The following is a 100,456-nucleotide window of genomic DNA, read 5'->3' as shown; positions in this document are numbered from 1 at the left end:
ACCGCCGCGACCTTCGGCACCGTCGCATCCGCCGGATCAGGCCGGACGGCCTTGGCGCACAACGCCCGCACCTTCCCCGGCGTGTCCGCACCCTCCAACGTGGTCAAATCCACCATCGAGACGGCCAGGTCGATCGCCTCGGCCTTCGCCGACGTCTTGATCGACCGGGTCGCCAGCCGCGCCGCCCGCTCCTCCGCCCCGACCTGGTCCACGGCGGGCAGGCCGTGCAGGAACGCGCGCAGCTCCCGTTCGTCGGCCCTCTCCAGAGCCGTCATCGTGTCAGGCACGGGCACCCCTGTTCTCCAGGATCCGGTTGAGGATGAGCGCCGCCACCACGATCAGGCCGGTCACCACCATCTGGAAGAACGAGCTCAGCCCGACGAGGTTGAACAGGTTCTTCACCACCGACAGCAGCAGGACCGCCACGAACGTGCCGAAGACGTTGCCGCGTCCGCCGAACAGGTTGGTCCCGCCGAGGACGACGGCGGCGATGGCGTCCAGTTCCAGGCCGTTGAAGGCGGTCGGCTGGCCGATGGTCAGCCGCGAGGTGAGCAGGACGCCCGCGAACGCGGCGAGCAGGCCGGAGATCGCGAAGACCGCGACGGTCACCGCCCGCACGGGCAGGCCGGACAGCCGGGCGGCCTCCCGGTTGCTGCCGACCGCGTAGATGTACTCGCCGAACGTCGTCCCGCGCAGCATCAGCCAGGCGAGGACGGTGATCGCGATGAAGATCAGGCCGACGATCGGGACGCGGCCGATGAACCCGCCGCCGAGGAGCTGGAAGCCCTCGGGCTGGTCGCCGCCGGCCGGCGTGCCGCCGGTCAGCAGGTACGTCAGCCCCCGGATGCTGGTGAGGCCGGCGAGGGTCGTCATGAAGCTGGGCAGCGACAGGTACGCCGACAGCCCGCCCATCACGGCGCCGGCGGCGGCGCCGGCCGCGAGCGACACCAGGACGGCGAGCACGGGCGGCCAGCCGTCCGACATCAGCACGGCCACCGTCATCCCGGCGAACGCGGCGGTGCTGCCGACCGACAGGTCGATGCCCGCGGTGAGGATGACCATCGTCATGCCGAGCGCGACGATGCCGGTGAGGCTCGACTGCTGCAGCAGGTTGGCGATGTTGCGGGTGGTCAGGAACTCCGGTGCCAGGATCGACGCGACGACGCACAGCAGCAGGAAGACGACGAGCAGGTTCCCGTTGCGCAGCAGGGCGAGGCCGTGGCGCCGGGGCACGATGCCGGCCAGGGCCGGCCGGGCCTTGGAGGCGGTTTGGCTCATGGGGTGGCTCCAGTGATGACGGTGTGGGCGATGTCGGCCTCCGCGGTGGTGCGGGGGTCGAACCGCGCGATGTTGCGGCCCTCGTGCAGCACCCAGATGCCGTCGGCGTGGGCGGTGAGCTCGGCGAGCTCGCTGCTGGCGAGCAGGACGGCGACGCCGTCGTCGGCGAGCCGCCGGACCTGCCGGTAGAGGTCGGCCTTGGCGCCGATGTCGAGGCCGCGGGTGGGCTCGTCCAGCAGCAGCACCCGCATGCCCCGGGTGATCCACTTGGCGAGGACGACCTTCTGCTGGTTGCCGCCCGACAGCTCGCCGACGGGCTGGTCGGCGGAGGCGTGCTTGACGCCGAGGCCGGCGAGGACGGGCGCGGTCGCGCGGCGTCCGCGGGAGCGCGGCGCCAGCGGGCGCAGCGCGCTGATGGCGGCGTTGCGGGACACGCCGAGGCCGAGGAACAGGCCCTGCTCCTTGCGGCTCTCGGGGACCAGCGCGAGACCGTTGCGGACGGCGGTGCGGGGGCCGGCGACCGGCAGCGGATCGCCGTCCAGGCGGGCGCGGACGTCGGCGCGGGCGACCCCGAACAGGGCGTTGAGCAGGGTGGTCCGCCCTGCGCCGGCGAGGCCCGCGAGTCCGACGATCTCGCCGGGGCGGACCTCGATGCCGGAGACGTCGAGGATGCCGCCGACCCGCGCCCGCTCGACGACCAGCCGCGGCTCCCCCGACGGCGCGGGGCGGTCCACGCGGCGGACCAGGTCGCGGGAGCCGCCGATCATCGCCGCGACGAGCTCGTCGTGGGTGGTGGCGGCGAGGTCGAACACGCCGACGTCGCGCCCGTCGCGCATGACGGTGGCGCGGTCGCCGATCTCCGACACCTCGTCCAGCCGGTGCGAGATGTAGATGATGGCGCGGCCCTCGGCGGCGAGGCCGCGGATGACCTCGAACACCGCCTCCAGGTCCCGTTCGCCCAGCGTCGCGGACGGCTCGTCCATGACGATGACCTTCGCGTCCATCGTCAGCGCCCGGGCGATCGCGGTGAGCTGCTGCGCCGCGATCGGCAGGTCGCCCACCCGGTCGGCGGGCGAGAACGTCCCGCCGACGCGGCGGATCACCTCGGCCGCCGCGGCGGCGCGCGCCTGCCGGCGGACGAACGGCCCGCGCGCGGGCGCGCGTCCGAGGAACAGGTTCTGCGCGACGGTCAGGTCCGGCGCGAGGTCGAGTTCCTGGTAGATGACGCTGATCCCGGCGGCGATGCCGTCCTGCGGGCTCGTGGCGCGCAGCGGCCTGCCGGACAGCAGGATCTCGCCGTCGTCGGGCCGGTAGGAGCCGGCGAGGATCTTCATCAGCGTGCTCTTGCCGGCGCCGTTCTCGCCGAGCAGGCAGTGGACCTCGCCCGCGCGGACCGACAGGTTCGCGCCGTCGCAGGCGAGCGTGCCGGGGAAGCGCTTGACGATCCCCTTCATCTCCAGGAGCGGCGGCTCCGGGCGCGGCGAGTCGCTCACGCGGCCTCCTCCAGCAGGTGGGCGGCGGTGACGTCGTCGGTCACCAGGACGTTGCAGATCCCGCCGGCGACGACGGCGCGGCACACGCGGTGCTTGCGCTCGCCCGCGACGACGGCGATCGACCACGCCCCCGCGCGCAGGTCGTCGATCGTGATGCCGATCGTCCTGCGGTCGAGCTCGTCCCAGACGATCCGTCCGGCGCCGTCGATGAACCGGCCGACGACGTCGCCGACGCCGCCGGACGCGGCGAGCGCGTCGATGTCGGCGGAGCTCAGGTAGCCGGACTCGACGAGGACGGAGTCGTGCGACAGCGCGCCGGGGCTGAACAGGAACGCGCCGCACTGCCTGGCCAGGTCGAGGACGCCGCCCACCGACCGCTCGCCTTCCAGCGCGGCGCGCGTCGAGTCCTGCTCGACGATCGCGGGCGCCGACAGCAGCGTGACGGTGCCGCCGCCGTGGTGCGCGAGCCGGCTCGCCATGTCGGACGCCGAGGTGGGGCGGCGCGACCGGCTGAGCCCGCCGTTCACCTGGACGATCTGGACGCCGCGCGTCCAGCCGGGCGCGATGTGCGCGGCGACGGCGTCCAGCGTGCGGCCCCACGACACGCCGAGGCTGCGCGGTGCCGGGGTCAGGTCGGCGAGGTAGCGGGCGGCGGCGCCCGCGACCCGGTCGCGCGTCTCGACCTCGCCGGCGGCGGCGTCGACCGGGACCACGACGGCGTCGCGCAGCCCGTAGCGCTCCTTGAGCTCGCGTTCCCGCACGTGGAGCCGGTGCCGGGGGTGGACGATCTCGATCCGGACGATCCCGGCGGTGCGGGCCTCGGCGAGGAGCCGCCCGACCTTCCAGCGGGTCAGGTGCAGTTTCCGGCCGATCTGCTCCTGGGTCTGGTCGCCCTCGTAGTACATCTCGGCGACGCGCAGCAGCAGCGTCTCGTAGTCGGGGTCCTCCGGGTTCATCCGGTCTCCTCGCGGGGGCGGCTGAGCAGGTGCGACACCTCGCGGGTGGCGGCGGTGGCCTGCCGGTACAGGTCGTAGCCGGCCTCGTAGGCGCCGCCGTGCACGTCCCGTCCCTCCGGCTCGACGAGGGTGGTGGCGGGCGCGAACGCTTCGGCGGCCTGGGCCAGCCCGCTGTGCGCGCCGGTGGCGGTCGCGGCGAGCACCGCGCAGGCCCGCAACGTGAGGTTGTCGCCGGCGTCGGCGGCCCCGCCGGGGCGGCCGACGAGCAGCAGCGGGCGGCCGAGCACGTCCGCCATGGTCTTCAGCCAGAGCGGGTTGTGCCGGACGCCGCCGGACACGTAGATGTCCTTCACCGGGACTCCCGCGGTGAGGAACGACTCCAGCACCTGCCGCGTCCCGTACGCGACGCTCTCCACCGCGGCCCGGTAGAGCTGCGCGGGGGTGGTGCCGAGCGTCAGGCCGAGGACCGCGCCGCGCAACCCCGGGTCGCGGAGCGGCGTGCGGTTGCCCATGAAGTGGTCCAGGACGACCAGCCCGTGCTCCCCCGGCCGGACCTGCTCGGCCTCGGCGCAGAGCCGGGGCAGCTCCGCACGCTTCACGCCGAGCAGGTCCTCGCTCGTCCAGCGCAGGACCGACCCCGCCGACACCTGCCCGCCCTCCACGAGCCAGTGCCCGGGACGCAGCGCGTCCGGGTACGGGCCCCAGATGGCGGGGGTGAACACGGGGGCGTCGACCTCGGCGACGAACGCGTTGGACGTCCCGCAGACGATCGACAGCCGGCCCGGCTCCAGCCCGCCGGTGGCCAGCAGCGACAGGTGCGCGTCGATGCCGCCGACCGCGACGGTCGGCCGGCCGCGCAGCCCCAGCTCGGCGCGGGTCGCCGCCGTGACCTCGCCCGCCGCCGCACCGACCCGGAGGACGTCGGCCGGGAGCTTCGCGGCCAGGTCCGGGACGCCGAGCAGCGCGTACAGGTCGTGCGGGTGCCCGCCGCCGCGCGGGTCGTGGTTGTACTTGCAGCAGGCGTTCATCTGCGACGCCGTCCACCTGCCGGTGAGCCGCCAGGTGAGGTAGTCGACGGCCTCGACGATGCGGGCGGCGCTCCGGTAGACGCCGGGTTCGTGCCGGGCCAGCCACATCGCCTTGGGCACCAGCCACTCGACGGCGTCGGAGCCGCCCGCGTACTTCAGCACGTCGTGTCCGGTCGCGGCGGTCGCCTCCGACTCGGCGGCGGCGCGGGCGTCCATCCACAGGATCGCCGGACGCAGCGGCCGGCCCGCGTCGTCGAGGACGACGACGGTGGAGGCGGTGGTCGCGACGGCGACCCCCGCGATCTCCGGCTCCCCGGCCCCGGCGAGCGCGGCGCGGGTCGCCGCCGCGACGGCGCGCCACCAGTCCCCGGGGTCCTGCTCGGCCCACCCGGGCCGCGGGTACCGGGTGGGGTAGGTGTCGTGGCCGGTGCCGAGGACCGCGCCGTCGTCGGCGAACACCGCGACGCGCGCGCCCTCGGTGCCGAGGTCGATCGACAGCAGCGCGGTCACGGCCGCTCCCCCGGCCGGAAGAGCACCTTCGAGCTGAAAATGGAACGTTCCCCCAGCTGCTTCATGAGCTGCGGCAGCGCGTCCAGCCCCGGCTCGTGCGTGATCATGAACTTCCAGCGCAGCGCGCCGGACGCGAACGCCTCCGCCGCCGCCCGCCACTCGTCGCCGGGGAACGGGGCCGAGAACGAGTTCCAGGCGCCGTGCAGGCTGACCTCCCGGCGCAGGAAGTCGTTGAAGGTCCCCTTGGCGAACTCGACCGGCGCGTGCGGGATGCCGATGAACACCGCCTCGCCGTGCCGGGCGCACAGCGCCGCCGCCATGTCGGCGGTCACCGGGGTGCCGGCCGACTCGATCACCACGTCGTACCCGTCCCCCGCCAGGTCGCGGGCCTCCTCGCCGCTGGTGGTGGTGTGCGTGGCGCCGGCCTCCGACGCCTGCGCGAGCTTGCGCTCGTTCAGGTCGACGGCGAGCACGTCCGACGCGCCCGCCAGCCGCGCCCACTGGACGGCGAACAGCCCGATCGGCCCGGCACCGAGCACCGCGACCCGGTGCCCGACGCCCAGCCGGGTCCGCCAGATCGCGTGCAGGGCGATCGACGCCGGGTCGAGCATCGCCGCGGCCGCGGCGGGCACCTGCTCCGGCACCGGGAACAGGTTCCGCGCCGGGACGGTGACGTACTCGGCGTAGGCGCCGTCGCGGCGGCTGCCGAAGTAGTCGTAGTCCAGGCAGAGGCTGAACCGGCCGCGCTGGCACTCCGCGCAGGCGAAGCAGGGGATCAGCGGCGGAACCGCGACCAGGTCCCCGTCGGAGAACCCGCGCACCTCGCGCCCCGCCTCGACGACCCGTCCGGCGAACTCGTGTCCGCAGATGATGGGCATGCGGTGCGCCCCGGCGCTCAGCATGCGGGCGATGTCCGAACCGCACACCCCGCAGGCGTCGACGCGGACCAGCGCCTCTCCCGGACCGGGCTCGGGCTTCGCCACCTCCTCCACGCGGATGTCACCGGGCGAGTGCAGGACGGCCGCGAGCATTTTCTCAGGCACTGTGTTCCCTTCTTGCGTGTCTCAGGGCTCAGGAGGCGGACCGCGCGGGCGCGAACACGCTGGAGCCGCTGTACTTCGCCGCGTTGGCCGGGTCGATCAGGGCCGTCCCCGCGTCGACGTACGGCGCGACCTTCTCGCCGTGCCCGACCTTCACCGCGGTCTGCACCGCCTGCGCCGCCTCGCTGATCGGGTCGTTGAGGGCGGTGGCGACGAACTGGCCCTGCGGGATGAGCTTCACCGCCTCCATGAGGCCGTCCACGCCCGCCACCTTCACGTCGGTCCGCTTGCTCTCCCGCAGCACCTGCAGGGCGCCGAGCGCCATGTCGTCGTTCTGCGCGTACACGGCCTTGACGTCGGGGTTCGCCTGCAGCAGGTCCTGCATGGCGCTGACCGCCTTGGACCGGATGTAGTCGCAGTACGGGCCCTTGACGATCTTGATCTTCGGGTTGCCCTGGACGCCCTGGGCGAAGCCGTTCCCGCGGTCCCGGGCGACCGCGCCGCCGGCGTCGCCCTGGATCTCGATGACCTTGCCGCCGGCCGGGCCGAGCGCCTGCGCGAGCCGCTGCCCCACCAGCTTGCCCATCTGCACGTTGTCGCGCCCGACGTGCGACGCCGCCCCCTCCGGCACCGGCCGGTCCAGGGTGATGACGGGGATCTTCGCGGCCTTGGCCGCCGCCAGCCCCGCCGCGGCGCCCTTCGGGTCCACGGGGTTGACCAGCAGGACGTCCACGCCCCGCGTGATCAGGTCCTGGATGTCGTTGTTCTGCTTGGTGACGTCGCCGTTGGCGTCCGCGAACAGCAGCTTGGCCCCCGCCTTGGCCGCCGCCTGCTGCGCACCGTCCTTCAGCTGGACGTAGAACGGCGACTGCTGGGTGACCTCGCTGAACCCGATCGTCAGCTGGCCGCCGTCACCGCCCTTGTGCTCCGAACCACCGCTCGGCCCGGTCGACACCGAGCACGCCGACGCCACCGTGACCACCGTCGCGAGCGCCCCTGCCAGGAACGTTCTTCGCATCTTGCCCTCCCGGGTTGTGCTGGGGGTCACACCGTAAGAACCCCGTTCACGCGGGCGCAACATTTGCGTAGCATTTTGCTCATCTGAGCACCATGTCGGACGGCACCCGGTACCCGCCCATCTGACCTGCGAAGACGCTCCCGCCTCCCGGATCGGCGTCTCCGCGCGGCGGATCGGGCGTCCGGCCCCGCCGGCCGTGCCGCATCGGCGATGCTGGTCCCGATGGTCGGGAGGTGGGCCGTGGGCGTGAAGCGCGACGACGTGGTCCGGGACGGCGGGGCGGCGGTCCCCGAGGGCGGCGGCGAGGAGTTCGCGGCATTGGTCCGCCGGCACGAGCGCGAACTGCGGGTGCACTGCTACCGGATGCTCGGTTCGATCGAAGAGGCCGAGGACGTCGTGCAAGAGACGTTCCTGCGCGCCTGGAAGAACCTGGACCGGTTCGAGGGCCGCTCCACCGTCCGGGCGTGGCTGTACCGGATCGCGACCAACGCCTGCCTGGACGTGCTGGGCGGGCGGGCCAGGCGGGTGCTGCCGCACGACCTGGCGCCGCCGGCGGACCCGGAGACCTCCGGCCTGCCGCCCCGCGGCGAGGTGCCCTGGCTGCAGCCGATCCCGGACCGGCTGCTGGACGCGGCCGAGCCGGACGCCGTGGTGGTCGGCCGCGAGACGATCGAGCTGGCGTTCCTGGCCGCGATCCAGCACCTTCCGGCGCGGCAGCGGGCGGCGCTGATCCTGCGCGACGTGCTCGGCTTCCCCGCCCGGTCGGCCGCCGACGTGCTGGAGACGAGCGTCGCCTCGGTCAACAGCGCGTTGCAGCGGGCCCGGGCGACGATGCGCGACCGCCTGCCGCCCCAACGCCTGAACTGGACGGCCCGGCCGGAGCTCGACGCGGAGGAACGCGAGGTCCTGCGCCGGTACATGGACGCGGTCGACCGCGCCGACCCGGCGGCGATGGCGGACCTGCTGGCCGCGGAAGTCCGCGCGATGATGCCGCCGTACCCGGCGTGGTTCCAAGGGCGCGAGGCGGTACTGGCCACGCTGGCCACCAGCTGGGACCCCGGCTCCCCCCACTACGTGGGCGCGCTGAAGGCGGTGCCGGTCGGATCGAACCGGCAGCCGGCCGCCGCGCTGTACGTCCGGCCGCCGGGCCGGTCCGACCACCGGCCCTTCGCTCTCGGCGTCCTGACCGTCGAGGGCGACCGGATCACCGAGATGGTGGCCTTCCACGAGCCCCGCCTGTTCCCGCTGTTCGGCCTGGACGACCGGCCGCCGGCGGGGCACCGATGAGCTTCCGCGTGTTCCGCCGTCTCAACGGGAAGACCGGAGCACACGGAGGTTGACCATGGCAAAGCTGCTCTACTCCGCCACGATGTCGCTGGACGGGTTCATCGCCGGCCCCGGCGGCGACATGTCGTGGGCGGCGCCCCACTTCGGCCCGAACCCGATCGTGGACGACCTGATCGGCGGCATCGGCGCGCTGCTGGTCGGCGCCCGCACCTTCGGCGGCGACGACCCCTACCGCGGCGACGCCGAACGGGAGGGCAAGCCGTTCGGCGGCGGCTGGACCGGGCCGCAGTTCGTCCTCACCCACCGCCCGCCGGACGTCGCGATCCCGGACGTCACGTTCGTCGGCGACCTCGGCCGGGCCGTCGCCGCCGCGCGAGAGGCCGCGGGCGGCGGGTACGTCAACGTCCTCGGCGCCGAGACGGCCCGGCAGTGCCTGGAGGCCGGCGAGCTCGACGAGGTACTGGCCATCGTCGCGCCCGTCCTGCTCGGCGACGGCGTCCGCCTGTTCGACCATCCGGGCGGGACGGACGTCCGGCTCGAGCAGCTCGACGTCACGCACACCCCGAAGGCCGCGAACCTCTGGTACCGCGTCCTCAAATGACCGAAGCGCCCGGCGCCCGGCAGCCGCCCCGGGCGCCGGGCGCTCACTGCTGCGCTCAGTGCCGGTGTTGAAGAAGGCGTTGGCAAATCGGCCACCTTGAAATCTTCGTGGGGGGCGCCGACCGGTGCACCGATCACATCGGCATCTCCGGGGGCTTCTCGTCGCCGTACACCATCCGGCGCAGCGCGTCCGCCTCGCGGCGGCGTCGACCGGCCTGCCCGTCCCGCTCCACCACGACACTGAGCGCGGTGACCATCGCGGCCAGCATCAGGCTGAACACCGCACCTATCACCAGCGACTCACCGCGCCACGCCTGGCCAGCGACGCAGGCACCGGCCATCATCACCGCCCAGGCGATGACCACCTTGGCGATCCATCGAGGGGTAGGGCGCATTGCTCCAGCCTCGGGTGTGGACGGCCACAACGCAATGCGTGCCCCGGGCGGATCTCATCAGAGAACCATTGCGGCCGGTCACGAGGCTGCCCTTATGGCAATAGTGGCCGCGCGGCGCGTTCGAGCACGCGTCGTCGGTCAGCCGGCCGCGGCGGGCAGCGCGCCGAGCTTGCTCTCCCAGCCGGCGCGGTGGCCGTCCAGGTGGACGGCCGGCAGGCCGCGGTGGGTGAGCACGACCATCGTCCCGTCGCCGTCGGGGGTCAGCACGACCTCGACGGTCGATCCCCCGGGCGGCAGCGCGTCGTCGCCGGGGACTCCCCAGGTGAACACGGCGCGGTGGGGCGGGTCGACGGTGACGTAGGCGCCGCGGACGAGGCTCTCGCCCATGTCGAGCGCGAACACGCCGCCCGGCCGGGGGTCGAGGTCCGCCCGGTCGCCGATCCACGTGACGATGAGCGCGGGGTCGGTGAAGTAGGGGAACACGACCTCGGGCGGCGCCTCGATGCGCTCGGCGGCGAGGACGGCTCCGTCGCGGATCTCGGCGGTCACTGCGGCCCCTTCGGTGGACGCGGGTGGGCTGTCTCGACGGCCCTCTTCAGGCGGCCGAGGGCGTCCGGCCAGAACTCCGAGAGCAGGTCGCGGACCGGCTCCAGTGCCTCGCGGCGCAGCGCGTACAGGCGGCGGGTCCCCTCGCGGCGCTCGGCGAGCAGCCCGGCCTGCTTGAGCACGCCGATGTGCTGGCTGACCGCCTGCTGGGTGAGGGGGAAGGACGCCGCGATCTGGCCCGCGGCCAGCTCGGTGTGCTGGACGAGGCGCAGGATCCGCCGCCGGTGGGGGTCGGCGAGCGCCCGCAGCACCGCGTCGGGCGCCGCGGGCACCGCCTGCTTCCGCTCGGACATCGGGCCAGGATCTCACGTCCCGAACGGGGTGCCGGTGCCGGTCTCGGCGAGGGTCTCGATGCTCGCCATGAAGTGCCTCCAGGCGTCGGCGCAGGCGTCCCAGCAGTCGAGCCGCGGGGTCAGGCCGACGTGCCGGAAGCGCAGCTCGGTGCCGCCGCCGGCGGGGACGATGTCGAACTCCATCCTCGTGCCGAGCCACTCCTCGGTGTGGCCGGTGGGCACCGTCCCGTCCGGCGCGATCGACTCCCAGACCACACGGTCGGGTCCGGCCTCGAGGACGCGCACCGCGTTGGCGCCGTACTCGCCGAAGGCGGTGACGAGGGTGCCGCCGACCGCCCCGTCACCCTCGGTCGGCCCCCACCAGCGGCTGACGCCGGCGGCGGACGTGAACAGCGCCGCCACGGCGGCGGGCGTGACGGGCAGGTTCAGGGCCGCGGTGTAGTCCGCGTCCCGCGTGCTGGTGATACCGGTCATCGCGATCCCCTCTCGCCTTGTACAAGCATTCTCTTGTACAAGCAGATGCTTGTAAAGCTAGGCGGAGCCCGGCCGCTTGTCAACGCTCGACGGCAGGGCGCTCGGCACCCGCACGGCGTACCGGGAATCGGTCTCGCTCAGGCCGGGAGCGCCTCGCAGATCCGCAGGACGCGATCCAGGCCGGTTCGCCTCAGCACCGTGGCGACCCTTCTATGGGGCCGGAGCAGCGCCAGCTCACCACCCGCCGCGCGCAGTCGCTTCCACAGCCGGATGAACGCGTTGATCCCTGACGAGTCGCAGAAGCTCACGCGCGACAGGTCCAGCGCCAGGCGCGGCGCCCCGCCCATCGCGATCGCCGTCTCCGCCTGCTCCACCACCGCCGGGACGGTGGCGATGTCCAGTTCTCCCTGCAACTCGATCACCAACCACGAATCCGCGGCCGCCACGTCCACCCGCATCCTCGGACCGAGCGGCCGCGTGCTCGGTATCGCGGTCATGCCGCCACCTCCTGCCTCGCTTCACCACTTCCGGGATGGTTAGACCTACCAACAAACGGGGCGTCCATTCATGCGCGGGCAAAGAATCCGCGAGCCGCGGCCGCGACGGTGATCTGTGCCTCAGTTTCGGCCCGCAGCCGGCTGCTCGTTCCCGTGCATCCGGTCTTCGTCGGCCCGAAAGGCTCGTTTCAAGCAGGCCGATCGCGGCACCTGGGGATGGTTCACGCGGGACGGTGCACCGATGGTCCTCAAACGGCCGCGGCCGCCCGCCCCCTGGAGAAGGGAGCTCGGGCGGCCGGCGACTTCATGCTCGGGCAGGTGACCGCCCGCTATCGGACGTTGTAGCCCTGGGAGTTCCAGAACCGGCCCGGGTTCGGATTGTCCAGGTGCGGGTCGCCGACGCTCTTGGCCGCGTGCGTCCGGCTGCCGAGACGCATCTCGACGTGGGTGTGCGCGGTCGAACGGCTCGACACCCCGTTCCACGACTCGTCGGCGATGACCTGCCCGCGGCCGACCGTCTGGCCCACGCGCAGGGACGACCGCGGAGCCGAGTGCAGGTAGATCACCGTCTTCCGCAGCGAGGCGTTGTAGATGGAGATCGTGGACAGCCCCGACCTGCCGGTGTGGCCGCGGGCGATGTAGATGATCTTTCCGCCGACCAGGGCGTGCACGTCCGACCCGACGCCGCGGGCGATGTCGATGCCCTCGTGCCGGCCGCGGGTGGTGGTGTAGCCGTCGAACCCGCAGGTGATCCGGCCGCCTCGGGCCTGGTACAGCGCGTACGACATGTTCGCGCGCACCAGCGAGGCCGGCGCCGCGGGGGTGGCGGGAGCGGTGCGCGCCAGGGCGGCCGGCGCCGGGCCGCCCAGGGCCGCGACCAACGGGACCGCCCCCAGAGAGATGATTCCCACCCCGGTGCGCTTCCTGGTATTTCTGCCCATCATTTCCCCTTCCCTCCGAATTAGACCCCTAGCCGGGGCCCGACTCGACTGTGCAGACCTGCAACCCACACAGGTATCAGGGAAATCACTGAACATGCAGCGGCAATCATAATTCTGGAAAGACATTCCGGACAGTGCACGCATCCAATGTGGTGCGATACGGATACGTTGCGACCGGCAAATCACCTTAAGGAGAAGACCTGTTCTCTTATTTCACGATGATGCCGTTGAAACAGTGATTGCGTGCCGTGGGCCGGTCGGGCACCGATGCCCTGTCAGCCCTCCTTCGCGGTGCGGCCGAGACGGAGGGCCGAGAGCAGGAAGAAGATGCCGCCGGGAATGGCGTAGCCGGCCGCGTTGGTGAGCGTCGGGTCGTCGGCGGAGGCACCGATGATGAACGAGCCGCCGGCGAGCACGGAGATGGCGCCGCTGATGATCATCGGCCACTGGCCGCCCATCTCGCGGCGGGTCACGCCCACGATCAGCTGGACGAGCCCGGCCACGACGGCCCAGGCGCCCCAGACCCGCAGGACCGCCGGGATGCCGGACGCGCACGCGGCGGCGACGCCGGCGGCGGTGAGCAGGCTGACCGCGATGTTCACGTACAGCAGCACGGGCGAACCGGCGCCGCGCGACGTGCGGGCGTCGATGACGGCGGCGGCCACGTCGAACAGCGGGTACAGCACGAGCAGGGTGACCGCGAGCGGCCCCAGGTCCGAAGCGGTCGCGAACATCACGAGGGCCCAGACGACGGCGAATCCGAAGCGGGCGAAGTACAGCCGCCGCAGGGTGTAGGCGGTACCGGCGATGCTCTTCGAGGCGATGGCGGTCACGGTGGTCCTCTCAACGGTGGTCAGGCGTGGGGAGCGCGTTCAGCCGGTGGGCGGCGGCAGGCCGCCTCAGGTAGAACGAACGTTCTGTCTTGCTCACCATCGCAACTCGGCCGGGACCCTGTCAAGACCGAACGTTCTACTCGCTACGATGTCCCCATGGGGCGAGAATCCGGAGGCAGGCCCTCCGAAGCGCGCGACCGCCTGCTGGGCACGGCGACGAGGCTCTTCTACACGGAGGGGATCCACTCGGTCGGGATCGACCGGATCGTCGCGGAGGCTCAGGTGACGCGGGCCACCCTCTACCGGCACTTCCCCGGCAAGGAAGACCTCATCCTCGCCTATCTGGACGAGGTGGACCGGGCCATGCGCGCCCAGGTGGACGATGCCGTCGCCCGCGGGCTACCGGCGGCCGACACCGTCCGGGCCATCGGCGAGTCCATCGCGCAGGGCATCCGGTCCACCGATTTCCGGGGATGCGCCTTCCTGAACGCCGCCGCCGAATACCCCGACCCCGATCACCCCGTCCACAAGGCCGTGATCGCCCACCGGCAATGGTTCCTGGACACCGTGACCGAATTGCTGGCGCGCATCCGGAAGACGCCCGCAGAACTCGCCGCACGGCATTTCGTGATGATGCGCGACGGCGCCATGGCCTCCGGCTGCCTCTTCGACCCCGCGCTGGTCTCGGAAACCTTCCTGCGCGGGGTCGATGGCCTGTTGGAGGCCCATGCAGCACCCGACCGCCGGGGGCCGGCGCCGGCCTGAACATCCGATGCGCCGAGCTCGGTTCTCGGCCTCGTTCTCGGCGGCCTCAGGCCGCTCGGGTCACTGGACGCCGGCGTCCTTGCATTTGGCCGCATAGGCGCCCTTGCACAGATCCGCGGCCTTGACGAAACCGTCCGCGACGACCTGCTTGACGTTGTCCTTGAAGATCCCGATCGGGATGAGCAGCACCGAGGGCACGTCCCGCTTGCCCTGCGGGTCGTTCACCGTGGCGCTGGTCTCGCCCTTCTGGCCTTTCAGCAGCGAGATGGCGAGTTTGGAGGCGGCGTCGGCCTCCTGCTTGACGGGCTTGTAGACGGTCATGCACTGGGTGCCGTCCAGGATGTTCTGCAGTCCCTGGAGGGTGGCGTCCTGCCCGGTGACGGCGACCTTGCCGCCCTCCTGGTTCTTCTTCGCCACCGCGATCGCGGCGTTGCCGAGGTTGTCGTTGGCGGCCAGCACGCCGTCGATCTTGCCGTGCTGCTCGGTCCAGATCTGCTCGAAGATGGTCGCCGCCTTCTCCGGCTTCCAGTCGGGGACCGCCTGTTCCGCCACCTTCTTGTAGCTGGAGACCTTGTCCAGAATGTTGTGCGCGCCCTGGGCGAAAAGGGTGGCGTTGTTGTCGGTGGGCGAGCCGTCCAGGTAGGCGATGTTGGCCGGCTTGTCGCCCAGGCACTTCTGCAGGCCCTTGCCCAGCTCCTCGCCGACACGGACGTTATCGAAGGAGACGTAGTAGTCCGACACGCCGCCGAGCGTCAGCCGGTCGTAGTCGATCGTCTTGACGCCCTGCGACCGGGCCTTGCGCTGCACGGCCGCCGCGGAGTTCGAGTCGAGCCCCGTCACCAGCAGCACGCTGACCCCGCTCGTGATCATCTGGTCGGCGATCGTCTGGAACCGCTGGGTCGAGCCCTCGGCGTTCTGGATGTCGTACTTGACGCCCGCCGCCTTGAACGCCTGCTCGAGGTACGGCCGGTCGAAACTCTCCCACCGGGTGGACGAGGTGGTGTCGGGCAGGATCACGCCGACCTTGCCCTTCACCGTCCCGGACCCCGAACCGCCCTTCGAATCGTCGTCCGAACCGTTCCCGCACGCGGACAGGGTGAGCGACGCGGCCGCCGCCAGGGCGGTCAGGCCGACGGTCCCTCTGCGGAGGAGTGTCCGTCTCACGAGCAGCCTCGATGTGTTCTCGCGCACGCCAACTCCAAAGGGGGGTGGAGCCCCGGCCTCCATGCGGCCGTCGGCTTTGCTGAACTGTAGGAACGCGGGTTAATCAGCGTCAAGAACAAATAAGGCCGGAAATGGCCATAGTTAATACAGAGTGCGGATAAACCTCTAGGGTCGTCACCGTGGACGACGCTCCCGGATCCCTCACCTCGTTGCGCTCGCGCAACCGGCTGCTGGTCATCGACGCCGTCCGGCGGCACGGCCGGATCAGCAGGGTCGGCATCGCCCGGGCGACCGGCCTGTCCCGGACCACCGTCTCCGGCCTCGTCACCGCGCTCCTCGCCGAGGGCGTGCTGACCGAGTCGGCCGACGGGGCGGCCCCGTCGACGGCCCGGGGAGGCCGGCCCGCGACCCCGCTCACGCTCAACCCCGAGGGCGGCGGGCTGCTCGGCGTGCACCTGCGCCACACCGACGTCCGCGTGCTGCTGGCCGACCTGTCCGGCGGCGTCCTGGGCGAGCACCACCGCGAGCTCGACGTCGACCACCGTCCGGACGAGGCCCTGGAGTTCATCGCCGACACCGCCCTCGACCTGGTCGCGACCGTGGGACGGGACGCCGGGCGCATCTTCGGCATGGGCGTCGCGGTATCGGCGCCCGTCCAGTCGCGCTCGCACACGCTGAGCCTGCCGTCCATGCTGTCCGGCTGGACCGACGCCGACATCGCGGCGCATCTGAACCGGCGCATCGGCCTGCCGGTGCACGTGGGCAACGACGCCAACCTGGGCGCCCTCGCCGAATGGACCTTCGGCGCCGGACGCGGCGTGGACGACCTGATCTACATCATGCTGTCGGACGGTGTGGGCGCGGGGCTGATCCTGGACGGCCGCTCCTACCAGGGCGCCACCGGAACGGCGGGCGAACTCGGCCACATCGCCGTGGTGGACGGCGGGTACGTCTGCCGCTGCGGGAACCGCGGCTGCCTGGAGACCGCCGTGGGCGCGCAGGCGCTCACCGCCGCCTTCTCCCGCACGCGGGGGCCGGACACCACCATCACCGACGTGGTCGCCCTGCTCGCGGCCGACGATCCGGGGGCACGGCGGGTGGTCACCGACGCCGGCCGCATGGTCGGCCAAGCGCTCGCGGGCATCTGCGCGATGCTCGAACCGCGGATGGTCGTCGTCGGCGGGCAGGTCGCCGCGCTCGGCCGCCCCCTGCTCGACGGGATCCGCGAAGTGCTGGGCGACCGCCTCCCCCCGGCGATCAACCAGGGCATCACCGTCACCGGAAGCGTTCTCGGCGACCGCGCGGAGGTGCTCGGGGCGATCGTCCTCGCGACCCGCCAGACGTCCGCCCGGCTGCTGGCGCCGCATTTCGACCGAACGCCCCCGGAGGCCGAGAGCGCGCCCGGCCGGGAGCCGCCGACGGCGTGAGCCGATGTCGGCACGGTTCGATGTCGGTGCGCATCGCACGGGCATGACGGCGGCCAGGCCAGCGAGGAGTGAGGGGGACTCGCCGGCCTGGCCGATGCGCTGACGCTGAGCGAGACTCTCTTCCTCTTGCCGTTTCCTCCTTTCCGCTGATCGGTGCCGTGATGCGGAGCGCGCCCCCGATCGTGCGGGTCCGCCGTCGAGTGCGTCATGGCCGGGCCGTCGCGGGAACCGGCCTCCAGGTTGCGGCGGGGCCGCCGATACGGGGCGGGCTTGGAAGCGGCGGAGGTGAGCGCTGGCGCCTGATCCCTCTGCGGGAGGTGGTCGGGTCCCTGTCCGAGAGGCGGTCAGGGGACGTCGGCACGAGATATCGCCACGGTCGCCCGGTGGGCGGAGTCTCCGGAGGAGCGGGCGGCCCGGGCCAGGCGGGTGGCGCACCGTAGCTCGCCGCGACCAGCGCGTCGAACTCGTCGCGCAGCCACTGCTCGTCGGCGTAGACCAACTCCGCGAACTCGCGGACGTCCTGCCGCGGCGTCCGCGTCCGGGCCATGCCCTGCATCTCGATCACTCCCCGGAACCTCTACGAGCGTCACCAGGCCAACGACCGATACAACTTCTCTTTACCCACGGCTGGAGGAAGATGTCAAGCAGGGTCCGGGAACGGCCTTGACGGCCCCTGAAACGCCGGCGACCGGCCGTGCCGGACCGGCCGACGAAGCGTCGTACGGCTCGGGCTCCCCACCAGCGAAGCGTCTAGGTGACCTAGGTGAACAGCTGAGCCGCAGGTGGCGGCGACCGTGCGGGAAGGCCGGATGCTCAAGTCGATGTTTGACGATCCCAGCAGCATGGTACTTACAATTTCAGTTGTAGGGTTCCTCTCGGTGAGGGACAGGGTGTCCCGGGTCCGGTGGGCCTGGGGATCTTCGGAGGTGAGCGAGGATGCTGCTGACGTCGATCGATCCTTTCGTGCAGGAGTTCGAGCGTCAGGAGGAGTTCGGCGACAACGAGCGGGTGTTCGTCCGCGAGCGCACCATGGGCGCCTTCGCGAGGATCGGCTGTCACCGGTACGGCATCGCACCGGATGCGCTGCCCGGCCACGCCGGGTCGGGCGGCGCACACGGTTGAACTTCCATTGGCCGGGCATATCCACAACCCCTTTAGTCGCCCCGGACCTTTGAACGCCCCTTGGCCACCGCCTACTCCGGTGGCCTGCGCATGTACAGGAGATGACAGCTTGTCCACTCTCGCCGAACAGGTCGGAGACGTTCCCGCCTTCGGATACGGACGCTGGCAGGAGCCATTGCGGACAAGGCGCGACCGCGACGCCGAGACCATTCGGACGGTCCTCCGCAAGGCCGGACGCCCCGAGTTCCGCCACCCCGGCGACGGGTTCTTCGTCGACGGCGGCCGCGACGGCGAACCCTTCCTGGTCGCCTGCGCCTCCCGTGCCCGCCGCCGCACGCTCAGCCCCTTCGCCGAGCTCGCCGCCTACACCACCGCTCTCACCGCCGCGGGAATGCTCGTCGAGCCCCAGACCGGCCCCGACGCCAGCCCGTTGGTCCTGCAGGTGCAATTCCCCGAGACCTGATCAAGAGATCGTACGAGGCCGCCGTTCGGCGAGACGTTCTTGAAAACGCAGTCGGCGCACATTCACGCCAATAGGAGCGCGGATTTCGCACCAGGCGGACGCGTTCAGCGGAAGACGCCGGTGTGGCCGAGGGAGTAGCGACCCGGCTGGGGATACACGCACAGGCCGTGGGGTCCGTCGCCGACGCGGACGCGGCGGATCAGCCGGCCGGTGGAGGTGGAGATCGCATAGACCTCGGAGTTGTAGCGGCCCGACAGCCACAGCACCTTTCCGTCCGCCGAGACACCGCCCATGTCCGGTGAGCCGCCGCCGGGCAGCCGCCAGCGGCGCACGACCCGGCCGGTCTTGAACGAGATGAGCGAGATGGTGCCCTCGCCGCGGTTGGTGACGTAGAGGGTCGTGGAGTCGCGGCTCACGTACAGGCCGTGCGCGCCCTTGCCGGTGGGGATGAAGCCGGTCTTGCGGAAGGTCGCGGCGTCGATCGTCCAGACGCCGTTGGTGGACATGTCGGCGATGTAGAAGGTCTTGCCGTCCGGGGACGTCTTCACGTCCTGCGGCATCGCGTGGTCCGCCAGTTTGACGACGCCCGTGACCTGCTGCCTGCGGGTGTCGAGGCGCAGGACGTCGCCGGAGAACTCGCAGGCGGTGAGGAAGAAGTCCCCCGCCGCCGAGAAGTCGGCGTGGTTGGGGCCGGTGCACGGCACGTTCACGCGTTTGCGCACCTGCATCGTGTGGGCGTCCCGGAAGTCGATGCGCTGGAGCCGCTCCGCCATGATGATCGCGAAGCGGCCGTCCGGGGTGAAGTACATGTTGTAGGGGTCGTCGACCTGGACGGGCTTGCCGGGCGTTCCGGTGCGCGGGTCGATCGGGACGAGGTCGTTGGAGTCGTTGTCGTTGACCCACAGCGTCTTGAGGTCCCAGGAGGGGACGACGTGCTGCGGCCTGCGGCCGACCTTGAACCGTCCGATCCGCTTGAACGTCTTCTGGTCCAGCACGATCACGTCGCCGCCCTCGGAGTCGGGGACGTACACCCGCGCCGGCAGGTCGCGGACCGCCGGGCCGAGCAGGCCGGGCCGGTCGTGCTCGTACAGGTCCACCGGCGATTTCAGCACCTTGGCGACGGCGTTCCCGGGCGCCTGTTCGCGCGCGCCGCCGGCGGGGCCCTCAGAGGAGCACGCCGCGGCCAGCACCCCCGCGGCGGCCACGATCACCCATCGGCGCCTCATGTGCCCACCAACTCCGAAACGGTGACGGGACGCAGCCCGCGCCCCCGCAGGCCGTCCAGGATCGACGGGAGCGCTTCGACCGTCCCCGCATGCCCCAGGTGCATGCTCACCACCGAGCCGCCGCGCACCCCGCCGAGCACTCGGCGGGTGATGGCCGACGCGCCGGGATCGGTGAAGTCCAGCGAGTCCACGTCCCAGGACAGGCAGCCGCGATATCCCAGCGCCGCCGCCTGAGCCCGCACCCGCGGCGACGCGTGCTGCGCCTGCGACGGCCGGAACCAGGCGCCCGCCGTTCCGGTCAGCTTCCGCAGCCGCTCGGCGCACTGGGCGATCTCGGCGTACGAGGCCGCTGCGGGCATCGCGTCGATGTCGCGATGGTTCTGCGTGTGGTTGCCCAGCTCATGGCCGCCGTCCAGGAACGCCCGCGCCATGCGCGGCTCCTCGTCCAGCCAGCTCCCGACCGCCATGACCGTGATGGACGCCCCCGCCGCGTTCACCTCCCGGAGGAGCCGCCGCGCCAGCGCCGGGTCGCCGGACCCGTGGAACGTCAAGGCCACGGCACGGGCGGTCCGCGCACCGTGCACGACCTCCTCCGCCCGCGACCGGACGGGCCGCGCCGCGGCGGAGGCGCCCTCGGAACCGCCGGTACCGCGTCTCGTGGCCGTGCCGCGCGGGGACGAACCCGCGCCGCACGCGGCGCAGAGGCCCGCGCCGGCCAGCCCGGCGACACCCGCCAACACGGTACGTCTCTGAATTGTCACGATCTGTAGCATAGGTTCGGCCGCACCGCGCCAAGGTCAACCTTCCCGGCGAGATCCGGCAAGAGTTGGCGAAATCCCCCACCCTCGCCACGCCTCGGCGGCCGGCGCGGTCACCAGTCGATCCCGGCCGCCACCGGCCGGTGGTCGCTGCCGGTGGCGGGCAGGACCCGCGAGTTCTCCGGTTTCATGCCTCTGACCAGGATCTGGTCGATCCGCACCATCGGGAACTCCGCCGGCCAGCTGAAGCCGAAGCCGTCCCCGGCCACGTCCTGGACCGAGCGCATCTGCGAGGTGATGCCGTCGAAGGCGCGGTCGTCCGTGGTGCCGTTCAGGTCGCCGAGCAGCACCACCCGCCGGTTCGGCTCGGCGGCGATGGCCCTGCCGAGCGCCTGCGCGTTCCTGTCCCGCGAGACCGTCCAGAAGCCCGCCCTCGGATTCACGCGCGCGGACCCCAGGTGGGCGACGTAGACCGCCAGCGGCCCGTGGTCCGTGGCCACCGTGGCGCGCAGCGCCCGGTTGTAGGCCAGCTTGACGTCGGCCGGCTTGGTGGCCGCCAGGGGGCCGTAGTCCGTCTCGATCTCGACCGGCCGGACGTCGGACAGCGGCAGCTTGCTCCACAGCCCGACCGTGCCCTGCGCCGTGTGGTACGGGTACGCCTTCGCCAGCTCCTTCTCGTAGACCCCTTTGGCTTGCGGGGTCAGCTCTTCCAGCGCCAGCAGGTTCGCTCCGGCGGCGGCCAGGTCGCGGGCGGTGCCGGCGGGGTCGGGGTTGTCGGCGCCGACGTTCTGGCTGGCCACGGTGAGGTCGCCGCCCGGGTGGGACTTGTCGGCGAGCAGCCCGCCGAAGAGGCCCAGCCACACCGCGACCGGCACCAGCAGCGCGACCGTCGCGGACGCAGAGCGGCGCCACAGCGCCAGAGCCAGCAGCACCGGGACGAACAGGCCGAGCCACGGCAGGATCGTCTCCACCAGGCTCCCGAGGTTCCCGATCCGGTTCGGGATCTCCGCGTGCAGCAGCATGACCAGGCCGAGCAGCAGCGCCAGCGCCGCGAGGACCGGACCGCGCCTCCACGGCTCCGGCCGGGAGGCGCGGCGGGCCGCCCGGCGGACGCCGTCACGCCAGGTACCGGCGCCGCGGTCAGGGGCGCCGCCCAGGTCGGTCTCCGCCACGTCCGCCTGCGCCATCGTCCGTCCTCGTTCGCTGTCGGTCACTGCTTCATCCTCGGGTCATGGGTGGGGTCGGCGCGTACATCCGGGGAGCCACGATCGATCGCGCTGGTGCGCAGCTCGTAGTGCCAGGGTTCATTGCGATAGATCCGGCACAGCCCGTACTCGGCGCCGTTCCGGGAGAGCCACGTCGTCGCGTCGGAGGGAGCGCCGGCCGCTGTTGACGTAGAACGTCACGCCGTCGTGCGCGGCGTCCGGCGCGGCCCGGCGCGGGTTCGAGGTCATGCCGCCAGTCAACGCAGGCCGGTGTTGCCGCCGCGTATGCGGTTTTCGATACGCCGACGATACGCGGCGGTTCGTAGCATCGAGGGCATGCGCGTGCTGATCGTCGAGGACGAGCCCTACATGGCGGAAGCCGTCCGCGATGGCCTTCGCCTGGAAGCGATCGCGGCCGACATCGCCGGGGACGGCGACACCGCTCTGGGGCTGCTGGGGATCAACGCCTACGACATCGCCGTCCTCGACCGCAGGCGGGCCTGCAGCAGGCCCCCGGTGCGGGAGATCGCCGGCCTGCGGCTGGACCCGTTCCGCCGCGAGGTCTACCGGGACGGCCGCCACGTCTCGCTGACCAGGAAGCAGTTCGCCGTGCTCGACGTCCTCGTCGCCGCAATCATCGCCACCGTGCCGGGCGCCGGCCACCGCATCGACGCGCAGGCGGAGGCCGGGCGCGAAGGAGGGGACCGTGGATAGAGCGCCCGGGCTGAGCGTCCGCCTCAGACTCACCCTCAGCTACGCGGCGTTCCTCATGCTCGCGGGAGCCCTGCTGCTCGCCGCCGTGTGGGTGTTCCTGCTGCGCTACGTCCCCAACCGTGCGCTCCTCGTGGCCGCCGGCACCACCGATACCGGTGTCTTCCCCATCCGGTCCAACCTCCTGCGCGTCTTCGCGCCGAGGGCGGCGGCGGTCATGGCGTTCCTGCTGGTGTTCGGGCTCGCGGGAGGGTGGCTGCTGGCCGGCCGGATGCTCGCCCCGCTGACCCGCGTCGCGGACGCCGCCCGCCTGGCCTCGACGGGATCGCTCTCCCACCGGATCCGGCTGCCGGGCCGCCAGGACGAGTTCCGGGAGCTCGCCGACGCCTTCGACACGATGCTCGCGCAGCTCGAGGCGCACGTGACCGAGCAGCGGAGGTTCGCGGCCAACGCCTCGCACGAGCTGCGGACCCCGCTGGCGATCTCGAAGGCGCTGCTCGACGTGGCCCGCACCGATCCGGACCGCGACGCCCGCGAGGTCATCGGCCGCCTGCACGCCGTCAACAACCGGGCGATCGAGCTCACCGAGGCGCTGCTCCTCCTCAGCCGCGCGAACCAGCGGTCCTTCACCCGGGAGGACGTCGACCTGTCCCTCATCGCGGAAGAGGCGACCGAGACGCTCCTCCCCCTCGCCGAGGAGCGCGGCATCGGCATCGAGACCTGCGGCGACGTCGCCCCCGCGGTCGGGTCGCAGGCGCTCCTGCTGCAGCTGACCATGAACCTCGTGCAGAACGCGATCGTCCACAACCTGCCCGAACACGGCACCGTGCGGATCAGCACCGGCGTCCGGGCCAGGTCGGTGGTGCTCACGGTCGAGAACACCGGCGAGAAGCTCGCCCCGCAGCTGGTCTCGACGCTCACGGAGCCCTTCCAGCGCGGCACCGAACGCACGCACACCGACCACGCGGGCGTCGGGCTCGGCCTGGCCATCGTCAAGACGATCACTCAGGCGCACGACGGAACGCTCACCCTCACCCCGCGTCCCGCCGGCGGGATCCGCGTCACCGTGGAGCTGCCCGCGATCTCCGCGCACACCGGCAGGGCGGCGTCCCACTCGCGGCACGTGCCCGCCGCCGCCGCCGTGTAGCCAGGGGACGCGGCAGGGCACCTCCTGGGGTAGCGGTACTCCGCCGCCATGCTCGGGTTCACCGCGCAGCCGGTGCTGCGGCCCGATCGGCTCAGCGGGGCAGCAGGCGGCGGGCGGCCCGCCGCACGCGGCGCTCCTCGTCCGGCAGTGTGAAGAGGGTGAGCTGCTCGTCTCCGGGCAGGCCCACGCGCAGGCAGCGCTGCTCCCATGGCGTGTCGACGACCTCGTCCCCGACGGCGGCGCCGGCGGCGGCGAGGCGGGACGCCAGGGCGCGCAGCTCCGCCTCGTCGCCGACCTCGACGCGCAGGGCGTGATCGCGGCCGTGCCGGGTCCCGGTCTCGGCGTCGTCGACGAAGTCCCACTGGGCCTCGTCGAACAGCTCGATCGCGGCGGGCGCGACGGCGAACAGCACGCCGCGCTGCCCGCCCGGGTGCGTCCATTCGTCCACGACCGGCAGGCCGAGGCCGTCCCGGTAGGTCCGGACGGCCGCGTCGAGGTCGGGGACGCGCAGGCAGATCCGCAGCTCGTCGAACGCGCGGCGGCTCCCGCCCGGATGCGCCGCGGGGCGGCTGACCAGCACGTAGACGTGCCCGTCGGGGGCGCGGAAGTGCGACCACTCGGTGGCCCAGGACGTCTCGACGCCCACGTGGACGTCGCCGATGAACGCGACGCCGTGCGCCTCGAGCTCCTCGCGGGCCGCGCGGACGTCGTCCACGAGGAGGCCCGCGACCGGGTGCTCGAAGAAGGAGTGCTCGGTGTCGGCGGGCTTGAACACCTCGAAGGCGTCGCCGTCGGGCAGGTCGAACACGACCGCGCCGGGCTGGTCGAGTCCGACCGGGAGGCCGACGACGTCGGCGAGGAAGCTGCGCATGGAGTCGAAGCGCGGCGTCCGCGAGCCGACCCAGGCCATTCCGTGTACGCGCATGGTCTCCTCCGGTCAGGCGTTGCCGGCGGTGAGCGACACCGCCTGCTGGGCGTAGGGGTCTGCGATGCATGCACAGCTGAATGCAGAACTGCATGCACCTGTGAAACCGAAAAGATCAGCTCCGGTCCGCGAGCAGCCAGCCGGCGCCGGGGACGACCGGCTCCAGGCCGAGCTCGCGCAGCGTCCGCCATACGGTGGCGACCGACGCGGTCACCACCGGGATGTCGAACGAGTCCTGGATCCGCTGCACGACCGGCAGCGACGGCATCTGCACGCACGCGCTCAGCACGAGCGCGTCGACGCCCGAGGTGTCGACCTTCGCGGCGATGTCGACGAGGTCCGCCGGGTCGAGCCGCCCGACCGCGAGGTTGTCGGAGACCTCCAGGCTGACGGAGTCCTGGACCTCGACGCCCTCGGCCTCGATGTACTCGCAGACCGTCCCGGTCAGCGGCTTCATGTACGGGGTGATGACGGAGACCTTCTTGGCGCCGAGGTGCTGCAGCCCCTCGACCAGCGCGCCCGCCGACGTCAGCACCGGCGCCTTCCCCGCGACCGCCGACAGCCGCCGCTGGCTGACCCGGTGGTAGCCGGGCGAGTGCGCCATGATCGCGACGAGGCAGGCGTAGGCCATCACGTCCACGTCCGCGTCGGCGAGCTGCTCGGCGCACACCAGGGACTGGTCGTCCATCGCGCGGAGCTGCTCGGGGTCCACGTGCTGCATCCGCATCCGCGCGGAGTGGAACGTGAACCGCTCCGGCGCGACCTCCTCGCGGGCCCGCAGCATCGCGGGGATCTCGGTCTCCATCGTGGTGTTCGAGCTGGGCACGATCATGCCGAAGCGGATCGCGGTCATTCGGTGTCTCCTTCTTCGCGGACGTGCCGCAGGTTGGCGGTGGACAGGTTCAGCCCGCCGCGCACGCCGGGCCGCAGCCAGCGCAGCGTCCCGGGGCGCTCGATCCGGCCGTCCGGCGTCGTGCCCAGCTCGATGCCGAGCCCGCGCGCGGCGAGCGGCAGGGGGCCGAAGGCGTGGTCGGGCTCCTGGTCGAGGACGAGCCCGAGCGCGGCGTCGATCAGGTGGAACTCCAGGATCTGCCGGGCGGACTGGGCGTCGCGGTCGCGCATCGCCTCCAGCAGCAGCCGGTCCAGCCGGGTGAAGTCCTCCGGCGCCTCGGGGTGGGACAGGTAGAGCCGCTGGTGCCGGTAGATCTTCAGGTGCAGCGACTCGGTCAGCTCCGCCCACGCCCGGGGGTAGCGGCCGAGCGCGGTCTGGTGGAACCGGAGGTGCGCCTCCTGGAAGTCGCGGATGCGGCGGCCGTCGCCCTCCATCCGCTCGAGGTCGGCGTCCATCCGCGCCAGGTCGCCGGCGGTGAGCTCGGCGACGATCCCGGCGATCGTCGGCGGCTCCACCAGCAGCCGGAGCCCGTAGTACTGCTCGACGTGCGCGGCGCTGGTCGGCGCGACCTCCATGCCGCGGTTGGCCTCCGCGACCACGAGGCCGTCGGCCTCCAGCCGGTGCAGCGCCTCGCGCAGCGGCGTCCGGGACACCTCCAGCTCGGTGGCCAGCCCGCCCTGGGACAGCCGCAGGCCGGGCGCGTAGGCGCCGTCGATGATCCGCTCCCGGAGCGTCTGGTAGATCGCGTCGACCGTGTTGCCCGGCCTGGACTCGGTCATCGGTGCCCGGCCTCCTCGCCGCCCGGGCCGTCGCCGGCGCCCGGATCCCGCCCCGCGTCCGGGTCCCACCCGGCGCCCGGCGCGTCCTCGGAGCCGAGGGCCACCGCGAACAGCTGGGTGAACCGCTCCGGGTCCTGCCGCGCGATGATCTCCAGCTGCATGGCGTCCAGCAGGATGCGGTGGCCGTGCCTCGGGACGAGGATCTCCAGGCGCTCGCCCTGGCGCGTCCACACCTTGCGGACCTGGACACCGGTGAACTCGTTCCCGACGCCGATCGGCTCCCCCGCTCGGACGATCCCCTCGGGCAGTTCCGGTTCCGCGGACATGTCCCGTCCCCCTCAGTCGTGGCTCGGTCGGATGTGGCTTCGGTCGCGGTTCGGCCGGCGGCGGCTCAGCCGATGTCGATGATCTCTGCGGGGATACCGTAGGCGTCCGGGCGCACCCCGCGCAGCACGGGGAGCGTTTCCCTGCGCCGCGCCGCCTCGCCGAGGTCCAGTTCGAGGACCCGGCTCGCGGCGGGCGCCGTCCCGAGGTCGGCCAGCACCTCTCCCCACGGCCCGGCGGCGAGGGCGTGGCCGTAGGTCGGGAACGCGTCGTCCTCGGCGCCCCGGACGGTCGCCGACGCGACCACGAAGGCGGAGTTCTCCACCGCGCGGGCGCGCAGCAGCAGCTCCCAGTGCGCCTCCCCCGTCCGCTGCGTGAACGCCGACGGGACGAGCAGCACCTCCGCGCCCGCCAGGGCCAGCGCCCGGTACAGCTCGGGAAAGCGCACGTCGTAGCAGATCGTCAGGCCGACGGTGGCGCCCGCGACGCGCAGCAGGACGGGCCGGTCGCCGGCCGTCTCGACACCGGACGCCTCGAAGGAGCGGCCGTCGATCCGCGCGTCGAACAGGTGGATCTTGTCGTAGCCGCCGGCGATCTCGCCGTCCGGGCCGATGACGAGCGCGGTGTTGCGGATGCCGCCGTCCACCCGCCGCTTGAAGCCGCCGAGGACGACCGTCGACGCCGCCGCCTTCGCGGCCCGCCGCAGTGCCCCGATCTCGGGGGCGTCAACCGCCAGCGCCGCGTCCCGCATCTCGGTGTTGGTACCGAGCATCAGCCCGTTCTCCGGGAGCAGCACCAGGTCGGCGCCCGCGCACTCGCCGATCATCGCGCACGCCGTCTCGGCGTTGGCGGCGACGTCCCGGGTCGCGTGCCACTGGGTGAGGCCGACGGTCAGCGTCCGGTCAGGCATGCGCGTGCTCCCGCCCGGACGCGCGTCCGGCCCGCTCCGGGAGGGGCAGGTCGACGACCGTCCAGCCGCCGCCGGACGCCTCCATCGGCTCGTAGGCGAGCACCTCGGCGGGCACGCCCGGGCCGACCAGCCCGAGCATGATCAGCCAGTTGAGGAACTCGTACTGGCCATGGTCCAGCAGCGGGTACGGCTCCAGGTTGCCGAGGTCGTTGCCGCGCCCGGCCTGGAGCATCTCCAGGATGTAGGTGTCGAACTCGACGTCCACGCCGCCGAACTTCCCCGGGTCGAGCCAGTGCGAGAGCCCGCCGGTCGCGAGCATCGCCACGCGCTCGCCCCGCGTCTCCAGGACCGTGCGCAGCACCTCCCCGAACGCCCGCGCTCCGAACGGCGAGAACGTCCGCGCCGGCTGCGTGATGATCGGGATGACCGGCAGGTCGGGGCGCGGCAGCACCTGCCGCAGCGGGACGATCAGCCCGTGGTCCAGGTCGACCCGGTCCGCCTCCTCGACCTCCATGCCCTCGGCGCGGACCGCGTCCACGATGGAGCGCGCGAAGGCGGGCGCGCCGGTCAGCGCGAGGTCCAGGTCGGGGCGCTTGAAGAACTCCATCGACCCGGTGTGGGACGCGGCCGTCCCGACGACGAACGCGCCCGTCCGGAAGCGCTGGAAGTGGCAGTCGGCCGTCACGATCAGCACGTCGGGGTCGGCCGCGGCGATCCGCTCGCCGAGCCGCCGGTACCCCTCGGTGAGCCGGGCGACCCCGTCCGCCGGGTCGATCTCCGGGCGGGCCAGCAGGTCGGGGACGTGCGAGCAGCCGCCCGCGAACACCAGGTTCGCCGGGACGTCCGGGTCGGGCAGCGGCGCCGAGTGCTCCACGTGGAAGCGGCTCGCGCTGGTCGAGTCGCCGAGGTCGTCGGCGAACCACCGGCTGACGAGGATGGTGATGCCGTCCACGACGCCGGCCGAGCGGAGCCGGTCGCGCCGCCCCTCCGCGATGACCCCGGCCCACTCGGCGTCCAGGCCGAGTTCCGCCCCGACCCCGGCCGGGTCGGCGCGGAACCGGGCGAGCAGCGCCGTGTCGCGGCCGAGCGCCAGGATCGCCTGCTCGAGGACCTTCGCGTTCACCACCCCGCCACCGTTCCCCGCACCGTCGCTTTTCCCCACGGTCACTCCTCCTCGCCCGTCAGGACCCCGTCGCGGACGACCGCGTGCCCGTCGATCTCGACGGTGCAGCCGCGCATCGGGATGTCCAGGTGCGCCGGGGTCTCGCGGCCCGCGAACCGGTTCGGGCCCGTCGACCACATGAAGTTCCCCGACGTCGAGCGCAGCTCCTGCCCGTACAGCGAGCGCGGCTCGTAGACCTCGAACGCCGACCACCGGGCGATCGGGTGCACGCCCCAGCCCATGTGCGAGACGGCGTACACGTTCTCGTCGTCCCACGCGTCGAAGTAGTCGCGCAGGACGAACGCGTCGTTCCCGGGTCCCTCGACCTTGGTGATGAAGCCCTTCTCGATCGTCATCGTCACCGTGTCGCGGACCGCGCGCTGCCACGGGATCAGCACGTCGCCGGGCTGCAGGACGATCGTCCCCTCGGCGGTCCGGTCGTGCGGGAAGCAGGCGACGAACCCGCTCGGCCAGTGGTCCCATCGGCCCGGCTCGTCCACGTAGCCCCACTGGTGGGTGATGGGGAGGTCCTCGCCGGAGATGTCGGCGGTGAGGTCGGTGCCGGCGGAGGACGTCACCCGCAGCGTGCTGCCCGCCTTCAGCCGCCGGCCGCCCGCCTCGACGACCGCGCGCAGGCTCTCGTCGCCCATCAGGCGCTCCAGCACGTTGGCGGGCTCGGCGACGAACAGCATCCGCTTGCCGTTCCCGGTGATCCGCGTCCGGACGTCGGAGTGGATCAGGCCCTCCACCGTCACGTCGATGACGAGGTCGCACTCGGCGGCCGCGGCGAGCAGCGCCGCGACCTCCCGGCCGTCCGCCTCGTAGGGCGGCAGCAGCGGGTTGGACAGGCTGGACGCGGTGAGCACGAGCGCGCCCGCGCCGATGTCGCGGGCCGCGGCCACGGCCGCCTCGGCGTAGTCGGTCTTCTTCCCGAGCTCGGAGATCACCGCGACCGTCTCCGACGGCTTGAGCGCGCACAGCCGGTACTGGTCGACGAACAGTTCCCGCAGGGTCTTCGGCATGTCGTTGTCCTTTCTCAGAGGGTGGGGCGCGGCGCTCAGAGGGTGGAGCGCAGCGCGCCGCCGTCGACCGCGAACGCCTCGCCGGTGACGAACCCGGCGGCGGGGGACAGCAGGTACGCGGCGGCGCGGGCGATCTCGGCGGGCTCGGCCCACCGGCCGAGCGGGATCGCGGACACGACCTTCGCGTGCTCCTCCTCCTCGGTCGTCCCGTTCGCCTTCGCCTTCGCCGCGGCGATGTTCCGCATCCGGTCGGTGCCGGTCGCGCCGGGCATCAGCTGGTTGACGCGGACGCCGAGCGGCGCCAGCTCCAGCGACATCTGCTTGGCCAGCGCCGACAGCAGCGACCGCATCGACGCCGAGAGCACGCCGCCCGGCGCGGGCTGCTTCACCCAGGTCGAGGTGATGAACAGGATCGAGCCGCCGCCCTGCTCGGCCATCTGCCGGGCCCCGGCGGACGCGAGCTGCACGGCGGGCCGGACGAGCTGGTCGTAGGCCAGCGTCCAGTCCTCCGGGACGGTCTCCAGGAACGGCACGATCTTCGGACCCGGGGTGTTGATGACGAGCGCGTCGAGCCGGCCGTGCGCGGCGACGACGTCGGGGACGAGCCGCTCCACGGCCGCCGGGTCCGACTGGTCCACCGGGTAGGGGGTGCGGCCCGGCGCGGCCTCCGGCGCGCGGGCGCTGACGGCGACGTCCGCGCCCTCGGCGGCGAGCAGGCCGGCGATGGCCGCGCCGATGCCGCGGCTCGCGGCGGTGACGAGCGCGACCTTGCCGTCCAGTTCGAGGTCCACCGGTCAGTCCTCGATCGTGATGGCGGCCTCGGGGCACTGCGCGGCGGCGCGCCGCGCGGCGTCCGGGTCGGCGGGGACGCCGTCGCCGATCACCGAGGCGTAGCCCCAGTCGTCGAGCTGGAACAGGTCCGGGGCGGTCTCCGCGCACGTGCCGTAGCCGCTGCACTTGGTGGCGTCGACGAACACCTTCATGTCAGTTCTCCTCCCGTTCGAGGTCGTGGTCGAGGTCCCGTTCGAAGCCGGCCGGGAACTCGGCGCGGACGGTCCGCGCCCATCCGGCGGCGCCGTCCAGGAACGCGCACGCGCCGCGGCCGGGGAGCGTGTCGCCCCAGCGCCGCAGGTTGTCGCGGTCCTTGTCGGTCGCCGTGCCGTCCTTGAGCGCCGCGAACACGTCGCGGATCGCGGCGGTGCCCTTGGCGCAGACGCCGCACTGCCGCGCCGACTCGCGGGCGTACCAGGCGGTGATGTCGGCGGCGACGGCGAGCGGGTCCGTCCCGGCGGGCAGCGCGGTGATCGCGCCGCAGCCGAGCCCGGAGCCGGCCGCGCGCACCGCCTCGTAGGTGCAGGCCGTCCCGGCATGGGACGGGCCGAGCAGCCCGCCGAACCAGCCGCCCATCACGAACCCGGCGGGCTCGCTGGTGAAACCGCCCGCGAGGGCGAACAGCTCCGCGACGGTCAGGCCGAACGGCACCTCGTACACGCCAGGGTCCGCGCACGCGCCGGTCAGGGTGACGAGCGTCGTCCCGGGCGATTCCGCGGTGCCGTTCTCGCGGTACGCGGCGGCGCCGTTCCGGGAGATCCACGCGGCGTGCGCGAGCGTCTCGACGTTCGAGACGAGCGTCGGTCGCCCGTCCACGCCGGAGTCGCACACCCGCGGGGGGCGGGCCAGCGGCAGCGCGGGGCCGCCGCCGATCGACCGGCACACGGCCGTCTCCTCCCCCGCCACGTACGTCGGCTCGACGACGTGGACCTCCGGGACGGGCCCGTCGAGCCTGGGCATCTCCGCGATGGCGGCGCGCACCGCCGCGACCGTCTCGGCGTGGGACAGGTAGACGACGGCGCGGTCCGCGCCGACCGTGCGGCCGGCGAGCAGCAGGCCGTCCAGCACCAGGTGCGGGCGGTTCAGCAGCAGCCACCGGTCCTTGCGCGAGCTGGGCTCGCCCTCCTCGCCGTTCGCCACGACCACGCGCGGGCCGGGCCCGTCGGCGACCGCGCGCCACTTGACGTGCGCGGGGAACCCGGCGCCGCCCCGGCCGCGCAGCCCGGCGGCCGCCAGTTCGGCGATCACGTCGCCGCACGCGGGAGGCTCGTACGTGCCGCGCCCGCGCTCGGCGGCGAGGCCGAGCGGCCCCGGCGTCAGCAGCCGGGGGGCGGCGAGCGTCGATGTCACCACCGGGCCAGCACCTCCTCGATGCCCACGACGTCGCCGTACTTGGCGTCGATGTCCAGCAGGTTCGCCTCGTGCGGGCCGGGCTCGCGGTCGCCGACGCACTCGCGCGGGACGAACACCGCGAGGTCCAGCGCGCAGGCGTCCACGGCGGTCGCCCGGACGCAGCCGGACGTGGTCGCGCCGCACACGACGAGCGTGTCCACCCGCTCCGCCGCGAGCCGCTCGGCGAGGTCGGTGCCCGCGAACGCGGAGGCCGCCTTCTTGGCGATCACCGGTTCGCGGACGGGCAGCCGCCCGTCCACCTCCACCCACCGCGACCCCTCGGTCAGCGCGCGGAGCGCGGGCATCTTGCGGAGCCACACGAGGCGGTCCAGGTCGTCCGGGGTGTACGCGATCGTCGTGAGGAAGATCGGGACGCCCGCCGCCTTCGCGCGTTCCAGCAGCGTGCCGGTGCGCGCCACCACCGCGTCCAGGTCCGAGCCGGGCGGGCATTCGGGATCGGTGAACCCCTCGATGAGGTCCACCACGACCACCGCTGGCCGATCGCCCCAGGTCAGCCGGCCCGCGAGGCCGCCGCGCCCGTACCGCTCCCGCGTGGCCGCGATCCAGTCGCTCATTCGAACGTCAGCTTCGGCCAGGTGCCGGGCTCGGCGCGCATCATGTCGGCGTAGAACCGGTACAGGTTGCGCTGGACGCCCTCCTCGTACCGCGTCCAGTACGCGATGCCGGGCCCCGGCCAGTCCGGGACCTCCTTCGCGATCCCGACGCCGGGCATCCCCATCTGGTAGTTCAGCTTGAAGTCGAGCAGGTCCGCCGCCACCGACCGGCCGGTGCGGCTCACCGTGATCCACGGCTCGGTGTCGTCCATCTCGAAGGCGCCGCCCATCGAGAACGTGCCGAGCCCCGCCCGGTACGCCCGGTCCTTCTGCGCGGGCGTCATGTTCTTGTAGACGCAGAACCAGTTCCAGATCTCGACCTGGCCGACGCCGTGCGGCTGCCATGTCCGGATCGTCATCACGCCCGTCGGCGGGTGGTTCGCGCCGTCCTCCGTCATCGGCAGCGCGAGGATCGAGAAGTTCGGGAAGACGTTCGCGACCATCACCCGCGAGCGGCGGGCGATGTCGAGCTGGTGCTCGCTGATCCGGGACGTGTCGAACGTCGCGGCGACGTCGTCGGGGAAGCCGAAGAACTTCGGGCCGGGCTCGTCCTCGGTCGGCGCCATCGAGAACGACAGCGAGTGACCGGGCGACGCCTGGATGTGGTACCCCATCATGTTCTCCCGGAACGGGACGGGGAACGCGCCGATCTCCCACACCGACCGGTGCAGCGTGCCGAGGTGGTAGTCGTCGCCCGAGAAGTTGTCGCTGCCCGACTTCCAGTTCGCGTCGATCACGAACCGCTGCGGCGCGCCGATGATCTCGATGCCGCTCTCGTTCAGGCCGAACAGCAGGTCGAGGTACCAGGCCATGCCGCCGAGGTACTCCTCCAGCTCCGGCGCCGTCGGGTCGAGCGTCGCGAACACGAGGCCGTGGTAGGAGCGGACGCGGGCGACCTTCGACAGCCCGTTGCCCTCCTTCGGCATGCCGCCGAACGCGTTCCGCCACAGCGGGGCGCCGACGAGGTCGCCCTTCGTGTTGTACGTCCACCCGTGGTACGGGCAGCGGAAGTGGGAGGTGTTGCCCGAGTCGGACCGGCACACCTGGACGCCCCGGTGCCGGCAGGCGTCGAACAGCACGTGGATCTCGCCCTGCTCGTCCCGGACGACGATGAAGCTGTCCTCGCCGATCTTGCGCAGGACGTAGTCGCCCTTCGCCTCGATCTCCGACTCGTGCGCCAGGTACACCCAGCACCGTCCGAAGATGGACCGCAGCTCGCGGTCGTAGATCTCCTGGTCGCCGAAGATGCCGACCGGCACCTCGCCCCGCGCGACGCCCTCGGCGAGTTCGTCGAGGAGCTGCTCGCTCCGTGCCATCGAGTGCCCCCTCAGAAGAAGATGGAAAGGTTGTGCGTGCCGATCACGGTCAGGTCCAGCAGGACCTCGCGGCGCAGCAGGCGCAGCACGCCGTCCTCGCGGCGCAGCACGTCCCTGCGCTCGCCGGCGAGCAACTGCGGCTGCGTCTGCTCCTGCCGGGTGCGGTAGACCAGCAGGTTGCTGCGCACGCCGGCCCGCTCCTCGCCCAGATCGGTGACCTTCACGTTGGTGACGAAGTGCCGGATCCGGGACGGCGGGTCCTCCGCCCAGGCGTACGCGGTCTCGTTGCGGGCGACCCGGCTCTGCAGCGAGCCGTACGACTCGTCGAGGTGGAACGTTCCGGGCAGGAAGCCGGTCCCGCGCGCCCGCTCCACCGTCTGCCTCAGCGGCACCTGGTAGACGACGTCGCGGCTGACCATGCCCTCCAGCCACTCGCGTTCCCGGTAGTCGTCCAGCAACTCGGCCTCGACGTCCATCCAGTCGACGACCTCGTTGTAGAGCGCGCTGCCCGCACGCGCCCGCACGCCGGTTCCCACCACGGCGGCCTCCCTTCCGAAGGTGCCCACACTTTTGCATACACTTTGGACGGGTAGCAAGGGTCACACGAAACCCGCAGGTAAAAACCCTCTCACTACCCTTGGGGATCAGTGATCGCCTTGAGGAGGCATGCCATGGCCGGGCCGCTCGACTCCGCGCACGCCGTCACCAAGATTCCCTGCCAGGACCTGGACCGGGCCCGGCGCTTCTACCGTGACCGCCTCGGCCTCGAGGCCGCCGAGGAGCGCGAGGGCGGGCTCCGCTACCTGTGCGGGGCGACGGAGTTCCACCTGTTCCAGTCGTCCGGGAGCGCCTCCGGCACCGCGACGCAAATGGGCTTCGAGGTGGACGACCTCGACCGGGTCGTCGCCGACCTGCGGTCCCGCGGTGTGGAGTTCGAGGAGGTCGATGTCCCCGGCTTCACGGTCGAGGGCGAGATCGTGACCGTCCCCGGCAACTACCCCAGCAAGGGACGCGGCGAGCGCGGCGCCTTCTTCCGCGACAGCGAGGGCAACCTTCTGGCGATCGGGCAGGCAACGCCCTGACCGCTTCGTACTGAGGGCTTCGCGCTGAGGGCTTCGCGCTGAGGGCTTCGGCCAGGCCGGCGGAACCGATCACGCGGGCGAGCCGTCGCAGAGGTTCATGGTCGTTCGGATGATCAGGGGCGAAGGACGCGATGACTCGGTTCCCGCAGATGCCGGCACCGGCGGATCTGGCCGCCGCCGGACCCAGAGGCGCCAAGAAGATGCTGGCCAGGGCCGCGAGCCCGGTGCCCGCCGCCGAGCTGGCGCCGTTCTTCGAGCAGGCCTGCCGGGAGCTGGCGCGAGCCGGTGACAGCGAGCTCGCGTTCTGGGCGTTCGGGCAGGCCCGCAAGATCGAGAAGGACCATCCCGCACTCCTCGACCTCGACCGGGTGCACGGCGTCTTCCTCGACCTGGTGCCCGCGGGCGGCGTCGGACCGGCCGCGCTGCGCGACTACGCCAAGACGCTCGCCGCGCGGTTGCCGGCGGAGGAGGCGCACGCCCGCTTCCGCGAGGTGATCTGCGCGGGGTTCGACGCCGGGCACATCCCCTACGCCCGGATCTTTCCCGACCTGCGCGCCCTGGCCCGCGCCGCGAAGATCAAGAAGCGGGACGAGGAGGCGTTCCTGGCCGAGCGGCTGCTGCGCGCCGGGCTCATGCCCATCGCGTCCCACCAGGTCTGGGCGGCCGCCCGCGAGCCGCTCGCCGAGGTCGCCCGGCGCGACGACGACCTGATGAAGCTGCTGATCGCCGCCGAGCCCGACCGCGCCCGGCACGAGGAGGAGAGCGGCGAGGAGGTCGCCGAGGAGATCCGGCAGATGTGGCTGGAGTCCCTGGCCGGGAGCGGAGCGGGCGCGCACCTGCCGGCGCACTGGTTCGGCGGCGCGGGACGCGGTTGCGCGGCGCCCGTCCTGCTGACGCTCGTCGAGCAGGCGGGCGACCGGCTCTTCCCGGACGGCGAGGTGGTGTACGGCGAGGAGACGGACCCGGCGCTTCCGCCTCCCGAGCACCGGCACGTCATCCCGATGGCGGAGATCAACACGGACTCGCCCCGCTGGTGGGGACGGGCCTTCGACGCGGGCCGTCAGGCTGCGGACGTGGCGTCCGGGCCGGAAGGACGCGCGCGTTTCGCCGGTCTGCTGGACGCGTTCGTCCGCGACCTGGGGTATTTCGGGAACGTCGACTACGCGGCCACGGTACGAGCCCTCTGGGATCTGCCGGAGACCCGCGAGGTGCTGGGCGAAGCCGTCGACGGCTGGAAGGCCGACGCGGGCCGCCCGGACCTCCCCTTCCAGCACGACGCCCTGCAGCGGCTCGTGCGGCTCACCGGCCGCGGCGGTCTCCTCGATCTGGATCCGGGCGTCGCCGAAGGGCTCGAACCCGCCGACCCCGTGGACGCCCTGCTGGCGGCCCTGCGCGGCGGCATCCCCGCCGAACTGGCCGTGCCCGGCGACGGGACGCCGCACAAGTCTCCGAAAGCAGGGCGGACGATCGTCCAGCACCTCGGATACCTCACCATCGCGGAACGGTCCTGGCACGGCCACGCGTCCGTCACCGGCGACGGCCACCTGTCGCTGAGGCTTCCCCAACTGCCCGAAGGGCTGCTGCCCTGGTACGACGGCGAGACCGGCCTCCTGTCGCGGATCCAGGACGGCCGCTGGCAGACGTTCCGGATCGAGGGGCGGACGGGCCAGACCGTCGCGCTGACCCTGGACCCCTCCCTCGCCACCGCGCGGCCCCAGGCGCCGGGAGCCGCCGAGGTGACGTTCCCGGGCGCCGCCGCGCCGAGCGAGGTCCGGTTGAGCCGCGGCGCGATCACCGTCACCGCCCCTGACGGGACCCGGACGGCCCGGCTGGCCTTCTCGCCCGTCATGAGCACGAAGGGCGGGCTCGTGCCGCCGCCCGGCTGGTGGCCGCGGCGCGACCCGGTCGACCCGGACGGGTCGGCGGCGCTGCGCCGTCTCGACCGCGAGGGTGCGGCGCGCCTGCTGGAGGCGACGCTGGCCGGGCCGCGCGCCGCCGCCGACGCGCTGGACGCCGTGCTGCCCGAGGTGACCGCGCCCGGCATGCGCGACGGCGTCCTCCAAGCCGCACGTACCGCCGTCGAGTGCCTCCTCCTCGCCATCGAGCTGCGCGACCGGATCGGCCGGCCCCAGCCTCCGGCACTGCCCGCGCTCGTCTCACCGGCGCCCGACCTGCCCTTCGCGCGAACCACGGTGCGGACGCGGTGGCTCGTCCGCCAACGGCTCCTCGCCCGCGCGCTGGAGTCGGCGACCGGCGAGCCCGCGGCCGGCGAGCCCTACCTCGTCCGGACGGTCTCCCTGCCGACCGGCGGCCATGTGGGCGTCGACCTGGACGCCCTCGCGGGTCACGCGCTGCCGGCCGTCCTGCCGTGGACCTCCGACGCGCGGCGCGAGGGCGTCCTCGACGTCCTGCGCCTCTGGGCCAACGCCCCGATCGGGGACGGCACCGGAGCCTGCCGGATCCTGCGCCTGACTCCTTCGGGCGGCGAGGAGCAGTCCAACGCCGAACGCCAGATGGTCGACAGGCAACTGGAGAAGACGGCGCCCGGAGAGCTCTGGCGCACGCCGAACGGCGCCCTGCTGATCCTGGACTACCAGCGACGCGACCGGACCGCGACGGCCGTGGAGTACGCGCCCGCCGGAACGTTCGGCCCCATCGAGCCGCCCGGCTGGCAGGCGGCTCGGGCCCCCGCCCCCTGCTGGGGCGACGCCGAGCGCGTCGTCCGCCTCATCCGGCTGCTGACCGAACGCGGCCCCGCGCCGATCGACGCCGCCGCGACCGTCCGCGACCTGGCCGGAACGCGCGGGTTTCGGCCTGGCGGACGCCGTCGCGGTCTGCGCCTTCCCCGCCGAGGTCCTGGACGACGGCATCCCCACGACCGGCGCCGAGCTCCCCTTCCCCATGCGGGACGCGCTGCGGGAGCGCCTGCTGCCCGACGACCCGGCCGACCTCTGGACCACCGGCCTCACCACGGACGCGGCGGCCGCCTGGTGGCGCGCCCACGGCCGGCCCACGCCCGCGGCTCCCTGACCGGCTCGACCGCGCACCCGCCGGCTCCGGGCGCGGCGGTCTCAGGCGTGCTCGCGTTCGGCCCGCCGCCGCATCAGCTCCTCGACCGCGGACGGCAGGGTGTTCTCGAAGTCGATGAGCTTCACCCAGGTCGGCGTGACCACGACCCGGACCATGCCGTCGTAGAGGGAGCGGACCTCGGCCTCCCACTCGACGCGCTGCTCCGGCGTCATCTCGTAGCTGCCGTTCATCTGGAGGTACTCCTCCGGGATGCCGTCGACGACGTCCAGCTCGGCGCGTCCCCGGATGAGCAGGATCTTCGGCGGGTGGACCTCGGTGTCGATCGTCAGCGCGACCTCGGGCCGACGGCGCAGCGACCGCAGCTTCGGGGCGTTCTTGGTGGTGCACATGACGATCTCCGAGCCGTTCCAGGTGAACGCGATCGGTATGTTGCGGGGCGTGCCGTCGTCGGCGACGTAGGCCAGCCGGGTCAGGTCGCGGGCCAGCAACTCCTGGCTGTAGGGCCGGCCGAGGATCTCGTTGATCTCGTGCTGTTCCATCGTCGTCGCTCCTCTGTCGGGTCGTCCGGCGGGCCGTTCCCGGCCGCTCGCATCCCTGGGACGGAGCGGGCTCTGCCTTCTCGACATCCGCGCCGACGGATCTCCGGATTCTTTTTGCCGGGGCGACCGGCGCTCACCGCTACCGGGGTGAGCGCCGCATCCGGCGCAGCGTGAGGGCCAGGGTGACCCCGTAGGGGAGGTGCGCGATGAAGATGGCCACCGCACGTCCAGGGCGGTCCCGGTGCGCGGGCGGCATGATGCCCGACAGGGGCAGCCAGCCCTGGTAACTGACGGCCCAGACCCCGACGCCGTAGACCGCTCCGGCCGGCGCGGAGGGCCGGTGGCGGCCGGTGAGCAGCCCGAACGCCGCCCCCATGGCGGCCCCGAACCCCAGGTGAGCGATCCCTCCGACCGGCCGCTCGGCCGATGTGGGCTTCTCGCTCGAACCGGGAAGCAGCACCACACGCGCGATGCGGTGGTGCGGCTGCTCGCGCATGAGCCCGCAGCGGCGAGCCGCCCGCATCCAACCGGTCATGACCGAGGTGGCGACGACCCCGGCGACGGCGCCTTCCCCCGCTGCTCGCATGCGCCCGCTCATGCGCGATGGCGTACCCGTCATCAGGGCCGTTATGACCACTCCCCCGGCGGCGGCTCCGTGGGCCGGTCCCCGGTCATCCACCGGAGACCGGCCGAAGAGCGCGGCACTCGCCCGCTGCGCGCCGCTTACTGGGAGAGGACGTCTCCCGGCTGGATCGGCTTGTCGAGGAATCCGAGCTTGGTCATCGAGTCGGAGACGCGCTTCATGCCGGAAGGGTCGTTGTCGACCGGCCAGGTCGCGGGGATCGCGATCGATGACACCTGCGCCGGGGTGAGGTGCATGAAGGCGGGCAGCGTCTTGCGGACGAGCGCCGGGTCGTTCTGCGCGAGCAGGGACGCCTCTTTCAGGGCGGCCCGGAGCTTGGCGACGGTGTCGCGGTGGCCGTTGACCCACGTCTCGGTTCCCGCCCATCCGGCGATCGGGAAGCCGGCGGCGCCGCCCGCCCAGGCATCGATGACGCGCGGGTTGCCCGCCGCCTTGGCCTGGCTCTCCTGCGTGCCGGTGAGCCAGGAGGCGTCGACTTGGCCGTTGTTGAGGGAGGACAGGGCGTTGGGCACGGGGATCTGCACGTACTTCACGTCCTTGGGGGCGACCCCGGCTTCGGCGAGCCGCAGGTCGGTGACCAGATCGGCGACGGACCCCGTGCCGGGGACACCGATCTTCCTGCCCTTCAGGTCGGCCATCGAGCGGATGGGACTGCCCTTCTTGGTGAAGATGCCGTCGGCTCCGGCCTGTCCTACTCGCGACTGCGCGACGAACTTCAGTTTCAGGCCGTGGGACGCCCCGGAGAACACGGTGACGTAGTTGACGAGGCCGAGGTCGGCGCCGCCGGACTGCAGGGCGGCGACGATCGACGAGCCGGACTGCCCGGCGATGATCCTCACGTTCAGGCCCTGCTTGGCGAACAGCCCCTTCTGCTTGGCGATGTAGAGGGGAGCGGCGTTGGGCTGCGGCGACACCAGTACCTTCAGTTCGGCCCCGCCGCCGGTGCCGCCCGAGGCCGAGCCGGACGAGCAGGCGGAGGCGGAGGCGGCCAGCAGCCCGGCGGCGAGGACGGCGGTGGCGGTGCGGGCATGGCGAACGGAACGCATGACGGCTCCAGGGTGTGGGGTGGCGGGGTGGACGTGGAGGCACTCGGGAGCAGGTGGGTGATGACGCGTGACGATCAGGTGCTGTGGATCAGGTCGTAGATCTTGGCGCGGGTGTCGAGGTAGCCGTCGAGGCGCTTGGTGTCGATCTGGTCGCGCGGGTAGGGCAGGTCGACCGCGACGGTGGCCATGACGTGCGAGGGGCTGCCGGACAGGACGAGGACGGTGTCGGCGAGGTAGACGCTCTCGTCGATGTCGTGGGTGACGACGACGATGCTGGTGCTGGTGCCGGAGCGGATGTCCAGGACCAGGTCCTCCAGGTCCGCGCGGGTCTGGGCGTCCACGGACGCGAAGGGCTCGTCCATGAGCAGCAGCCGCGGCTCGGTGACCAGCGCGCGGGCGATCGCCACGCGCTGCTGCATGCCGCCGGACAGCTGCCACGGGTACTTCCGGGCGGCGTCGGAAAGTCCCACCCTGGCCAGGGCCTCGCGGGCGCGCCGGTGCCGTTCGGCCCGGGCGAGTCCGGCTCCGCGCAGCGGGAACTCCACGTTCCGGATGACGCTGAGCCAGGGGAACAGCGAGCGGCTGTAGTCCTGGAACACCACGCCGATGCCTTCGGGGATGCCGCGGATCGGGGCGCCCTCGAAGCTGACGACGCCGCCGGTCGGCGTGATGAGGCCGGTGAGGCAGCGCAGCAGGGTGGTCTTTCCCGCGCCCGAGGGTCCGACGATGGACATCGCCCGGGTCCGGTGCAGTTCGAAGTCGATCGCGGCGATCGCCTGGTGGGATCGCTCGCCCGTTCCGTAACGGTGCTCCAATCCCTCGACCGCGAGGATGGGAGGGGTCACTGGGTGCTCCTTAGGACATGCCACCGCAGGGCGTACTTCTCGATGAGCAGGAAGAGGGCGTTGAACAGCACGCCGAAGAGCGCCAGGACGGCGAGGGTCGCCCACAGCGCCGGGACGTCGAAGGTGGTCTGCGCCTGCAGGGCGGCGCCGCCGAGGCCGCCGGTGCCGGCGAACATCTCCGAGCCGACCGCCAGGACGATGGCCAGGGACATCGCCACCCGGAGGCCGGCGAAGACCTTCGGCGCGGCGGCCGGGAGCAGGACGCGGAAGAAGCGCCGCAGCGGGCCCAGGCGGTTCAGCCGCGCGACGTCGACCTGGAGGGGCTCGATGTCGGCGACCCCTGCGGCGGTGTTGAGCAGCACGGGCCACAGGCAGCTGAACACGACCACGGTGAGGTGCATCGCGGTGCCGACGCCGAGGACGGCGATGGACAGCGGGACCACCACGATCGGCGGGGTGCTGCGCAGGAGCAGCAGCGGCGCGCCGGTGTAGTCGCGGACGGCGGGGAGGGCGCCGATCGCGGCGCCGGCGGCCACCCCGGCGCAGGAGGCGATGAACCATCCGGCCAGGGCGGTCTCGAAGGTCTGCCGGATCGCCGACCAGGCCGTCCCGGTGACGAACAGGTGCCCGGCGGGGCCGGACAGCCAGTCGGTGCGCAGCCGGTCCCAGACGGCGGACGGGGCGGGCAGGAAGAACACGGGGTGCGCGGTGACCCGCCACTGCCACACCGCGATGATCGCCGCCATGACGAGCGCGCCGCTCAGGGCGCCGGCGAGCCGCCTCATCGTGCCCGCTCCGCGGCCCAGGGGCAGGCCAGCCGGGTCGCCAGCGCGACGGCGGCGCCGATCGCGATGCCCAGCACCCCGGTCAGCACGGCGGTGGCCCACAGGACGTCGATGTCGCCGGTGGAGGTGGCCTGGATCAGCACGCCGCCGAGCCCGTGCCCCGCCGAGGCCAGGTACTCGGCGCCGATCACGATGATCAGTGCGAGCGGTGCGGCGGTGCGCAGGCCCGCCATGAGGAACGGCAGGATCGACGGCAGCACGACCCGGACGACGAGGGCGAGGCGCCCGCACCCGAGGACGCGGGCGGCGTCCCGGGCCTGGGCGTCCACCTGCCCGACGCCGTAGACGGTGTTGAACAGCATCGGCCACCAGCAGCCGAGGGCGCCGACGGCGACCTCCATGGTGCGGCCCTGGCCGAGCGCCAGGATCGCCAGCGGGATGAAGGCGACGGCGGGGACGGGGCGGAGGATCTCGAACGGGAGGCCGAAGGCGCGGTAGGCGAGCCGGCTGAACCCGAAGACGACGCCGAGGGCGACCGCCGCGGCGAGGCCGGCGGCGACCGCCATCACGACCGCCGTGATCGTGGCGAGCACGGCGGCGGCGAATCCGTGCGCGGAGACGAGCCGGCCGACCTCGGAGGCCAGGCGGCCCAGCCCGGGCACGGCCCAGCCGCGCGGGCCCCACCACGCCAGCGTCTGCACGAGCATCGCCAGCGCCGCGAGGCCGAGGAGCCCGCGCGCCGCCGTGAGCGCTCTCGGGCCGATCGTGTGCGCCGGGAACGACCGCCGTGGAGCGGCCGCCGGGCGCTGTTGTCTGGACGTTGTCGGCTCCTCACATGAGGTGGTGCAGGTCACAGCGAGTGTCCAAGTTGGATGTCCTGCAAGTCAATACCTATGTCCTATATTTCCGGACAGCCTGCGGCTCAGGGGTTGACGACCGCCATCCACATCGGCTCCGCACGCCGGACGAGGGCGTCCATGGCCCGCGGCGCGTCGGCGAGCGGGAACCGGTGGGTGATCAGCTCGTCGGCCGTGAGCCGCCGTGACGCCAGCAGGTCGAGCACGGCCGAGGTGTCCTCGCGGGTGCAGCCGCGCGTTCCCACCACGCGCCAGCAGCGGGTCATGATGATCCTGATGGGGAACGGCAGGGCCGCTTCGCTGCCGCCCATGTGGACCAGGGCGCCGCCGGTGGCCAGTGCCTGCATCGCCTGCACCGTGCCGGGGCCGCCCGGCAGGTAGTCGAGGACGGCGTCCGCCCCGCCGGGCAGCAGGTCGTCGAGCCGGCGGGCCAGCCCGTCGTCCTCCGTCCAGCCGCCGGGCAGCTCCTCCAACGCGACCGTCCTGACCGGCACGGCGCCGGCGAGCGGCCGCACCGCCTCCAGACGTTCGGCCGACCGTCCGACCAGGACCAGTTCCCGGACGCCGAAGAACTCCGCCAGCTTGACGGTCGCGGTGCCCATCGCCCCGGTCGCGGCCGTGACCACGACGCGCCCGCCCGGATGCAGCCCGGCGCTCTTCAACGCGCGGTGGGCGTTGCCCAGCTCGTGCAGCTTGGCGGCGACGTCGAAGCCGACATGGTCGGGCAGCGGGTCGACGAGCCGCCTCGGGACCCGGACGTACTCGGCGAGCCCGCCGTCGTGGTACCGCGCGTACAGCTCCATCGGGCCGGTGCCGAACGCGGCGTTGCCGATCATCGCGGCGTCGCCGCACATCTGCTGCCGCGCCGTCGTGCAGTACCGGCACGATCCGCACGACAGCATCGGGTGCATCCGGACCCGCGCCCCCATCAGCGCGGTGTCGACGTCCGCGCCGGTCTCGACCACCGTGCCGGCCACCTCGTGCCCGGGAGTGCTCGGCAGGTGGGTGAACCGGCCCCGCGCCAGGTGCTTGACGATGCTCGGCGCAAGGCCCGCCGACACCACCTTGACCAGCACGTCTTCCGGTCCGACCCGCGGAACGCCGACCTTCTCCACGCGCAGTTCCGTCGACCCGGCGTGCGCGCGGACGGCGAGCATCCCGCTCATCGCAGAGCCTCGATCTCGCGGGGAGCGGTGCCGCGCGCCTTCTTGGTCCCTTCGGCGACCTGCGGCACCGCGCCGGCGGCGGCCACCGCCAGGTGCGTGCTGGGTTCGGAATGGACGGAGGTGAACGCGATCCCGAGCGGTATGCGGACGAAGTCGCCGGGGACGAGGTCGAGCGTGCCGCGCTGCGTCACCAGCGTCCGCGTCCCGGCGACCTGGTACTGGATCTCGTCGGCGTCGCGGTGGCGGCGGTAGCGGCGGCCGTCGGACGAAGCGGCCACGACCTGGCCGATGAGGAGCCGCGGCGACTCGTACAGCCACACGGTCTGGTCGGACCGCACCAGCGTGATGCGGGCGTCGGTGCGCTTCGCGCGGTCGAGGAGGAGCCGCTCGTCCGCCGCCGCGACATGGATCCCCTCCCCCTGCCCGCCGCGCATCTCGGTGATCATCTCGTTCTGGACGGTCGGCTCCCAGCCGGGGAACGGCGTGGGGAGGTACTCGGCGAGGCGGGTCGGCGGGACGCGCTCGGCCAGCGGGGCGGGACTGTAGAAGAGCAGATGGATGTCGCCGTCTCCGAGGTTGTCGTGGGCCACGCCGACCGGGATGCGGGAGAAGTCGCCGGGGGCGTGGGTGATGGTGCCGATCTCGGTGATCAGGGTCCGGCCGCCCGTCACCTGGTAGGAGACCTCGTCGACGTCGGCGTTGCGGTGGTAGAAGCCCTGCCGCCCGGTCATCGTCTGCACTTCCATGCGCAGGAAGTCGTTCTGGTACAGCCCCTTGGGGTGGGTGCGTCCGGCGTCGACGTACCGCGGGCTGAAGTGGACGGCTTCCAGGGGGTCGTGGTCGCGCAGGGCGCGGGCGCGGATCGGCAGCGGCTCGCCGAGCAGCAGGTCCTCGTCGCGCTCCAGCACGACGGGCGGTTCGGTGAAGGGGAAGGCGTCGAGGTGTTCGTGGACCAGGCCCATGTCAGAGGTATCCGTTCTCCTTGTAGAAGGCCGCCGCGCCCGGATGGAGCGGCACCGGCGGATCCAGCGGCAGGCTCCGCATGTCGATCGGGCTCGTCATCGCGGCGGTCGGCCCGGTGAAGCGTCCGGAGATCTGCTCCTTCTGCTCGTCGAGCGCCTCCAGCATCAGGCGGGCGGTCGCGTCGGGCAGGTCCTCGGCGCAGTACAGGACCCAGCCGGAGAAGTCGATCGTCGGGACGTCCCGCTCGACCCCTCGCAGCCGCCCGGCGCGCAGCACCCCCGGCCGCATGCCGAGCTCGGCGCAGCGGGCCAGGATCCCGTCCTCGACGGGGAGGTAGTCCAGGTCGTAGGTCTCACTGATCCGCTTCCACCGCCAGGTCATGACGGCCTCGTCGAAGACCGCGTCGAACGCCGGGTCCACCGGGACCGACTCCGGCTGGTTGGGGTACTTCGGCCGGTCGTGCAGGATCCGCCCGCCCCACGCCTCCAGGTCGGCGACCGTGAAGCCGTGCAGCGAGAAGAGCCGCTCCAGCGCGATGGCCGCCGGGTGTCCCGACTCGCGGGTCGGCATCGAGATCTTCAGCGGCAGCCTCCGCTCCCGGACGTCGTGCAGGCTGCGCACGCGGTGCCGCTTGCGGACCGCGAGGACGAGCTGGTCGTCGTGGGCGAAGCTCGCCAGCGTCCGCACCCCTTCCTGCCCGGCCAGATGCCACGCGGGGGTGGTGATCGCGGCCTGGTAGCGGCCCTGCCGCACCAGGTCGGGGCCGTTGAGGGCGAGTTCGGCGTAGGGCGTGCCGGTGACCACCGAGACCGTCGAGCCGCGCGGCAGCCCGCCGCGCGCGAGTCCGTGCGCGATCAGGCCGCCCACGCTGGTGAAGTTGCCGCCCGGGCAGAGAAGTTTGAGATCGGCCATGCGCTCTCCTCGTGAGGGTCCCGGCAGTGTAAGCGTGTCCCGCATCTCGTGACTAGTGTCCTGATATTCGGAAACCGCGAGGGACGACCTGGTTTTCATGTAGGTTTTCCTGCATGACAGGACAGTCGACGGACCGGACGAGCGGTTACCGCGAACGCAACTCCACCGCTGATCGCGCCTTGGACATCCTGCTGATGTTCGAGGACTCGAGGCTCGTGGTCGGCGGCCAGGAGGTCGCCGACCACCTGGGGGTCGCGCGGTCGACCGCGTACCGCTACCTGCAGAGCCTGGCGTCCTCTGGGTTCATCGAGGAGCAGCGCCCGGCGGGGTACCGGCTCGGGCCCCGGGTGTTCGAACTGGCTCGGCTGGCCCGCAAGGGACTCGGGCTGTCGGAGGTGGCCCGGCCCGTGATGCGCGAGCTGTGCGACCGGGTCGGCGAGGCGGTGCTGCTCACGCGGCGGACCGGAGCCACCGTGGTCTGCCTGGAGCGCGAGGAGACCGACCACCCGGTCCGGCTGTCGTACGAGCGCGGCCACGTCCTGCCGGTCAACGCGGGCGCCTCCGCGCTGGTGCTGCTGGCCTGGGCGCCCGAGAAGGAGGTCGACGAGATCATCGAGACCAGCGGGCTGCCCCGCTTCACCGGGGCGACGATCACCGACGCGGCGGAGCTGCGGGCCCGGCTGGCCGAGATCCGGGAGCGCGGGACGGCGGTCTCGCGCGGCGAGCTCGACCCGGACGTGCTGGGCGTCGCCGCGCCGATCCGCGGCGCCGACGGCGAGGTCGTCGCGGCCGTCAGCGTCGCGGCCCTGTCGCACCGGGTCCCGGACGAACGGCTGCCGGAGGTCCAGCAGGCCGTCAACGAGGCCGCCGCCGCCATCAGCGGACGGCTCGCGGTCGTCTCGTCCTAGCCGATCCGCCCTTCCCCGCCCCGCCCCGCCCCGACACGAGCACGCGCACGGACCGGGGCGGGGCGGGGCTGGCGCCGCCACGGGCTCCGGGGACGAGCCGCACCGCGAGCGGCCCGGCCCCGGGGCCGCACGGCTGCGGGGCCGGGCCGCCCGCCGCCGCGTCCCCGGAGCCGCACGGCCGGCCCCCGCGCGCTACTGGACGGGCCGGTAGGCGGGGCCCCCGTCGTCCAGGAGCCGTTCGGCCTCGGCGTAGATCTCCTCGGGCGGCAGGCCGAAGTCGATGCTCTTGCGGAACGGCTGCGGGATGTCCCGGTCGATGCGCAGGTAGACCTCGTTGCGGTTGCCCTCAGGGTCGAAGAAGTAGATGCCGAAGGCGTTGCCGTGGGTGACCTCCTGCTGCACCTCGACGCCCTCCTCCCGGAACCTCCGGTGGAAGGCGCGGATGTCGTCGAGGGTCTCGACCCGCCAGGAGATCTGGTGCTGCTGCTTGGCGCCGGGCGGGGCGGTGCGCCCGGTCTGCAGGACGAACTCGTGGTGCTCCACGTCCGGGCGGGCGCTGAAGAACACGATGCCGATCTCGTCGTCGTGGTCGGTGACGGTCAGGCCGAGGACCCGCTCGTAGAAGTCCCGCATCAGCGGGAGGTCGGTGACCCAGAGTCCGGTATGCCCTAGTTCGGCGATGGCCATGGACGACTCCTTGTCCTGTTTTGCAGGAAAATAATCCTGAATATTGAGCACGCTAGCTCATTGACCGCCGATCGCTCCAGCCCTAGCTTGTATCGAAACACAGGATGCTTGCTCTAACAGACAGGACAGGATGTGGGATGCGGTTCGTTGCCTACCGGGATGAGAACGGAGCCGAAGCGCTCGGCCGCCTCGACGGGACACGGGTGCACCGGCTGCTCGGGCTCGACCGGATCGACCGCGCGGCGGGCGATCCCGCCGCGGTGCCGGTGGCTGAGGACGGCGCCGAGCTGGACGGCCTGGCCCTGCTCCCCGTCGCGCGCCCCGGCAAGGTCTTCTGCGTCGGGCTCAACTACCGCGCGCACGTCGACGAGACCGGGCGCGACCTGCCCGAGTACCCGGTGCTGTTCCCCAAGTTCGCCTCCAACCTGATCGGGCACGGCGAGCCGATCCTGCTGCCGCCCGAGTCGTCCCAGGTGGACTACGAGGCGGAGCTGGCCGTGGTGATCGGCAGGGCCGGCCGCCGCATCCCGCGCGGCGAGGCGCTGGAGCACGTGCTCGGCTACACGATCGCCAACGACGTCACCATGCGGGACTTCCAGTACAGGACGCACCAGTGGATGCAGGGCAAGGCCTGGGACGGCTCCACGCCGCTCGGGCCCGTCCTGGTCACCGCCGACGAACTGGACCCCGGAAAGCTCGACCTCTCGCTGCGGCTGAACGGGCAGGAGATGCAGTCGGCCTCCACCGACCGGCTCATCTTCGACGTGCCGACGCTCATCGAGGTGACGTCCCAGTTCACGCGGCTGGAACCCGGGGACGTGATCCTCACCGGCACCCCGGGCGGCGTCGGGTTCCGCCGCGACCCGCAGGTGTTCCTCGCCGACGGCGACGTCGTCGAGGTGACGATCGGCGGCATCGGCACGCTGCGCAACACCGTCCGGGCAGAAGCCTGAGCCGCGATCCCGAGAACCGAGGAGGACCCATGGGCACCGTCCAAGAGAGCTTGGAGGCGTTCCCGTTCGACGCCGCGCCGCGCGTGTTCCGGCGGCGGGAGGAGCAGTTGCTCGGCGATCCGGTCGTCCGGCCGGGAGCGCCGCGGATGGGACGCGACCACCCGCCGATCGAGGTCGTGCACCTCGGCGCCGAGTACGTGGACCTGCCGTTCGCACCGCCGCGCGGCGTCTACGAGAGCGACTTCCTGCGCCTGGAGTGGCAGACGATGAACGGCCGGCAGCCGTTCTACCACCGCAACTGCGATGTGGACGAGATGTCGTTCCAGGTCACCGGCGTGCGGACGCTGATGACCGACATCGGCAGCGTCGACCTGGTCGCGGGCGACTTCTCCCGCATCCCGGTCGGGGTCGTGCACGACAACTACGGGCGCGAGGACATCCACATCCTGTTCTACGTGCCCGCCCCGGTCCACGAGGCGATCCCCGCCGAGCGGACCTCGCGAGTGGCGATCCCGCCGTTCGACGGCTGGGAGCCGAGCGAGATCAACGAGATGATCACCGAGTGCCTCGCCGGGCCCGGCCACGACATCGTGCTCGCGCCGGCGGACGAGCAGGCACTGCTCGAGCACGCCGCGACCGAGACCGACCGGATCCAGGTGCTGCGTCCCGGCGACGCCCCGGGCACGACCTGGGTGTACCGCTCGTCCGACGTCCTGATCGGGCGGACGTGGGCGCCGGCGTCGGACGGGCGCGTGTACCGGCGCATCCGCAATGCCCAGGAGATCCAGTACCAGCTCGACGGGCGGCGGACGCTCGTCACCCAGCGCGGGACCGTCCGGCTGGAGCCGGGCGACTTCGTCAAGATCCCGGCCGGGATCGCCTTCACCTCGATCCACCACGAGCCCAGCACGCACCTCACGGTCGTCTCGGCGCGGGAGGTCCCGCGGGTCGCCGAGGCGACGCGCACGGCGGAGCGGCTGCCCGCGGCCGAGATCGAGGCGCTGCGGTGACCGCGCGGGACCTCGCGATCGCGGCGAACCGGGCGCTGGCGGCGGCCGGTCAGTCGGACATGGTGTGGGGGCACGCGGCGGTCCGCGACCCGGACGGGCGCGGCATCTGGATCAAAGCGCCGGGCTGGGGGTTCGAGGAGATCGACGCCGACCGGATGCAGCTCGTCTCCTGGACCGCCGACGTCCTGGAGGGCGACGGCGAACCGCACAAGGAATGCCACATCCACCTGGAGATCCTCCGGCGGCGGCCGGAACTGCACTGCACGGTGCACAGCCACGCGCACTCCGCCGTCGCGTTCGCGGCGCTGGCCACGCCGCTGCTGCCGATCTCGCACGAGGGGGCGCTGTTCGGCGGGGAGGACGTGCCGCGCTTCGCCCTCACCGGCGGGCTCGTCCGCAGCCCCGAGCTCGGGCGGGCGCTGGCCGAGACGCTCGGTGCCGCGCCCGCCGCGCTGATGCCCAAGCACGGCCTCGTCGCCGCCGGGACGAGCGCCGAGGCGGCCGTCATGCACGCCGTCCTGCTCGACCGGGCCTGCCGGACGCAGCTGGCGGCGATGGCGGCCGGGCCGATCCGCGTGTGGTCCGACGACGCGGAGGCGGCGGCGAAACGCGACGAGTGCTGGCCCGGCGCCCAGCTCGACGCGGGCTTCGCCTACCTCGTCCGCAAGGACGGCCGCCCGTGACCGCCCCCATCCTGATCGCCGGCGCGGGCCCGGTCGGGCTCACCGCCGCGAACCTGCTGGCGGCCCGCGGCGTGCCGGTCGTCCTCGTCGAGCGCAACGCCTCCACCAGCGACGAGGCCAAGGCGATCAGCCTGGACGACGAGTCGCTGCGCACCCTGCAGGCCGCGGGCCTCGACGGCGCCGTCCTGGACATCGTCGTGCCCGGCACCGGCACCCGCTACTACGACCGCAGGAGCCGCCCGCTGTTCCAGGCCCGCGGCCCCGAGCCGTACCGCCTCGGGCACCCCTTCAAGAACCAGTTCGCCCAACCCGAGCTGGAGCGGGTCCTGCTGCAGAACCTCAAGGACCGCGACGGCGTCGACATCCGGTTCGGCACCGAACTCGCCGACGTCGTCGAGACCCGCGACGGCGTCACCGCCGTCCTGGACGCCTCCGGCGCCCGCACCGAGCTGCGGGCGAGCTGGGTGCTGGGCTGCGACGGCGGCCGCAGCACGATCCGGGAGCTGAAGGGCATCGGCATGACCGGGACCAGCCACCAGGAGGTCTGGCTGGTCGCCGACACCGTCGGAGACCATCACGACGAGCGGTACGGCATGCACCTCGGCCGCCCCGACCGGCCGACGGTGATCGTGCCGGGGCGGGACGGCCGCTGCCGGTACGAGTTCCGCCTCCGCCCCGGTGAGGGCCGGGGCGGCACCCGGCCGGACTTCGCGACCATCGCCCGCCTCGTCTCCCCCTACCGGACGATCACCCCCGAGCAGGTCGAGCGCGCCACGAACTACACCTTCAACGCCGTGGTCGCGGACCGGTGGCGCGACGGCCGCTGCTTCCTGCTCGGCGACGCGGCCCACATGATGCCGCCGTTCGCCGGGCAGGGCCTCAACTCGGGCGTCCGCGACGCCGCGAACCTGGCGTGGAAGCTGGCGGAGGTGTGGCACGGCCGCGCGGCCGAGCGGCTCCTCGACACCTACGAGCCCGAGCGGCGCCCGCACGCCGAGGCGACCGTCGCGTTCTCCGAGCGGCTCGGGCGGGTGGTGATGACCGTGGACCCGATGCGGGGGCGCCTGCGGGACACCGCCGTCCGGGCGCTGCTGCTGGCCCCGTGGAGCCGCCGCTACCTGACCGAGATGCGGTTCCGGCCCCGGCCCGTCCACGCAGGCGGGGTCGTGGTGCGGACGGGGCACGGCGACGAGCGGCTGGTCGGGAGCCAGCTCCCCCAGCCGCGCGTGCTCGTCCCGCCGGGCCTGCGCCCGCGGCGGCTCGACGACGTCCTCGGCGACGGGCCGGTGCTGCTCGGCGTCGACGTCGCGCCCGCCGCGTGGGAGCGCGTCGACGCGCATCTCCCGGCGTGGCGGATGCCGCGGCTCGACGTGGTGCTCGGCGACCGGCTGCCGCGCCCGCGCGACGGGCGGCAGGCGATCGCCGACGCCGACGGGCGGCTCCAGTCCGCGCTGGCCGCCGCGCGCGGACGGTTCGTGCTGGTCAAGCCCGACCGCTACATCGCGGCCGTGTTCCCCTCTGCTCGCGCCGCGCTCGTGCGCGACGCGCTGGCCGGCTACTTCGACCTGGAAGGCACCATATGACCCGCCCGCCCGAACCGAGGATCGACCGGTCGCTGACGTTGCACCTGCGCGGCGACTGGGGCGCCGCCAACCTGCACCGGGTCTGCGGCTGGATCTCCCAGGAGCTCACCGACCGCTGCGGCCCGTACACCAAGGTCGCGATCTGGAACAGCCGCGGTTACGCCGACGCCGTCCGCGCGGTGGGGCGGGGCGAGGTGCACGTGGCGCTGACCACGCCCGCCGCGTTCGCCGCCGCCGCCCTCGACGGCCGCGGCCTGTATGCCGGCGAGTCGTTCCCCGAGCTGCGCGCGCTCGGGGTCGTCCCGCAGCGCGACCGTCTGGTCATGGGCGTGCGCAGAACGCTCGGGATCACGTCGTTCGCGGAGCTGCGCGAGGCCGCGCCCGCGCTGACCCTCGCGACGTCCGGACACGACGGGGAGAACCACGTCGGCGTCGGCGCGCACGAGCTGCTGACCCGTTCCGGGGTCGACGTCGCCGGCTGGGGCGGGACGGTCCTGGCCGACGAGCGCCCCTGGGAGACGTTCGCCCACGTGCTGGCGGGACGCGCGGACGCCGTCGTCCACGAGGCCGTCATGCTGCCGCACTGGCAGGAGTTCGGCGCCGACCTGCACTTCCTGGAAGTGGAGCAGGACGTCCTCGACGGCCTGTGGGCCGACTACTCCTGGCCCGCGGCGACCGTCGAGGAAGGCTACTTCCCCGGCTGCCCGCGCTTCCGCACGCTCGACTTCTCCGACTTCCTGGTGCTGACCCGCTCCGACCTGCCCGACGACGTCGCCTACGCGATCGCGTGGGTGCTGGGCGAGACCCGGGAGGTCATCGAGCGCCAGTACCGGCACCTCCCGCCGGAGAAGAGCCCGATCACCTATCCCCTCGACCCGGTGGCGATGGGCCGCACGCCCGTCCCGCTGCATCCCGGCGCCGCCGAGTACTACGACGCCCTGCCGCAAGGAGAGTCATGACCGAATGGATCACCCTTGAGACCGCCGACGGCCCGATGCGCGTGTACGCCGCACGGCCGGACGGGGCCGCCGACCGGGCCGTCGTGGTCCTGCAGGAGGCGTTCGGCGTCAACGACCACATCCAGGACATCGCCCGCCGGTTCGCGGCGCGCGGGTTCCTGGCCCTGGCGCCCGACCTGTTCCACCGCACCGGGGTCGGCACCCTCGGCTACGACCGGCACGCCGAGGCGATGCCGCTGATCGGCGCGATCGGCCCGGACGCGATCGCCGCCGACGTCGGCGCCGTCCTGGACCACCTCGCCGCCGCGGGCTTCGCCGCGGACCGGACCGCGGTCGTCGGGTTCTGCTTCGGCGGCCGCGCCGCCTTCACCGCCGCCACCGCGATCCCGGGGCTCGCCGCGACCGTCGTGTTCTACGGCCCCGGCATCGCGGCGGGCCCGCACGCCGTCCTGGACCGTTCCGGCTCGATCGACGCGCCGATGCTGCTGCACGTCGGCGCCGACGACCCGACCATCCCCGCCGATCAGGTGAAGGCCATCGACGCGGCGCTGCGGGACGCGGGCGCCGACTTCGAACAGCACGTGTACGAGGACGCCGGGCACGCCTTCGCCTGCGACGCGCGCCCCCACATGTACCGGTCCGGCCCGGCCGAGACCGCCTGGGCGCGCACGCACGCGTTCCTCGACCGGCACCTGCCCTCGACCGCCGCGGAGGCCCGGTGAAGACGATGCTCGCCGCGCGCGCCGAGCGCGGCTCCGACGCGCTGCACCTGGTCGAGATCCCCGTCCCGGAGCCGGGGCCGCTGGACGTCCTGGTCGAGGTCGCGTCCGCCGGGCTCGCCCCCGGCATGATGCGGCTGCTCGCCCAGGGCGCCTTCCGGCATCTGCCGACCACCCTCGGGCACGAGGCCGCCGGGACGGTCGCCGCGGTCGGCGACCGGGTCACCGGGATCGCGCCCGGCGCCCGGGTCCGCGTCCACCCCAACCTGACCTGCCGGTCCTGCCGGTACTGCCGCACCGACCGCGAGATGATGTGCGCGCAGCAGGCGATGATCGGGCACGCCGCGTTCAGCGACGTCCCGATGCCGCTGTACGACGAGTACCACGACGGCGGGCTCGCCGGGTACGTCCGCGTCCCGCACTGGCTCGTCGACCCGCTGCCGGACGCGGTGAGCTTCGACGTGGGCGCGAAGGTGCACGACCTGGCCAACGCGGTCCGCGCCCTCAAGCTCGCCGATCTCGCGGCGGGCGCGACCCTGGTCGTCACCGCCGCCACCGGGACGATGGGCACCGCCACCGTCGCCCTCGCCCCGCACTTCGGGGTCGCGCGGCTCGTCCTGGTGGGCCGCAGCACCGAGCGGCTGGAGGCGGTGCGCCGCCTCTCCCCCGGCGTCGCCACCGACATCCTCGCGCTGGACGGGCTGCCCGCCGGCTGGGAGGAGGGCCAGGGCCTCACCCGGGCGCTGCGGGACCTCGTGCCGGGCGGCGCCGACGCCGTCCTGGACTACGTCCCGCAGGGTCCGGTCACCCTGCAGGCCACGGCCGCGCTCACCACCGGCGGGACGCTCGTGCACATGGGCGCCAACCAGGCCCCGGTGACGCTTCCGATGGTCGCGCTGATGCGCAACTGCTGGCGGATCGTCGGGACCCGCGCCTGCACCCGCACCGACGCCGAGCAGGTCCTCGCCCTGCTCGGCAGCGGTGCGCTGGACGCCGGCGGCCTCATCACCCACCGGTACCCGCTCGCCGACGCGGCCCGCGCCGTCGACGCCATGCAGAGCCGGACCGAGCCGATCTGGATGGCCGTGGTCAACCCCTGACGGCTCCGCGCAGAAGGCCGGCCCGGTGCGGAACGCACCGGGCCGGCCTTTTCTGTCTCCAGGTCAGGGGACGACGGGCGCGGCCTCCTGGCCGGCGGCCCGCGTCTCCGGCGCCGGCCCCAGGACGCGGGGCAGCGCCGCGATCACGGCGGCGCCGAGGACCGCCGGGACCATGAAGGCGAAGAACCCCGCCTTCGACGAGGTGAACAGGTCGGTCGCCACCGCGACGTAGGACGGGCCCGCGATCGCTCCGAGCCGTCCGAAGCCGAGGCCGAACCCGAGCCCCGTGCCGCGCGACCGGGCCGGGTAGAACGCCGTCATGCAGGCGATCACCATGTTCTGGCCGCCCAGCGTGCCGAGCCCGGCCAGCGCCGAGACCAGCAGGAGCAGGACATGCGGCTGCGGGGTGCTGAGGACGAACAGCGCCACCGCCGCCAGCACGAATCCGGTGAAGGTGACGGTCTTGAGGTGGCCGCGGTCGGCGATCACGGAACCGCCGAGGCCACCCGCGGTCGCGCCGATGGTGAAGGCGATGGTGAACTCCAGCGACGAGCCGAGATCGTAGCCCGACTTCATCATCACCGCGGGCAGCCAGGCCGTGGTGCTGTAGACCAGCGCCATGCTCATGAAGGAGGCGCACCAGAACAGGACGGTGGCGCGCCGGCCGCCCGGGGTGAACAGCTCAGCCAGGCGATCCAGCCCCCGCCGCCGACCGGCCTGCCCGACCGGACCGGCCTGCTCGACGGCACCGTGCTGCCCGATGGCACCGTGCTGCTCGACCGGACCGTCCGGGACCATCCGCAGGATCGCCGGGACGAGCAGGATCGGCAGAGCGCCGAACAGGAACAGCCACTGGAAGTGCACGCCCGGCAGCAGCAGACGACCGAGCAAGGCCGACGCCGTGCCGCCGATCCCCATGGCGCCGAGCGCGATCGTGAGGTGCAGCGTCCGCCGCCGGGGCGGCGCGGTGTCGGTGACGTAGGCGCTGACCAGCGGGGCGAGCGCGCCGATGCCGACGCCGGTGCAGAACCGCGCGGCGGCGAACAGGCCGAGCGACGGCACGAAGGTCGCCGCCGCCATCGACGCCGAGATCCAGACGACGGCGACGGTCAGCGGGAGGCGGCGGCCGCGGCGGTCGGCGGCCCAGCCCGCGAGGACCGATCCGAACGGCATGCCGAGCGCGGTGACGCTGCCGAGCATCCCGAGGGTGTCGTGGGTGGCGCCCCACGGCCGGTACTGCATCAGGCTCGGCCCGACGGTGCCGATGGCGAACACGTCGTAGCCGTCCACGAAGAGGATGAGGCAGGCGAGGACGAGGACGCCGGCCTGCCGTCCGCCGGCGCGCTCTGGGGTGGGGGACATCGGATCTCCTTACGCAGGGGTGGGTCGCGCGGGGTTCGGAAGTCGCGCGAGGTTCGGAAGGGACGGCGCAGGAGCGACCGAACGGAGCACTCGCGGGGCGCGCGGCCGCGGGCCGGGCGCGTCGGTGCGTTTCGGGGCGCGTCAGTCGAGGTGGCCCACCGCCCGCCGGAGGATCTCCGGCGCGGAGGCGGGGTCGTCACCGGTCCAGGCGACGTGCTGGTCGGGCCGGACGAGCCGGAGGCCCGCGGCCTGCGGGTCGCCGACGATCTCGAGGGGGACGCCGTGGTCGGCGGCCGCCTTGGCGAAGGCCGGGGCGCCGGTGGCGGACGGGCCGGCGATCAGGGTGAATCCGCGTCCGAGGCGGTCGTAGAGGGAGTCGCCGGGGGCGAGCCAGCGGTGCGGGAGCCGCCCGCCCGCGTCCCCGGCCACGATCGGTGAGCCCTGGTAGGTGTAGCCGAGCACCAGGTCGAGGCTGTGGAACTCGCCGTGCTTGGTGCGCTGGACGGCCTCGGCGACCGCGGGCCGGGCGGCGGCGAACTCGGCGTCGGTGCCGGCCAGCCGCGGGTCGGCGAGTTCGGGGGCGAGGGTCGCCATGTTCCGGGCGGCCTCGGCGATCGTCCGCGCGGCGACGGGCCGGCGTTCGTGCTCGTAGCTGCGCAGCAGCGTCTCCGGCGCCCACCCGGACAGGACGGCGGCCAGCTTCCAGCCGAGGTTGACCGCGTCGCCGACGCCGGTGTTGAAGCCGTGCCCGCCCCACGGCGGGTTCAGGTGCGCCGCGTCGCCGGCGAGGAAGATCCTCCGGGTGCCGTACGCCGTGGCCAGCAGCATCTTGGCCTTCCATGGGTCGGTCGCGACGATCTCGGCGTCGATGTCGGCTCCGACCAGCCCGCGGACGAGCGCGAGCGGATCGGCCTCCCCCTCCTCCTGGGTGACGCCCTGCGCGATGCACCACCAGGTGTCGCGCAGGTCGAGCCGGCCGACCAGCCCGGGACGGCTCGGGTGCAGCACCCAGTAGTGCACCGCGGGCCCGTGCGGGACGCGTTCGGCGAGGCCGGGCGCGCGGAAGACGATGTTGAAGTTGGGGCGCTCGTCGGCGGCGCCCTCGTAGGCGACGCCGATGGCCTCCCGGACGGTGCTCCACGCGCCGTCCGCGCCGATCAGGTACGCGGCACGGATCCGGTCGGCGGTGCCGTCGGGCGCGGTCACGGTCGCGGTGACGCCGTCGTCGTCCTCGTGGACGGTGCGGACGGTGCGGCCGGTGACGAGCCGGGCGTGCCGCGAGCGGGCGACCGCCTCGCGCAGCACCTGCTCGACCGCCGGCTGCGGGATCTGCTGCCCGGGTTCGGCGACCAGGTCGTCCCCGGCGAGGTCGAGGCCGAAGCAGCCGTGGAAGCGGGTGATCTCGCGGCCGAGCAGCCCGGTGGTGAAGACGGCCTGGTCGGACCAGGCCACCGGCAGGGCCGCTCGTTCGCGCACGGCGCCGGCGAGGCCCAAGCGGCGGAACAGCTCCATCGTGCGGGCCGAGGTCGTCTTGGCGCGCGGCCGCAGCCACGACACCTCCTCGCGGGGTTCGACCACCAGCGACGGGACGCCGTGGTGGGCGAGCTCCAGAGCGGCCGCCAGGCCCACCGGGCCGCCGCCGGCGATGAGCACCGGAACCCGGTGCGCGGACGCGCCGGTCACGCGGTCACCGCCCCGCGCCATGGGCGCCCGTCATGAGCTCGGCGAGGTCGTCGGGGTGCAGGAAGGACGGGGGCGGCGGCGGGCCCCAGTTGAACAGCCCCTTGGCGCCTTCGAGGGTCTCGGGCGTCCAGAGCTGGTCGTCGAGGATGCAGTCGAGGTCGGAGTAGTACTCGGAGAAGTTGCCGGCCGGGTCCTTGAGGTACCAGAAGAAGTTGGACCCCGCGTGGTGGCGGCCGAGGCCCCACACGTGGCGTTCGGGGTGGCCCTCCAGCATCGCCGACGCGCCCCGTCCGACCTCGTCGATGTCGTCGACCTGCCAGGAGGTGTGGTGCAGGAAGCAGACGGGGGCGGCCAGCACCAGCAGGTTGTGGTGGTCGGTGGAGCAGCGGAGGAAGACGCCGGCGTCCTTGATGATGTCGCTGGTGCGGAAGCCGATGCCGTCGCGGAAGAACGCGGTGGTCGCGGCGAAGTCGGTGGTGGCCAGCACCGCGTGGCCGAGCTTGCGCGGCCGGACCGGGTCCGCGCGCAGGACGCCCGGCGCGCGGGTGCCGGTCCGCTCGAACCGTCCGGGCCCGTTGTAGGGGGTCGGCGGGACGGGCTCCTGCCGCAGCCGGGGCGCCACCTCCACCACGGTCCGCACGCCCGTGACGGGCTCCACCGCGGTGAGGGTCGTGGCGGACCGGTCGCAGGACGCGCCGAGCCGGTCCAGGCGGGCGGCCGCCGCGCCCAGGTCGTCGGGCGAGTCGGCGCCGACGCGCATCTCGACGAGCCTGCGGACCGGGCTCGGCACGATGCGCAGCTGGCGCCCGCCGTCACGGGTCCCGAACCAGCCTCCGGTGTCGGGCCGCAACCCGAATTCGGTGTAGTAGTCCGCGGTCTCCGCGACGTTGGGCACTCCGATGGCGACCGAGATCAGGCGGTGCAGGGGCATGGCGTCTCCTCTGCTGGATGGGGTGGGAGCCTGAGGCGGTCAGGCGGAGGCGAACCGCTGGCGCAGCTCGCCGATGCCCTCGACGCGGCTGACGAGCTCGTCGCCCGGGGCGAGCCAGCGCTGCGGGCTGCGGCCGAGCCCGACGCCCGCTGGGGTGCCGGTGAAGACCAGGTCGCCGGGCAGCAGCGGCAGCACCGCCGACAGCCGCGCGACCAGCAGCGGAACCGAGAAGATCAGCTCGCGGGTGCGGCCCTTCTGCACCTCCTCGCCGTTGATCGCCGCGGTCAGCTCGAGGTCGTCGGGGTCGTCGAACTCGTCGGGCGTGACGACCCACGGGCCGGTCGGGGCGAAGCCGGGGAACGACTTGCCCAGGCTGAACTGCGGGGCGGGCCCGGCCAGCTGCGTCACCCGCTCGGAGATGTCCTGGCCGACCGTGAGCCCGGCCACGTGGTCCCAGGCGTCGTCCTCGGCGACGTCGCGCGCGGGCCGGCCGATCACGGCGACCAGCTCGACCTCCCAGTCGGTGTGGCCGCCCGGCGGCAGCGTCACCTCGGTGACCGGACCGGTGATGCTGGTGGCGAACTTCGTGAACACCGGCGGCAGCCCTTCGGGCACGTCGAAGCCGGACTCGGCGGCGTGCTCGCGGTAGTTCAGCCCGATCGCGAAGACCTGCCGCGGCGCCGGCACCGGCGCCCCCAGCTCGGCCGGGTCGAAGGTGGCGCCGCCGGGCGGCTCGGCCGACGCGGCCCAGTCGCGGAAGGCGTCCCAGTCGCCGTAGACGGCCTGCGGGTCGGCCGCGAACCGGCCGCCGCTCGCCCGTTCGACGTCCACGGCCCGGCCGTCGCGCACCATGACCAGCCGCCCGCCGAGGTTCCCGATCCGCATCCGCACTCCTAATTCAGCATGATGATTAGGGCGATAATGCATCCAGGTCCCATCGGGCGTCAAGAGATCGGCCTGCTAATGTGCATGACGAATTCAGCAGAGGAGGAACGGGTGCCCGTACACGCCGACGGGGCGGCCGGCACCGGCCGCGCAGAGCAGGCCGCCGACCGCATCGCCGAACTCGTCCGCGCGGCCGAACCGGGCGCCCGGCTCGGCACCAAGGGCGACCTGCGCGCCCTGTGCGGCGTCTCGGTCAGCACCTTCAACGAGGCGCTCCGCCTGCTGCAGGCCCGCGGCCTGGTCGCGGTCCGGCCCGGTCCCGGCGGCGGCCTGTTCGCCGCCGAGCAGTCCCCGATGGTGCGGCTCGGCAACTCGATGCTGGCCCTCGACGCCGAGCGGACCTCCGTCGCCGAGGCCATCCGGATCCGCGACGCCCTCGACCCGCTGCTGATCGAGGACGCGCTCTGGCACGCGTCCCGCGCCGACATCGGCGAGATGCGCGAGATCTGCGCCGACATGGGGCGGGCCGCCGACGCCGAGGACGCCACCGCGTTCGTCCACGCGAACTGGCGGCTGCACGCCCGCATCGCCGCGGTCAGCCCGCACGTCCTGCTGCGCTCGCTGTACGCGAGCCTGCTGGACCTCATCGAGGCCCACACCCGGTCCGTCCGGCCCGACGGCGAACGCCCCCTCACCCCTTACCTGAGGGAACGCCACGCGCTGCACACCGCCCTGGTCGACGCCATCGCCGCCCACGACCACGGGACCGCCATGCGGATCATCCACGACCACAAGACCGCCGGTTCGCACTGACCTCCTTGGACGAGCCCGCCCAGGCTACACCGTCCCGCCATACACCACCAGCATCCTGTATTTCAGGACAGCTCGTGGCCGTCGTCGGCGTGCGGAGCGATCCAGGCGCGCAGGGCGAGGTGGAACTCCAAGCGCTGGGCCGGGTCGTGCAGGTCGTCGCCGAACAGGGCCTCGAGCTGGCGCAGGCGGTAGCGGACGGTCTGGGCGTGCACGTTCATCCGGGCCGCGACCTCGGTCGCGCTGAAGTCGTTCTCGATACAGGCCAGGAACGTCTCGGCCAGCTTCTCCCGAGCCTGGACGCGCGGGGAGCGCAGGAGCGGGCGGAGCTTCCGGTCGACGAGCAGGGACGCCAGTTCCGGCGACCGGTCGAGCATCGCGACGGGGATGTGGTCGGCGGCCGTGATCGGCGACGGCGCCTCGATGACGCCGTCACGCGCCAGCGCCAGCACCCGGCGCGCCAGCAGCAGCGACCGGGCGCCGCGGCCCACCGGGACGGACGGGCCGACCGCCGCGACCCAGCCGGCCAGCGCGGCGTCCAGCGCGCGGCGGCGCCCCGGGCCGTCCGGGTCCGGGACGACCAGGCACGGGTCGTCCAGATGAAGGCCGACGAGAACGTCCGCCGGCAGGACGAGGCGGGGCGCCGGGCCGCCCGGAGGCGCGGACAGCGCGACGGCCGCCACCGTGCGCGGCACCGGCCAGTCGCAGTCGGCGGCGAGGAGCCGGATCTGCGCGAGCCCCGCGTCGCGTTCGACCAGCTCCTCCAGCAGGGCGCGCCGCCGCGACCGGAACCGCCCGGTCCGCTGGGCGCCGGCCTCGGCGTGCCCTTCGGCGGCCGCGGCGGCGAGCCGGCCGAGGTACCCGAGCGCCGCCTGCGTCACGTGGACGACGGTCGCCGGTGTCACGGGGGCGCCGAGCGACTCCGCCTCCTCGGTGAGCCGCTGGATCGCGACGCCGGCACCGATCCTCAACGCGGCCTGGAACGTCTCCAGGCTCCGGCCCTCGCGGGCCTCGCCGGCTCCGAGCCGGCGGAAGTGGCCGGTGAGGGCGGCGGACGGCGGGCCGGGGTCGCCGAGCAGGCCGACGAAATGGCGGACGGCCCATTCGACCGAGAAGGCCAGCACCCGGGCGTACCTGCCGTCATGGGCGCGCACGTAGCCGGGCAGCTCCCGTTCGATCCTCCGGACGGCCGCCCGGGCCGTGTCCGGGACGCGCTTGCGCAGCTCCCTGATCAGCTCGTCCCCGTCCCCAAGGGGCCTTCCGGAGGCCAGGACCAGGGGTGCCTCGGCAGCGGGGAGCGGTGCCGGTGACGTCAAGCGGTCTCCTCTCCCGGGAACGGGCCGGTGGTCGGCGCGGCCACCGGGCGCCTCCGCCGGCGGAGACCGGCGAGGCGACCCAGGGGTGGCAAATGCACAAGCTGCCAGGTTCCAGGACCCCTGTCTGTGCGCATCAGCGGCAATTCTGGAGTGGAAGAATTGGGCGATGTCCCGAATCGAGGACCGCATGACGGCGCGGTTGACCGAGCTCACCCGCGCGGCCGTGGACCGCTGCGCCACCGAGATCCCGTTCTACCGGGCGCTCCCCCGCGAGCTGCTCGACGGCGAGGTGCACCGCGCGTTCACCGAGACCACCCGGCTGATCGCCAGGACCCTCCGCGAGGAGCGCGCCCCGAACACCGCGGAGCTCACCGAGATCATCGACTGGTCGGCGCGGCGCGCGGCGGACGGGCTGCCGCTGGACGCGGCCATCGCCGCGTACCTGGTCGCCTCGATGACCGAGTTCGAGCTGCTGTCCGGCGAGGCCGACGCGCCCGAGATGCGGCGCTATGCCGTCCACACCCTCCGGTACCTCGCGAGCGTCCTGCCGGCGGTCGCCCTGGCCCACCTGCACGAGCACCAGCAGATCGAGGGGCAACGCCGCGACCTGCGCCGCGACCTGGTCTCCGCGCTGCTGTCCGGGGAACCCGCCGCCGAGCTGGCCGAGCAGTCGGGCGTGGCGCTCGCGTCCGGCTACCTCGTCGTCCTGCTGCGGCTGGCGCCCGGCGAGGCCGGTGCCCGCAGCACGATCCGCCGCGTCCAGTCGGTCCTGGACGCCCACCAGCAGGCCGACGTCCTGGCCGCGCTCACCGTCGACGGCGGGACGGTGCTGCTCCCCCGCGCGCCGGACGCGTTCGCGCGGCTGCCCGCGCTCCTCGCCCGGATCGGCGAGGCGACCGCCCGTGCCGTCACCGCGGCGGCGGCGGAGGCGGACACGCTGGACGCCGTGCCCGAAGCGCTCGGCGAGGCGGAGGAGGTCGCCGACCTCGCCCGCCGCCTCCGCCTGCCGCCCGGCCTCTACCGGCTCGACGACGTCCTGCTCGAATACCAGCTCACCAGGCCGGGCCGCGCGCTGACCCGCCTCGCCGCCAAGCTCGACCCCCTCGCCGCGAACCCCGTCCTGATGGAGACGGCCCGCTCGTTCGTCCGCCACGGCCACAACCGCAGCCGGACCTCGGCCGAACTGCGGATCCACCGCAACACCCTCGACTACCGCCTGGGCAAGATCGCGAAGCTCACCGGCCTCGACCTGTCCGCGGCTCACGGCGTGCGCCTCCTCGACGCCGCGATGACCGCCCGCGCCCTGCTCTAGCGCCGCGACCCCCGCAAGCGCCGCGTCCGGCGCGGGACGCGCGAAGGCCCGGACCGATCGCTCGGTCCGGGCCCGGCGGGATTCCCGAAGGTCAGCTGCAGTGCGTCCAGCCGCTGTACCAGAACTGGCTGTTGGTGCCGCCGCCCCACTGGACGCACTTGCCGAGGGCGGGCGCGGAGACGGGACCGGCGTAGTAGGCGTAGCTGTCGGTGTCCTCGATCGGGCTGCTCCCCTGGACGTACAGGTAGGCGCCCGTGCGCGTCTTGGTGCCCACGGACGCGGTCTTCACCGTCACCACGCAGTTGCGGCCGGACGAGCCGTTCCAGAGCAGGTAGACGGTCGAGCCGGTCAGCGCCTTGTGGTCGATGACCGAGTAGCCCGAACCGCAGACGGCGGCCGGTGAGGTCGCGGCCGAGGCGGGCGCGGCCAGGGCGACGCCGGCGGCGCCGACCGCGGCGGCGGAGGTGACGAGGGCGAGGGCGAGGGCGGCCTTGCGCATCACGCTGATCTCCTTCCGCTCCGGCGGCGTGCCGGAGCAGTCAAGATCGTCCTGCGCGGACGACGACGCCCGGGCCAACTCCAGATGATCACTGGATGATCTCCGGGCGAGGTGCCGGGGCTCCGGCGGTCCCCCCGCTTGTCCTGCCCGGAGGTTCACTGCGCGAGGCGGTACACGCGGATGACGCGGTCGGGAGTTCCGTAGACCTGCTGCCAGCGAGGTCCCGTCCAGGTCGGATCGTTCAGCATGGGCTGCGCGGCCTTCTGGCAGACCTGGCACAGCCGTCCGCCGTCGGTGTCGTACAGCACGAGAAGGTCCCCCCGCCGCGGCCCTTCGGATCCCGGACGGACGGCGCGGATCCGGGTCGACCAGGCCCGCCCGCCCCAGGCGCCGTGCTGGTAGACCCGGAGCACCTTGCCGGTGCGGGGGTCCGCCCACACCCGGGAGCCGGGGCCGTCGTGGTCGTGCATCCAGGACCGCAGCGACTCCATCTGGGTGCCGCCGCCCGCCCGGGTCGACGGCGCCTGCCACCAGGAGCGGGCGGCGGCGCCCGAGCCGATCAGGGCGACGGCCAGCACCAGCGCGGCCGGCAGGAAGAGCCGCGGCCGGGCGCGGTCCGGGAGCCGGTCGGCCAGGAACACCGCCGCGAGCCAGAGCAGCCCCAACCCGCCCAGCACGAACTCGGGAAAGATGGGGAACCAGTACCGGATCAGCTGCAACCGCAGCTTGGGGGCGCTGGGGTCGAGCACGCCGCCGAGCAGGGTGAGCGGCACCCACAGCAGCGCGCAGCCGGCGACGGGGACCGCCATCCGGCGCGGCCGCAGCAGCCCGCCCAGCAGGGTCAGGCCGAGCAGCGCGACGAGAAGCCCCCCGTCCGGATACGTCCGCAGGGTCTTGGGCAGCCGCAGGACGTACAGCATCCGCGGCTTGTCCCGGTAGGTCGACGCGATGTCGGGCGCCGAAGCACGCTTTCCGTGCCCGGTGATCGCCAGCATCCGCGCCAACGGGTCGCCGTAGAGCCGCCAGCACAGCAGGAGTTCGGCGGCCCCGATCGCCGCGATGGGGAGCAGCACCCAGACCATTCCGGCCACACGCGCCCTGCGGTACAGAACCACCAGGACCACCGGCCACATGAAGACCACGAACTCGCGGGCCAGGTAGGACCAGCCGAGCAGCGCTCCCACCGTGATCAGCAGCGCTCTGCCGGGCGGATCCGGCCGCCGTGCGGCGGACAGCGCCAGCGCCGCCGCGCACGTGAAGAGCCCGGCCGCGAGGACGTCGGGCAGCAGGTCCGTGGAGTCGGCGAAAACCGGGGTCGCCGCGACCACCACCAGGGCGCCGGCGGCCCCCACCGGCCGGGCGAACAGCACCGTGCCCAGCGCGAAGGTCCCGACGAGCAGTGTCAGCGTGGCCAGCACCGGCACGGTCGCGTAGGCGGCCTGCGAGTACCCGAACACGGCGATGGCCACGCGGGCGGGGATGATCAGCCCGAACCGCGTCACCTGATGCATCTCCGTGGTGACCTCGACCGGCCTCGGGAACCGCGCCGCGGCTTCCATGTAGTTGAGCTGGTCGGACGGCACTGGCGTGCGCAGATGGGTCAGCAGGACCACGAGCCAGGCGAGCACGAGACCGCCTGGCAGCAGCCACGCCGAACCCGCGCGGCGGCGATCCGCCGAGGCCGACGGCGCCGCGCGTTCGGCGTCGGCACTGAGACCCGCAGACATGGCGAGAATGTGCCAGCTCCTGCCGATGTCCACGCGTCGTCCCGATGGCCAACGGATGAACTCCAGGAACTCGTCGACCTCCCTTACTCACGTCATCGACGCCGACGGATCGCTCTCGCCTCGGTGACGCGCGGCCGCCCGGTCCGGCGCGTGGGCCATGCCACATGCGGTTCCTGTCAGGAATCGGGTCGCTGTTCCGCTCAACTCCCGACAGCAAGCGAACCGACGGGAGCATCGCATGAAGCACCGCATCGTCGTCGGCGCCGGCTATGCCGGGGCCTACACGGCCGGGACCCTGGCCCGCCGCCTGTCCCCGGCGGACACCGAGATCACCGTGGTCAACGCCGTGCCGGACTCCGTCCAGCGGCTGCGGATGGTGACCCGGACCGACCCGACCCCGGCGCTGCCTTTGATCACCTTCCCGGTGCTCTTCGCCGGCCCGGCCGAGTCCGCTGCCTGCGGGGACCCTGATGCGCTGGGTTACAGTGCCGGTCATGCCTGCTGAGTTGCATCAGAGCGCGGTGGTGGCCGACGCGCACAACGACCTGCTGATGGCGGTGGTGGCACGCCCGCCCGCGCGGTGGGCGTCGTTCTTCCGGGAGCGGTGGCTCCCCCAGTTGCGCGCCGGTGGCGTCGATCTGCAGGTGCTTCCGGTGTTCATCGACAGCCAGTTCAGGCCCGAGGGCGCGCTGCGCGAGACGCTCCGGATGATCGAGTGCGCGCACGTGATCGCCGAGGGGAACCCCGAGGACGTCCGGCTCTGCTCCGACGGGCCGCAGATCGACGCGGCCCTGGCCGAGGGGAAGATCGCGCTGGTCCTGGCGCTGGAGAGCATGCCCGGACTGGACGCCGACATCGAACTCCTCGCGACCGTGCACCGGCTGGGCGTGCGGGTCGCCTCGCTGGCGCACTGGGGACGCACCCCGCTCGCCGACGGCAGCGGCGAGGACGCCACCGGGAGCCGCCTGACCTCCGCCGGCGTCCGGGCCGTGGCCGAGATGGAACGGCTCGGCATCCTGCTCGACATCTCCCACCTGGGCGCCCGCGGGGTGGAACACGTCCTGGAATTGGCGTCCCGGCCGGTGATCGCCACCCATTCCAGCGCCCGCGCCCTGCGCGACCATCACCGCAACCTGACCGACGACCAGATCCGGGGCGTCACGGCGTCCGGCGGTGTGGTCTGCGTGAACTTCCTGCCGGGCTTCCTGGCCGCCGACCCGTCCGGCTACACCCTCGCCCGCCTGGCCGACCACATCGAGCACGTCGCCTCGGTGGCGGGCATCGACCACGTCGGCCTCGGCCCCGACTTCGTCCACGAGGTCTACGCCGACCTCACCCCGCCCTGCTGCGAGGACCCCGCCGCGAACGCAGGCTTCGACGTCATGGCCACCCTCCCCGGCCTGGCCGGGCCCTCCGGCCTGCCCCTGCTCACCGACGAACTCCTCGCCCGCGGCCTGCCCGAGCCCGACATCCGCAAGATCCTCGGTGACAATCTCCGCCGGCTGCTCACCACCCACCTCTCCTGACCCGCTCACCGACGTCCGTTCCTCGCGGCGGCCGTCTCCGCAAGTGCGCGGCTCTGTTGCGCCTCCGGTATTCGGTGGGTGTCAGGCCGACCAGGGTCTTGAAGCGCCGGGCGAAGTACGTCGGGTCGTCCCAGCCGACGGCGGCGCCGACCCGGGCGGCCGGCAGGGACGAGTTCACCAGCAGCGCCGCCGCCCGCTCGGCTCTCAGCCGGGCCAGGAATCCCATCGGGGTCGAGCCGGTGCACTGGGCGAACAGCCGGCCGAGATAGGCGGCGTCGAGGTTGACGGCCCGCGCGAGGTCGGCCAGCCGCCACGGCTCCGCGGGCGCCGCCTCGAGCCGCGCGATGGTCGCGGCCACCGCGGGATGGACGGCCGGTTCGAGCGCCCCGGGGTCGGGCTCGGCGCCGTCGGCCAGGATCCCCAGCACGGTCATCAGGCGGCCGACCGCCCGGCCGGTCCGGCGGCGGCCCGCCGCGAGGTCCCCTTCGAGCAGGCCGATCTGCGCGATGGCCTCGTCGGCGTCCGAGGGGGCGAGGGACCGGACCGCCACACCGCGGGCGCCGTGGGACACCGGGTCGGTCCACAGCAGCCGGCGCAGCATCGGCAGCCGGTACAGCTCGGCCCGCAGCGCGCGGGCGGACAGGCAGCAGTTGGCGACGGTGAGGTCGGCGCAGTCGCCGAAGGCGTGCCAGGCGCCCGGACGCAGCACGATCGCGTCGCCGTGCCGCAGCGGACGCTCGCCGTGGCTGGTGACGTGCCGGCCGCCGCCGGGGCCGATGATCGCGATCTCGAGGAAGTCGTGCGTGTGCGGCTCGACCCCGGTGGTCAGGTGGTGGACGCCGCCCCAGACCGGACCGTCGACGAACAGCGCCTGCTCGTGCAGCGTGGCGAGCATGTCGTGATCGTACGACTCCTCGCCGGGATCGGCCTAGCCCTCGACCGCGTGCCCCGGCGAGGCTTGGCACATCCCGACGAACGGAGTCCTCATGGTGAACGAGCAGGCGAGCAGCGATGTCGGAGCCGACGGCCGGGTCTCGCGGGAGCTGGTGGAGGCGTATCGCGAGCACGGTTTCGTCCGAGTCCGCGGCGTCCTCGACCAGGCCCGGATCGAGCGGTTCAGGTCCGGCGCCGAGAACTACCTGGAGGCGCATCGCGCCGAGAGCCTGGAGACGCGCGGCGCCTTCAGCCAGCTGGTCAACGTGTGGCGGCGCGACCGGACGCTGCGGGATCTGACCCTGGACCGGCGGCTCGGCAGGATCGCCGAGCAGCTCGCCGGATTCCCGCTGCGGCTGTGGCACGACCAGATGCTGGTGAAAGAGCCGCACAGCGACACCGCCACGGAGTTCCACCAGGACCGTCCGTACTGGCCGCACCAGGGCGACCGCCTTCCGCTGTCCGCCTGGATCGCGCTGGTCGACGTCCCGCCGGAGCGGGGCTGCATGACGTTCCTGCCCGGCACCCAGCATCACGCCGGTCTCCGCCCGCAGGACCTGCACGACGCGGAGGATCTGTTCGCGGCGGAACCGGCGCTGCGGTGGGCGCCCCGCGTCACGCTCCCTCTGCGCGCCGGCGACTGCACCTTCCACAGCGGTTACACGGGGCACATGGCGCTGCCGAACCGCACGGGGACGGCCCGGCTCGCGCACGTCACCATCTACATGGACGCGGAGACCGCCTTCAGCGGCGGCGCCCACCCCGTGACCGACGGCCTCGGCCTCACGGCGGGAGATCGGCTGGACGGCGAGGCGTTCCCCCGTCCGTGGGCATGAGCAGGCGCACCGGGCCGAACAGGCCGGAGACCCGCTGACCGGGGAAGACGAAGTGGGTCGGGCTCACCTCGTCGAGGTAGGGCGCGAGCGTGCCGCAGACCAGGATCTCGATCTCGTTCGGGCCCTCCCGCAGGGCGGCGCCCAGGTCGAAGCGGTAGGGGGCGCAGATCCGAACGCCCGCGTGCACGCCGTTGACCGTGACCTCGGCGGTGCCGCGCACCCGCCCGAGGTCGAGCGTCGCCGCGGCCGGGGCCGAGGGCAGGTCGACGCGGCGGCGGTAGCGGACCGCCCCGCTGTAGCCGGCCAGTCCCGTGTCCTCCCAGTCGCCCAGCTCGATCGTTCCGGGACCGGCGGTGAACCGCACGGGCCCGGCGAGCGCGGCGCCGGCCTGGTGTCCGGGGACCGTCAGGATCCGCAGCTCCGCCGTCCTCCGGCCGGGTGCCCGGCCCTGGCCCGGTCGAGGCAGCGGCATCTCCGGGCCCGGTTCCAGCGGCTCGCCGTCGAGGAGCGCCTCCAGCAGTTCACCGCGCACCTCGACGGCCATCCGCGTGGCGCCCGGCGGCACGGTGACGCGGAGCCGCTCGACGCGCGGGCCGATGCCCGGGACGGCGAACCGCGCGGGCAGGACGTCGCCAGTGTCCACGGCGTCATCGAGCCAGGCCGCGCCGGGCAGCGGATGGGGGCGCCGCCGCAGGTGCAGCGAGGCCGGGTCGCCGTGCTGGCGGCGGCTCGGCACGACGGGCACCGGCTCACCGTCGCGCGCGGCCGTCCACCCGGCGCCGGAGACCACCGCGCCGTCCACCATGACGGCCGGGGGCGCCCCGCCCTCGGTGAGGACCAGCGTCACCTCCCCGCCGGTCACCGCGTAGCGGCCGACGCGGGGCACCTCGTGCTCGGCGTACGGGTCGAACCCGCCCTGGCGGCCGACCTCCTCGCCGTCGACGAGGATCCGGCAGGGGGACGCCGAGGCCACCTGGAGGACCGCGGGGCCGGAGGAGGCCGCCGCGGCGGCGCGGGGTGCGGTGAGCGTGACCCGCGCGCCCGGCCTCCCGGGTCCGGCGACCGTGATCCACTCCGGTCGCCGGTAGCGGCCGGGGTCGGTGACCACGGCGAGGTGGGCGCGCAGCCGCACCTCCTCGTCCGGGACGAACCGGACCTCGATGTCGTGCTCCCCGCCCGCGACGGGGGCCGTGGCGATCGCGAGGTGCCCCCGGTCGTCGAGCGGGACCTCGGCCCCGTCGACCAGCAGCGTCTTGGCCGCCGCCGCGCCGACCGCCACGAGACCGCCGTCCGCCGGCACGGTCACGCGCGCGCGGAAGAGCACCGCCTCCCCGGCCGCGACCTCACCGAAGTCGAGGAACTCCTCCGGCACGTGCCCCTTGGGCCCGAGGAAGTCGCGGTGCACGGCGTCCTTGCGGATGCCGCGCGAGTCGGAGTAGACGGCGGGGCGCCACGAGCCCTCGGACTCCAAAGCCCAGACGCCGTGGGGGCCGAACGTGGCGTGCGCCTCGGCCCAGTTCGTCTCGCCCTCGACCTGGTGCTGGAGGCTCCAGCATTCCAGCGGGACGTCCCGGTCGGCGGGGCGGGCGAAGTCCCCCCAGGAGTTGTCGAGGGTGGGCACCGTCTCCATCGTCCAGGAGGTCCCGAGGTCCAGGACCTCACCCGCCTGCGGCTCTTCGGCCCGGACGGACGCCGTGCGGTCCGCGGTGTCCGCGCCGCCCTCGCCGCCCGCGCCGTCTTCGCCGCCAGGGAAGATGACCAGGGCGGCGGGCGCGTCGTCGAACGGCACGACCACCTCGGACCACGCCGCGTCCACCGCCCGGACCTCCAGCGGCCGCGGCGGCCCTCCGAACGGACCGGCCAGGAACGCCGGGCCCCGGACGCCGCGCACCCGCACCCGCATGTCGCGCAGGTAGCGGTCCGGGTCGAAGTCGTAGGTCACGTCGAGCCAGCCGAGTTCGACGCCGCGCTCGCCGGGACGCTCCACCGACACGCGGCTGGCCATGGACGGAGCGGCGGTCACGAAGACCAGGGTGGCGCCGTCGACCTCGCGGACGAGGGCGGGCACCGGTGCGTCCACGCGGCGGCCGGCGGCGAGGGCCGCTCCGAGGCCGTCGGCGTCCGCCACGACCTCCGCCAAGGCGCGGAGTTTCGCCACCGCCGCGTCGGCGTCCGGGTCGCCGACGCCGTGGCGCGGCGGCGGGCCGACCGCGATGACGCGTCCACCGGCCTCGGCGAACGCGGCGAGCCTGCGCGCGGTCTCCCCTTCGAGCACGGTGCACGCGGGCAGGAGGACGGTGCCGTACGACTCGTTCGCGACGTCCAGCCGTCCGCGCGTGACGTCGGCGCGCTGCACGGAGTCGTCGTCCACGACGTCGGCGTCGATTCCCAGCCGGTCGAGCGCTCCGGGGACCATCCGGAACCACGCCATGTCGCCGACCAGGCTCCGGTAGGCGTCCTGGGCGCGGACGGCGTCCGGGTCGACGCCGTCGAGGCGCGTCCCGGCCTGTGCGGTGGCGGTCGGGAACAGCACCGCGACGTCGCAGACGTGCCTTCCCAGCGACAGCGCGGCGCACAACCGGGTGACCGCGTCGGCGAACACCCGGTGGTGCCGCCAGTAGGGCTGGCGCCAGTCGGTGGACGGCGGCGCCCATTCCCACCAGCCCGCCTTGGTCGTGTAGTAGACGGCGTGCGGGTTGTAGAGGGTGGCGCCCGACCGCAGCCAGGGAAGCAGCCAGTCGAAGGTCTCCTCCAGCGTCCCGCCCCAGCCGCTGGAGTGGAACGCCTCGATCCAGGTCCGGTCCCGGCCGTACAGGTGCGCCAGCGACGAGTGGATGCGGGCGTCGCCGTGGTGGTCCGAACCGGGTGCGCCGAACCAGCGGTGTGTGCGCGCGTAGTCGGCGTAGATCCGGACACCGTCCACCGGGAGCCCGGCCCGTGCCGGATCCTGCTGGTCGCAGCCGTGCAGCAGGCCGTGCGCCTGGTGCCACTCGGCGAGCGGCCGGAAGAACGCCTCCTCGGCCAGTTCCGCGCGGGTGAGGTGGTAGTCGCGGCGGATCCGGAAGGCGTCCCGGCCGCCTTCCCCGCTCTCCGCCCTCCCCCACAGCGCCCCGAGGTGCGGGGTCAGGTCGTAGCCGCGGCGCCGCGCGAACTCGTCGGCGAACGTCCGCGACCAGGTCGGCAGCGACGGCAGCTCGTCCTGGAACGACCCGACGATCACGTTGCCGAGCCGGTGGCCGAGCCGCCGCGCGAACTCGCCGTGCACGCGGTCGAACAGCGCCGCGCACGCGTCGGCCGACAGGTAGTCGAAGCCCCGCACGCCCGCCGTTCCGGACGGTTCCAGCCATTGCCCCGCGTAGTCGGGGACGTCGCGCACCAGCCGGGCCTGGAGGTCGGCGCCGGAGAAGCCGAGCTGGTCGTAGAACCAGAGCGACACCCCCAGCCCGGCGGCGTCCTCGCACACCGCGTCCAGCAGGTCCCACCAGGCGTCGGAGAAGAACGGCGGGTCGTCGGCGTCCGAGCCGAACATCGGTCCCGAGGGCGCCAGGTTCAGCACCACCAGGTTGCGGACGCCGCCCTCGGCGAACCGTTCGAGCTGGTCGCGGAGGCGCCGCCGGTCGAGCCGCTCGCCGCTCCACCACCAGATGGGCGCCGGCGAGTACGCGGGCGGCGGCGCGTCCAGGACGGCCAGCAGCCGGGACGGGATCGCGGCCACGCTCACCCCTTCAGCCCGCTCGCGAAGCCCTTGATCACGTACCGCTGCAGCACCAGGAAGACCACGATGATCGGCAGCGCGGCGAGCACCAGGCCGGCGAAGACCAGCCCGTAGTCCGACACGTACTGCCCCACGAACGCGAAGATCCGCACCGGGACGGTCTCCCGCGCCGACCCGCCCAGGTACAGCAGCGGCGTGAAGAAGTCGTTCCAGACGAACACGGCGTTGAGGATCAGCACGGTGCCGGTGATCGGCCGCAGCAGCGGGAACACCACCCGGGTGAACGCCTGGAGGTGGCCGGCGCCGTCGATCAGCGCGGCGTTGGCGTAGTCGCCCGGCAGCGCCCGGATGAACCCGGTGTAGAGGAAGATCGTGAACGGCAGCTGGATGCCGGTGTAGAAGATGATCATCCCCTGGTAGGTGCCGAGCAGGCCGGCCGAGTCGGCCAGCTTGAACAGCGGGATCATGCCGAGCTGGAACGGCAGCACGATGCCGAGCAGGAACAGCACGTACAGCGCGAACCCCATCCGGGTGGCGCAGCGGGCCAGGAAGTAGGCGGCGAACGACCCGATGGCGATGAGCGCCACCAGGCTGACCACCGTGATGACCGTGCTGTTCAGCAGCGCCGACCCGAGCGAGGCCCGCGACCAGGCGCCGGAGAAGTTCGCGAACGTCGGCGACGTCGGCGGGGACAGCGGCGCCGAGGCGATCTGCTGCTTGTCCTTCAGCGACAGCGTGATGAGCGCGTACACCGGGAACAGGAACGCCAGCGCGACCGCGATCATCAGCACCTCCAGCAGGAAGGTGCGGAACCCGTACCGCAGGCTCATGCGGTCACCTCCCGGCTGCGCAGGTAGTAGATCTGGATCAGCGAGACCGCGGCGACGAACAGCGCCAGGACCAGCGCGATCGCCGTGCTGTAGCCGTAGTTGCCGAACACGAACGCCTGCTTGTACAGGACGGTCGAGAGCGTCTCGCTGGAGTGGCCGGGGCCGCCGCTCGTGGCCGCGTACACCTGGTCGAACAGCTTCAGCCCGCCGATGGTCGACAGCATCACGTTGATCGTGACCGCGGGGGCCAGCAGCGGCCAGGTCACGCTGCGGAACCGCTGGAAGCGGCCGGCGCCGTCGATCATCGCGGCCTCGTGCAGTTCCGCGGGCACGCCCTCCAGCCCGGCCAGGAAGATGACCATCGAGTAGCCGGCGAACTGCCAGATGACCATCCCCGCCACCGACCACAGCGCCAGCGACGGGTCGCCCAGCCAGTCCTGGCGCAGCGACCCGAGACCGAGCCCGCCGAGGATCGCGTTCAGCCCCGCGTCCGGCGCCGGGTTGTAGACGTACTTCCACAGGAACGCCACCATCACGGGGCTGACGACGGCGGGCGCGAAGAACACGACCCGCAGCACCACCCGCGACTTGATGCGGGTGTGCACCCCCAGCGCGAGCAGCAGCCCGATGCCGTTCTGGACGACGACGATCGCGACGGTCAGCAGCAGCGTGTTGACCAGCGAGCCGCGGGCGGCGTCGTCCTGCAGCAGCCGGCGGAAGTTGTCGATGCCGTTGAACGAGCGGTCGCCGATGCCGTTCCAGTCGGTGAACGCGTAGACGATCCCGCTGGCGCTCGGATACAGCACGACCAGCACGTACACGAGCAGGGCGGGCGCCGCGAACCACCAGGGCGGCGTCAGGAAGCCGCCCCGCCGCCGGCGGCCGCGGGGCGGCCGCCGGGCACCGCGCGCCTTCGGTGCGCCGGCGGCCTGCGCACCGGCCGCGGGTGCGGCCGGTGCGCGCTGAGGGGACGAGGTCACGGCTGCTTCTTCCGGTAGGTCTCGTCCAGCTTGGCCAACCCCTTGGCGACCGTGGTCTTGCCGGCGAGCAGCTCCTGCACCATCGCGAAGTGGGCGGGCTGCACCTCGGCGTTGGGCCAGGCCTGGTCCATGAACGGGACGGCCTTGTTGCCGTCCATGTACGGCAGGAACGGCGTCAGCACCGGGTCGATCTTGGAGCCGGCGTCCCGGACGAGCGGGACGCAGGCGACGGACTCGGCCCAGCGGTTGATGTTCTCCTGCCGGCCGAGGAAGTCGATGAACGCCTTGGCGGCGTCGCGGTTCCTGCTGCGGGCGCTGACGCCGAGCCCCACGACGACCCCGGCGGGGATCCACACCTGGGAGGCGTCGTCGGCGCCCGGCACCGGGAACATCGACAGGTCGTCCGGGCTCGGCGCGGCCTTGCGGAAGTCGGGCAGGACCGCGGAGACCTGGATCGCCATGGCGGCCTTGCCGGTGGCGACCATGGACGTCTGCTGCTCGAACGTGGTGCCGTTCGGGTTGTCGTTGAAGAAGCCCCGCTTCTGCAGCTCCAGGTACATGTCGAGCGCCTGCACCCAGCCGGACTGGGCGAACGTCGCCGTCCCCGCCTTCATCTGGCTGTCGAACTGCGGGTTCTTGGCGTACACGGTCGACGGCACGAGCGCGTAGGTGATCAGCTGCGTGACCCACTGGGTCTGCGCGCCGAGCGCGATCGGGACCTTGCCCTTCTTCTTGATCTTGTCGCAGACCTGGAGGAACTCGCTCCAGGTCTTCGGCGGGGTCACCCCCGCCTCCTGGAAGACCTTCTTGTTGTAGATCGCGCCGATCACGCTGGATCCGGCCGAGTACAGGAACGTCTTGCCGTCGAGCTGGAAGGCCGGCTTCAGCCCCGCCGGGACCCGCTTCGTCCAGGCCTGGTCGCTCAGGTCGGCGAGCAGCCCTGCCTGCGCGATCTGCACCATGCTCATCGCGCTGCCGTTGCCCGGGTAGACCACGTGCACGTCGGGGGCGTTGCCCGCGCCCAGCTGCGTGCGCAGCGAGGTCTCCACCTGGTCGGTGGGGGCGAACGAGGTGCTGAACTTCGCCTTGGTGTAGGCCTTGGTCAGCAGGTCGAGCGGCTTCTGCTGGTCGGCCACGCCGACCAGGCGCAGGGTGCCGCCGGACCCGCCGGACGACCCCCCGCAGGCCGTGAGGGCCGCCGGCAGCGCGGCCACCGCGGCCGCTCCGCCCGACAGCCGCAGGAAACCGCGGCGGCTGAGGGCCGTCCTGTCGAACGACGATGTCATCTGTCCTCCTCGCGTTCATGGCGCGGGACGCCGAGGTGACGGCGGCCGGCCATGCCCGTCCCAGCGGGGACGGTGGTCAATGAAGCTCCGCGGTGAAGCGGTACTCCCCCGAAGCGGTCCGGCAGCGGAGCTCCCCCGGCTCCGCGCCGACGATCCGGACCCCGGCGGCCTCGGCCACCGGCACCCCGCTCTCCGTGACCCCGCCGGGGTCGTCCGCGGGGATGTGGACGGTGGCGGTCGCGCCGGGCGGCACCGTCACCTGGAGGTGGAACAGGCCGTCCCGGCGGGTCCAGCGGGTGGCGACGGTCCCGCGCACCGACTCGTAGCTCGCGCCGGCGGAGGTGAGGCCGCCGAGCCTCGGCCGGACCAGCAACTCGCGGTAGCCGACCGATCCGGGCGCCTGGTCGAGGCCGGCGATGCCGCGGTAGAGCCATTCGCCGACCGAGCCGAGCGCGTAGTGGTTGAAGGAGTTCATCGCCGCCGCCTGGAAACCCCGCTCGTCGGTATAGCCGTCCCACCGCTCCCAGATGGTGGTCGCCCCGTGCCGCAGCGGGTGCAGCCACGACGGCGGTTCGGTGCGGCGCAGCAGCGCGTGTGCGAGGTCGGCGTGGCCGTGCGCGTCGAGGACGGGCGCGATCAGGCTCACCCCGAGGAACCCGGTGGTGAGGCCCGGACCGGCCGCCTGGACGAGCTCGACCAGGCGCCGCACCGCACCGGGCACGAGGTCCGCCGGGAGCAGGTCGAACGCCAGCGCCAGCAGGTAGGCGGTCTGGGTGTCGCCCTCGATCCGCCCGCCGGGGGTCACGAACCGCTCGGTGAAGGTCTTGCGGATGTGCCCGGCCAGCGCGCCGTACCGCGCGGCGGCCTCCGCCTCGCCGACGACCTCGGCGGCCCGCGACGTCAGCTCGGCGCTGTGCGCGAAGTAGGCGGTGGCGAGCACGTCCCGGGGCGTGGGCGCGGGCGCGAGCCAGTCGGCGAAGTGGGGGCCGACACGGCGGCTCCACACCAGGTCGGGGTTGTGCCGGTGCACGTGGTCGACCCACGCGCACATGGCGTCGAGGTTGCGTTCGAGGAAGCGCTCGTCCCCGTACACCCGGTAGAGGTGCCAGGGCACGAGGACGCCCGCGTCGCCCCAGCCGGGGGCGCCGTCGTCGGCGACCCCCGCGAGCCTCGGCGCCACGTTGCCGAACGCGCCGTCCGGCGACTGCGCGCCCCGCACCTCGCGCAGCCAGCCGTCGAAGAACGCGGCGACGTCGGCGTTGAGGCACGCGGTGGGCAGGAAGACCTGGGCGTCGGCCAGCCAGCCGAGCCGCTCGTCGCGTTGCGGGCAGTCGGTCGGGACGCTGACGAAGTTGGAGCGCTGTCCCCAGCCGATGGCCTCGAAGAGGCGGTCGACGTCCGGGGCGGAGCACGTGAACTCGCCCGCCCAGGGGGTGTCGCTGTGCAGCACCACGCCGGTGATGTCGCCGGCGTCGAGGTTGCTCGTCCCGGTCACCTCGGCGTACCGGAACCCGTGGTAGGTGAAGCGGGGCTCGAAGACGGTCTCGGCGGGACCGGCCGCGATCAGCACGTCCGTGGCCGCGGCGGTGCGCAGGTTCGCCGTGTACAGCGCCCCGTCGTCGTCCAGGGTCTCGCCATGCCGGATGACGACCCGGTCGCCCTGGGCCAGGCCGCGCACCGTCAATCGGACCCGGCCTGCGAAGTTCTGCCCGAAGTCGACGAGGAACCGTCCCTCGCCGACGCGGGTCACCGACCGGGCGGGGAGCTCCCGGACGGCGCGGACCGGCTGGGCGACCGACGCGGTGAGGCGGCTCCGATCGGAACCGGTCACCCGCACGGGCCGCCACAGGCCGCTCGCGTCTTCTTCCTCGCCGGGGCCACCGGGGAGATCCCAGCCCGGCGTCTCGCGGCGGAGGTCATGGCACTCCCCCATCAGCAGGTCGGCGTACCGGATGGGAGAGCGGGCGCTCTGCCAGTCGCCGCCGGTCGCGATGACGTCGCTGGTCCCGTCGGCGTGGACGAGGTGCAGCTCGGCCAGCAGCTGCGGGAACGTTCCGTAGTGGGCGCCCGAGCGGCGCGGATCGAACCCGACGAACCCGCTCCACCAGCCGTCCGCGATCGTGACGGCGAGGACGTTCCCGCCCGCCCGCACCATGTCGGTCACGTCGTAGACCTGGTAGTCGATGCGGTCGCGGTAGTCCGTCCAGCCGGGGGCGAGCTCGGCGTCGCCGGCGCGCACGCCGTTGACGCGCGCCTCGTAGAGCCCGCAGGCGGTGACGTACAGCCGGGCGCTGACCGGGGCGGCAAGGGCCTCGAACGCCCGGCGCAGCCGGACGGCCGGCTGGAGCCCGTGGTCGGTGAGGGCGAGCGCGCCCTCCTCGGGGGCGTCGACCACGTCGAGATCGGACGGGTCGTGGGCGATCCAGGCGGCCGTCCACTCCGCCGGGCTCATCATCCCCGTCTCGAACCAGGACTCCCGCTCGGCGGACCCGCCGTCCGCGCCGGTGACCGTGACCGTCCAGCGGTAGCGGGTGCGGGGCCGCAGACGCCGGCCCTGGTAACGTGCACCGACGGCTCCGGGGTCGGCCACCTCCCCGGTGTCCCAGACCCCCTCGCCGTCCTCCGCCCGCACGCGCACCCGGTACGCCGCGGGCGCGTCGCCGCGCACGCCGGACGCCAGTCGCCACGACAGCAGCGGCGCGGGCTCGTCGACGCCCAGCGGCCGGACCCGGTGATCGCAGCGGAGGCCGTACGGCGCCGCACCTTGGGACTCGGCCACTCGCCCACTCCGATCGCGATCCCAACAACAAAACTGTGAAGATAACGCCAAAAAATGTGAGATTGAGCGTAGGAGGCCGCCGATCGGAGTGTCAAGATGTCAGCTGGATCACTTCTGAGGGGTTGCGGCGAGCACCGCCGCGGACCGGTCGCGGGCGCGCCGCGCGCCTCGAATCCGACCACTATCACCGGACTGACCACACCACTCGTGGTCAAGACGGATGAGAAGACGCTCGGCGCCGGGCGCGGTGACTCCATGCCCCACGCGGGCTCACCGAACGTGAGATAAGAACACTCGAAAACGTTAACAAGCTCCGGCCCGCGGTGCGGGCGGGAGCGCGGCCGGGTCGGCGGGCGGCGCGCCGCTCAGGTCGCCGCCAGCTCGTAGGCCACCTTCTGCTCCTCGAGATCCCGCAGCGCCTCGGCGCCGGCACCGTCGTCGACGATGACGCGGTCGAACGCCGACAGCGGCGCCACCCGATGCAGCGCCACCCGGTTGAGCTTGGAATGGTCGATGAGCAGCACGCTGCGCGCCGCGGCACGGAGCATGGCCCGCTTCACCGGCACGATGCGCTGCTCCTGGTGGTAGGCGAACCCTCCGCCGACCGCGGAGGTGGACACGAAGCACAGGTCCACGTTGAGGGCCTCGATCGCGTCGACGCAGGAGACGCCGAGGAACGAGTCGTGCAGCGGATCGTAGTCGCCGCCGAGCGCCATCAGCCGGATCTCCTGCTCGCGGGCGAGCAGGTTGACCGCCTGCAGGAAGTTCGTGACGACCGTCAGCGGAACGATGCCCGGCAGGCGGCGGGCCAGCGCCAGCGCCGTGGTGGAGTCGTCCAGCATCACCGCCATCCCCGGCTCGACCAGCTCGGCGGCCCTCTCGGCGATGGCGTCCTTCGCGGCCCCCATCGACTTCAGGCGGTACGCCACGCTGCTCTCGAACACCCCCGACGGCTGGGCGGTGACCCCGCCGCGGTGCTTGCGGACGATGCCCCGGCGGGCGAGTTCGTCCAGGTCGCGGTGGATCGTCATGAGGCTGACGGCGAAACGCTCGGCGAGCTCCGCGGCGGTGACCGAGCCGACCGACAGCACGACGCCGGCGATGTCCTGCCGGCGCCGCTCCGGACCGCGCGGGGCCCCGCCGTCCTTGCTCATGGTCGATCCTCCCGTGGTCCGCATCGCGCGACCGGCTGCCGGCAGCGACGGGACGGGACCGAAGATAACACCCTCAGATGCTCTCTTAACAAGAAATGTCGAGGCGCCCGCACCCGCTCACCATCCAGTCGGCGCTCTAGCAGGGGTCCCCTGGACATGCCCGGTGGCATGGGGCGATCCTGCGGAGGTCCGCGTGCCTCGTGCCTCCAGGCGCGCGCGCAGGCGCAGGCGCCCCGGGTTCACGCCGGCCGCGTGCATGATTCCGCCGAGGAACAGCGCCAGCCAGCACAGGGCGGCGGGCGCCGACGTCACTCCCTGCCCGTCGGTGGTCGTCAGGATGAGCGCGCCGACCGCGACGGTCAGGACCCCGTACACGGCGGCCGCGATCAGCCAGGCGCGGTGCCGGTGCCGAACGCCGATGTAGAGGAACGAGCCCCAGGTCAGGAAGCCCAGCGCCAGCGCCGGCGCCACCCAGAGGCTGTGCAGCAGCTTCCAGCCCGGCCCGTGCCGTGTCATCGCCGGATCTTCGGCGGGCGCGTGGCCCGGCGTGCTGTGGCCGGGCACGCTGTAGCCCGGTGTGGACGCCATGTGCGCGGGATCCTGCGAGGGCGTCCGGGACGAGGTGTCGAAAGGCACGAAGCCCGTGGGCAGAGGCGGCGGGCCGGACGCCGGTACGGAACTCGCCTGGGGCGATCCCCGGTCGGCACCGGCAAGCCGGGTCAGGACGCGGGCGTGCAGGTGCATCCCCGTCGCCGCGGCCGCCGACGGAGCGATCTCACCGAGCGGATGCGCGCTCTGAACGAACATCAGGAGCCGCTCGTACGCTTCGCGGGCGTCCGCCGGGCGCTGCCGCGGATCCTTGGCGAGCAGCCGGCGGACGAGGTCCTCCAGGGCGGGCGGAACGTCGGCACGGTACAGCGGCGCCGGCTCCTCCTCGAGGTGCTTGTATCCGAGCGCGTGCGGCGACGTCGCCGTGAACACCGGTTGCCCGGCGAGCATCTCGTAGACGACGCAGCCCAGCGCGTAGAGGTCGGTGCGCGGGGTGGCGCGCTCGTTGCGCAGTTGTTCCGGCGCCATGTACGCGGGCGTGCCGACGATCTCACCGGTGCGGGTGATGCGGACGATCCCGGCGGCGTCCAGGACGGTCGCCACCCCGAAGTCCAGGACCTTGACCGTCGCGTCCCGGGTCACCATCAGGTTCTGGGGCTTGATGTCGCGGTGCACGAGCGAGCGGCCGTGCGCGACCGCCAGCACCGAGCAGACCTGCGCGGCGATCGCGGCCGCCCAGGTGACGGGCAGCGGCCCCTGCTCGGCGACCAGGTCCGCGACCGTGCAGCCGTCCACCAGCTCCATCACCAGGAACAGGCCGTCGTCGAAGGGGCCTGCGTCGTGCACCGCCGGGACTCCGGGGTGCTGCAGGCCGGCGGTGAGCGCCGCCTCCTGCACGAAGCGGCGCACCAGCCGCCCGGGGTCCGGCCAGCGCGCGATCGCCTCGTTGGTGAGCAGCTTCACCGCGATCCGCCGCTCCAGCTGCCGGTCGGCGGCCTCCCATACCTGGCCCATGCCGCCCCGGCCGAGCGGCGCGATCAGCTCGTAGCGTCCCCCGAGCAGCTGCGTCACGCGAGCCCCCTCCGTACGGAAAGGATCATTCTGGCGCATCTCCGCCGCCCGCCGGAGCGTTCTGGACGAGCGCGTCCGAGACCGCCGCGGACTGCGCCGTCTCAGTCGTCGGCGATATCCAGCTCGCCCGCCGCGACACCGTCGGCGAGGAGCCGGCCCATCTCCTCGCTGAGGGCGATGCCGTCGCGCGCCGCGGACGCGACCCGGTCCATCCGCCGGAACGCCTCCCCGTAGCGGCGCTGCTGGTCCAGCGGAAGCCGCGGCACACGCGCGCGGTGGACGTCCACCCGGCTGCCCGTCGACGACAGGGCCGACGACCGCACGTTCGCGGTACTGCGCAGGACGCCCGCCAGGAAGTACGGGTCGAGCTGTTCCGGATCGACCCTGACCAGTGACAGCTGCGGGCCGAGCAGCAGCCCCTCGCGCTCCACCACCCGCGCCGCGAACCGGCGGGAGGCGACCGCCACCGCGATGTCGCCGGTGCGCGTGACGAGCCAGTCCTCCTCCGCGCGGGCGGGCACCCGGCCGGTCGGCTCACGGTCGTGGATCAAGTCTTCGGCGGTGAGCACCGGCCGTCCCTCACCCGTCTCGGCCGCGTCCCTGCGCGCCGGGGCCCGGTGCACGGTCAACGCGCCGATCCGGGCCAGTTCCGCGACGGAGGTGACCGCCGGTTCCCGATCCCGCGGCGCGGGTCCGAGCTCCGACACCAGCTCGGACATCTGCCCGAGCAGCGCGGTCAGCCGGTCGCGGGTCTGGACGAACCGCTCGGCCGTCCGGTCCCCCGTGCCGGCGGTCAGGTGCCGCGCCGGCGTCAGGTCGACCTCTTCGTCCAGCAGGTCGATGATCGGTACGACCCGGCTCGTCCCGGGCGAGTCCACGTCGCGGCCCGCGTGGAGGTCCCGCCAGATCCGGACGATCTCCGCCTCGTCCGCGCCGTCCACCACCAGCAGCCCGGCCGGCCGGTCGCCCGCCGGCCTGCGCAGCAGCCAGAGATGGGGGCCGTCGGGAAGCGCGACCACGGCGCGCAGGGCGCCGCGGCGCAGCAGTTGCGTGCGCATGCGCCGCCCCGAGCGCCGCCCCGCCACCGCGGGCGGCATGAGCAGGACCGCGAGCCCGCCGGGGACGAGGTGCGCGAGGGCGTGCTGCGCCCAGGCCAGTTCCGGTTCCATGCGGGGCGGCAGCCCGTACTCCCACCGCGGGTCGGCGGTGAGCTCCTCGTGGCCCCAGGACCGCTCGTTGAACGGAGGATCGCACACCACCGCGTCCACGGTGAGACCGGCGAACGCGTCCTGGCGCAGCGAGTCCCCGACGCGGACGTCGGCCGGGGTGCCGCGCAGGGCGAGCCGCGTCCCGGCCAGCGAGGCGAGCACCTCGTCCCGCTCCTGCCCGACGAGCCGCCGCTCCGCGTCGCCGGACGGCGCCGGCAGCGCCGACAGCAGTTCACCGGTCCCGCACGCCGGGTCCAGCACCGACCGCGCGTCCGGGTCGACCAGCTCGGCGATCAGCCCGGCGAGCTGCGGGGACGTCAGCGCCATCCGGGGCAGCCGGACCTCCAGGTAGCGCTCGACCAGGAACTCGAACGCGCGGGCGGGACCCCACGCACCGGACAGCTCGTCCACGGCCCTCAGCAGCGGAAGCGACCGCTGGTCGACTCCCAGCCGTTTCGCCGCCGCCCGGTCGCTCAGCCCGCCGAGCCGGATGCCGGTGCGCTGGCAGGCCCCCACCTGCCGCAGTGCCTCACCGACCTCGCGTTCGTCGCCGGCCGCGCGCAGCAGCTGCCACGCCCGCTCCTCGGGAGGGGTCTCGACGAGCTTGCCCTGTTCGCGCAACCACGCCTCGACCTCGGCCAGCGAGAACACCGGGCTCGCCGGGGTGCCGCCGATGGGCTGCGGGAACCCGGGATGGCGGCGCCGCCAGTTGCTCACCGCCGCCCGGCTCACCCGCACGAGCCGGGCGATGTCCGACGTGGTCACGGTGGCGTCCTCGCGCACGTCACCCTCCTCAGCTGGAACGCCGACACCCTATCGCCCGCCTGTATGCGTGTCGACACAATCGGAGCACTTGTTAGTCGAGTTAACACGTGCTGTACTTGGTGACGCGTCGAACACTCCACCGTGTCGGCGCTCCACGATGACGTCCCCCCGGAGGTTCTGCCATGCCGTCCCTGCGCCCCGCGATCCCGCTCGCCGCGATCGCCACCCTGACCAGCGCCGTCCTCCTGACCGGGTGCGGCTCCGGCGATGACGGCGACGGCCCGAAGGGCGGCGACGCCGCCTCGACGGCCGCGGGCGCCACGCCCGCCGGCTCCCCCAAGAGCACCGCCGCCGCGGCGACCTACCACGACCCGATGGACATCGCCAAGAAGATCCGCAGTGCGCACCTCGGCTGCACCAAGGCCACTCGGACCGAGTCGCTGGGCAGCGGGAAGGTGATCTGCGGCGGCACCGCCAACATCAGCATCGAGTTCTACGAGACGCCGACCGCCTTCCTGGAGGTCAAGAAGATGATCTGCCAGATGGGCATGGACGGGACCATCGTCGCCGACCAGGGGCGGCACTGGATGGTGACCTCGCTCAACACCGGCGTGAACAAGCGCATCCAGCGGGCCGTCGGCGGCAAGGTGGTCAAGCCCTGCTGAGAGCGTTACGGGGGACCATCTCGCTCCCGAGACGGATCCTGCCGCCGAGGACGGCTGGATCGAGCAGCAGAGGACGCGTTATCGCTGGCGGCGAGGCGCCGCCGAACGGGGCGGCGCCGAACGCATGTGGTCGCGCACCGGCGACAGCAGTTCGGCCAGCGCCCTGGTGTCGCCGGGCGACAGCGGCTGGAAGAGCTGCCGACTGACGACCTCGGTGTGACCGGGGAGCACCTTGGCGAGAAGCGCCCGTCCGGCATCGGTGATCGTGACCGTGACGCCCCGGTCGTCGTCCGCGGAGCGCGTGCGGGTGACCAGGCCCGCCTTCTCGAGCAGCCCGGCCTGATAGGTCAGTCCGCTGCGGCTGTACACGACGCCGTCGGCCAGGTCGGTCATGCGTTCGCTGCCGCTCGGCGAGTCGAGGCCGAGCCGCGCCAGGAGCTGGAACTGCACGTAGCTGAGATCGCCGGCCTCGCGCAGCTGCTGCTCGACCGCGTGGCGGAGCAGGCCCGCCACCTCCATCAGCGCGAAGTACGCGCCCAGCTGGGCGGCGTCCAGGGACGGCGGCGGCGTGTCAGGCATGGCGCCCACTTTACCAGCTACTTCACTTTCGAAGCACTTGCTTCGACTTCAAAGCACTGTTACGGTGACCCCAGTGCTTCGGATTCGAAGCACTTCGCCGATCGAATGCTGAGGTACCGGAGATGAAGGCAGTTCGCTTCCACGAGTACGGCGGCCCCGACGTCCTGCGCTACGAGGACGTCGACCGGCCGGTGCCGGGCGCCGGGCAGGTGCGGGTGCGCGTCGCCGCGACGACGTTCAACGGCGTCGACGGCAACATCCGCGCGGGGTTCATGCAGGAACCGATGCCCCTGACGTTGCCGCACATCCCCGGTCTGGACGTCGCGGGAACGATCGACGCACTCGGCGAGGGCGCAGGCGGCCTGGAGATCGGTGACCGGGTGATCGGTTTCCTGCCGTTCGTCGTCGACGGCGCCTCGGCGGAGTACGTCCTCGCGCCCGCCGAGAGCCTGGCACCGGCCCCGACGGGCATCCCGCTCGCCGACGCGGCCGCGCTGCCCGTGGTCGGTCTCACCGCATGGCAGGCGCTCTTCGACCACGCCGAGCTGAAGCCCGGGCAGCGGATCCTGATCAGCGGCGCCGGCGGGGCCGTGGGCGGCTACGCGGTGCAGCTGGCCAAGGCCGCCGGCGCCCACGTGATCGCCACCGGCAGCCCTCGCAGCATCGGGCGCGTCACGGCGGCGGGCGCCGACGAGGTCATCGACCACACCGCGGCCGAGGTGACCACCGCGGTGACGGACCCGGTCGACGTCCTGCTCAATCTCGCGCCGATCGACCCGGCCCGGTTCACCGCGCTGGCCGGCCTGGTCCGCGACGGCGGCGTCGTGGTCAGCAGCACCGTGTGGATGCCCGCACCGGCCGACCAGGAGCGGGGCGTGCGAGGCATCGACATGTACGTCCGCAGCGACGCCGAGCAGCTGTCGGAACTCGTCGCGCGTGTGGACCGCGGCGAGCTCACCGTCGACGTCGCCGAGCGCGTGCCGCTGGCGGACCTGCCCTCGGTCCACGCACGGGCGGCCGCAGGGACCCTGTCGGGCAAGGTCATCGTCCTGCCGACGACCGCCTGACCCCCCGGGAGGACCCGGTGCCAGGCGTGCGGGTCCTCCCCCGGCCCGGTCAACGTCCCACCTCTTGTAAGGAGCCTGACATGCGACGCGAAGTCACCGTGCTCGGCAGTTGCGGCGCCTTTCCCGAGCCTGGCCGCGCCTGCAGCGGTTTCGCAGTGGACTGGGAGGGTTACCGGCTGGTGCTGGACCTGGGTTACGCCACGCTTCCGCGGCTGCTCGCGCACTGGCCGGACGGTCGCGTGGACGCCGTCGCCATCACCCACGAGCACCCGGATCACTGCGTCGACCTGCATGGGCTGTTCCGGATGCGGCACTACGGCGAGGCCGGGGAACCGAGAATCCCGTTGTACTGCCCGCCCGGCGTGCTCGACCGCCTCCAAGGACTGGAACCCGACGTCGACCTGAACGCGGTCTTCGATGTGCATCCGCTTCCCGGTGCCTACCGCGTCGGCCCGTTCGAGCTGACCGGCCTCTCGCTCCCGCACTATGTGCCCAATGCCGGTGTCCGCCTGCGGGCCGGTCAGAGCGTCGTGGCCTACTCCGGGGACACCGGCCCCACGTCGCGGCTCGTCGAGCTCGGTCGTGACAGCGACCTGTTCATCGTCGAGGCCACCGACAGGGACGGCGAGACGCAACAGCCCACGCGCAATCTCATGACCTCCGCCGAAGCAGGCCACTGGGCCAAGCGGGCGGGCGCCCGGAGGCTCATGCTCACCCACTTCTGGCCCGGCAACAACCGGGCGGCGTCGGCGGCCGCCGCCCGCGCGGAGTTCGGCGGGGACGTCCTTGTCGCCGAAGAGGGCCTCAGCGTCACGCTCTGAGTCCCTGCCCGGCTCCGCACTGTTCGCCGGCCGGCTCGGCGGACCATGCCGGACGTGTCACTTCCCCTTTCCGGGCTTGGCGAGCGGGAAGCGATCGAGGTCGTTGCCCAGCGTGATACGGCCGCCGTAACGGGCCTTCCGGGCGCTCTGGTCGGCGGCCCTCTGCCAGGCGGCGTCCGAGAGGACGTTCGGGTCGGCAGGCGAGATGTGGCTGATCGCGACGCCCCGGGCCTCCGCTTCGGCGCCGACCGCGCCCAGGTCGCCCACCTCGGTGTGGACGGCCCCGATGTGCTCGACGACGGCGGGCGGGTAGCCGATCGCGGCGACGGCCTCCCGGTGGTAGGCCTCGTGGACGAGGATGTCCGCGCCGGCCGCGAGACGGGGGATGTTCGGCGTGCGGGCGGTGTCACCGGAGAAGACGACCACGCCGCCCTCCGTCTCGCTGAGCAGCGGAAAGGAGAACAGGTCCACGGTGTGGTCGGCGTGCAGGTGCGTCACGAAGACCGCTGCGAGGGACGGCATGGACAGGCCGGCCCGCGTGAACCGGGTGACGGCCGCGCGTCCGGCGTCGATCACGTACGTGCGGCCGTTGACGACCAGCGCGGACGCGATGCCGGTGCGGGCCGCGAGGGGCGGCGGCCCTCCGGCCGTGCCGAGCAGGACCAGTTCGGTGCCGCGGTGGCCCGGCTGCCCGAGCTACTCTGCCGCCATGACTTTGATCAGGGAAATCGATTTTTCGTATGCAGGTAATCCATAAGATGGATGCCATGAACCTGGCCCGCCTGGACATGAACCTCGTGGTGGCTCTGCGGGCGCTGCTGGAGGAGCGCAACGTGACGCGGGCCGGCCGGCGCCTCGGCCTCAGCCAGCCGGCCATGAGCGCCTCCCTGGCCCGGCTGCGGCGGCACTTCGACGACGACCTGCTGGCCCGCGTCGGCGGCGGCTACGAGCTGACGCCGCTGGGCGCCGCGCTGCTGGAGCGCACGGCCGCCGCCTGCGACCTGCTGGAGCGGGTGTTCGCCAGCCAGACGCGGTTCGACCCCGCCGCCGAGACACGGGAGTTCACGCTGCTCGGGTCCGACTACGGCACCAGCGTGTTCGGCGCGGAACTCGCCCGCGTCCTGCACGACGAGGCGCCCGGCGTCCGGCTCAGCCTGCAGCAGAGCACCCCCGCCATCGTGGAGAACCCGGCGACCTCGCTGAGCGGCGTGGACGGGCTGCTGCTCCCGCACGGGATCATCGACGGGATCCCCTCGCTGGACCTGTTCGAGGACCGGTGGGTGTGCGTGGTGGACGCCGGCGGGCCCGACCTGCTCACCCTCGACGATCTGGCCCGCCTGCCGTGGGCGGTCTACCAGCGGCCCTACGACGCGCCGGTGACCCGCCAGCTCAGCATGATCGGGGTGAGCCCGCGGGTCGAGGTCTCGGTGCAGTGCTTCCAGATGCTGCCGAACTTCGTGGCGGGCACCGACCGGGTGGCGCTCATGCAGGAGAGGCTGGCGCGCCAGGCGACCGCTCCCGTCAAGGTGCTGCCCTGCCCGTTCGCGGCGGTGCCGCTGCGGGAGGCGCTGTGGTGGCATCCGCTGCACGCCCGCGACGCCGGGCACGTCTGGTTGCGCGAGACGGCGGCCCGGGTGGGCGCCCGCATCCAGGCGATCGATGCCGAGCATATGAAGGATCGATTTCACAACGCGTGACGGCGGCCACATGATGGCGGCCATGTCGAAACCACCCCGGTCGGCCGGCGGCACGCTCGCCGCCGCCGGGTCCTGCTGGCCGGCACGGCACTGCTGGGCGCCGGTTCCCTGGTGGCCGGCTCGGCGCACAGCGTGCACCTGCTGTGGGCCGGGCAGGCGATCGCGGGGATCGGCGCGGGCGCGCTCATCCCGACGTCGCTGGCCATCGCCGTCGCCAGTGCCCGCGACGACGACGAGCGGTCCCGCGGCGTCGCCCTGTGGACCCTGTCGATGTCGATCGGCACCGTGCTCGGCGTGATCACCAGCGGCGCGCTCAGCGAGAACGCCTCCTGGCACGCGTCGTTCTACGCGATCGCTCCGCTGGCCGTGCTCAGCATGCTCGCGACGGCGCTGCTGGCCGCCGAGTCCCGCCGGCCCGAGGGCCGGTCGCTGGACTGGGCGGGGCAGAGCAGCATCGCGGTCGGCTTGTTCTGCCTGCTCTACGGGATCGTGCAGGGCGCCGGGAGCAACTGGTCCGCCCCGGTGATCGTCATGCTGGTGATCGGGGCCGCCGGCCTGGTGGCGTTCGTGGTGATCGAGAGCCGGGTGCCGGCGCCGATGCTGAACCTGGCCGTGTTCCGCGTCCCCGCCTTCGGCGCCGCCGCGCTCGCCGCCGTCATCGGCATGTTCTCCTTCCTCGGCAGCGTCTACGTGCTGAGCATCCGGACCGGCGCCCTGCAGCACAAGACGGGCATCGCCGCCGCCGCGTTCTTCATCGTGCTGCAGGGCGTGCCGTGCGTCCTCGGCCCCGCGCTGCCCAAGGCCATGCGGCGCTTCGGCGCCCGCAGGCTGGTCACCGGCGGCCTCCTCCTGCTGGCCGCGGGCGAGTTCTGGCTGGCCGCCATCCCGGTCACGACCTCCTCCCTCGGCGCGCACGTCGGGCCGCTCCTGCTGGAAGGCGTCGGCTTCCTGTTCGTGGTGTCGGCCATGACCTCGGCCGCGATCTCGGCGGTCCCGCTCTCGGCCACCGGCATGGCGAGCGCCGCGATCAGCACCGCCCGGGACTTCGGCATGTGCATCGGGCCCACGATCGTCAGCGCCGTGGCGCTCGGCGCCGCCGGCTCCGACCTCCCCCACCGCCTGGCGGGCCTCGACCCCGGTACGGCGGCGGCCGCCGACCACGCCGCGTCCGCCGGCGGCCCGTTCGCCGTGCTGTCCATCCCCGGAGCCGCGCCCGCCGCGCTCCGCGCGCTCTCGCACGGGTACTCGCTGGGGCTGGTCATCTGCGGGTGCGCGGCCCTGGTGGCCGCTCTCACCACGGCACTGTGGCTGCGCGAATCGACGGACCGACGGCTGGTCCCTGTCCCCGCCACCACCCCGGCCTGACCGTCCGCGTCCTCTGGGCGGCGCCTTCAGACGCTCGGCGGCTGCTCAGTGATGGAAACGGGAGGCCGCCTGGCGACGGGTGGCGTGGACGGTGCCGAGGAGTTCGAGGGACTGCGCGCTCGGGCTGCCCGGCTCGGCGTGGTAGATGACGAGCTGCTGGCCAGGGGCGTCGCGGACGTCGAAGGCCTGGTAGGTGAGCGTGAGAGCACCGACGTCGGGGTGGAGGAAGTTCTTGGCGTCCCGGGTCTTGCCGCGCACGGTGTGGGAGTTCCAGAGGCGGGTGAAGTCCGCACTGTGCTCGGTGAGGGCGCCGACGAGCTCGCGCAGCCGCGGGTCGTCGGGGTCGAAGCCGGCGGCCTGGCGCAGGTTGGCGACGGCGGCCTGCGCGGCCCGGTCCCAGTCGGTGTAGAACGTCCGGCCCGCGGGGTCCAGGAAGGTCATGCGCGCCAGGTTGTCGGCCGGTTCGAACGGCGCGTAGAGGGCGTCGGCCAGGGCATTGGCGGCGAGGACGTCCAGGGTCCGGTTCATGACGAACGCCGGAGCGGCGGGGTAGCCGTCCATCAGCTGGCGCAGCGCCGGGCTGACCTGCTCGGCCGGGCGGGCGGAGGGCGGGAGTTCCGGGGCCGTCCCGGCCAGCCGGAACAGGTGCGCTCGGGCGTCCGCGTCGAGGTGCAGGGCGCGGCCGAGGGCATCGAGCACCTGGGGTGAGGGGTTGCGCTCCCGTCCCTGCTCCAGGCGGGTGTAGTAGTCGGCGTTCACACCGGCCAGGACGGCGACCTCCTCGCGGCGCAGCCCCGCCACCCTGCGGGCGCCGTAGCTCGCCATGCCGACGTCCTCTGGACGCAGGCCGTCGCGGCGCGCGCGCAGGAAATCGCCAAGGTGGTTGCCATCCATGAATCCAGGCTATGCGGCGGCCCAGTGTGCTGCCTGGGTGCGCTGCACCCAGGCAGCACGCGTCCTGGTTGATGCCCGCTGACCTGCGCAGACTCGGTGGAGAACAAGTCCTGGCTCCACCGGGGAGCCGGGACGCGGAATCGGGAGGCACATCCATGACAGGACGGCGGCTCGCCGGCAGGGTCGCGCTGATCACCGGCGCGACCGGCGGCATCGGCACCGCGACGGCCGAGCTCTTCGCCCGCGAGGGCGCCCGGCTGGTGATCACCGACATCGCCGAGGCGCCCCTGCGGGACCTGGCCCGCCGCGTCCGGGCCCGCGGCGCCGAGGTCGTCGAAGCGCGCCTGGACGTCTCGTCCGCGCGGGAGTGGGACGAGGTGATCGCCCTCGTGCGCGACCGCTTCGGGACGCTGGACGTGCTGGTGAACCTCGCCGGCATCGTGGACTGGCCGGGCATCGAGGACACGCGCGAGGACGCCTGGGACCGCGTGATCGACGTCAACCAGAAGGGCACCTGGCTCGGCATGAAGGCGGCGATGCCGCTCCTGCGCGAGAGCGGCAACGCGTCGGTCGTCAACACCTCGTCGGTGCTCGGCCTGGTGGGGAGCGGCGCCGCCGCGGCCTACCAGGCGTCCAAGGGCGCGGTCCGGCTGCTGAGCAAGACCGCCGCGGTCGAGTACGCGCGGCAGGGGGTGCGGGTCAACTCGGTGCATCCCGGCGTCGTCGCGACGCCGATGATCCAGGACGTCCTGGACGAGCAGGGCGACCGGCAGCCGGACATCCGGCGCACCCCGATGCGGCGGGCCGGCCGCGCCGACGAGATCGCGCCCGCCTTCCTCTTCCTGGCCTGCGACGACTCGTCGTTCGTCACCGGCTCGGAACTCGTGGTCGACGGCGGGCTCACCGCGCACTGACCGGCAGGCCGCCGATCGGAACGCGGGGCACCGCGTCCTCGCGTCCGCCCCTGACACCCGACAGCGGTGAATCGAAGGAAGGCACAATGGCATCTGCGAATCCGTCCACCGGGACCGCCGAGTTCGCCGGCAGGATCGCCCTGGTCACCGGGGCGGCGCGCGGCGTCGGCCGGGAGACCGTCCGGCTGCTGCACGGCCGAGGCGCGCGGCTCGTCGCGGTCGACCGGCGGCCCGAGGTCGACGAACTGGCCGAGGAGTTCCCCGGCGTCCGGCCCCTGGTCCGGGACGTCACCGACGAGACCGCCGCGCGCGACGCGGTACGGGAGGCCGTCGGCGCCTTCGGCGGGCTCGACATCCTGGTCAACAACGCCGGACGCACCCTCAACAAGCCGATCACCGACACGACGGCGCGGGACTGGGACGCGGTGATGGCCGTCAACGCCCGGGCGTCGTTCCTCTTCGCGCGCGAGGCGTTCCGCGCGATGCGCGACCGAGGAGGCGGGGCGATCGTGAGCACCGGGTCCTACGCCGGCACCGTCGCGCTGCCCGACGGTGCCGCCTACAGCGCGTCCAAGGGCGCCCTGGCTCAGCTGACCAAGGTCCTCGCCGTCGAGGGCGGACCGCTGGGCATCCGGGCGAACATCGTGGCGGCGGGGGTCATCGAAACCGACTTCCTCGACGCCTTCCGCCCCGACAGCCGGGAGTACCTGGCCTCGTTCGCCGGCGCCCAGCCCCTCGGCCGGGTCGCGCAGCCCGAGGAGATCGCCGAAGTGCTCTGCTTCCTGGCATCGCCGCGCTCCGGTTTCGTCACCGGGGCGGTGGTCGCGGCGGACGGCGGCTTCACCGCGATCTGACGTGCGGGAGGCGCCTACGCGGGACGCGCGAGCCTGGCCGCCAGCTCCCGGACCTGTTCGGGACGCGGGTTGGCGCCGGTCAGCACCGTCGCCACCCGGTCGCCGGCGACCGCGCCCTCGGCGATCGCCGCCAGGCCCGCCGCCCCCGCCGGTTCCAGGAGGATCCCGAGCGTGCGCGCCGCCAGCTCCATGGCCGCGGCGATGGCCTCGTCGGGCACCAGGACGATCTCGTCCACCAGGGCGCGGGCCCGTCGCACCGCGGCCTCCAGTGGTGCGCGCACCGCGATGCCGTCGGCGAAGGTGCCGACGTGGTCGAGACGGACCGCGCGGCCGGCGCGCAGGCTCTCCAGCATGGAGGGGGCGCCTTCGGCGTTGACCCCGACGATCCGGGTGGCGGGCGCGTGCTCTTTTATCCAGCGCGCCACGCCGTTGATCAGCGCGCCGTCGCCGACCGGGAGCACGACGGCGTCGAAGCCCCGGCCGTGCGGCGCGCCCTTGGTCAGCTCGACTCCGATCGTCCCGGCGCCCTCGGCGATCGCGGCTTGCAGACCGTCCTGCAGGTAGACGCGGTCGGGACGGCGTTCGGCGTGGTCGGCTGCGGCCTTCCGCGCCGCCGCGCCGTCCGCCCCCGCCGCGACGACCCGGGCGCCGAAGGTCTCCATCCGCTCCCGCTTGGCGGGGTTGACCGTCTCGGGCACGAACACCTCGACCGGTATCCCGCGGGCCCGTCCCGCGTAGGCGACGGCCTGGCCGAAGTTGCCCGAGCTGGCGCACACCACCGGGGTGCCGGGGGCGAGCGTGCTCAGCATCAGATCGGCGCCCCGGCCCTTGAAGCTGCGCACCGGGTTGGCCGTCTCCAGCTTCACCGTCACCGCCCGGCCGCCCAGCGCCCGGCACAGCTGCTCGTCGAGGTACTGCGGGGTGTCGAGGAACACCGGATCGATCACCCGTACCGCCTTCTCGATCCGTGCGGCGTCCAGGTCCATGCTCGTCGCCTTCCCTCGGAGGCCTGCGGACCCGGCCGACGCTATTCGAACTCATGCTCGATGCGATTGAGAGAATTCGCACCGTCACGCAATAATCTTGCGTGCCCGAATCACCGCCCCTGCGCCTGGACGAGATCGACGCCCTGCTGCTGGACCTGCTCCAGCACGATGCCGGGCGCACCCTGCACGACCTCGGCGACCAGGTCGGGCTCTCCCCCAGCGCCGTCCAGCGGCGGATCGCCCGCTACCGCAAGGACGGCCTCATCAGCAGGCAGGTCGCCGTCCTCGACCCGCACCGCCTCGGCCCCACCGTCCTCGCCACGGTCCTGGTGACCCTCGACAGGGAGTCCTTCGAGCACCACCGCGCCTTCGCCGACCGGATGCACTCCGACCCGCAGGTCCAGCAGTGCTACCGGGTCGCGGGGCCATGGGACTACGTCGTCGTCCTGGCCGCGCGGAGCATGCGCGACTGCGGCCGCCTCGGTGACCGCCTCTTCAAGGCCGACGACAACATCAGGCGCTACGAGACCCTCGTCGTCTTCGACACCGTCAAGACCGGCCTTGCTCTTCCACTTCCCGCGCCACGGCCCTAGACGGCCGGCCATGAGCGGGAACGGTCCCGTCAGCCGAGGGTGTCGAGGAACTCCTTGACGGCGGCGGCGAAACCGTCCGGGTCGGTGGTGTGGGCGAAGTGGTCGCCGTCCAACTGGGCGAGGCGGGTGCCGGGACGCCGGGCGACGATCTCGCGGCCTTCCTCGGGGGTGATGACCTGGCTGTCCCGGGCGTGCACGAACAGCGCGGGGCAGGAGGTGGCGGTCCAGTCGGCCCAGTGGTCGCCGTGGGTGCCCTGCTCTGAGGCGATGGTGTCCTGCGGGTGGAACGGCAGCCGCCAGCCGCCGTCGGCGGTGGGACGCAGCTTGTCGCCGAGCATCGGGGCCAGCGGGCCGATGGCGTCCAGGAGCGCCTGCCGGTCGGGGGCGGTGTACGGCATCGACAGCACGAACGACAGTGCGCTCGGCCCCTCGTCGAGGTCGCAGACCGGGCCCTCGACGTTGACGATCGCCGGAACCCGCTCGGGGTGCCGGGCGGCGATCTGGAAGGCGGTGATGCCGCCGCCGGAGTGGCCGAGCGTCACCGCCTCCTCGATCCCCAGGTGGTCCAGCAGGGCGATCGCGTCGGCGACGTAGTCCTCGCGGGTGTAGGTGGCGGCCCGGTCGGAGTCGCCGTGCCCGCGCTGGTCCGGCGCGATGACCCGCCACTGCGGCGCCAGCGCCTGGGCCAGCCGCTCCCACGTCTCGCCCTCGTAGAGGTGGCCGTGCAGGGCCAGCAGCGGACGGCCCGTCCCGCCGAAGTCCCGGTAGGACAGCCGGCGGCCGTCGATGAAGAACTCGCCGCGGGTACCGGTGACGCTGGTGCCGTTCATGATCCAACCTCCGTGGGGTGTCTTGCCTCGATGAACAGCACTCTGTCGGCGGCCGCTGACCGGCGGCGCACCGGCCGCTGACGGCCCTCCCTCCTCTTCGGTGCGCGGCCGGCACGACGCACTGGGTTGCCTCGCGTCACCCGGCCTCGCGACCGAGCGCGCTGAAGCGGTTACGCGAGCTCACCGGCACCGTCCTCGGTCACCTTGGCCGTCGTGCCCGCCGATCCTCGCGGTCCGGCGAACGGCGTGATGGTGACCAGGGAGACCACGATGCCGAGCAGGTACAGCCCGACGGCGACCTTGAAGCCCGCGGTGTAGCCGTGGACCAGCGCGTCCGACGGGGCCGTGCCCTTCGCCGCGTGCCGCGTCGTCGTGACCGCGACGGTCGCCAGCCCCGCCAGTCCCAGCGCGCCGCCGATCTGCGAGCCGGCGGTGAGCAGCGCGGAGCCGATGCCGGCCTCGGAGCCGTCGATTCCGCGGACGCCGATTCCGGTGGCGACGACGGTGGTGGCCCCCAGGCCCAGGCCGGTGACCAGCGACGCCGGCATCACCATCGCGTAGACGCTCGAGTGCGCCGTCAGGAAGGCGAACCACGCGGTGCCCGCGGCGGCGAGCGCCAGGGCGAGCGACAGCGCCGCCTTCTCCGAGGTGCGGGCGAGCAGCTGGGGGCCGACGCCGCCGGCCGCGATGCCGAACCCCACCGCGAGCGGCAGATACGTCAGGCCGGTCCGCAGCGCGGAGTAGCCCAGCACCTGCTGCATGTACAGGGTCAGGAAGAAGTACGTGGCGAAGCTGCCCGTCGACATCAGCAGGGTGACGATGTTCGCCCCGACCCGGCCGCGGTCGCCGACCACCTCGCGCGGGACCATCGGCGCGCGGACGGTGCGCTGGACGGCCACGAAGGCGGCCAGCAGCACGGCGGAGGCGATCAGGCAGCCGACGACCGTCGCGTCGCTCCAGCCGTGGTCGCCGACCCTGTCCACCGCGTACACCAGCGAGCCGGCGCCGAGTGTGGCGGTGACCGCCCCGGGGATGTCGATCCTGCCCCGCTCGGCGGGCTCGCCCTCGTCCAGGGCGCCGACGCCGAGCAGGACCCCGATGATGACCGGGACGTTCACCAGCAGCACCCAGCGCCAGCTGGCATAGGTGGTCAGCACGCCGCCCAGCACCAGGCCCATGACCGAGGCGAGCCCGGTCATCCCCCCGTACAGGCCGAGGGCCCTGGCGCGGGGCCTGCCTTCGGGGAAGGTGGCGACCAGCAGCGACAGCGCGCCGGGGGTGGCGATCGCCGCTCCGATGCCCTGGGCGGCGCGGAAGGCGATCAGGGCCCCGCCGGTGGGCGCCAGCCCGCCGAGCAGCGAGGCCGCGCCGAACAGCACCAGGCCGGTCCTGAAGACCCGCTTGCGGCCGTAGACGTCGCCGACCCGCCCGGCGACGAGCATCAGCCCGCCGAACGTCAGCGAGTACGCGTTGACCACCCAGTTCAGGTCGGCCGGGGAGATCTTCAGCGAGCTCTGGATGCTCGGGAGGGCGACGATCATGATCGTGCCGTCGAGCACGACGAGGAACCGCGCGAAGGCGATGACCCACGTCGCGACGCCGAGCCGGCGGTTCGGGACCGGATCCGCGACCGCCGCGGTCGCGTTACCGGTCATCGGTGCCGGTCGTGACGCGGCCGACCTGGGGAAGCCGGTCGTCGGCGGCCGAGGCGGGCGCGAGCCGCGTGACGGCGTCGGGCATGGCGCCGACGGTGAACACCTGGACGGACGAGCCGACGGTGACGGCGGCGAAGGACGCGACGGGCGGCACATGGTCGGGGAGCGGGATGGTGTGCGTCCCCGCGTCGAGCCGGCCGTGGAAGACGAGTTCCGATGCGCTCTTGGGCTCAGGGGGGACGAAGGACGTGCCCCACCATGCCTCGACGGCGACGGTGGCGGAATCGTCGAGCGTGAGCCGCACCGAGCGCTGCGCGGCGTCGTAGGCGGCTCGGCCGCTTTCGGGGGTTCCGGCCGAGGTGGCGGCTTGGACCTGGGCGGCGATGAGGCCGGCGATCCCGGCGAGGCCCTGGATGAAGGTCACGTCCGGGTTGCGCGCGGAAACGGCCTCGCGCAGGTGTCCTTTCGCGTCGGCGGGGACCATGCCGCCGAAGACCACGATGTCGATGTCGGCGCCATCGTAGTCGTCGAGGACCTTGTCGAACCGGTTCGTGGCGTCCGCGGAATAGCCCTTGGCTCGCAGGATGTCGACGGCGGCGAGGAGCACGCTGGGACTGCGGCCTATGACGAGAACGCGGCCGGGCTCGTTCTTCGGCGAAGTGTTCACGGTCAGATCTCCTTGGCGACGGAATTCGGGACGGTCGGCGGTCCGGCGACACGCCCCACCTGTGTTGGTGTGGCCAACATAGCGAGTGTTGGCTCAACCCACAACTGTTAGGCTTGCCGGGTGCCCATGACCCATCACGACCCCGGCAGCACTCCGGCCCGGCTCGAAGGACGCGCGACCTGGCTGGTCAGCCGAGCGCACAACCGCGCATCGGGCCTGCTCGGCGCCGGTTTCGAGGCCCATGGCGACGGACTGCGCAGCTACCACTACCGGCTCCTCGCCGCCCTGGAGGAGTGGGGGCCCCAGAGTCAGGCCGACCTCGGCCGCCGGACCGGGATCGATCGCAGCGACGTGACCGCCGCCATGACCAGGCTCGAGTCGAGCAACCTGGTCGAGCGCGCGCCGGACCCGGCCCACAAGCGGCGGAACATCGTCACGATCACACCGGCGGGCGTCGAACGGCTCCTCGAACTCGACAAGGTCATCGACGGCATTCAGGACGAATTCCTCGCGCCCCTGACGGCCGCCCAGCGGCGCCAATTCATCGCCCTGCTGTCACGACTCCTCGACGCGGAGCACTGAGCCTTTTCAGGGTGCTGTGGGTCTCGCGGATTCGCGCGTATGAACGGCCTGACCGCGCTTCAGCAGGCGGATGGTGGAACGGGCCGTGCGGCGGCCCGCCGGAATTCCAGCCGCAGTGACGAGTCGCGCGGTATGAGGAACGCGGTGCCGCCGTCGGGCCGCCATGTGGCGGGCAGCAGGAAGTACTGGTCGCCGGAGCGGATCACCAGCTTGAGGCCGTCGTAGCGGTACCGGAAGGCCGACTCGGGTCCCTCGCAGCGCGTCTCCCGCACACCCGGCGCGCTCATGCTCAGCCCGTGCAGGCTGTAGATGACGACGTCGGGGTAGGTGGCGAGACGGTCGACGAGCCGGTGCGCGCGCCACGTCCCGACGGCGGCCGAATAGTCCGTCGCGGCCCAGAAGAGGCTGACCGCCACGAGGGTGTAGACGATCGTCCACTGCACGGCCGCCTCCTGGAACGCGCCTGCCCGCCCGGCGACCGGCCCGCCCCACTGGTATCCCGCGTAGGCCACCAGGACCACCCCGCCCGCGAGGCCGAGCGGCGCCGCGTCCAGATGCGCGCTGAGCGGCGTCCGGACCACGAGGCTGAGCGCGCCGACAGCGCCCAGCACGAGCCCGGTCAGCGCCACGCACCCCAGCAGGACGGCGGGGACGCGCGGCCCGAACCGGGTGGCGACGCGTCCGCGCAGCAGGAGATGCGCCCACACCGCGACCAGCCCGGCCAGCGCGCCGACCGTCAGCGGGACGTACAGCGCGTCGACGCTGTAGATGAGGTAGTCCACAGTCGTGAAGTTCAGGGCGTTGGCGTTCACCCCGAAGTACTGGAAGAACCAGTTCACGTCGTTCCAGCCGAAGTAGTACAGCAGCGCGGAGGCCAGCGCCGTCGGCGCCACGACCGACCGGAGGACGTCGCCGAACCTCCGCAGCCCCGACGTGTAGGCGCTCTCGTTCTCCGCGGCGCCGGACTCCCCCTCCGTCCCCGGCGCGGGCGGGGCGGACGCGGGCGACCGGGCGGGTGGAGACGGCCGAGGCGGCGCCGGTGGCGGCCGCTCCCCGGGCGGTGCCGCCGTGTGCTCGGCGCCGGCCGTCAAGAGGACGCCTCGGGCGCGGGCGACCCGCCGTCCGGCGGCGGGCTCTCCGGTTCCGGCGACCCGGGATCCGGCGGCCCGGGATCGGGCGATCCGCCGTCGAGGCACGGCCCTTCCCCCGTCACGATGACGATCGTCTGGCCCCGCCGGAGGGGCGCGCCCTCGGCCGGGTCCAGGTGGTCGCCGAGGCAGAGGGTCTTGTCGGGGTTGCCGAGGTCCTCATGGTGGATCTCCACGTCGACGCACGGCGGGGTCCACCCGTGGCTCCGGCAGATGGGGGCCAGCTGCGCCAGGAGCACCTCCCGGATGTTCTCGGGAGCTCTCTGGCTGACCGGCGGGTTGTCCAGCTCCGGGACGCGCATCGGGCTGCCGGGAGCCTCGCCGCCGTCTCCGTTGCCCGCGCCCGGACCGCCGGGGCCGCCCGCCCCCGGCCCGTGGCCGCCCGGCTGCGAACCGCCCACCGATCCCCCGCCTGCCCCGCTCGCACCTCGCGAGCCGTGGTCGCCGCCCCCGCACGCGGCGCACGCCAGGCACAGCGCCAGCGCGGCCGCCGGCAACCGCTGCCGATACCACCCGGACATGCCTTCCGACCTCCCTTGATGGACGGCGCGCCCCCAGCGCGCCGGTCGCCCTGTCGGCGGCGGGCCATCGCCGCCTCGCGTGAGGCAAGCATGGGCGTGGCGGTCCCGATGCGCATGAGTAGCGGACTACTCGTCTTCCGGCCGGATCGGGCCGTCGCAGGCCCCCGCCGGGCGCGAACGGCCGAAGCCGGTCAGTGTCCAAGGGGCTCCCCTGCGTGACGCGTGGGTACTGTCCCGCCTATGTGGCGCGGGTGGCCGCTCACCGGGCGCGATGAGGAACTGCGGTACATCACCGGCGTTCTGGAGGCGCGCGAAGGGCCCGCCGGAGTGGTGGTGGCGGGCCCTCCCGGCGTCGGCAAGACGCGGCTCGCGCGCGAGGCCCTGGCGGCGGCGGAGCGGCGCGGTGCCGCCGTCCGCTGGGCCGCCGCGTCGAACGCCGCGAGGACGCTCCCGCTCGGCGCGTTCGCCGCCCTGCTCGGCGAGACCGGCGGCGATCCCGCGGAGCTGGTGCGCCGGGCGACGGACGTCCTGGCGGGTGCGGGCCCGGGCGGCGCGGTCGTCGGCGTCGACGACGCCCATCTGCTGGACGACCTGTCGGCGTTCGTCGTCCAGCAGCTGGTGCAGCGGCGCGCGGCGCGGGGCGTGCTCACGCTGCGCGCCGGGGAGCCGGCTCCGGACGTGGTCACCGCGCTGTGGAAGGACGGGCACCTGACCCGGCTGGAGCTGCGGCCGCTCCCCTCGACGCGGACGGCGCGGCTGCTGGAGGCGGTCCTCGGCGGTCCCGTGGACAGCCGGGACGCGGCGCGGCTGTGGACGGTCACCCAGGGGAACGCGCTCTACCTGCGGCACCTGGTCGACGGTGAGCTGGACGCCGGCCGGCTGCGCGAGGTGGACGGGGTGTGGCGGTGGCGGTCCGGGCCCGCGCTGCCGCCCGGCCTGACGGACCTGATCAGGGCCCGGATGGGGCGGCTCACCGCGGCGCAGCGCGACGTCCTGGACGCGCTGGCGTTCGGGGAGCCGCTCGGCGTGCCGCTGCTGGCGCGGCTGACCGACCCGGCGGCGGTCGAGGACGCGGAGGCGCGCGGCCTGGTCGAGGTCCGCGCGGACGGCCGCCGCCAGCAGGCGCGGCTGGCGCATCCGCTGTACGGGGAGGTGAAACGGGCGTCATGCGGGCGGCTGCGCGCGCGCCGGTGGCGCGGCCGCATCGCCCGGGCACTGGCGGGCACCGGGGCGCGCCGGGCGGACGACACGCTCCGCCGCGCCGTGCTCATGCTCGACTCCGACCTTCCCCACGACGCGGACGTCCTCGCCGCCGCTGCGGGCACCGCGCTGGAAATGCTGGACTTCGCGCTGGCGGCCCGGCTCGCGGCGGCGGCCGTGCGGGCGGGCGGCGGACCGGCGGTGCGGCTCGTCCTCGGCTACGCGCTCACATGGTCCGGCAACGGCGCCGAGGCCGAGGAGGAGCTGGCCGCGCTGGAGGCGCTCGCGGGCGACGACGCCGAGCGCGTCCGGGCGACGCTGCCGCGGGCCGGGAACCTGTTCTGGACTCTGGCCCGCCCGGACGACGCGCAGGCGGTTCTCGCCGAGGCGGAGGCCGCCGTCCGCGACCCGGCCGCGCGCGACGCGCTGACCGCGATGCGCGCGGTCTTCGACGCGTTCCTCGCCCGCCCCGGGAGGTCCGCCGCCGCGGCGCGCGCCGTCATGGCGTCGGGGTCGTCCCCGGAGGCGGTGACGCTGGCAGGGTGGGGGCTGGCTGCGGCGTGCTGCGGGCTCGGCCGCCTCGACGGCCTCGGCGAGGCCATGGCCAGGATCGAGGCGCTGGCCGTCTCCTACAGCACCGGCCAGGTACGGATCGGCGGGTTCGACGCGTGGGTGCGGGCGCTGCGGCTCGCCGGCCGGCTGCACGACGCCGAGGACGCGGCGCGGCGGTTCCACGAGGCGGCGCGGGCCGTTCCCGGCGCCGGGTACCTGTTCGCCGGCGGCGCCTACGCCGAGGTGATGCGCGACCGCGGGCAGGTGAGGAGCGCCGTGCGGCTGCTGCGGGAGGCGGTCGCCGGGATCGAGGGCGCCGACCCCGGCGGCTGGGCGTTCTGCCTGCCGCTGCGGCTGGCGCCCGCGCTCGCGATGACGGGCGACGCGCCCGAGGCGAGGCGGGCGCTGGAGCGGGCCCGGGCCGCCGAGCACCCGTCGCTGGTGTTCATGGCGCCGGACGTCCTGCTGGCCGAGGCGTGGGTGGCGGCGGCCGAGGGCGCGGTCAGCGAGGCCGCCGCGTCCGCCAGGCGAGCGGCCGTGCTCGCCGCGTCGCAGGGTCAGCCCGCGCTGGAGGTCTCGGCGCTGCACACCGCCGCCCGTTTCGGTGACGCCGGCGTCGCGGGGCGCCTCGCCGAGCTGGCCTCCGAGGTGGACGGCCCGCTCGCGCCCGCCGCCGCCGCGCACGCCGGCGGCCTGCGGGACGGTGACGCCGCCGCCCTGGAGGACGCGTCGGCCCGGCTGGAACGCCTCGGCGCGGTGCTCGCCGCCGCCGACGCGGCGGCGAACGTCCGCGGATCCGCGAGATTCGGCACGGCAACGCCTGCAATATCGGCCA

95 protein-coding genes and 3 pseudogenes are annotated in these 100,456 nt (G+C 73.3%); 32 read left to right on the top strand and 66 right to left on the bottom strand.

Features of this window, described 5'->3' with window-relative positions; translation table 11 throughout:
* From amrb99_RS28070 to amrb99_RS28040, 7 genes and pseudogenes are all read right to left on the bottom strand, one after another.
* Positions 1–275, bottom strand: a pseudogene (locus tag amrb99_RS28070) (deoxyribose-phosphate aldolase); the annotation flags it as partial.
* A gap of 4 nt (positions 276–279) precedes the next feature.
* Positions 280–1,278 (bottom strand): ABC transporter permease, encoded by a 999-nt coding sequence (locus amrb99_RS28065; RefSeq protein ID WP_190861540.1) that lies wholly within the window; start codon positions 1,276–1,278, stop codon positions 280–282.
* Positions 1,275–2,771 (bottom strand): sugar ABC transporter ATP-binding protein, encoded by a 1,497-nt coding sequence (locus tag amrb99_RS28060; RefSeq protein ID WP_206700142.1) that lies wholly within the window; start codon positions 2,769–2,771, stop codon positions 1,275–1,277. The genes amrb99_RS28065 and amrb99_RS28060 overlap by 4 nt, the downstream gene beginning before the upstream one ends.
* On the bottom strand, positions 2,768–3,727 hold the full coding sequence (locus amrb99_RS28055) for a sugar-binding domain-containing protein (RefSeq protein WP_190861538.1): 960 nt from the start codon (positions 3,725–3,727) through the stop codon (positions 2,768–2,770). The genes amrb99_RS28060 and amrb99_RS28055 overlap by 4 nt, the downstream gene beginning before the upstream one ends.
* Positions 3,724–5,265 carry an FGGY-family carbohydrate kinase gene (locus amrb99_RS28050; protein ID WP_190861536.1) on the bottom strand — a complete coding sequence of 514 codons (1,542 nt, stop codon included), beginning with the start codon at positions 5,263–5,265 and terminating at the stop codon, positions 3,724–3,726. Before amrb99_RS28050 ends, amrb99_RS28055 begins: the two co-directional genes overlap by 4 nt.
* The gene (locus amrb99_RS28045) at positions 5,262–6,308 is read right to left on the bottom strand and encodes a galactitol-1-phosphate 5-dehydrogenase (RefSeq protein ID WP_206700141.1); all 1,047 of its coding nucleotides are present in this window, start codon (positions 6,306–6,308) and stop codon (positions 5,262–5,264) included. Before amrb99_RS28045 ends, amrb99_RS28050 begins: the two co-directional genes overlap by 4 nt.
* 28 nt (positions 6,309–6,336) lie before the next feature.
* Positions 6,337–7,323, bottom strand: a complete 987-nt coding sequence (locus tag amrb99_RS28040) for a substrate-binding domain-containing protein (RefSeq protein ID WP_190861534.1) — start codon at positions 7,321–7,323, stop codon at positions 6,337–6,339.
* Positions 7,324–7,545: 222 nt separating this feature from the next.
* Here amrb99_RS28040 and amrb99_RS28035 point away from each other — a divergent pair, with 222 nt between their 5' ends.
* Together amrb99_RS28035 and amrb99_RS28030 are read left to right on the top strand one after the other, a co-directional pair.
* Entirely contained in the window at positions 7,546–8,610 is a 1,065-nt protein-coding gene (locus tag amrb99_RS28035) for a sigma-70 family RNA polymerase sigma factor (RefSeq protein WP_190861532.1), read from the top strand.
* Between the two features lie 55 nt (positions 8,611–8,665).
* A complete protein-coding gene (locus tag amrb99_RS28030; protein ID WP_190861529.1) occupies positions 8,666–9,211 on the top strand; it encodes a dihydrofolate reductase family protein in 546 nt (181 codons plus the stop codon).
* A 133-nt stretch (positions 9,212–9,344) separates the two neighbouring features.
* Here amrb99_RS28030 and amrb99_RS28025 read toward each other — a convergent pair whose 3' ends face one another.
* The 7 genes from amrb99_RS28025 to amrb99_RS27995 all read right to left on the bottom strand — a co-directional run bounded on the left by amrb99_RS28025 (position 9,345) and on the right by amrb99_RS27995 (position 13,249).
* A complete protein-coding gene (locus amrb99_RS28025; protein ID WP_190861527.1) occupies positions 9,345–9,605 on the bottom strand; it encodes a hypothetical protein in 261 nt (86 codons plus the stop codon).
* A 138-nt stretch (positions 9,606–9,743) separates the two neighbouring features.
* Entirely contained in the window at positions 9,744–10,154 is a 411-nt protein-coding gene (locus amrb99_RS28020; protein WP_190861525.1) for an SRPBCC family protein, read from the bottom strand.
* Positions 10,151–10,504, bottom strand: a complete 354-nt coding sequence (locus amrb99_RS28015) for a metalloregulator ArsR/SmtB family transcription factor (RefSeq protein ID WP_190861523.1) — start codon at positions 10,502–10,504, stop codon at positions 10,151–10,153. Before amrb99_RS28015 ends, amrb99_RS28020 begins: the two co-directional genes overlap by 4 nt.
* Positions 10,505–10,516: 12 nt before the next feature.
* Complete coding sequence (locus amrb99_RS28010) at positions 10,517–10,978, bottom strand: SRPBCC domain-containing protein (protein WP_190861521.1); 462 nt, start codon at positions 10,976–10,978, stop codon at positions 10,517–10,519.
* Between the two features lie 137 nt (positions 10,979–11,115).
* A complete protein-coding gene (locus amrb99_RS28005; RefSeq protein ID WP_190861519.1) occupies positions 11,116–11,475 on the bottom strand; it encodes an STAS domain-containing protein in 360 nt (119 codons plus the stop codon).
* Between the two features lie 329 nt (positions 11,476–11,804).
* A complete protein-coding gene (locus amrb99_RS28000; RefSeq protein WP_206700140.1) occupies positions 11,805–12,386 on the bottom strand; it encodes a M23 family metallopeptidase in 582 nt (193 codons plus the stop codon).
* Between the two features lie 305 nt (positions 12,387–12,691).
* Positions 12,692–13,249 (bottom strand): hypothetical protein, encoded by a 558-nt coding sequence (locus amrb99_RS27995; protein WP_190861515.1) that lies wholly within the window; start codon positions 13,247–13,249, stop codon positions 12,692–12,694.
* 156 nt (positions 13,250–13,405) lie between these two features.
* Here amrb99_RS27995 and amrb99_RS27990 point away from each other — a divergent pair, with 156 nt between their 5' ends.
* A complete protein-coding gene (locus tag amrb99_RS27990) occupies positions 13,406–14,014 on the top strand; it encodes a TetR/AcrR family transcriptional regulator (protein WP_190861512.1) in 609 nt (202 codons plus the stop codon).
* A 60-nt stretch (positions 14,015–14,074) separates the two neighbouring features.
* Here the strand turns inward: amrb99_RS27990 and amrb99_RS27985 are convergent, their stop codons facing one another.
* Entirely contained in the window at positions 14,075–15,178 is a 1,104-nt protein-coding gene (locus amrb99_RS27985) for a sugar ABC transporter substrate-binding protein (RefSeq protein WP_347256891.1), read from the bottom strand.
* Positions 15,179–15,357: 179 nt separating this feature from the next.
* Between amrb99_RS27985 and amrb99_RS27980 the strand changes: the two genes are divergently transcribed.
* From amrb99_RS27980 to amrb99_RS27970, 3 genes are all read left to right on the top strand, one after another.
* The gene (locus tag amrb99_RS27980) at positions 15,358–16,605 is read left to right on the top strand and encodes an ROK family transcriptional regulator (RefSeq protein ID WP_190861508.1); all 1,248 of its coding nucleotides are present in this window, start codon (positions 15,358–15,360) and stop codon (positions 16,603–16,605) included.
* A gap of 936 nt (positions 16,606–17,541) precedes the next feature.
* Complete coding sequence (locus tag amrb99_RS27975; protein WP_190861506.1) at positions 17,542–17,727, top strand: hypothetical protein; 186 nt, start codon at positions 17,542–17,544, stop codon at positions 17,725–17,727.
* Positions 17,728–17,902: 175 nt separating this feature from the next.
* Complete coding sequence (locus amrb99_RS27970) at positions 17,903–18,190, top strand: hypothetical protein (protein WP_190861504.1); 288 nt, start codon at positions 17,903–17,905, stop codon at positions 18,188–18,190.
* A 104-nt stretch (positions 18,191–18,294) separates the two neighbouring features.
* Here the strand turns inward: amrb99_RS27970 and amrb99_RS27965 are convergent, their stop codons facing one another.
* From amrb99_RS27965 to amrb99_RS27955, 3 genes are all read right to left on the bottom strand, one after another.
* Positions 18,295–19,416 (bottom strand): YncE family protein, encoded by a 1,122-nt coding sequence (locus amrb99_RS27965; protein WP_190861501.1) that lies wholly within the window; start codon positions 19,414–19,416, stop codon positions 18,295–18,297.
* A complete protein-coding gene (locus amrb99_RS27960; RefSeq protein WP_206700139.1) occupies positions 19,413–20,177 on the bottom strand; it encodes a polysaccharide deacetylase family protein in 765 nt (254 codons plus the stop codon). The genes amrb99_RS27965 and amrb99_RS27960 overlap by 4 nt, the downstream gene beginning before the upstream one ends.
* Positions 20,178–20,287: 110 nt before the next feature.
* The gene (locus amrb99_RS27955) at positions 20,288–21,388 is read right to left on the bottom strand and encodes an endonuclease/exonuclease/phosphatase family protein (protein ID WP_347256890.1); all 1,101 of its coding nucleotides are present in this window, start codon (positions 21,386–21,388) and stop codon (positions 20,288–20,290) included.
* A 327-nt stretch (positions 21,389–21,715) separates the two neighbouring features.
* Between amrb99_RS27955 and amrb99_RS27950 the strand changes: the two are divergent.
* Together amrb99_RS27950 and amrb99_RS27945 are read left to right on the top strand one after the other, a co-directional pair.
* Positions 21,716–22,012, top strand: a pseudogene (locus amrb99_RS27950) (response regulator transcription factor); the annotation flags it as partial.
* 73 nt (positions 22,013–22,085) lie between these two features.
* Positions 22,086–23,237 (top strand): ATP-binding protein, encoded by a 1,152-nt coding sequence (locus amrb99_RS27945; protein WP_190861496.1) that lies wholly within the window; start codon positions 22,086–22,088, stop codon positions 23,235–23,237.
* A 91-nt stretch (positions 23,238–23,328) separates the two neighbouring features.
* On the opposite strand, the gene amrb99_RS27940 is transcribed toward amrb99_RS27945, so the two are convergent.
* The 13 genes from amrb99_RS27940 to amrb99_RS27880 all read right to left on the bottom strand — a co-directional run bounded on the left by amrb99_RS27940 (position 23,329) and on the right by amrb99_RS27880 (position 33,943).
* Positions 23,329–24,162, bottom strand: a complete 834-nt coding sequence (locus amrb99_RS27940) for a VOC family protein (RefSeq protein WP_190861494.1) — start codon at positions 24,160–24,162, stop codon at positions 23,329–23,331.
* Between the two features lie 115 nt (positions 24,163–24,277).
* Positions 24,278–25,015, bottom strand: a complete 738-nt coding sequence (locus amrb99_RS27935) for an aspartate/glutamate racemase family protein (protein WP_190861492.1) — start codon at positions 25,013–25,015, stop codon at positions 24,278–24,280.
* A complete protein-coding gene (locus tag amrb99_RS27930; RefSeq protein WP_190861490.1) occupies positions 25,012–25,833 on the bottom strand; it encodes a GntR family transcriptional regulator in 822 nt (273 codons plus the stop codon). The genes amrb99_RS27935 and amrb99_RS27930 overlap by 4 nt, the downstream gene beginning before the upstream one ends.
* Complete coding sequence (locus tag amrb99_RS27925; RefSeq protein WP_190861489.1) at positions 25,830–26,159, bottom strand: hypothetical protein; 330 nt, start codon at positions 26,157–26,159, stop codon at positions 25,830–25,832. Before amrb99_RS27925 ends, amrb99_RS27930 begins: the two co-directional genes overlap by 4 nt.
* A gap of 65 nt (positions 26,160–26,224) precedes the next feature.
* Positions 26,225–27,067 (bottom strand): nitrilase-related carbon-nitrogen hydrolase, encoded by an 843-nt coding sequence (locus amrb99_RS27920; RefSeq protein ID WP_190861487.1) that lies wholly within the window; start codon positions 27,065–27,067, stop codon positions 26,225–26,227.
* Complete coding sequence (locus amrb99_RS27915; protein WP_206700138.1) at positions 27,060–28,229, bottom strand: hypothetical protein; 1,170 nt, start codon at positions 28,227–28,229, stop codon at positions 27,060–27,062. Before amrb99_RS27915 ends, amrb99_RS27920 begins: the two co-directional genes overlap by 8 nt.
* 2 nt (positions 28,230–28,231) lie before the next feature.
* Positions 28,232–29,251 carry a hypothetical protein gene (locus tag amrb99_RS27910; RefSeq protein WP_190861485.1) on the bottom strand — a complete coding sequence of 340 codons (1,020 nt, stop codon included), beginning with the start codon at positions 29,249–29,251 and terminating at the stop codon, positions 28,232–28,234.
* A gap of 35 nt (positions 29,252–29,286) precedes the next feature.
* The gene (locus amrb99_RS27905) at positions 29,287–30,042 is read right to left on the bottom strand and encodes an SDR family oxidoreductase (protein ID WP_190861483.1); all 756 of its coding nucleotides are present in this window, start codon (positions 30,040–30,042) and stop codon (positions 29,287–29,289) included.
* 3 nt (positions 30,043–30,045) lie between these two features.
* Entirely contained in the window at positions 30,046–30,234 is a 189-nt protein-coding gene (locus amrb99_RS27900; RefSeq protein ID WP_190861481.1) for a ferredoxin, read from the bottom strand.
* 1 nt (position 30,235) lies between these two features.
* Positions 30,236–31,435 carry an NADH-ubiquinone oxidoreductase-F iron-sulfur binding region domain-containing protein gene (locus amrb99_RS27895; protein ID WP_190861479.1) on the bottom strand — a complete coding sequence of 400 codons (1,200 nt, stop codon included), beginning with the start codon at positions 31,433–31,435 and terminating at the stop codon, positions 30,236–30,238.
* Positions 31,429–32,049, bottom strand: coding sequence for an isochorismatase family protein (locus amrb99_RS27890; protein WP_190861470.1), 621 nt, complete (start codon positions 32,047–32,049; stop codon positions 31,429–31,431). Before amrb99_RS27890 ends, amrb99_RS27895 begins: the two co-directional genes overlap by 7 nt.
* Positions 32,046–33,404, bottom strand: a complete 1,359-nt coding sequence (locus tag amrb99_RS27885; protein WP_190861466.1) for a Rieske 2Fe-2S domain-containing protein — start codon at positions 33,402–33,404, stop codon at positions 32,046–32,048. Before amrb99_RS27885 ends, amrb99_RS27890 begins: the two co-directional genes overlap by 4 nt.
* Before the next feature lie 11 nt (positions 33,405–33,415).
* On the bottom strand, positions 33,416–33,943 hold the full coding sequence (locus amrb99_RS27880; RefSeq protein ID WP_206700137.1) for an aromatic-ring-hydroxylating dioxygenase subunit beta: 528 nt from the start codon (positions 33,941–33,943) through the stop codon (positions 33,416–33,418).
* Between the two features lie 132 nt (positions 33,944–34,075).
* On the opposite strand from amrb99_RS27880, the gene amrb99_RS27875 reads away from it, so the two are divergent.
* Positions 34,076–34,486: a VOC family protein gene (locus amrb99_RS27875; protein WP_190861454.1), complete on the top strand. Its 411-nt coding sequence runs from the start codon at positions 34,076–34,078 to the stop codon at positions 34,484–34,486.
* 3,071 nt (positions 34,487–37,557) lie between these two features.
* Here amrb99_RS27875 and amrb99_RS27870 read toward each other — a convergent pair.
* The 9 genes from amrb99_RS27870 to amrb99_RS27830 all read right to left on the bottom strand — a co-directional run bounded on the left by amrb99_RS27870 (position 37,558) and on the right by amrb99_RS27830 (position 45,272).
* Positions 37,558–38,055 (bottom strand): pyridoxamine 5'-phosphate oxidase family protein, encoded by a 498-nt coding sequence (locus tag amrb99_RS27870; RefSeq protein ID WP_190861552.1) that lies wholly within the window; start codon positions 38,053–38,055, stop codon positions 37,558–37,560.
* 139 nt (positions 38,056–38,194) lie between these two features.
* Entirely contained in the window at positions 38,195–38,641 is a 447-nt protein-coding gene (locus tag amrb99_RS27865; RefSeq protein ID WP_241755994.1) for a DUF1440 domain-containing protein, read from the bottom strand.
* Between the two features lie 137 nt (positions 38,642–38,778).
* Entirely contained in the window at positions 38,779–39,744 is a 966-nt protein-coding gene (locus amrb99_RS27860; protein WP_190861448.1) for an ABC transporter substrate-binding protein, read from the bottom strand.
* Between the two features lie 74 nt (positions 39,745–39,818).
* Positions 39,819–40,589: an ABC transporter ATP-binding protein gene (locus amrb99_RS27855; protein WP_347256889.1), complete on the bottom strand. Its 771-nt coding sequence runs from the start codon at positions 40,587–40,589 to the stop codon at positions 39,819–39,821.
* A complete protein-coding gene (locus tag amrb99_RS27850) occupies positions 40,586–41,374 on the bottom strand; it encodes an ABC transporter permease subunit (protein WP_190861445.1) in 789 nt (262 codons plus the stop codon). Before amrb99_RS27850 ends, amrb99_RS27855 begins: the two co-directional genes overlap by 4 nt.
* Positions 41,371–42,081 carry an ABC transporter permease subunit gene (locus amrb99_RS27845; RefSeq protein WP_190861441.1) on the bottom strand — a complete coding sequence of 237 codons (711 nt, stop codon included), beginning with the start codon at positions 42,079–42,081 and terminating at the stop codon, positions 41,371–41,373. The genes amrb99_RS27850 and amrb99_RS27845 overlap by 4 nt, the downstream gene beginning before the upstream one ends.
* 215 nt (positions 42,082–42,296) lie before the next feature.
* Entirely contained in the window at positions 42,297–43,397 is a 1,101-nt protein-coding gene (locus amrb99_RS27840; protein WP_190861439.1) for an alcohol dehydrogenase catalytic domain-containing protein, read from the bottom strand.
* Entirely contained in the window at positions 43,394–44,359 is a 966-nt protein-coding gene (locus amrb99_RS27835; RefSeq protein WP_190861437.1) for a hypothetical protein, read from the bottom strand. The genes amrb99_RS27840 and amrb99_RS27835 overlap by 4 nt, the downstream gene beginning before the upstream one ends.
* A 1-nt stretch (position 44,360) precedes the next feature.
* On the bottom strand, positions 44,361–45,272 hold the full coding sequence (locus amrb99_RS27830) for a TAXI family TRAP transporter solute-binding subunit (RefSeq protein WP_190861435.1): 912 nt from the start codon (positions 45,270–45,272) through the stop codon (positions 44,361–44,363).
* A gap of 113 nt (positions 45,273–45,385) precedes the next feature.
* Between amrb99_RS27830 and amrb99_RS27825 the strand changes: the two genes are divergently transcribed.
* Positions 45,386–46,180 (top strand): IclR family transcriptional regulator, encoded by a 795-nt coding sequence (locus amrb99_RS27825; RefSeq protein WP_190861433.1) that lies wholly within the window; start codon positions 45,386–45,388, stop codon positions 46,178–46,180.
* A gap of 192 nt (positions 46,181–46,372) precedes the next feature.
* On the opposite strand, the gene amrb99_RS27820 is transcribed toward amrb99_RS27825, so the two are convergent.
* A complete protein-coding gene (locus amrb99_RS27820) occupies positions 46,373–46,867 on the bottom strand; it encodes a VOC family protein (protein WP_190861431.1) in 495 nt (164 codons plus the stop codon).
* 137 nt (positions 46,868–47,004) lie between these two features.
* On the opposite strand from amrb99_RS27820, the gene amrb99_RS27815 reads away from it, so the two are divergent.
* Genes amrb99_RS27815 through amrb99_RS27785 form a run of 7 tightly spaced genes read left to right on the top strand, consistent with a single transcriptional unit; the run spans position 47,005 to position 53,874 of the window.
* Positions 47,005–47,820: a fumarylacetoacetate hydrolase family protein gene (locus tag amrb99_RS27815; protein WP_190861429.1), complete on the top strand. Its 816-nt coding sequence runs from the start codon at positions 47,005–47,007 to the stop codon at positions 47,818–47,820.
* Between the two features lie 29 nt (positions 47,821–47,849).
* A complete protein-coding gene (locus amrb99_RS27810) occupies positions 47,850–48,830 on the top strand; it encodes a hypothetical protein (protein ID WP_190861427.1) in 981 nt (326 codons plus the stop codon).
* A complete protein-coding gene (locus amrb99_RS27805; protein WP_190861425.1) occupies positions 48,827–49,513 on the top strand; it encodes a class II aldolase/adducin family protein in 687 nt (228 codons plus the stop codon). The genes amrb99_RS27810 and amrb99_RS27805 overlap by 4 nt, the downstream gene beginning before the upstream one ends.
* Positions 49,510–51,096: a bifunctional 3-(3-hydroxy-phenyl)propionate/3-hydroxycinnamic acid hydroxylase gene (locus amrb99_RS27800; RefSeq protein WP_190861423.1), complete on the top strand. Its 1,587-nt coding sequence runs from the start codon at positions 49,510–49,512 to the stop codon at positions 51,094–51,096. Before amrb99_RS27805 ends, amrb99_RS27800 begins: the two co-directional genes overlap by 4 nt.
* Complete coding sequence (locus amrb99_RS27795; RefSeq protein ID WP_190861421.1) at positions 51,093–52,055, top strand: TAXI family TRAP transporter solute-binding subunit; 963 nt, start codon at positions 51,093–51,095, stop codon at positions 52,053–52,055. Before amrb99_RS27800 ends, amrb99_RS27795 begins: the two co-directional genes overlap by 4 nt.
* Positions 52,052–52,777 (top strand): dienelactone hydrolase family protein, encoded by a 726-nt coding sequence (locus amrb99_RS27790; protein ID WP_190861419.1) that lies wholly within the window; start codon positions 52,052–52,054, stop codon positions 52,775–52,777. Before amrb99_RS27795 ends, amrb99_RS27790 begins: the two co-directional genes overlap by 4 nt.
* Positions 52,778–52,782: 5 nt before the next feature.
* The gene (locus amrb99_RS27785) at positions 52,783–53,874 is read left to right on the top strand and encodes an alcohol dehydrogenase catalytic domain-containing protein (RefSeq protein ID WP_194737238.1); all 1,092 of its coding nucleotides are present in this window, start codon (positions 52,783–52,785) and stop codon (positions 53,872–53,874) included.
* Between the two features lie 63 nt (positions 53,875–53,937).
* Here amrb99_RS27785 and amrb99_RS27780 read toward each other — a convergent pair whose 3' ends face one another.
* From amrb99_RS27780 to amrb99_RS27765, 4 genes are all read right to left on the bottom strand, one after another.
* On the bottom strand, positions 53,938–55,236 hold the full coding sequence (locus tag amrb99_RS27780) for an MFS transporter (RefSeq protein WP_190861415.1): 1,299 nt from the start codon (positions 55,234–55,236) through the stop codon (positions 53,938–53,940).
* Between the two features lie 141 nt (positions 55,237–55,377).
* The gene (locus tag amrb99_RS27775) at positions 55,378–56,919 is read right to left on the bottom strand and encodes an FAD-dependent monooxygenase (protein ID WP_347256888.1); all 1,542 of its coding nucleotides are present in this window, start codon (positions 56,917–56,919) and stop codon (positions 55,378–55,380) included.
* Between the two features lie 4 nt (positions 56,920–56,923).
* Entirely contained in the window at positions 56,924–57,850 is a 927-nt protein-coding gene (locus tag amrb99_RS27770) for a VOC family protein (protein ID WP_190861411.1), read from the bottom strand.
* Between the two features lie 39 nt (positions 57,851–57,889).
* On the bottom strand, positions 57,890–58,735 hold the full coding sequence (locus amrb99_RS27765) for a fumarylacetoacetate hydrolase family protein (RefSeq protein ID WP_190861409.1): 846 nt from the start codon (positions 58,733–58,735) through the stop codon (positions 57,890–57,892).
* A 111-nt stretch (positions 58,736–58,846) separates the two neighbouring features.
* On the opposite strand from amrb99_RS27765, the gene amrb99_RS27760 reads away from it, so the two are divergent.
* Positions 58,847–59,548 carry an FCD domain-containing protein gene (locus amrb99_RS27760; protein WP_347256887.1) on the top strand — a complete coding sequence of 234 codons (702 nt, stop codon included), beginning with the start codon at positions 58,847–58,849 and terminating at the stop codon, positions 59,546–59,548.
* Between the two features lie 62 nt (positions 59,549–59,610).
* On the opposite strand, the gene amrb99_RS27755 is transcribed toward amrb99_RS27760, so the two are convergent.
* Positions 59,611–60,861 (bottom strand): helix-turn-helix domain-containing protein, encoded by a 1,251-nt coding sequence (locus tag amrb99_RS27755; RefSeq protein WP_190861405.1) that lies wholly within the window; start codon positions 60,859–60,861, stop codon positions 59,611–59,613.
* 166 nt (positions 60,862–61,027) lie between these two features.
* On the opposite strand from amrb99_RS27755, the gene amrb99_RS27750 reads away from it, so the two are divergent.
* Positions 61,028–62,173, top strand: a complete 1,146-nt coding sequence (locus amrb99_RS27750) for a helix-turn-helix domain-containing protein (RefSeq protein ID WP_190861403.1) — start codon at positions 61,028–61,030, stop codon at positions 62,171–62,173.
* A gap of 91 nt (positions 62,174–62,264) precedes the next feature.
* On the opposite strand, the gene amrb99_RS27745 is transcribed toward amrb99_RS27750, so the two are convergent.
* Both amrb99_RS27745 and amrb99_RS27740 read right to left on the bottom strand, forming a co-directional pair.
* Positions 62,265–62,750, bottom strand: a complete 486-nt coding sequence (locus amrb99_RS27745) for a hypothetical protein (RefSeq protein ID WP_206700136.1) — start codon at positions 62,748–62,750, stop codon at positions 62,265–62,267.
* Positions 62,751–62,827: 77 nt separating this feature from the next.
* Entirely contained in the window at positions 62,828–64,399 is a 1,572-nt protein-coding gene (locus amrb99_RS27740) for a hypothetical protein (RefSeq protein ID WP_190861401.1), read from the bottom strand.
* A gap of 238 nt (positions 64,400–64,637) precedes the next feature.
* Between amrb99_RS27740 and amrb99_RS50220 the strand changes: the two genes are divergently transcribed.
* Together amrb99_RS50220 and amrb99_RS27730 are read left to right on the top strand one after the other, a co-directional pair.
* Complete coding sequence (locus amrb99_RS50220; RefSeq protein WP_206700135.1) at positions 64,638–64,904, top strand: hypothetical protein; 267 nt, start codon at positions 64,638–64,640, stop codon at positions 64,902–64,904.
* Complete coding sequence (locus tag amrb99_RS27730; RefSeq protein ID WP_190861399.1) at positions 64,894–65,925, top strand: membrane dipeptidase; 1,032 nt, start codon at positions 64,894–64,896, stop codon at positions 65,923–65,925. The genes amrb99_RS50220 and amrb99_RS27730 overlap by 11 nt, the downstream gene beginning before the upstream one ends.
* On the opposite strand, the gene amrb99_RS27725 is transcribed toward amrb99_RS27730, so the two are convergent.
* The gene (locus amrb99_RS27725) at positions 65,906–66,820 is read right to left on the bottom strand and encodes an AraC family transcriptional regulator (protein ID WP_190861397.1); all 915 of its coding nucleotides are present in this window, start codon (positions 66,818–66,820) and stop codon (positions 65,906–65,908) included. The genes amrb99_RS27730 and amrb99_RS27725 overlap by 20 nt on opposite strands.
* A 91-nt stretch (positions 66,821–66,911) precedes the next feature.
* Here amrb99_RS27725 and amrb99_RS27720 point away from each other — a divergent pair, with 91 nt between their 5' ends.
* Positions 66,912–67,694 (top strand): phytanoyl-CoA dioxygenase family protein, encoded by a 783-nt coding sequence (locus amrb99_RS27720; protein ID WP_190861395.1) that lies wholly within the window; start codon positions 66,912–66,914, stop codon positions 67,692–67,694.
* Here the strand turns inward: amrb99_RS27720 and amrb99_RS27715 are convergent.
* The 8 genes from amrb99_RS27715 to amrb99_RS27680 form a co-directional block, all read right to left on the bottom strand.
* The gene (locus amrb99_RS27715; RefSeq protein ID WP_347256886.1) at positions 67,642–71,409 is read right to left on the bottom strand and encodes a glycosyl hydrolase; all 3,768 of its coding nucleotides are present in this window, start codon (positions 71,407–71,409) and stop codon (positions 67,642–67,644) included. The genes amrb99_RS27720 and amrb99_RS27715 overlap by 53 nt on opposite strands.
* A gap of 2 nt (positions 71,410–71,411) precedes the next feature.
* Positions 71,412–72,239 (bottom strand): carbohydrate ABC transporter permease, encoded by an 828-nt coding sequence (locus amrb99_RS27710; protein WP_190861393.1) that lies wholly within the window; start codon positions 72,237–72,239, stop codon positions 71,412–71,414.
* A complete protein-coding gene (locus amrb99_RS53335; RefSeq protein WP_190861390.1) occupies positions 72,236–73,219 on the bottom strand; it encodes a sugar ABC transporter permease in 984 nt (327 codons plus the stop codon). The genes amrb99_RS27710 and amrb99_RS53335 overlap by 4 nt, the downstream gene beginning before the upstream one ends.
* Positions 73,216–74,505 (bottom strand): extracellular solute-binding protein, encoded by a 1,290-nt coding sequence (locus tag amrb99_RS27700; RefSeq protein WP_190861388.1) that lies wholly within the window; start codon positions 74,503–74,505, stop codon positions 73,216–73,218. The genes amrb99_RS53335 and amrb99_RS27700 overlap by 4 nt, the downstream gene beginning before the upstream one ends.
* Before the next feature lie 76 nt (positions 74,506–74,581).
* Positions 74,582–77,284, bottom strand: coding sequence for an alpha-L-rhamnosidase (locus amrb99_RS27695; RefSeq protein WP_190861386.1), 2,703 nt, complete (start codon positions 77,282–77,284; stop codon positions 74,582–74,584).
* A 365-nt stretch (positions 77,285–77,649) separates the two neighbouring features.
* On the bottom strand, positions 77,650–78,438 hold the full coding sequence (locus amrb99_RS27690; RefSeq protein ID WP_190861384.1) for a DeoR/GlpR family DNA-binding transcription regulator: 789 nt from the start codon (positions 78,436–78,438) through the stop codon (positions 77,650–77,652).
* Between the two features lie 117 nt (positions 78,439–78,555).
* A complete protein-coding gene (locus amrb99_RS27685; RefSeq protein WP_190861382.1) occupies positions 78,556–80,058 on the bottom strand; it encodes a serine/threonine-protein kinase in 1,503 nt (500 codons plus the stop codon).
* A gap of 101 nt (positions 80,059–80,159) precedes the next feature.
* Positions 80,160–82,049: an N-6 DNA methylase gene (locus tag amrb99_RS27680; RefSeq protein ID WP_190861379.1), complete on the bottom strand. Its 1,890-nt coding sequence runs from the start codon at positions 82,047–82,049 to the stop codon at positions 80,160–80,162.
* A 164-nt stretch (positions 82,050–82,213) separates the two neighbouring features.
* Between amrb99_RS27680 and amrb99_RS27675 the strand changes: the two genes are divergently transcribed.
* Positions 82,214–82,696: a hypothetical protein gene (locus amrb99_RS27675; protein WP_190861377.1), complete on the top strand. Its 483-nt coding sequence runs from the start codon at positions 82,214–82,216 to the stop codon at positions 82,694–82,696.
* A gap of 78 nt (positions 82,697–82,774) precedes the next feature.
* On the opposite strand, the gene amrb99_RS27670 is transcribed toward amrb99_RS27675, so the two are convergent.
* A complete protein-coding gene (locus amrb99_RS27670; RefSeq protein ID WP_190861374.1) occupies positions 82,775–83,275 on the bottom strand; it encodes a MarR family transcriptional regulator in 501 nt (166 codons plus the stop codon).
* 122 nt (positions 83,276–83,397) lie between these two features.
* Here amrb99_RS27670 and amrb99_RS27665 point away from each other — a divergent pair, with 122 nt between their 5' ends.
* Both amrb99_RS27665 and amrb99_RS27660 read left to right on the top strand, forming a co-directional pair.
* Positions 83,398–84,342 carry an NADP-dependent oxidoreductase gene (locus amrb99_RS27665; protein ID WP_190861373.1) on the top strand — a complete coding sequence of 315 codons (945 nt, stop codon included), beginning with the start codon at positions 83,398–83,400 and terminating at the stop codon, positions 84,340–84,342.
* Between the two features lie 80 nt (positions 84,343–84,422).
* Positions 84,423–85,163: an MBL fold metallo-hydrolase gene (locus amrb99_RS27660; protein WP_190861371.1), complete on the top strand. Its 741-nt coding sequence runs from the start codon at positions 84,423–84,425 to the stop codon at positions 85,161–85,163.
* 57 nt (positions 85,164–85,220) lie between these two features.
* Here amrb99_RS27660 and amrb99_RS27655 read toward each other — a convergent pair whose 3' ends face one another.
* On the bottom strand, positions 85,221–85,763 hold the full coding sequence (locus amrb99_RS27655; protein ID WP_347256892.1) for a hypothetical protein: 543 nt from the start codon (positions 85,761–85,763) through the stop codon (positions 85,221–85,223).
* 167 nt (positions 85,764–85,930) lie between these two features.
* On the opposite strand from amrb99_RS27655, the gene amrb99_RS27650 reads away from it, so the two are divergent.
* Both amrb99_RS27650 and amrb99_RS27645 read left to right on the top strand, forming a co-directional pair.
* Positions 85,931–86,860, top strand: coding sequence for a LysR family transcriptional regulator (locus amrb99_RS27650; protein WP_190861367.1), 930 nt, complete (start codon positions 85,931–85,933; stop codon positions 86,858–86,860).
* Positions 86,861–86,914: 54 nt separating this feature from the next.
* Positions 86,915–88,225 (top strand): annotated as a pseudogene (locus amrb99_RS27645) (MFS transporter); the annotation flags it as partial.
* Positions 88,226–88,270: 45 nt separating this feature from the next.
* Here amrb99_RS27645 and amrb99_RS27640 read toward each other — a convergent pair.
* Positions 88,271–89,119 carry a helix-turn-helix transcriptional regulator gene (locus tag amrb99_RS27640; protein ID WP_190861365.1) on the bottom strand — a complete coding sequence of 283 codons (849 nt, stop codon included), beginning with the start codon at positions 89,117–89,119 and terminating at the stop codon, positions 88,271–88,273.
* Between the two features lie 155 nt (positions 89,120–89,274).
* Between amrb99_RS27640 and amrb99_RS27635 the strand changes: the two genes are divergently transcribed.
* Both amrb99_RS27635 and amrb99_RS27630 read left to right on the top strand, forming a co-directional pair.
* Positions 89,275–90,033, top strand: coding sequence for a glucose 1-dehydrogenase (locus tag amrb99_RS27635; protein ID WP_190861363.1), 759 nt, complete (start codon positions 89,275–89,277; stop codon positions 90,031–90,033).
* Between the two features lie 86 nt (positions 90,034–90,119).
* The gene (locus tag amrb99_RS27630; protein ID WP_190861361.1) at positions 90,120–90,887 is read left to right on the top strand and encodes an SDR family oxidoreductase; all 768 of its coding nucleotides are present in this window, start codon (positions 90,120–90,122) and stop codon (positions 90,885–90,887) included.
* Positions 90,888–90,901: 14 nt separating this feature from the next.
* On the opposite strand, the gene amrb99_RS27625 is transcribed toward amrb99_RS27630, so the two are convergent.
* A complete protein-coding gene (locus tag amrb99_RS27625; protein WP_190861359.1) occupies positions 90,902–91,873 on the bottom strand; it encodes a pyridoxal-phosphate dependent enzyme in 972 nt (323 codons plus the stop codon).
* A 101-nt stretch (positions 91,874–91,974) separates the two neighbouring features.
* Here amrb99_RS27625 and amrb99_RS27620 point away from each other — a divergent pair, with 101 nt between their 5' ends.
* A complete protein-coding gene (locus tag amrb99_RS27620) occupies positions 91,975–92,466 on the top strand; it encodes an Lrp/AsnC ligand binding domain-containing protein (protein WP_190861357.1) in 492 nt (163 codons plus the stop codon).
* Positions 92,467–92,495: 29 nt separating this feature from the next.
* On the opposite strand, the gene amrb99_RS27615 is transcribed toward amrb99_RS27620, so the two are convergent.
* The 3 genes from amrb99_RS27615 to amrb99_RS27605 all read right to left on the bottom strand — a co-directional run bounded on the left by amrb99_RS27615 (position 92,496) and on the right by amrb99_RS27605 (position 95,618).
* Positions 92,496–93,296, bottom strand: a complete 801-nt coding sequence (locus amrb99_RS27615) for an alpha/beta hydrolase (RefSeq protein ID WP_190861355.1) — start codon at positions 93,294–93,296, stop codon at positions 92,496–92,498.
* A 170-nt stretch (positions 93,297–93,466) separates the two neighbouring features.
* A complete protein-coding gene (locus amrb99_RS27610) occupies positions 93,467–94,951 on the bottom strand; it encodes an MFS transporter (protein WP_190861353.1) in 1,485 nt (494 codons plus the stop codon).
* Entirely contained in the window at positions 94,941–95,618 is a 678-nt protein-coding gene (locus amrb99_RS27605) for a hypothetical protein (protein ID WP_190861351.1), read from the bottom strand. Before amrb99_RS27605 ends, amrb99_RS27610 begins: the two co-directional genes overlap by 11 nt.
* A 126-nt stretch (positions 95,619–95,744) precedes the next feature.
* Here amrb99_RS27605 and amrb99_RS27600 point away from each other — a divergent pair, with 126 nt between their 5' ends.
* A complete protein-coding gene (locus amrb99_RS27600; RefSeq protein WP_190861542.1) occupies positions 95,745–96,200 on the top strand; it encodes a MarR family transcriptional regulator in 456 nt (151 codons plus the stop codon).
* A gap of 59 nt (positions 96,201–96,259) precedes the next feature.
* On the opposite strand, the gene amrb99_RS27595 is transcribed toward amrb99_RS27600, so the two are convergent.
* Together amrb99_RS27595 and amrb99_RS27590 are read right to left on the bottom strand one after the other, a co-directional pair.
* The gene (locus amrb99_RS27595; RefSeq protein ID WP_190861349.1) at positions 96,260–97,291 is read right to left on the bottom strand and encodes a hypothetical protein; all 1,032 of its coding nucleotides are present in this window, start codon (positions 97,289–97,291) and stop codon (positions 96,260–96,262) included.
* Entirely contained in the window at positions 97,288–97,869 is a 582-nt protein-coding gene (locus tag amrb99_RS27590; RefSeq protein ID WP_190861346.1) for a hypothetical protein, read from the bottom strand. Before amrb99_RS27590 ends, amrb99_RS27595 begins: the two co-directional genes overlap by 4 nt.
* Before the next feature lie 240 nt (positions 97,870–98,109).
* Here amrb99_RS27590 and amrb99_RS27585 point away from each other — a divergent pair.
* Positions 98,110–100,456, top strand: a 2,347-nt coding sequence (locus amrb99_RS27585) for an AAA family ATPase (RefSeq protein ID WP_190861344.1), incomplete at its 3' end; no start/stop codon positions are given.

Source organism: Actinomadura sp. RB99, from assembly GCF_014706005.1.
GTDB lineage: Bacteria > Actinomycetota > Actinomycetes > Streptosporangiales > Streptosporangiaceae > Spirillospora.
This window is presented reverse-complemented; position numbering and strand designations above follow the sequence as displayed.

Excerpts from the sequence above, each read along its gene's own strand:
- amrb99_RS27635 (WP_190861363.1), top strand. The coding sequence starts at position 89,275 with ATGACAGGACGGCGGCTCGCCGGCAGGGTCGCGCTGATCACCGGCGCG.
- amrb99_RS28040 (WP_190861534.1), bottom strand. The coding sequence starts at position 7,323 with ATGCGAAGAACGTTCCTGGCAGGGGCGCTCGCGACGGTGGTCACGGTG.
- amrb99_RS27845 (WP_190861441.1), bottom strand. The coding sequence starts at position 42,081 with ATGCTCGTGCAGACGCTGGCGTGGTGGGGCCCGCGCGGCTGGGCCGTG.
- amrb99_RS27785 (WP_194737238.1), top strand. The coding sequence starts at position 52,783 with ATGCTCGCCGCGCGCGCCGAGCGCGGCTCCGACGCGCTGCACCTGGTC.
- amrb99_RS27675 (WP_190861377.1), top strand. The coding sequence starts at position 82,214 with ATGCCGTCCCTGCGCCCCGCGATCCCGCTCGCCGCGATCGCCACCCTG.
- amrb99_RS27865 (WP_241755994.1), bottom strand. The coding sequence starts at position 38,641 with ATGCGAGCAGCGGGGGAAGGCGCCGTCGCCGGGGTCGTCGCCACCTCG.
- amrb99_RS27740 (WP_190861401.1), bottom strand. The coding sequence starts at position 64,399 with ATGTCTGCGGGTCTCAGTGCCGACGCCGAACGCGCGGCGCCGTCGGCC.
- amrb99_RS27720 (WP_190861395.1), top strand. The coding sequence starts at position 66,912 with ATGGTGAACGAGCAGGCGAGCAGCGATGTCGGAGCCGACGGCCGGGTC.
- amrb99_RS27590 (WP_190861346.1), bottom strand. The coding sequence starts at position 97,869 with ATGTCCGGGTGGTATCGGCAGCGGTTGCCGGCGGCCGCGCTGGCGCTG.
- amrb99_RS28055 (WP_190861538.1), bottom strand. The coding sequence starts at position 3,727 with ATGAACCCGGAGGACCCCGACTACGAGACGCTGCTGCTGCGCGTCGCC.
- amrb99_RS27910 (WP_190861485.1), bottom strand. The coding sequence starts at position 29,251 with ATGCCGAAGACCCTGCGGGAACTGTTCGTCGACCAGTACCGGCTGTGC.
- amrb99_RS27940 (WP_190861494.1), bottom strand. The coding sequence starts at position 24,162 with ATGCGCGTACACGGAATGGCCTGGGTCGGCTCGCGGACGCCGCGCTTC.
- amrb99_RS27770 (WP_190861411.1), bottom strand. The coding sequence starts at position 57,850 with ATGCCCCTGCACCGCCTGATCTCGGTCGCCATCGGAGTGCCCAACGTC.
- amrb99_RS27625 (WP_190861359.1), bottom strand. The coding sequence starts at position 91,873 with ATGGACCTGGACGCCGCACGGATCGAGAAGGCGGTACGGGTGATCGAT.
- amrb99_RS27610 (WP_190861353.1), bottom strand. The coding sequence starts at position 94,951 with ATGACCGGTAACGCGACCGCGGCGGTCGCGGATCCGGTCCCGAACCGC.
- amrb99_RS27670 (WP_190861374.1), bottom strand. The coding sequence starts at position 83,275 with ATGCCTGACACGCCGCCGCCGTCCCTGGACGCCGCCCAGCTGGGCGCG.
- amrb99_RS27920 (WP_190861487.1), bottom strand. The coding sequence starts at position 27,067 with ATGCCTGACCGGACGCTGACCGTCGGCCTCACCCAGTGGCACGCGACC.
- amrb99_RS27975 (WP_190861506.1), top strand. The coding sequence starts at position 17,542 with ATGCTGCTGACGTCGATCGATCCTTTCGTGCAGGAGTTCGAGCGTCAG.
- amrb99_RS27835 (WP_190861437.1), bottom strand. The coding sequence starts at position 44,359 with ATGGGCCTGGTCCACGAACACCTCGACGCCTTCCCCTTCACCGAACCG.
- amrb99_RS27730 (WP_190861399.1), top strand. The coding sequence starts at position 64,894 with ATGCCTGCTGAGTTGCATCAGAGCGCGGTGGTGGCCGACGCGCACAAC.
- amrb99_RS50220 (WP_206700135.1), top strand. The coding sequence starts at position 64,638 with ATGAAGCACCGCATCGTCGTCGGCGCCGGCTATGCCGGGGCCTACACG.
- amrb99_RS27965 (WP_190861501.1), bottom strand. The coding sequence starts at position 19,416 with ATGAGGCGCCGATGGGTGATCGTGGCCGCCGCGGGGGTGCTGGCCGCG.
- amrb99_RS27830 (WP_190861435.1), bottom strand. The coding sequence starts at position 45,272 with ATGGCCGATCTCAAACTTCTCTGCCCGGGCGGCAACTTCACCAGCGTG.
- amrb99_RS27725 (WP_190861397.1), bottom strand. The coding sequence starts at position 66,820 with ATGCTCGCCACGCTGCACGAGCAGGCGCTGTTCGTCGACGGTCCGGTC.
- amrb99_RS27790 (WP_190861419.1), top strand. The coding sequence starts at position 52,052 with ATGACCGAATGGATCACCCTTGAGACCGCCGACGGCCCGATGCGCGTG.
- amrb99_RS27630 (WP_190861361.1), top strand. The coding sequence starts at position 90,120 with ATGGCATCTGCGAATCCGTCCACCGGGACCGCCGAGTTCGCCGGCAGG.
- amrb99_RS27600 (WP_190861542.1), top strand. The coding sequence starts at position 95,745 with ATGACCCATCACGACCCCGGCAGCACTCCGGCCCGGCTCGAAGGACGC.
- amrb99_RS27815 (WP_190861429.1), top strand. The coding sequence starts at position 47,005 with ATGCGGTTCGTTGCCTACCGGGATGAGAACGGAGCCGAAGCGCTCGGC.
- amrb99_RS28015 (WP_190861523.1), bottom strand. The coding sequence starts at position 10,504 with ATGTCCGAGCGGAAGCAGGCGGTGCCCGCGGCGCCCGACGCGGTGCTG.
- amrb99_RS27840 (WP_190861439.1), bottom strand. The coding sequence starts at position 43,397 with ATGAGCGGGATGCTCGCCGTCCGCGCGCACGCCGGGTCGACGGAACTG.
- amrb99_RS27935 (WP_190861492.1), bottom strand. The coding sequence starts at position 25,015 with ATGACCGCGATCCGCTTCGGCATGATCGTGCCCAGCTCGAACACCACG.
- amrb99_RS27810 (WP_190861427.1), top strand. The coding sequence starts at position 47,850 with ATGGGCACCGTCCAAGAGAGCTTGGAGGCGTTCCCGTTCGACGCCGCG.
- amrb99_RS27640 (WP_190861365.1), bottom strand. The coding sequence starts at position 89,119 with ATGGATGGCAACCACCTTGGCGATTTCCTGCGCGCGCGCCGCGACGGC.
- amrb99_RS27885 (WP_190861466.1), bottom strand. The coding sequence starts at position 33,404 with ATGGCACGGAGCGAGCAGCTCCTCGACGAACTCGCCGAGGGCGTCGCG.
- amrb99_RS27665 (WP_190861373.1), top strand. The coding sequence starts at position 83,398 with ATGAAGGCAGTTCGCTTCCACGAGTACGGCGGCCCCGACGTCCTGCGC.
- amrb99_RS27900 (WP_190861481.1), bottom strand. The coding sequence starts at position 30,234 with ATGAAGGTGTTCGTCGACGCCACCAAGTGCAGCGGCTACGGCACGTGC.
- amrb99_RS27615 (WP_190861355.1), bottom strand. The coding sequence starts at position 93,296 with ATGAACGGCACCAGCGTCACCGGTACCCGCGGCGAGTTCTTCATCGAC.
- amrb99_RS27765 (WP_190861409.1), bottom strand. The coding sequence starts at position 58,735 with ATGCGGATCGGGAACCTCGGCGGGCGGCTGGTCATGGTGCGCGACGGC.
- amrb99_RS27870 (WP_190861552.1), bottom strand. The coding sequence starts at position 38,055 with ATGGAACAGCACGAGATCAACGAGATCCTCGGCCGGCCCTACAGCCAG.
- amrb99_RS27860 (WP_190861448.1), bottom strand. The coding sequence starts at position 39,744 with ATGCGTTCCGTTCGCCATGCCCGCACCGCCACCGCCGTCCTCGCCGCC.
- amrb99_RS27890 (WP_190861470.1), bottom strand. The coding sequence starts at position 32,049 with ATGAGCGACTGGATCGCGGCCACGCGGGAGCGGTACGGGCGCGGCGGC.
- amrb99_RS27710 (WP_190861393.1), bottom strand. The coding sequence starts at position 72,239 with ATGAGCCTGCGGTACGGGTTCCGCACCTTCCTGCTGGAGGTGCTGATG.
- amrb99_RS27660 (WP_190861371.1), top strand. The coding sequence starts at position 84,423 with ATGCGACGCGAAGTCACCGTGCTCGGCAGTTGCGGCGCCTTTCCCGAG.
- amrb99_RS27875 (WP_190861454.1), top strand. The coding sequence starts at position 34,076 with ATGGCCGGGCCGCTCGACTCCGCGCACGCCGTCACCAAGATTCCCTGC.
- amrb99_RS27925 (WP_190861489.1), bottom strand. The coding sequence starts at position 26,159 with ATGTCCGCGGAACCGGAACTGCCCGAGGGGATCGTCCGAGCGGGGGAG.
- amrb99_RS28005 (WP_190861519.1), bottom strand. The coding sequence starts at position 11,475 with ATGACCGCGATACCGAGCACGCGGCCGCTCGGTCCGAGGATGCGGGTG.
- amrb99_RS28010 (WP_190861521.1), bottom strand. The coding sequence starts at position 10,978 with ATGACCGGTATCACCAGCACGCGGGACGCGGACTACACCGCGGCCCTG.
- amrb99_RS27820 (WP_190861431.1), bottom strand. The coding sequence starts at position 46,867 with ATGGCCATCGCCGAACTAGGGCATACCGGACTCTGGGTCACCGACCTC.
- amrb99_RS28025 (WP_190861527.1), bottom strand. The coding sequence starts at position 9,605 with ATGCGCCCTACCCCTCGATGGATCGCCAAGGTGGTCATCGCCTGGGCG.
- amrb99_RS27825 (WP_190861433.1), top strand. The coding sequence starts at position 45,386 with ATGACAGGACAGTCGACGGACCGGACGAGCGGTTACCGCGAACGCAAC.
- amrb99_RS27650 (WP_190861367.1), top strand. The coding sequence starts at position 85,931 with ATGAACCTGGCCCGCCTGGACATGAACCTCGTGGTGGCTCTGCGGGCG.
- amrb99_RS28030 (WP_190861529.1), top strand. The coding sequence starts at position 8,666 with ATGGCAAAGCTGCTCTACTCCGCCACGATGTCGCTGGACGGGTTCATC.
- amrb99_RS27780 (WP_190861415.1), bottom strand. The coding sequence starts at position 55,236 with ATGTCCCCCACCCCAGAGCGCGCCGGCGGACGGCAGGCCGGCGTCCTC.
- amrb99_RS27700 (WP_190861388.1), bottom strand. The coding sequence starts at position 74,505 with ATGACATCGTCGTTCGACAGGACGGCCCTCAGCCGCCGCGGTTTCCTG.
- amrb99_RS27795 (WP_190861421.1), top strand. The coding sequence starts at position 51,093 with ATGACCCGCCCGCCCGAACCGAGGATCGACCGGTCGCTGACGTTGCAC.
- amrb99_RS27850 (WP_190861445.1), bottom strand. The coding sequence starts at position 41,374 with ATGAGGCGGCTCGCCGGCGCCCTGAGCGGCGCGCTCGTCATGGCGGCG.
- amrb99_RS27690 (WP_190861384.1), bottom strand. The coding sequence starts at position 78,438 with ATGAGCAAGGACGGCGGGGCCCCGCGCGGTCCGGAGCGGCGCCGGCAG.
- amrb99_RS27930 (WP_190861490.1), bottom strand. The coding sequence starts at position 25,833 with ATGACCGAGTCCAGGCCGGGCAACACGGTCGACGCGATCTACCAGACG.
- amrb99_RS28035 (WP_190861532.1), top strand. The coding sequence starts at position 7,546 with ATGGTCGGGAGGTGGGCCGTGGGCGTGAAGCGCGACGACGTGGTCCGG.
- amrb99_RS27990 (WP_190861512.1), top strand. The coding sequence starts at position 13,406 with ATGGGGCGAGAATCCGGAGGCAGGCCCTCCGAAGCGCGCGACCGCCTG.
- amrb99_RS28065 (WP_190861540.1), bottom strand. The coding sequence starts at position 1,278 with ATGAGCCAAACCGCCTCCAAGGCCCGGCCGGCCCTGGCCGGCATCGTG.
- amrb99_RS27750 (WP_190861403.1), top strand. The coding sequence starts at position 61,028 with ATGTCCCGAATCGAGGACCGCATGACGGCGCGGTTGACCGAGCTCACC.